We start from the raw sequence: 115,343 nt of genomic DNA, 5'->3' as shown, positions 1-115,343 counted from the left end.
GGTCGCCGAGCCCGACCGCCTCGTGGTCGACCGCCGCGAGGCGCGCGAGCGCAGCGGCGGCGTCGAGTCCGGCGGTGCGGCGCGCGTCGGGGGAGTCGCGGAGGAGCGGGGCGACGACCTCGCCCGGGTTGTCGCCGTCGACACGGTCCATCAGGTAGAAGACGACGCCCAGGACGCTCTCGTCGGTGCACCCCGCGACGAAACGGGGGTGCGGCACGTCGGTCCCGGCCAGTGCCGAGAGGACCGTGATCTCGCGGGCGATCGTGGCGTTGCTGCTCGGGCGCGGGTGCTCCGGCGGGCGGCGCAGGACGAGGTCACGCCCGCCCCAGCGCAGGCCCAGCACCACGTTCTGCGTGCCGCCGCCGATCCGCGTCAGGCCCTCGGGCCCGTCGTCGGGAAGGCCGTTCTCCCGGCCCCAGGCCCGCAGCGCCGCGACGTCGACGAGGTCCGCATCGGTGGGCACGGCGGACGAGGCTAGCGGGGGAGCGGACCGACGATCGAGATCCGGCGCAGGAGGACGTTGAAGGAGTCGACAACGGCCGCGTCGACGGCCCGGTGACAGACGGGAGCGTCGTCGGGACAGTGCCGCCATGGACGAGACGGCAGCACCGGCGGTGCCGGACTTCGGGCTCTGGTACGACTTCCGCAACCCCGACGCCGGGCGCTCCTTCAGCACGTTCTACGCCGAGGTGCTGGAGCAGATCGCGTGGGCCGAGTCGCTCGGCCTCGACTCGGTGTGGCTCACCGAGCACCACTTCTGCGACGACGGGTACAGCCCCTCGCCGTTCGTGCTCGGCTCGGCGATCGCGCAGCGCACGCAGCGGATGCGGATCGGCACCAACCTCATCGTCTCGCCGCTGCACGACCCCGTCCGCCTGGCCGAGGACGCGGCGACGCTGTCCCTGCTCTCCGGCGGGCGCTTCGACCTCGGGGTGGGGCAGGGCTACTGGGCCCGCGAGTTCGAGGCGTTCGGCCGGGTGCTCAAGCAGCGTCCGAGCCTGCTCGAGGAGGGCATCGAGCTGATCCGTACGGCGTGGTCGGGCTCGGCGGCGGGCTACGAGGGCAAGCGTTACCGGCTGCCGCCGCTGCCCGTCACGCCGGTGCCGGAGACGCCGCCGAAGCTCCTGGTCGGCGCCATGGCCGACGTCGCGATCGAGCGGGCGGCCCGGATCGCCGACGGCTTCCTCTCCACGCAGAACGTGCACCACCGCAGCTACCTGGACGCCTGCGCGCGGCTCGGCCGGCCCGCCGACGAGGCCCGCATCTACGCCGGCCAGTGGGCGATCGTGGCCGAGGACCCGGAGAAGATCTGGGCGAGCGTCGGGGAGCACGCGCTCTACCAGCTCAACGAGTACATCTCCTGGGGCGCCTTCGGCCCGCCGGAGAGCACACCGCGGTTCACCGACCCGCAGCAGATCGTCGACGCCGGCGCCTACCAGCTGATGGACGCCGGCACGGCGGTCCCGCACTTCACCGAGCTCATCCGCAGCACCCCGCAGATCCGCGACGTGCACTTCTGGGCGATGCTGCCCGGCGAGCCGGTGGCCAGTGGGTCGGAGCGGATCGCCTACCTGGCCGAGAAGGTGCTGCCGCAGGTGCGCGCCGCGCTGTGACCGGGCTGCTCATCACCGACTTCGCCGAGCGGGCGCGGGCCCACCACCCGCACCGGGACATCGTCGCCTACGAGCACGGCCGGGAGGTCCTGCGCTACGACTACGCCCGGTACCACGACCGCGTCCTGCGGCTCGCGTCCGCGCTGCGGGCGATGGGCGTCCGCCCGGGGGATCGCGTCGGGTCGCTGTGCTGGAACCACCACCGCCACCTCGAGCTCTACGCCGCGGTCCCGCTGGCCGGTGCCGTCCTGCACACCCTGAACCTGCGACTGTCCGCGGAGGAGATCGCCTACATCGCCGGGCACGCCGACGACCGGCTGATCGTGGCCGACGCCGACGTCGTCGGGCTGCTCGACGGCGTGCGCCCCGAGCTGGGCGTGATCGACTCGGGGGACGCCTATGAGGAGCTGATCGCGGGCGCCGCCCCGGAGCCTCCCGATCCCGGGCGGACCGAGGACGACCTCGCCGTGCTCTGCTACACCTCCGGCACCACGGGCCGCCCGAAGGGCGTGGGCTACACCCACCGCGGGCTCTCCCTGCACACGTTCGCCGCCTGCCTGGCCGACGGCCACGCGATCTCCGCGCGCGACGCGGTGCTGCACGTGGTGCCGATGTTCCACGCCAACGCCTGGGGCGTGCCCTTCGCGGCGACGTTCACCGGCGCCGCGCAGGTCCTGCCGGGCCCGCGGCCGACCGTCGCGGAGATCGCCACCATCATCGAGCGCGAGCGGGTCACCTACCTCGGGATGGTGCCGACGGTCGCGACGGACCTGCTGGCTCACGTGCGCGCCCACGGGACGGACCTGTCGTCGGTGCGCGCCCTGGTCCTCGGCGGGTCCACCCCGCCCGCGGCGCTCGTGCGCGAGCTCGACGAGCGGGGCGTCCCCGTCTTCCAGGGCTGGGGGATGACCGAGATCTCGCCCATGGCGACCTTCACCCGGGACCCCGACCCGCCCGACGACCGCGAGGAGCGGGTCCGCCGCACGCGCAGCCAGGGCCGCCTCCTGCCCGGACTGCAGTGGCGGATCGTCGACGACGCCGGGGCCGAGCTCCCGCACGACGGGGCCGCCGCGGGGGAGCTGCTCGTGCGCGGCCCCTGGGTCGCCACCTCCTACTACCTCGACGAGGCCCCCGAACGCTTCGTCGACGGCTGGCTGCGTACCGGCGACGTCGCCACCATCGATCCCGACGGCTGGCTGCACGTCGTCGACCGCACCAAGGACCTCATCAAGAGCGGCGGCGAGTGGATCAGCTCGCTCGCCCTGGAGCAGGCGCTGCTCGAGGACGCCGACGTCGTGGAGGGGGTGGTCGCCGAGCACGGCCGGGTCGACCTCCTCGCCAACATCGCCGGTGTGGTGAACCTCCAGAGCCCCGACACCGTCGTCGGACTCACCGAGGAGGCCTGGTCCACGGTGATCGACACCGACCTCAAGGGCGTCTGGCTCGGCATGCGTGCCGTGATCCCGACGATGATCGACGCGGGTGGGGGCCGCATCGTCAACATCTCGTCGATGGCGGCACTGCGCGGGCTGCCGAACCTGGCGTCCTACTCCGCGGCGAAGGGCGGCGTCATCGGGCTGACCCAGCAGGCCGCGTTCGAGTACGCCGAGCACGGCATCCTCGTGAACGCGATCGCCCCCGGCACGATCGACACGCCGATCCTCGCGGACATCACCGACGAGATGCGGCAGGCGAACGCGAACGCGCACCTGATCCGGCGGCTCGGGCGGCCCGAGGAGATCGCGGCGATGGTCGCCTACCTGTTCCGTGAGGCATCCTTCCAGACCGGGATCACGTTCCCCGTGGACGGCGGCTGGGCGGCGAAGGGCAACTTCTGATGTGGGACTTCAGCACCGAGCCGGACTTCCAGGCGAAGCTCGACTGGGTCGACGCGTTCGTCCGCGACGAGGTCGAGCCGCTGGACCTGGTCCTCGGCGACCCGTACGACAAGTCCGACGAGACGGCGCGCCGGCTCGTCGCCCCGCTGCGCGACGAGGTCCGCGCGCAGGGTCTCTGGGCGGCGCACCTCGGGCCCGAACTGGGCGGTCAGGGGTACGGCCAGGTCAAGCTGGCGCTGCTCAACGAGCTGCTCGGCCGCTCGCGCTGGGCGCCGTCGGTGTTCGGGTGCCAGGCGCCCGACTCGGGCAACGCCGAGATCCTCGCGCGCTTCGGGACCGCCGAGCAGAAGCAGCGGTACCTGCAGCCGCTGCTCGACGGCGAGATCTCGTCCTGCTACTCGATGACCGAACCGCACGCGGGCGCCGACCCGACCCTGTTCACGACGCGGGCCGTGCGCGACGGGGATTCTTGGGTGATCGACGGCGAGAAGTGGTTCTCCTCGAACGCGCGGCACGCCGCGTTCCTGATCGTCATGGTCGTCACCGACCCGGACGCGCCGCCGCACCGCTCGATGTCGATGTTCATCGTGCCGCGGGAGACGCCGGGCCTGGAGATCGTGCGCGATGCCGGGGTCGGCACCGAGTCGCCCGAGCACTCCAGCCACGCCTACCTGCGCTACGACGGCGTGCGCGTGCCCGACGACCACCTGCTGGGGGAGCCGGGCGAGGCCTTCGCCATCGCGCAGACCCGGCTCGGCGGCGGCCGCATCCACCACGGCATGCGCACCATCGCGCAGATGCGGCGCGCCTTCGATCTCATGCTCGAGCGCGCCGTCTCGCGCACCACCCGGCACGGCCGGCTCGCCGACCTGCAGGCGACCCAGGACAAGATCGCCGAGAGCTGGACCGACCTCGAGCAGTTCCGGCTCCTGCTGCTGCGGACGGCGTGGCTGATCGACCGGCACCAGGACTACCGCGCGGTGCGCAAGGACATCGCCGCCGTCAAGGTCGCGATGCCGCGCGTCTACCACGACGTGGTGCAGCGGGCGATGCAGCTGTACGGCGCCCTGGGCATCTCCAACGAGATGCCGTTCGCCGCGATGATGGTCGACGCGCAGGTCATGGCGATCGCGGACGGGCCGACCGAGGTGCACAAGCAGACTCTGGCGCGACAGCTGCTGCGGGACGTCGAGCCGGGGGAGCCGCTGTTCGGTTCGGGCCACCTCCCGACCCGCACCGACGCGGCGCGGGCGCACGTCGCGGCGCGGCTGGAGCACCTGGTGGCGAACGCCTGAGGGTCTGAGCCGCCGCTCCCACCCGGCCAAGATCTCGTCGCGCCGCGCGATGTGATCGCTCAGCGATCACTTTGCGCGGCAGAACAGGATCTTGGGTGCGTGAGACGGCTGCGGCCGCCGTCGCCCCGCCCGCCCCGGCCGAGATCTCGTCGCGCCGCGCGATGTGGTCGCTGAGCGATCACCTTGCGCGGCAGAACAGGATCTTGAGCCGTCGCGCGGGGTCTGGCCGCCGCCCCGCCCGCCCCGGCCAAGATCTCGTCACGCCGCGCGATGTGATCGCTGAGCGATCACCTTGCGCGGCAGAACAGGATCTTGAGCCGTCGCGCGGGGTCTTACGCCGCGTCCGGCGCGCCCGGCACACTCACGCCATGGAGGACGTCGCGGCCCGGGTGCGGGAGAACCTCACGGTGCCGTTCGCGGAGAAGCGCATGTTCGGCGGCATCTCGTTCATGGTGGACGACAAGATCCTCGTCAACGTCCGCGGCACCGGGGACCTGCTCGTCCGCGTCGACCCGGCGCGGTCGCCCGAGCTCGTCGCCGACCACGGGGCCGAGCAGGCGGAGATGGGCGCCGGCCGCTCGATGGGGCCGAGCTGGCTCACGGTGACGGCGGACCGGGTCGACGACGACGAGCAGCTTCGGTTCTGGCTCGACGTCGCGCTCGACTTCAACCCCCGCGCCCCGGCCCGCGGGCGCTGAGACGAACCAGCGGTACCGATGTGCGCGACGGCCCTCTCTCACCCCCGGGCGCCTGCGACGCGTGCCAACGCGGGCGCCACGAGCAGCATGAGGATCACGCGCACCACCTGGACCGCCACGACGAACGTGACGTCCCCACCCGAGGAGATCGCGGTGGCGAGCACGGCGTAGATGCCGCCCGGGTTGGTGGCGAGGTAGCCCTCGAGCGGGGTGACGCCGGTGATCGCGGAGAGCAGCAGCCCGAGCGCCGCGCAGACGATCATGATCAGCACGATCAGGCCCGTCGCGAGCGGCAGCACCCGCAGCACCGTCCGCACCGCCTCGCGGGTGAAGCGCACGCCCGCCTGCCAGCCGATCACGGCGTAGGCGACGTCGACGAGCAGGTCCGGCGCCGAGCCGCCGAAGGTCAGGCCGGACACCGACAGCACGATCGCGACGACCATCGGCCCGAGCAGCGCCCCGGCGGGCACCTTCAGTTTCTCCGCCGGCCAGGCGGCGAGGGCACAGACCGCCACCAGCGCCAGCCCGACGTACCAGGGCGCCGTGCCCTCGGTCGACCCGCTCGACCCCACGTGCGACGCCCCGAACACCGCCGCCGCGACCACGGGCATCGTCGCCGTGACCAGCCCGACCCGCAGGTACTGGATCACCGACACGATCCGCTCGTCGCCACCGATGTCGCGCGCGATCGCGGTGAGCCCGGACGCGCCGCCCGCGGTCAGCGCCAGCATCCCCGTCAGCGGCGACACCCCGCGCTGCACGCCGAGCAGCAGGCCCGCGCCCATGCTGGCGGCGAGCGTCCCGAGGCTGACCAGCAGCACCGGCAGCCACTGCGACGCGACGGCGGCGAGCGTGTCCGGCCGCGCCAGCAGCCCGATCACCACGCCGATCACGGCCTGCGCCCCGCCGACCGCCGGGCGGGACACGGTGCGCGGCCCGATCCCGAGCAGGGCCAGGGCGGTCGCGACGCCGAGTCCCGCGAACAGCGCCGCCGACGGCACGTCCACGGCCTGCAGGGCGAGGGTGACCAGCAGCGTCAGCGCCGCCAGCACCGACCACCGCACCCACGCCGTCATCACCGTCGACGATCCCGCGCCCGCGTCGACCGCGTCGAGCGGATGTGGCGCGCGAGCTACTCCTCGGAGTCGTCCGCGGTCGTCGTCGTGGTGCGCGGCGGCTTCGTCGTGGTGGTGGTCGGCTTCGCGCTGCTCCGTGGGGCCTCGATCTTCCGGACGGCGGGTGTGGTCGAGCCGGTCGGCCGCACGGAGGTCGTCGAGGTCGTCGAGGGCGTCGAGGGCGCCGGTGCCGCGGCGTCGACGAGGGCGACCGGACCCGTCGTCGTGCCGATGGTCGCGGGTTCGCGCCCGGGCGGGGCCGTGGTCAGCGCGGACCCCACGAACATGAGGCCGACGACGGCGAGCGCGGTCGCGATCGACGTGAGAGCGGTGATGCGCAGCTGCCGTCGCGACGACGGTGCACTGTGAGCCGCCATGGTGCGGTTCCTCCTCGGGAGGTGCGGCCCTCGTCGGCCGCCCTGCTCACGCAACGAGGCGCGCCGGGACCCGGCCCCATCCGTCGTCGAGAATGCCCGGATCGAAGGACGCCCACGTGAGGGGCGTACGCGCGCATCCCCGCCTCACGGCGGCCCGCCTACGGTGGGGGCATGACCGCGTTCGGTGGTGTCTTCCGTGCCCCCAAGCTCGAGGGTGTCGAGGAGGGCGACGAGTCCGGGCAGCGCGCCCGGCTGGTCGGGCTCGACCTGGAGAGCGGCGTCGTGCGGGTGCAGGCGCGGCGCCCCGAGACCGAGGACGACGACGAGGCCTGACGACGCCGGGCCTCACCCCCGGCTCACCACGATCGGGTATCGCACCGTGTGGGTCGTGGGTGGCGGTCGTCCTCGCCGGGGTGCGCACCGCCCGCGCCCGTCGTCCCCGGCACCGTCGACGAGCAGCGTCGCGAACATCACGTGGGGCCACTGACCCCGACGGGTCAGCGCGAGCGGAAGTGCTGCACCACGGGGTGGTGCCACACCACCCGCGCCGCGTCACGCGCGACGTGCTTCGCCGGCCGCCGGGGGACACGGACCAGCAGCTCGCCGCGCTCGTGCGCGTCGAGCGCGGCCCGGGCGACGTCCTCGGGCGTGTTCCAGGCGGTCACGTCGCTGACGTCCTGCCCGGAGCGGGCGTGGAAGTCGGTCCGGGTCGACTCGGGGCGCACGGTCGTCACGACGACGCCACTACCGCGGGTCTCGGCGCGCAGGCTGCGGTCGAGGCTCTCGAGGAACGCCTTCGACGCCCCGTAGGCCGCGGCGCCGGCCTTCGGGCCCACGGCAGAGGGGCTGGAGACGGTGACGATCCCGCCCCGGCCCGCCGCGAGCATGCCCGGCAGGACGGCGCGGACCAGTGTCGACGCGGCGACCACGTTCACCGCGAGCACGGCCTCGAGATCGTCGACCGGCATCGTCGCGAAGGGCCCGAAGGCCCCGCCGAGGGCGGCGTTGTTCACGAGCAGCTGTACGCCGTCGGCCGCCGCCACGACCGTCGCGCGGCCCTCGGCGGTGGCCAGGTCCGCCACGACCGTGCGTGCCCCGAGCTCTGCACCGATCGCTTCGAGCGCGGGGGCGGAACGTCCGGTGAGCACCAGCGACCACCCGCGGCGGTGGAGCTCCCGGGCGACGGCGGCGCCGATCCCCGACGTCGCGCCGGTGACAAGGGCGAGGTCCACGGGCGGAGTCTGGCACGCAGAACCGGTGCCGTCGGCATCGGTTCTCGCGCACCGCAAAAGGTCTCGCCGTGCAGGCCGAGCTCGTGCTCGACTCTCGCCGTGGACGCCCGTCTCGCCGCCTTCGTCGGTGCCGCCGCCCTGATCATCGCGATCCCCGGCCCGAGCGTGGTCTTCGCGATCAGCCGCGCGCTGGTGGTCGGGCGACGGCAGGCGCTGGCCTCCGTCGTCGGGAACGCGCTGGGCGTGCTGCTGCAGGTCGCGGGGCTCGCGATCGGGCTGGGCGAGCTCATCGAGCGGTCGGTGGTCGCCTTCACCGTGATCAAGCTCGTCGGTGCGGCCTACCTCGTGTGGCTGGGCGTGAGCGCCATCCGGCACCGGCACGCAGCGTGGACCGAGCTGTCAGCCGCGACGCCGGCGCCCGGGGACGGCCTCGTCCGCAGCGTGCTGCGCGGGGTGCCGGTGGGGTTGTTCAACCCGAAGACGGTCGTGTTCTTCGCGGCGTTCCTGCCGCTGTTCGTCGAACCGACTGGCAGCGTCCCGGCGCAGCTTCTGATCCTGGGCGCGCTCTTCGCCGGGATCGCCGTGGTGCTCGACAGCCTCTGGGCGCTCACCGCGGCCTCGGCCCGGACATGGTTCAGCCGCTCCCCGCGACGGTTGGCGGGCCTGGACACGGTCGGCGGCGTGGCGATGATCGGGCTCGGAGCAGGCGCCGCGGCCGCGCAGCGGGCGAGCTGAGGGGCCCGCGTGGGTGGTCGGTCATGCAGATCGCCGGGCGGCCGAAGCTGCGTGGTGCCTCTGTGGCGGGTCAGCGCGAGGGCAGTGGTTCGTACCCGCGGCCCTACTCGCCGCAGTAGCCATCCTTGTCGCCGTCCCGCTCGCCGGGCCGGCAGAGGTGGCCGGACTGCCCCGTCCGTGGCCTCGTGGCGCTCGGCTCCCGCGTACGGGGAACCGCTGCCTCTCGGGACGCGGGCGCTCGGGTGGCCACGCGGTCGTCGTCGGAGGAGTCGGAGCCGGACGAGTCACGATCGCCCCGTGGCCGGGACGGTACCGGATCTACGAGTGCTCGGCCGACGGCGGGAGCGGGTGGCGGCGCGCAGGCGGACGACCAGGCGTTCGCCGCCCGGCTCTGCCACATCTGCGCGTAGTCGAACCCGTTCGCGAGGGTCATGACGACGGGCTGGAAGCCCGGTGGCACCGCGGCGGCGGCGTCGGTGCGTGTTGCGTCGGGCAGCGCCACCGAGACGGTCTGCCCGATCACCAGCTGCCGGGCGGTTGCGAGATCGGACCCGGCCCGACAGGGGTCGGTGGCCGCGCGTCCCCGCATCATCGTCACGTGGAGCTGCCGCCCCTCGGTGGTGACGAGGTGCTCCGGCGAGCGGACGTCCGCGATCACGACCGTCGCGGGCAGCGCGTTCGGATCGGGAGCGGACACCGCCTCCTGGAAGCCCGCTTCGGCGTCCGGGCTCGTCGCGGCGCCGATCAGGAGCGCGATGACGGCGAGAATGATCCCGGCGATGGCCGGGCCTCTGCCAGGGCGACCTCGACGAGCCCGGATGAGCGCGATGACACCTACGACGATCACGATCAGGGCGACCACGATCGCGAACGACGGAGCGAAGAAACTGAGGATCACCGCCAGCAAACCGCCGAGCAGCGCCAGCGATGCCGACAAACTCACGTCCTGCTGCGGCTCCGTGGTCGCATGCCGTGTCATTGGGTCCCCCTCGTCGTCCCCCTGTCGAGCGAACGAGACGGCCCGTGCCTCGGTGACGACGACCCCTCGAACGGACGTACCTCGGGCCAGTGACCTCCCGCATTCCCCGCATGGGGTCTTCGACGGTCGGCCCTCCGCATCGTGGCGACCATCCGCTCGCCGACCCTGCAAGCGTTCTCGTAAACCAGCGCGCGTCCGGGTCAGTAGCCGAGGCAGTGGGCGTTGGCGCTCTGCCCGGAGCCCGTCTCCTCGGCGACGACGGTGCCCGATGCGTCGGTGATGCGGCAGGTCACCGTGTCCGACTTCGGATCGGCGTCTCCGACGAACTCGTCGTAGGAGGGGCTCGAGCTGACGATCAGGTAGCCCGACCCGTATTCCGTCGCGGTCGGGATCGTGACGGTGAAGCTCGAGGTCGTGCCGCGGGGCGCGCTGTCCTGCCCACCGCGGCCGTTGTCGTACTGCACGTTCAGCTCTCGACCCAATGTGCTCGCCGCCTGCAGCGTGAATGGAGCCGTATTTGCCGGCGTCTTGATGCCACCGATCAGCGGCGCGGGACCGACGCTCGCGGAGGTGGTGAAGCCCCCGGTGGGCACCGCCAAACCGACGAGGAAGGCCGCCACGATGCCGACGATCCACGGCCAGCGGCGGGCGTTCCCCGCGGTAGGTGTCGTGGTCGTGGTCGACGGACGGTCCTCGGGATGCTGCGGGGCCTCGGTCATGGAGCTCCTTCGACGTCGTGTCCGATTCCTCCTCTACGTCGCTCTCATCGGTGATCTTCGTTAGCCACACCGTCGGTCGATCGGCGGCGAGTCCTACGTAGGACGCCCGAGGAATGCTCACCCGTTCGGGTCGTCCGGAGAGTTACGATCCGCGCCGGGTGATCGGGTCTGGGGGGCGCGATGGCGACGGTGCGGATCCGTCTGCTCGGCACCGTCGCCGTGGAGCGCGACGGCACGCCGGTCGAACGCGACGCCCCGACCGAGCGTGGCGTGCTCGCCCTCCTCGCCGCGCACGCGGGAGAGGCGGTGCCCCGCGAGACGCTGCGGGACGAGTTCTGGGAGTCCTCGGCCCGGCAGGATCCGGAGGACTTCAACCAGCTGCGGATCGCCCTCACGCGCGTGCGCAAGCTGTGGCTCGGGGACGACGGACCGACGATCACCGCAGCCGTCAAGCGCTACACGCTGCGGGTCGACCCCGACGCCGTCGACCTCCTGCGCTTCCACCGGCTCGCGGCCGCTGCCCTCGCCGGGACCGACCTCGCCGCGTACGAGGCCGCGGAACACGCGTGGACGGGGCGTCCCTTCCCCGACCTGTCCGGCCGCCGCCTCGACACCGTCCGAGCCCACGCCGAGGACCGCCACCGCGCGGTGCGGCTGCGCCACGCCGCCCTCCTGCGCGAGGCCGGCCGGGCCGACGAGGCCGTCGAGGTCCTGGGCCATCCCGACGACGAGCTCGCCGTCCCGTACCTCGAGGCTCTCGTCGCCGCGGGACGACCGGGGGAGGCCCTCGACGCGGCGCGGGCGCTCCTGCGGGAACGCGAGGACGAGCCGCCGCCCGAGCTCCGAGCCCTCCACGACGAGCTCGCCCGCCGACCCGTCGCCACCGCCGGCACCCTGCCCGGCCGCGGGGACCTCCTGCGCGACGTCCTGGCCCGGCTCGACGGTGCCGGCGGCCTCGTCGTCGTGACCGGCCCCGCCGGGAGCGGGAAGTCCACCCTGCTCCGGGCGCTCCTGCGCGACGCGCGGGCCGGCGGCGCGCGCACGGCCGCCTCCGCGTGGGGCGAGGGCGACGCGCCGGTCGCGCCGTGGAACGAGGTCGCGGCCGACCTGGCCGTGCCCGGTGTCCCGCTGCGCCCGGCCGAGCTCGCCGTCCGCCTGCACGAGCACCTCGTCCGCACCGGCGCCGACCGGCTGCTCGTCGCGCTCGACGACGCCCACCGCGCCGACTCGGCCTCGCTCGACGTCCTGCGCACCCTCACCCGCCGCGAGCTCCCGCGCGGGACGGTGCTCGTCGTCGCGGCGCGCAGCCCCGACGTCGTCGACCGCCCACAATGGAGCGCCGCCCTCGCCGACCTCGCGACCGACGGCCACGTCCCGACGGAGCTCGGCCCCCTGCCGGAGCCCGCCGTGCGGTCGCTCGTCCGGGAGCGGCTCGCCCACCTCGATCCCGACGACGATCTCGTCACGGCCCTCGCCCGACGCTGCGGCGGGCACGCGCTGCACCTCACGGCCCTGCTCGACGAGGTCGCGCGGGCCGACTCCCGCGCCGCGGCGGCCCGGGCGGTCGCGGCGGTGCCGACCCGGATCCGTGCCGTGCTCGCCCACCAGGTCGACCGGCTGCCCGGTGGCACGCGGCGGGCGCTCGAGGCGCTCGCGGTGCTGCACCCCGTCGACCTGACCGCACTCGCGGCCGTGCTCGAGCAGAGCCCGCTTGCCGTCGCCGACGCCCTCGAACCTGCGCGTCGGGCCGGGCTGCTGGCCGACCACGACGACCGCTACGTCCTCCGACACGACCTCGACGTCGACGGCCTCCGCGCCGGCGTCCCCGCAGTCCGGCGCGCCCACCTGCACGCCGCTAGGCTGACGGGGCTGGCGGCGGAGGCGGACGTCTTCGTCGTCCTCCGCCACACCCTCGGGGCCGCGAGCCTGCTCGACCCGGCGGACGTGGCGGCCGCGCGGGTTGCGGCGGGGGTGGAGGCGTACCGGTCCCGGGCGCTCCCGGAGGCGCTCGCACTCCTCGACGCCGCCCGCGCCGCGGCCGTGGGGCCGGTCCGGGCGTCGTTACTCGTCCACCGAGCGCTCTGTCTGTCGGTGCTCGGGTCGGCCGAAGAGGCTCCTGACGATGCCCTCGACGACGCTCTCGACGCGGCGCTGGCCGAGGACGACGGGGACTCTGCAGAGCTCGCGGTGCTGGCCGCGATCGGGGACGAGCCGCTCGGCGTCGCGATCGACGGCGACGTCCGCCGGCTCGCGCGGCTGCGGCGTCTCGCCGACCGGGCGCTGCCGCCGCGTCTCCGGCTCGAGCTGCTGACCGGCCTCATCCGCGAGGAGGGCGCCACGGGCGGGAACCCGGAGGAGCCGCTGATCGAGGAGGCTCTCGGTCTGGCCGACGTGGTCGCGGCCGAGGACCCGCTGGCCCGCGCGCGGGTGCGGGCCCTGCAGGCGCGGTTCCTCGTCGACGTCGCGCACCCGGCCCTCGACCGGCTCGCCGTCGCGACCGACGCGCACCGCCTGGCCATGGAGACCGACGTCCCGGCCCTGCACCTCGACGCCACCGAACTGCTGATGTCGGCCGAGCTGGCGACCGGCAACACCGAGCGCGCCCACAAGCTGCGCTCCGAGCTGCAGGCCCTCGCCGAGCGCTGGTTCCGGCCGCGCGCGATGTGGGCGGCGATCGTCGTCGAGGCGGCGATGCTGCTCGCCGAGGGCGACCCGGCCGCCGACGACGCCGCGCAGCGCGCCGCTGCTCGGGGCCACGAGCTGGGACTCTCGGCGGCGCCCATCGCGGCCGGTGCCCACCTGCTGATGCGGCACCTGCTGACGAACTCGTCGTTCCCGCTCGGCCCGCTGGCCGCGCAGGCGTCGGCGCAGGCCCCGAACACCGCGGCGTGGGCGGCGGCCGCGGCGTTCGCCGAGGTCCGCAGCGGCAACGCCGACACCGCGCGGGAGCACCTCGCGGAGTACCGGCGACGGGCGGCGAACCCTGCGATGTGGTTCATGCGAGCGGCGCACGCGCTGGCGGCCGGCGCGGCGTGCGGTCTCGGCGACGTCGAGACGGCGGCAGGGATCCGCGCGGTGATGCCGTCGGACCCGGACGCTGCGGTGCTCGTCGGCTATGGCGGTGCCGTGATCGGGCCGGTGTGCCTGTGGACGGGGCTGGCGGCGTGGACGTGCTGTGACTCCGCCGCTGCGCGCGCCGACCTGGAGGCGGCGGTGGCGTTCGCCGACCGTGCCGGGTGGCCGCCGTGGTCGGCGGCGGCCCGGCAGGCGCTCGCGGCCCTCGACGACCCTGCGGCACCCCTGCCGTTCGGCCTGCCGCGGATGCGGCACGCTCACGGCGGCCGGGTCCGGGACGACGTCGACATCGACGACAATGCCGGGCTGCTGGAGGTGATGGACGACTGATCGGCTCTGACATCGAGGTCGACGGACCGTGCCACGGCCCGCCGGGACGGGCTGGCATCCTCGGGCCGGTGGACGCGCTCGGGGACGAGGACGAGGACCTGCTGCTGGACCGGCGCGAGGAACTGCTCGGCGACTTCGAGGAGTGGGCGGAGACCTTCGCCCTCGAGGTCGACGCCGCGAAGGCGGAGGTGGCACTCGACTGGAAGATCGGCGCCGGCGACGCCCGGCTCACGACCTGGACGGTCGACGACCTCGCCGAGTTCGCGCTCGCGTGGTGTCCTCGCAGTCTGTCGATGCCGGCGCGGGAGGCCCCCCATCTCCTGGCCGAGCTGGCGGAGTTCTTCACCTTCCTCGCCGCCCGTGGGCTGCTCGAAGGTGCCGGTCCAGAGCAGCTGCGCAGCTGGTGCACCCGGCACGCCGCCGACGTCGAGGCGGCGATGGCCGACCCTCGCCGGTTCGGGCCAGCGAAGCGCCTGCTCCACGCCGTCGACGCACTGGAGGACCCCCCGGAGGACCAGGCCGACCTCGAACGGCGGATCGCAGAACTCCAGGCTCTGGCCCCCGACGAGTTCGACGCGCTGGTCGCCCGCGGCGACGGCGGTCCGGACGATCTCGGGCTCCCGCCGGTCCAGCGCCCGGCGCCGGAGGAGGTGGCCGACTCGGCAGCTCGCGCGCCGATCATCGCGCAGATGGCGCGGCTCGCGCAGTTCTGCGCGGTTCCGGGCCGCACCCTCACGGCGAAGGGAAACCCCAAGGTCGCCGACGCCCTCACCCTGGCCGAGGAGCTCGACGCGCCCCGCGTGGCCGAGCCGCGCGGCACGAAGCCCCGGTCGATCGACGACTTCCCCGAACTGGACTGGCTGCTCCGGGTCGCGCTGCGGGCGCGCGTGGTGCGTCGGCAGCGCGGGAAGCTGGTGGCGGTCGCGGCGTGGTCGAAGCTCGACGCGCCGACGATGGTGGACCGCCTGGCCGACGCCGCGCTCTGCGAGGGCCTCGACGGCTGGTACGGCGCCGGCGAGGACCTCGAGGACGCGCTCGACGAGGAGTCGTTCAGCATCGCGGTCGCGTTGCTCGGCGCCCGGTCGACCGGGCCGCTGGACATCGAGCGCTTCGGACGTGCCTTCTCCGAGGCGGTGCTCGGGGCGGACCTCGGCGACTGGCGCCACGAGCACCGGCGCGGTGCGGTGCACCGCATCCTCGACCGGCTGGAGCGGTGCGGGGTCGTCGTACAGCACGACGTCGACCGGTCGACCGAGCGGTGGGGACTGCCGGCGGCGGTGGGCGGCACGGCTGAACCGACCGCGGTCGGCGTCGGGGTGCTGATCGGGTGGGTCGAGATGACCGGAGCCGTCGTGCCGGACCGGCCCGACCCGTCGTCGGGAACGGCGGAGGAGCTCCTCGGGCTGGTGGGGCGGGTGCCCGTCGAACAGTGGCGCGAGATGTCCGCGGCCTGGGCCGGGGCGCGCGAGGACGCCAGGGAGCGGATGGCCGAGGCTCTGGCGGACCCGGACCGTCCGTCGTCGTTGACGTACTCCACTCTCGAGGAGCTGGAGCCGGCCCTCGGGCGGGAGGCGGCGCACGCGGTGGTGCGCGCGCTGCTGGGCGGACGCTGGGACGGACTGGCGGCGATGTGGCTCGCGGAGCGGGGCGACAGCGCGATCGTGGACGCCGAGCCCCTGCGGGCGCTGCACGGGATGGTGGACCTGATCGCGGGCGGCCTGGACGACGCGGGCCCGGAGCAGGTGGTCGCGATGCTGCCTGCGGGTGGGGCCGAGGGACCGCTGGAGGACATGTGGCGGCTCGACCATCCGCGGGTGCGCGAGGTGCTGGAGATCGTCGGACGGACGCACCCGGACAGGACCGTGGCGAAGACCGCCCGCCGCTCGCTCGCGAAGCTCCGCAGCCGCGGGTGACGCTCAGTTTTCGAGCAGGCCGATGACGCGATCCAGCTTGGCGTCGAGCGAGGTGACCTTGGTGTCGAGCGAGGTGACGTCCGCTCGGAGGTCGGTCACGTCGCTCCGCAGGTCAGTCATGGTGCTCCGCAGGTCGGTCACCTGGCCCCGCATGTCGGTCGCCTGACTCTGCAGGTCGGCCACCTGTCCGCGGAGTTCGGCTACCTGGCCACGTAGGTCGGTGAGGTCAATGCCGATCTCGGCGAAGCAGTTGTCGTGCCGCCGCTGCGTGCCCTCGATCCGCGCGAGCATCTCGTAGATCGGCCTGCGAATGACGTCCGCGGGCGAGGTGCTCATGGCGGGTGATGCTACGTCGGCTGTCTCACCGGCCGGGTCCGTTCCGGGGAAACCGTTCAGACCCCCAGCTGCCCCAGCGCGTTGTACCCCATCGCCCGTACGCGGCCGTCCGGAGTGAGCAGGAGCAGGTGCTGGTTTCCGTGGGCGACCATGGCGGCGCCGGCCAGGTCCGGGATCGCCGTCCAGCGTGCGTACGAGTCCTCGCCGGGCGTCAGTCCCTCGCGGTCCCGGATCAGGACGGTGCCGTCGGCCGTCCGGACCCGGATCCCGGCCGGACCCGTCGTCGAGACGGCGGAGCCGGCGGGGAGCTCCTGGACCGGGGTCCGGGTGCACGCCTGCCCGCAGTCGCCGGCCGGCAGGCCCTCGAACGTCCCGCGCACCCACACCGAGCCGTCGCGGCCGAACATCACCTCGCCGTTGCGGCCGCTGGCCATTGCCACCACGGCGTCCGGCACGGCCAACCGGGTGGGCTCCGCCGGGTTGCCCGCGAAGGGCGTCGCCCCCGACCACTGCCAGACCCCGCCGTCGCGATCGACGGCGAAGGTCGTCGAGGAATGGTTCGCGACCACCGTCGCCACCGGCGGCAGCCCCCGCACCACGACCGGGTCCGGGGAGCAGGCGTAGTCCCGGCCGTACGACGGTCGTCCCGAGCAGGTCGCGGTGGCGAGCTGGGGCGGGACCTCGCCCCACTGCCACACCCGCCCGTCGCGATCGACCGCGACGGTGTGCGACACCCCGGCCGAGATCCCGACGACGGGCGGCAGCCCGGTTACGCGGACCGGCGTCAGGTGACAGGGCGGCGGGACCTGGGCCAGGGACCGACACCCGCCCGGCGCGGTGTGTCGCGGATCGTGGTCCGAGCCCCACTCGTAGACCGCGCCGTCCGCGGTGAGCGCGGCCTGGTGGTCGTCCGCCGAGGAGATCGCCACGGCGGGGCCGGGAAGGGGCACGACGGCGGGCGTGGGCCGACACGGCGCGAAGCCGGCGGGGGAGCGGTTGTCGCAGTCGGTGTCCGGAGCCGGTCCGCCGAGCCCGCCCTCGGTGTCGCCCCAGGAGAAGACCCGCCCGTCCGCCGCCAGCGCGAGCGAGTGCTGGCCCGCCGCGTCGATCGCGACGATCGGCGGCAGCCCGGGCACGTCGGCCCAGGAGTCGCGGCTCGACGGGCCGGTCGGGATGACGCCGCAGGACGTCGTCAGGACGAGCACGAGTCCCAGGAGTACGGCGAGGCGGACGAGCATGCGCGGGAGTCTGCGGCGGCGCCGTGATCGGGTCTGCCATCTTCCCGACGACGCGTCTGTCACGCCCGCGACACTCGTCAGGCGAGGCCGAGCTCCCGGCGCAGCTCGTCGGCGGTGATCGAGCCGGGACGGCGACCGTCCCGTGCCGCCTCGCGTGCCAGCGCTGCGATCCGGGTGTTGACCGGCGCGGCCGTCCCGATCCGACGGGCGATCACGGCGATCTCGCCGTTCAGGTAATCGGTCTCGATGCTGGCGGTCCCGCGCATCAGGGACTGCCAGCTCGACCCGCCGAGCTGCTCCGGCTCCCCGGGGACGGGGAGGAACTCGAGGCCCTCGGGCGACCAGCCGACGCGGGCCTCCTCCTTCCCGACGACGGGGATCGCGGCGGCCTCGAGGACCCGTTCGGCCTCGTCGCGCAGCGCTGTCGTGATGTCCTCGGCGCCGGTGGTGTCGCCGAGCAGGGCCTCGAGGGCGTTGCCGACGTTGGCGACCAGCTTCCGGTACTTCCACCCCATCACCGCGCCGGTGGGACGGACGAGGCAGCCGGCGGGGTCCCAGTCCGCGGCGATCGAGGTGAGCAGCGCGTCGTCGGCGGCCGGGTCGGGGGAGTGGCCGTAGCGACCGAGGTGGAACACCCCGCGCAGCGTGGCGCCGCGGACGATGACCTCCCCGGGCTCGAGCAGCACCGTCGGGAACCAGACGCACACGGCGAACACGCGCTCGGCGCGGCGCAGGGCGATCTCCTCGCCGGCGACGCCGTTGAGGGCGACGAGCACCGGCAGCACGTCGAGAGCACGACCGACCACGGAACCGTCATGAGCGTGCACGGAAACGTCGCCCCACGCGTCGAGCACGTCGGCGGCCTGCGGGGTCTTGGCGGTGAGGACGAGGACGTCGTCGACCGTGAGCCGTGCCTGGTCGGGCGAGGTGGCGACCGGGACCGCGACGGTCTCGGTGAGGTCGGGGCAGCGCAGCGTCACGCCTCGCTCGCCCATGACCCGGGCGTGCTCACCGCGGGCGACGAGCAGGACCTCCCGTCCCAACTGGGCGAGCAGGCCGCCGAGGGCGCTGCCGACCGCGCCGGCGCCGAGGAACACGTACCGCAGGGAGCGAGTCACGGGCCCTTCCTACGCTCTGGACGCCCCCTGCCTCGCCACCAGTCCTGGAGCCCGAAGGTTGAGTTCAGCGGCTCACTGGCGGGACCAGGGAAAGCCGGAGGAGAGCGTCGAGAAGTCGAACGGTCTGATACCGCGAGCGGTATCATCATCCTCATGGCGATGACACTTCGTCTCACCGACGATGAATCGGACGCGCTGCGCCGCCGTGCTGAGATCGAGGGCCGGTCGATGCAGGAAGTTGCCCGCGAAGCCGTCCGCGAGTACGTCGACGAACGCGACCGGGCCGACGAGGTCGATGCGGCCGCAGCCTGGGTGACCACGAACTTCCGCGAGGCGCTGGACCGGCTCGGGCGGGCGTGACGCGCTATCTGACGCTAGCCGACCTCCTGCGCTTCGCCGAGGCGGCGGTGGGCGAGTAGCCTCGAGTCCGCGACTTCGGGCTGCTCGAGGCGGCGCTGGCCCGGCCGGCGACGACGGTGCTCGGGCAGGATGCCTACCCGACCCCGACGACGAAGGCTGCTGCTCTGCTGCACAGCCTCTGTCGCAACCATGCGCTGGTGGACGGGAACAAGCGAATCGCCTGGGCAGCGACCGCGGTGTTTCTCGTCCTCAACGGCCGACCACCGCGCATCGACCAGGACGCGGTCTTCAACCTGGTCATGGCGGTGGCCGACGGGACGCTCGATGACGTCACTTCGATCGCGGCTGCGCTGGACGAACTCTGCTGAGTGCAGGCGGTTCCTGGAGCGGTTCGCCGGCTGGACGAGGTGCGCCTCGCGTACGAGATGAAGCGCCAGTTGTCACCGGCTCTGCGCGGCGACGACCGAGAGCGCGGGCTCGAGCGTGGTGGGCGCTGGCGGCTCTCGGCGTCTGCGCCCGGTCGACCTATCGCCACCCGCCGTGCGAGTGGGGAGAGCCTCCTCAGCCCGCCGCCACGGGGTCGCGATCCTCGGGATCGGCGATGAGCCCCGACGCGCGACGACGCCTCTCGAGGTCGATCGTCTGGACGATCCAGTAGACGGCGAAGAGTCCGATGAGGACGGCTTCGGCCCAGAAGACCGCGGTCTCGAAGCTTCCGAAGATCAGCAGTGCTCCGATGGCCATCCCGACGACGAGGCCCGCGTAGCAGGAACGGGCCCATGGGGAGTTCGTCTTGTCGAGCGCTTTGAGGGCGACCACCACCACGATGGCGCCGAAGAGGACGAACGCAGCAGCCAGGTGGCCCCACGCCTGGAAGAACGTGAAGTCGATCGCGACGACCAGCGCCACGACCACGATGGGCACCGCGAGCCCGAGCGCGCCCAGGAGGGAGGCCGAGGTCCTGCCGACCCACAGCGCGAGCAGGGAAGCCGCCACCACGGCCACGGCGCCCGCGCCGAGCAGCGCGATCACGTCGACCCTCGTGGCGACCGCGATCTCGAGGTCCGTGGGGAGGTTCGTGGCATCGCACGGGTTCGCGCCGATCTCCGTCGGTTCGAAGGCCACGATGAAGGCCACGAACCCGGAGACGTTGAGCAGACCGTTCTCGCGGGGGTCGCGGGCCCGGTAGACGATCAGGCAGGTCCCGATGGCGCACAGGACCGCGACGAAGAGAGAGCGGAGCGGGCTGTAGTACGACGCGCTGATCGAGGGCTGCCAGCAGCCGGTCTCGACGCCTCGGGTCACGACGGCGATGCCGAGGAGCAGGACGAGGACCGGCATGGCGAGGCGGAGACCGAGGTAGGTCGCCCTCGCCTCCTCGTCGTTGGTGGCGGTCATGGCTCCTCCTCGGCCGGCGCTCGCGGCGCCCGATGTGTGGCTGGTGTGAGCAGCACAGCACCATCGGATTTCGGCCCGCTTTCACGGCGGTCGATCACACCCCGAGGTGCACGAACGGCGCCCACTGGTCGGGGCTCGTCGTCCAGTCCGCGGACACCGATCCGCTGCTGCGCCGACGCCGGGACCCTTCCGGGGTCAGTGCCACCCCTGCCTGCCGTCCGAGCTCCAGGTAACGCTCCTGGATCTCGAGGCGGGTCAGGGCCCGCACGGTCCGCTGCGCGCGGGCGAGGGCGTCGGCGACGTCGAGTCCGGCGGCGAGACGGTCGGCGAAGTCGGTCATGATCAAGCAGGTCGGGCCGTCCTGGACGTCCCACATCGTCGTCACGGTGTGCCGTACTCCCGCTGCGAGCAGGCCACGGGAGAGACCGACGACGGTGCCGCTCCGGGTCACACCACCACGGCCGGAGCTGCAGGCGGACAGCACCGCGAGGTCGACGTCGAGCCCCACCCCCAGCAGCTCCGCGACGGTGACCCGGTCCTCCCCGGCCAGCATCACCGCCGACAGGTCCGGTGCGTGGGGGTGCAGCACCCCGTGGCACGCGAGGTGCGCGACGGGGGTCCGGGTCGTGAGCTCTCGACGCACCCGCGCCTCGCCTGCGTTCGCATCGAGGAGGGTCTGCGCATCCAGCGACCGCCCGGCCAGCACGGCTTCCGCCTCCGCGCCCGGGAGCGGATCGAAGCCGTGCGACGGCGGGTTCCCGACGACGAGGCAGGGCGCGTCGAGGATCGGGCGCGGTCGACCCGCCAGCCGGGGCACGAGCGACACGGACGGCAGTTGCGAGACCGTCCAGCGGTCAAGCACGCAGGAGCCCGCGAACGGCAGCGCGGCGAAGGGGACGGCCAGGGCCGGGACGCAGGGTACGACGAGCACCCGCGCGTGGTCCTCGAGCAGATCGGCGACGGGCCCGAGGAGCAGGGCGGCGAGCTCGTCGTCGGCCCCGCGCAGTGCGTCCGCTCCCGACCAGCCGGCGAGCACCCGGGCACACAGCCCCGGGACCGACCCGCCGGACCCCTCCTCGAGCCGCACGACGCCGCCCGACGTCAGGGCGGCGACGACGAGTCGACCCTCCGCGAGCGTGTACTGCACCAGGAGCGCGTCGCCGAGCACGTCGACGACCTCGTCGACGTCCACGGGCGGCCGCAGCGGAGGCGACGGGATCGACGTCCCGAGACGTCGCCGGGCCTTCTCGACCTTCCGGTCGGCCTCGTCGAGGGCCGCGGCCGTCCGGGCGAGGTCCGCAGGAGCCGGGTCCCGCCAGACCTCGCGGCGCTCGTCGACCGCTCCGTTCCACTCGGCGCGCGCCTGGCGCCACAGCCGGAACGCCACCGTTCCGGGATCGTCGAACAGCGCTCCGAGTGCGAGCGACCGCAGACGGTCGGCGGCCGTGACGGCGGCCGCATGATCGCCGAGCCGCAGGCATGCGAGCACCAGGACGTCGATGAGTTCGGCCGTCGCCCCGTCGTCGAGGGCGGACACGCGGAAGGTCTCACTGGTGAGCCCGGCGACCCAGCGCTCGACGCGCTCCAGCGCCGGCTCGGCGATCGCCCGGGCTCGATCGGCGTCACCCCGATGCAGGGCGACGCGGGCGCGGAGGCCGTCTCCGTACCAATCCCACTCCCGTGCGATCGCAGGGGTCGGCGGCGGAGGCACCGCCTCCAGCAGCGCCCAGGCGCAGTCGGATTCACCGACGAGATCCCGGACGTCGGCCTCCCGGACCGGTCCGAGGTCCGGGACGGTCGCGAGCCAGGCGTCGGCCCGGAGAGCGGCCTCGTCCGGCCGCCCGAGGAGCAGCAACGCCCGGACCGCCGGCTCGTCGACGTGCTCCGGGCGCGCGAGGCGTTCGAGGACGCGCCGGAACGTGGCGTCGCGGCCCTCGGCGCTGACCCGGATCGCCAGGTAGAGGTCGGCCAGGCGGGGGAGATCCGCCAGGCGCGCCGCGAGGGCGTCGGCGAGATACCCGACGTCGGGCGGCAGGCCGGAACCCCACCGGGCCACCCGCGAGCGGCGGTCCTGAACCGGGTGCGGCAGGTCCGGTGGACGGCGGTCGAGCAACGCCTGGGCACGCGAGAGCGCCATCCGGAGGCCCGGCTCGTCCTCGGCCGCCACGGTCGAGTCGATCAGCAGCAGCAGCGCTGTCGCCAGCCGCTCCCACCGTTCGAAGGTGACCGCGTCCTCGTTCTCCGCGGCGGCGTACATCTCCTCCCAGGACGCGGCAGCGAGGCCGTGGCTGTTGACCTGCGCCAGCAGCCGGACGCGGCCCTCCAGCACCGCCTGGTCGGTCGTGCCGGACGCGTCGAGCAGGCGTTCCGCGAAGCCGTGGGTGGACAGGGCCTCCTCGATCGCGCCGCGAGCCTCGGCCTCACGGGCCGCGTCGAGCGCGACCCGGGCACATCCGAGGACCCATCCGGGGCTGCCGGCCTCCGCGACCCACGCCGCGATCCGCGGCGTGGGGTCCACCTGTGGTGGCAACGAGGGAGTGGCGAGCTGCAGGAGGGTGCGGTGGACCAGGGCGAGCACCGCGGTCGCGCCGTCCTCCGCCCGCCACGACCGATCGGCGGCGTCGTCGAGCAGCCGGGCCGCGTCGTCCGGACGGCCACGGAGCCGCGCGACGAAAGCGCGCCGCAGGTCCGTCGTCGCCACCCCCTGCTCGCGTCCGGCCCGTTCGAACGTCGCGCGGGCCTCGAGGTAGGTGCGGTCGGCGTGGGCGGCACCGGCGATGTCCACCTCGGTCTCGCCGTACAGTCCGTGGAGAGTGGAGCCGAGGGTCTCCGGGCTGCTCCGTGGCGTGAGGGCGAGGTCGCCCAGCAGGAGGAGCGCCGCCCCGGTGACACCGGGAAGGGCGACGGCGTCGCCCAGCACCCGGACCGTCAGCGTCCGCGGGTAGGTCACAGAACCCGTCCGTCGAGCGACGTCCGCCTCGAGCAACCGCGCGTGGGCCGCTGCCGCTGGATCGCCCGCGGCCCGCGCCCTCTCGACCCAGCGGTCGAACTCGCTCGGCTCCCCGGTGGAATCGCCCTCTCCACCGATGTGGCCCTGTGTCGTGCGCAGGAAGAGCGACCGGGGGAGGACCTCGCCCCACCAGTACGCCTCGAACGGCGCCGCGACGGCGCCGGGCGGCGGCCAGTCACCGGCGTGCAGCATGGCGCCGGGCCAGCAGAAGTACTCCGCCAGCTGGATGAGCCGCTCCAGCGCTGCTGTCATCGTCGGCTCGATGTCGGTCGCGTCGGCGAGAGCTCGGCGGGCGCGCTTCGGCTCCAGCGCCCGCACCGCCCCCAGCACCGGGGACAGGACGTCGCCGGGCCCGTCGTCGGGAAAGAGATCCCGGACCCCGCGGTCGATCACGGCCGCAGTGCCCGCAGCCCGAACGGGAGCGGTCCGCCGCCGGATTCGGCGTAGCGGCCGAGGTCGACGGCGGCCTCGGCCCACGGCCCCCATCCGAGCCGTCCGGCGAGATCGGCCGCGACCTTGAACGACTGGCGGGCGGACTCGGACTCCCCGAGCGCCAGCAGGGCGAGTCCCTGGTAGGTCGCGACCGGGCCGAGGGTGCCGGCACCGATCCCGACGACGAGGACCGCCTCGGGGTCCGGCGGCAGCCCCGCGAGGATGGTGCGGGCCGCGGTGACGTCGCCGAGCGCGAACACCGCCAGGGCGGCGCAGCACAGGCCCGACCGGTCGAACAGCCGGAACGGACGGCCTTCCCGACGACGGGTCCACTCGGCCAGGTGCGCCCGCGCGGCGTCGGCGTCCCCGGCCTGCGCGGCGTCGGCGGCGGCGACGCCGGCCCAGGCGGCCACGTGTGGGTAGACGGCGGCCGCACCGGCCGGGAGCCCGTTCAACGACGGCAGGGTTCCGGCCAGGAGGCGGGTCGAGGCGAGGTGCACCCCGTAGGCCCCGAACGCGTCGGGGATACCGAGGTCGACGCCGCGGTCGCGCGCCCGCTCGGCCGCCGCCTCGGCCGCCTCCGCCTCTCCCCGCGCCGCGAGCAGGGTCGCGTCGACCAGCAGCGAGGCCCAGATCGACCGGGCGTGCCGGTGCCGGTCGGCCGCCACCCGTAGTCCGGCGCGCAGGCCTTCGGCGTCGTCGACCCGACCGGCGGCGATGAGCGAGGCGACGAGCAGTTCCTCGGCCTCGAGCCGCAGCTCACGGTCCCCGGTGGCGACGGCCAGTCCGTGCGCGCGCTCGGCGTGCCGGACCCGCTCGCCGACGACGACGGGTTCGTCGGCCAGCTGGTTGCCCCGAAGCAGCGCTACCTCGGCCTGCAGCCGCGGATCCTCGGGGCTGGCCACGGCGAGCGCGAGCAGCTCGGGCATCGCGTCGGCCTCGGCGTCGCCGAGGAACTGCTGCTGCTCGACGATCAGGGCGCGGAGGAGCCGCACCCGGTCGTGGCGCCCCAGCGGCAGGTGGCGGATCCGCTGCAGGCGGGCCAGCCGGCGCGGCCGTCCGGCGACGGCGATCCCGAGCGCGTCCGCGCCGACGGCGGCGTCGACCAGCGCCTGAACCGGCGCCGTGGGCTCGGCGACGACGGCGTCGAGGACGTCGTCGGACTCGTCGAGCCGGCCGAGCGCCTGCAGGACGAGGCCCCGCTGGACTCGGGCGGGCACCGGGTCGGAGGCGTCCTCGGCGGCCTCCAGCAGCGTGAGGGCCTCGACGAGGGCGCCCCGTTCCCGCGCGGTGGCGGCCGCCGCCACTCGGGCGTCCGCGACGACGTGCGGTGGCACCATCGCGCTCGCTCCCGTCGCGTGGCGGAGCCGTTCGTAGGGTTCGGCGTCGGGCGGCAGCTGCCCGAGCCGGGTCCGGTGGAGCTGGCTGCGTTCCGGTGCGGGGACCCGCTCGCCTGCAGCAGCGGACGTGAGCTCGTGGCGGAAGGCGTATCCGGGACCGTCGGGGACGACGAGGCCGAGATCGGCGGCCGGGCGCAGGGCCTGGAGCACCCGGCGCACCTCGAGGCCGAGCACGTCGGCGAGCGCGTCCGCCGAGACCGGTGCGAGGACGGACAGGGCCTCCAGCACCTCCCGGCAGTCGGCCGGGAGCCGTGCGAGCTGGTAGGCGAGCAGGGGGCGGAGCCGGTCGGGCACCGTGGTGCCGCCGTCGTCGAGGGTGTCGAGCAGGGCGGCGAGGTGAAGCGGATGGCCGGCGGAGCGGCTCCAGAGCGACCTCGCGGCCTCGTCGTCGGGGCGGTCCCCGCGCAGCCGGAGGAGCTCGACGACGGCCGCCCGGTCGAGCTCGCGCACCGCGAGTTCGTGGACGCCGGGGAGCCGCACCAGGTCGGCGCGGATCTCCTCCCAGCGAGGGTGAGCGACCGCGTCGGGCTCGCGCGCGGCCACCAGGACGACGATCCCCGCGGGCAGTCCGCGGCGGGCGATCGAGAGCAACGTCCCCAGGGAGGCGGAGTCCGCGCGGTGCGCGTCGTCGAGGGTCAGCAGGAGGGGAGCGTCCGCGGCGCGCAGGCGAAGGACCCGGTGCACGGTGCGGCCGAACTCGGGGTCGCGGGTGGGCACCGGAGTCCCGAGGTCGTGGAGGCCCTCGGCCCAGGCGGTGAGCGGTGTGTCGGCTTCGTTCCAGGCGCCGGCGCCGGTGATCGCGCCGCGGATGCGGGCCTCGTCCCGGGCGGCCCTCATCAGGGACGTCTTCCCGATGCCCGCTTCGCCGACCGCGAGCACGAGTGCGCCGCGGTCGGGATCGTCCAGACGGGCACGGACCACCGCGAGCAGGTCGGCGCGCCCGACGACGGGGTCATGGCGGGTCGGGAGGCGGCGCGGGGCAGCCAGGAGGGCTGCCTCGAGCTCGCGGAGTGCGGGACCTGGGTCGACGCCGTGGTCGACCCGCAGAGCGCGTCGGGTCTCGGCGAAGGCCGCGAGGGCCTCGACGGTGCGCCCGAGACGGTGCAGGGCCCGCATGGCGGCCGCGACCAGCCGTTCCCGGTCACGGTGCCCGGGCAGGTGGGGGAGCACGGCCTCGGCTGCCGCCTCGGCGTCGCCCGGTGCATCGCGTTCCAGCCGGGCGTCCGCGAGCCGTTCGAGCACCCGCAGGAAGCGCTCGCGTGCCTGGACCGCGACCGTCTCCAGCCGCTCCGAGGGCACGCAGCCGGGGAAGGGTTCGCCCCAGAGCTGGAGGGCACGCTCGGCGGCATCGATCGCGGCGTCGGAGGCGTCAGGATCGAGGGCATCGGCCGCCGCTCGGAGGAATCGCACGAGGTCGACCTGGTCCTCGTCGAGATGGAGGACGTACCCGCCGGCCGAGGACACCACGGGGGCGGGGGGATCGACGAAACGTTTGCGCAGCCGGGTCATCAGGACCTGGATGGCTGCGGACGGGCGGCGGGGCAGATCGGCTCCGTAGCACCCGTCCACGAGTGTTCCGCCCGGCACGGCCCGACCGGGGGTCAGGGCCAGGTGAGCCAGGAGCGTCCGCAGACGAATGCTACCGACGGTGACTCCATCGATCTCGACCGTGCCGAGCAGTACCACGCGTGGACGAGCCGATACCGACTTCTCGGCCATGTTTCCCCCTGGCTCTTCACACTCTGTGAATCCGCCCTGAAGATACGCACATGGGGATGATCGGTATAGACGATGTTAAGCGCGGCGACATCCTGCTGGTCACGCAGCACCCGACGAGCCCACTCGCCCAACTGATCGTCGATCTCGACCGGTCGCCGCAGAAGTTCACCCACAGCGGCATCGCCGGCGGCGACGGGACCATCATCAGCTCCTACCCCTCGTCCCTCGAAGGGCTGTTGCCCGTGGACGTCGGCGGGCTGCACCACGACCACTTCTCCCACTTCTGGAAGCTCGGCCAGTCGATCCACCGACTCGACCTTCCCGACGAGATCACCGACGCTGACCGCGACGCCGCCCTGCAGCGCCTCGAGGACTATCCCGAGAAGCGGGAGACGCGCTTCGGAGTCGCCTCGATCGTCATCGTCGCGGCGGCCCTGCACGCCCTGATCCACGAGGAGCAGATCGGGAGCCCTCGGGTCGCCGACATCATCCGCACCGCCGTGAAGGCCGGACAGGAGTGGGCTTCGCCAGATGAGTTCTTCTGCGCCGAGTTCTCCGCGGTGATCTACGACCTCACGTCGCTCCCGAAGCCCTTCACGGTGGCCGATCTCCGCCCGGGCGGCCCCGCTCGCATGCTGGAGCAGGCAGAGCCGCAGCCCCTCATCGAGATCGGGCTCGAGGGTCTGCTCCTGGGCCGGGACGACGAAGACCAGAAGAAGGCGCTGACGGACTTCGTCGCTACGGTGCAGGCACACGACCCCGCGTTCTTCGACGAGGGGCTGAAGGTCGTCTGGGACGAGATCCTCGTCGGCCTGGGACTCCGCCGTGGTGGCCCCGTTCCCGAGGACATGAGCCTGCCCGCCGCGATGATCACCCCGCGCATGCTCGCGGCGTGGGGCAAGGAGACGCAGGAGATTCGTCAGGAGTGAGTGCGAGCGGTGCGGACCCGGGCCTGCTGTAGCGGACGGCCCTAGCGGTCGAGAGCGCGGATCAGCAGGTCCTTCATCTCGGCCACGGAGTCCTTCAATGACCGCACCCGGGTGTTCGTGTCGGCGGTCGCGGTCTCGACGGAGGTCAACCGGTCCTCGACGCGGGCGAGGCCCGCCTCGGTGGCACCGACCCGCCCGGAGAGGTCCCGCTGATTCGCGCCGAGCGCGTTGACCGCAGCCAGGACGGCGCGGTAGTCGACGCGCTCGGCCTCGAGCGCCGCAATGCGGGCCTCGAGCTCTGCCATCGACGCGGTCATGGACGGACGGTATCTCCTGCCCACGCTCGAGGTGTCCCGTTCGACGACATCGAGTTCACTCCTCCGGCCGCGAGGCGAGGTCGTCCAGCCCGACGAGCCCGTCCTCCAGCGCCCGGGCGACCAGGTCGCTCTTCGTCTTCGCCGCGCGACCGACGTTCGCGTACCGCACACGGGCGCGGCTGATGTAGGTCTCGAGCGTCTTCGGGCTGATCCCCAGCTGCGCCGCGGCGAGGTTCTTCGAGGACGAGTTGAACCAGGCCCGGAGCGCCGCGGACTCCTGCGCGGTCAGCTGCGGCCGCTCCGGGGCGTCGTCGGTCAGCATCGACCCGCTCAGCGCCGGCGGGGTGTAGGAACGCCCGCCGGCAGCGGCACGCACGGCCGCGACCAGGTGCTCCTTGCCCTCGCTCTTGGTGACGAAGGCCAGCGCGCCGATGTCGATGCAGCGCACGGCGGTGTCCCGGCTGAGATCCTGGGTGTAGACCACCACGCGTCGCCCGCCGTCCACGAGTGCGCGCAGGGCGGTGAACTCCTGCCCCCGCGTGGGGGTGAGCTGCAGGTCCAGGACGACGACGTCCGCGTCGCTGCCGGGCGGGTGCCAGACCGCGCTGATGCGGTCGTCGGCGACGAGGACGTCGATCGGCGGGTCGGCGTGGTCGAACCAGCTCACGACCCCGTCGCGGATCGCGCTGTGGTCGTCGACGAGGGCGACGGTGACGCGGGCGTCGGCTGGATCGTCCATCGGGCCTCCACCCACATCTGGTCCTGGTCGCGTGCGGTCTGCACCTCGACCCCGTCGGCCCCGGACGACGGCTCGACGGCCCCGTCCGCGACGACGCTGACGCTCAGCACGTCGTCGGCCCCGAGCACGGTGACCCGGGCGCGGGTCGCGGCCGTGGCGAGTGCGGCCATCGGTGCCTCGAGCAGCGCGCGCCGCACGGCCGGCGGGGGTGCCGGCCAGCGACCACGCGCCTGCATCTCCACGATCACGCCGCGACGCTCGGCGAAGTCGACCCCGTGGCGGACCTCGTGAAGCAGGGGATCGGGCGTCTCGTCGGTCTCGGCGAAGAGCCGCCGCATTCGGGCGGCCTCGATCGCGCACGCCCGCTGCACGTCGGGATCGGCAGGGTCGAGCGTGCGGTCGGCGAGGCCACGGAGCAGGGGGAGCGCGGAGTCGTGCAGCCCGGCGAACCGGTCCTGGCGGGCCCGGTGCAGCTCGACGGCCACGGCCTCCTCGGTCCGCACCTGCTGTGCGGCGCGGGAGGCCGCCGCGGCCTGCCCGGCCACTCGTCGGACGGTGGCCGTGGCCAACGCCGTCGCCAGCGGGAAGCCGAGCGCGCCGAGCGACGCGACGAGGAGGTTGAGCCCGATGTCCGCCGGGGCGCGATCCACCCCGATCACGACGAGCGCGGTCGACAGTCCGTGCACGGCCAGGAATCCGCCGATCCACGGCAGCGGCCGGTCGAACAGCAGGATCAGCCCGGTCCACCCCAGCGCGCCGTAGATCCAGTTCGCGGAACTCGTCGCCTGCTCCGGCGGGATCGTCAGCAGGGCCGCCACTGAAGTCGCGAGCACGAGGACGAGCACGGGGTAACGCGCACGGCCCCACGACCGGTGCCGCACCAGCAGGACGGCCTCGACCGCGACGACCGCCGCGAGCAGGGCCCAGGCGGCGAGCTGGACGCCCAGCGGGCGGTAGACGTCCGCGTTGCGGATCAGGCCGCTCGGGATGAGGACGAAGCCGGCGATCACGCACACCGCGATCCGCAGCCCCCGGAGGAACGGCTCGGCCGCGACCTGCGCCCCGTCGTCCCCACGGCTCAGGGCGACCATCGCAGCTCCACCGCCGTGCCGACCCCTCGTCGGGAATGCACCGCGGCCGTGCCGCCGACCGCCGCGACCCGGTCGATGATCGAGTGCCGGATGCCCCGCCGCTCCGCGGGTAGGTGGCCGTCGAAGCCCACGCCGTCGTCGGCCACGCACAGCACGAGCTCCTCGTCCCCCGTCGTCGCGTCCAGGCGCACCTCGGTGACACCGGCGTGCACGGCGACGTTGGTCAGGGACTCGGTGGCGGCGCCGAGGAAGGCCTCGAACACCGGCGCCGGCAGCAGGACGTCGGGGGCCTTCCCGACGACGGGTGCCAGCCCGCGGCTGCGCGCGGTCACCTCGAGAGTGTCGAGGAGGGCCGCGACATCCTGGGGCCCTGCCTCATCGACGGGCCGGTCCGGCAGGCCACCCGCCTGCACCAGGATCGTGAGGTCCCGGGCTGCGCGAGCGGCTGTCCGGTGGCGGTCGGTGGCCTCGCCGAGCCCGACCATGAGCAGGGTGGCCGCGGCGGTGTCGTGCAGGGCGGCGGCCACGGCCCGCTGGTCCTCGCGCACCGAGACGGCGAGTTCGCGTTCGTGCCGGGCGCGTTCGAGGTCGGCCAGGGCCGCGTCCGCGCGCCGCCCGCCCCGCTCGATGAGCGACCAGAGGAGGGTCGCGAGCAGGGCGACGACGGTCGACCACACCGCCGACACCAGGGTCGACGCGCTTGCCCCCGGCGGCAGCGCCCACGCCGCCCCGACGAACGCCGATCCCATGACGACGACCGCGAGACCGACGCCGAGCGCGAAGCGGCAGCTGTACTGATAGGCGACGCAGGCGAAGGCGAGGAACGGCACGATCCAGGACCGGCCGCTCGCGAGCCAGTCCGACGCCACGGTCCAGGGCGCGGAGAGACCGAGGCCGACGAGGACCGCGGCGTCCGTCAGCGGGAGCGGCGGGCCAAGTGCGCCACGCACCCGCCAGACGTACACGGCGCTCCAGGCCACGAGGACGGCGAGGACCGGGACGACGACCGCGGGGTCCTCCGCCGTGGCCGCTGCGACGACGACGGTCGGCACCAGGGTGAGCACACGGATCGCCGCGGCGTAACGCCGCCCGCTCGCGCGCATGCCCAGGACCGCCGGCCCGGGTTCCCGGACCTCGATCGTCGCCGCCATCGTCCCCCCGTCGAGTGACACTACGTCGGTACCGCCCTCCGCGATGACGGGTGATCGCCCGACGCGGGATCTCTCTCCGATCCGGCACCGTGGCCGCGCGGCTCGGGCCGGCGCGATCCGCGCGGCAGGGGGGACGGCCCGAGCCGCACGCTGCTCCCGGCCCTCACGTCAGACCCATCAGGCGCGAGACACGCGGGTCGGTGATCTCCCACCAGCCGAGCAGGAGGGCGAGCCCGACCTGGTCGCGCGCGGTCAGCGGGACCCCGTCCGCCCCGGCCAGGTCCTCGCCGAGGATCCGCGCCGTGTCGGACACCGTGTCGATGGCCGTGACCATCACCCGCCACGCGGTCGACTCCTGGTACAGCGACCGCCCGCCGATCGTCGTCTCGCACAGCACCGCGGCGCCCCCGTCCTCGATGACGTACGGCGCCCCGAGCCCACTGGTGGAGCGCCACCGGGCCACATATCGATAGAGCTCGAGAGTCGGACGCATGTTGAGCCGAGCTGCAGCGATCGTGCTGAAGGTCCACTGGTCCTCGTCACCCCAGATCACGATCGCCGCGTGCGCCTGGCCGGTGACGTAGAAGAACCGGCCCGGCGTGAACTCGGACTCGACGAACTCGTCGCCGTCCTCGGCGCGCCGCAGCCCGAAGCCGCGGATGAAGTCGAGGGCCTCCGTCTTCGTCATCGGTGGGGCGGTGGAGCCGGGTCGCAGTGCCGCCGGTGTGTTCGCAGCTCGCCTGTTCAGTTCGTTGTGGGGGAGGTTCACCAGCGATCCTGACCGCTGACCCGGCTCTCCAGGTAATCGGCGGTCTCGAGGACTGCTGCGAGCGGTTCCTCGAACTCGTCGGGGCTCATGTCCTCAAGCAGGATCGAATGGCGCACCGTCACGTAGTCGTCGTTCTTCGCGAGTGCGCCGACGACCTGGTAGCGGATCAATTCGAAGAGGGCCGGGAGGTCGACCGCAGTCATCTCGCCGACCACGGATTCGACCTTCGCCCATTCCCTGCCGTTGGTCCCGTCGACCGCGCGGGAGATCAGCACCGATTGCGAGCGACCGTTGGGCAGGTCGAACCGCAGGATCAGCTGGCCGTGCTGGGTGACACCACTGACGGTGTAGTTCCCGTGGACGTACGCTCGGAGTTGGTCCCAGGTCGCCATGGTCGTCCTCGTCTCTCTTGGGGGAGGTTCAGGCGGGGAGTCGGCGGCGCGCGCCGCGCCCGCCGTCGTCGTACCAATCGCTCATCCACATGCAGAGCGGCTTCTCGGGGTGTGCCAGGTAGCCGCCCGTCCGCGCCGTGTCGAGCAGTACCGACCGCACCCAGAGCGGGTAGAACGCCGCGACCGGAGCGATGTCCTCGCCGAACGCGCTCCATTCGCGCATCACGCGGACCGGCCAGCCGGGAAGGTCCCGATCGTCGACCGGGCGTGCGGCCGCGGCCATGAACCGTTGCGTGACCGCCTCACCGTGGGCGAGCCCGAGGTACTGCACGGCCTTGTTGTGGAGCTGCATGCCGAACCGCTCGTGGATCGAGCGCAGGTTGAACGGCGTGATCGGGTGGCCCGCCCGACGCAGCGTGTCGGTGAACAGCACGTCGTCGATCTCGATCCCCTGAGCACCGAGTCGGACAGCGGGGTCCGGCACCACCTCGGGGCTGTCCGCCCACATGTCGATCACCGAACAGATGAGTCGGGCCTCGGTGAGGTCGGACGGTGCGAAGTGGATCGTGTCCCCGGCGCCGACGATCTCCACGACGGGCCGGTTGCCGTCGGTCCCGCCCGCGAGAATCTTCGTCTCGGCGCCGTGGTGCGGGATCTCGACCCGGGAACGGCCGTAGCGGATCGTGCGGCCCTGCGTGACCACCAGCAGACCGTCGAAGGCCGCGGAGTGGGAGTGCCGGACGAGCAGGAGCGCCTCCCGGTGCCGGTCGAGCACCCCGAGGACGTCGTCGGTCCGCGATCGGGCCGCCCCGATCGCGGCCTGACGGTCGGTCCAGTGGCCCGACTCCGTGAGCCGGAATGTCGCGGCGATCGTCGGGTGGAGGGGCCGCTCGACGACGTCGGCCTCGAAGGCCCGACGCCTCGCCGCCTTCCGACTCGCGACGAGCACGGCGATCGCGATGACCGCGACGACGATGAGGAGGAACGTCGCCATCAGTTCCGCCACCCCTTGCCGTCGCACGCCACGCAGTGCCCCTTGCCGCGACACGATTCGCAGCTCGAGACGAAGACGCCGCCCTTCTTGCCCTTGCCGCCACAGGAACTGCAGATTTTCTTGCCGTTGCACACGCGACAGGTCGCCATGGAATCCCCTCAGAAATAGATCGTGATCTGCGCCGGAGCGGCGAGTGAGTGAAGCACGACGGCGACGGGAATCTGTCCGTCGTTCACCTGACACCGCTCCCGGCGGTCGGTCGCGAGTCGACCGATGGGGGATGACGTTAGGAAGTCGCGAGATGGTCCTCCATCCCCGAGCTCGGGGATGGAGGGGCGTAGCTCGGCACCGTCGTGACGCGGAGCTCCGTGTGGACGCGGGCGATCGCGGCGACGTCCGTCGGGTTCTCGAGTCCCTGGCAGGACACGACGAGACCGGCGACGAACCCGAGGACAAGGGCGAACAGCACGATCCGGCCGAAGGTCCCGGCCGGGATGAGGATCTTCACGGCGCCCCCTGTTACAGTCCCGATGCGCTCCGTCGCGGTGGTGGCGTCGCGCTTCGTCGCAGACGCGACGATGCGTGGAACGATACGAGGGAGTCGGGCGCCGTCCTAGCGCCGAACGGCCCAAAGCGAGGGAGGACCATGTCGACGCCGCCGGACCCGGTGCTCGTCCTGCTCTCGGACTGGGCGACGAGAGCAGGACTGAGTCGGGAAGCCGTCGCGCGAGAACTCGGGGTGGCCCGGGCGACCGTGGCGGGGTGGTTCCTCCGCCTGGAGGCGCAGGCCGAGGGTCGGCCGCCGAGCAGCAGCGCGCGGGAGTTCCGCTTCCGGGCCCAGCGGCCGGAGGTCCAGGCGCACATCGCTCGCGTGCTGCATCGCGGAGTGCAGGAGTTGCACGAGCGGTCGACGCGACACGAAGCGGTCGACACCGACGCGGCCGACCGTGGTGAGACGTGGACCGTCGCGCACGACCTCGTGATGCGGCTCGCCGACCAGGGCCTCGCCGCCGCGACTCCCGCCGAGGCGGGCGCCCGACGGCATCGGATCGCCGAACTGGTCGAGGCGGTCCCCGACGTCGTCGGGACAGCCGTGCTCGCCGTCCGGCGCGGCAGCGTGACGACCGTGCCCTACGCCTATCAGGTCGTCCCGCTGGTGGAGGCGCAGGAGGACGACGACGCCACGCACGAGCACGTGCGACGTGTCCGGGGACAGATCGACCGGGCGTTGTCGGAGGCATCGGAGTCGAGCCGCTGGGAACACGGCGGTCTGGTGCCGCGGGGCGGCCTGGTCCAGCAGGGCACGCGGCTCGTCGCCGCGGGCGCTCTCATCTGTGCCTCGCTCAGCAGCACCCGGTCCTCCCAGCAAGCACTGCTGGTCCCGTCGACGCACGTCGATGCTCCCGTCCGGGACCCGCGGATCGCCGTCGTGATCACCAATCCGTACGGCGGCAGTGGCCCGGTGGCCGGTCTCCTCGCCCGCGCTCTAGGAGCCGGCCATCTGCCGGCCGGCGAGTTCGTCCGGACGGTGCGTGCCCGGCGGGCGAGACGTGACGTCGGGCGGTACGGCGAGCGTGGCCCGCTGCTGCCCGCCGCGGCGACGCTCGACGCCGCGTTCATCCTGCAGCCCACCTTGCGCCTGCTCGTGGACGGTGACGCCGCCGGGGCGTGGTTCCTCTCGCTCGAGGCGCAACTCCTCGAGGACGTCCCGCTGCGTCGGGCCGTCGACACGACGGGGGCGATCGTCGTGGTGGTCCGGCTGGGGGAGCGGTGGCGTCGGCTGGCCGCATGGAGGCTCGCGGCCGCCGAGCTGAACAGCGCCGGTGATCACGAACCGGGGCCGGGGCGCCCCTTGTCGTCCGACGACATCGATCTCACCGTCGGCCGTCGGCTGGAGGACGTCGAGCGCGCCGTGCTCGAGCGGCAGGCGGAACTGGCCGCCGAGTTCCGCTCGCGTCTGAGTCGGGGCGAGGAGGCGCTGCAGGCCGTGCTCGAGACTCGCGCCGCCGAGGGCCGGCCGTCGGTGGAGGTGCGTCTGGACGAGGTCCCCGAGGAGTTCCCGGTCGTGGCCGTCGACGACGGCACGGTGCAGGCACTGGCGGGCGAGGCCCGCTTCTCGGGTCCCGTTCGTGTCGCGGCTGACGCCGTCGACGTGATGGTGGACAGTTGGGTCCGAGCGGCGGGGCAGGTCCTGGACGCCCTGGGCCGACTGACGGGGCACGGCGGTCGCGACGAGCTCGTCGACGTGGAGCCGGCCGACCCGTGGGTGGCGGCCCTCCGCGAGGCCGGAGGAGAAGCCGGATGACCAGCCGCATCATCCCGGAGGACCTGATCGCCGAACAGGTCGCCGGTGTCGACGCCCGCGTGCAGGGAGGCCCGTACGCCGACGAGGCCGTCGAGGTCCGCCGGGCCGCGAGGTTCCTCGACACCCTCGTCGAGCGTCTCGGCCTCCGTGGTCCTGCCACCAGCCTGACACCGCCCACGGGCAAGCCGCAGTACCTCCTCCGACTCGCGGACTCGTCGGGCGCACCGGTGGTGCTCAAGGTGTACGGGCGCCGGCGCCCCGCCGAGGCCGCGGTTCAGCGGGTGTGGCGGGAGCACGGGGTCCCCACCGCGAAGGTCCTCGCCCACGGCGACGAGCCGGTGAGCTGGCTGCTCATGGCGGAGCTGCCGGGAGCGCCTCCCGCCACGGGCTCCGCCGAGCTCACCCCGGCCCTCGCCCGGCTGATGGCGCACGCCCATCAGGTGGATATCGGCGCCGTGCCCGGCACGACGAGGCTGTTCGACGCCGTCGCCCGTCACCTACGGGCGGTGGCCGCTGCGGCGGCCGCGCACGGATACCCGATGCCGGAGGATCTGACGGACCGATCGCAGGCTCTGATGACCGACGGGCCCAGGCTGTGTCTTCATGGCGACCTCACCCCGGTGAACCTCCTCGTCGAGGGCGGCTCCATCCACGTCCTCGACACCTGCGGATACGTCGGTCCGCCCGAGTTCGACGCAGCGCGCTGGTGCGCCCGGGTCGGAGGCGCCGGGCGGGCGCGGGAGCTCCTGGCGCGATGGCTGGCGGTGGAGACGGAACTGGACGCAACCCGTGCTGCCGGGCTCCTGGCGCTCGAGCTGGTCATGGAGGCCGGCGTCCGGGAGATCGTGAAGGACGAACGAGGTCAGGACGCGAGCGCGCCCGACCCGGCCACCGAAGCGCTGCTCGCCGCCGCGATCGCGGTGGACGCCCCGTGACCGGGCGGGAGATCGGCGTCGTGATCACCACGTACGACAAGTTCGATCACGCCCGGGCCAACATGGAGCTGATCCGCCACCTCTGGTCGCCCTTCTTCGACCGCGTCGTGATCGTGCACGCCGTGAACGGGCCGCAGGTCTGGTCATCCTACCTGGAGGACCACACGGTCGTCGTGGCGCCGTCCGCGAGCCACTTCCGTGGTGCCGCCTCGCTGCTCGACGCCGGCATCGCGGCCCTGGCAGCGGCCGAGCCCGGTCTGCGGCACGCCGTGTGTCTGGCGGGCGACTGCTGGCTCTATCGGCCGGAGTGGGTGCGCGACCTCGTCGAGGAGATGCACGACCAGCAGCTCCGGTTGGCCGCCGCACGATTCGAGGTCACACCACGCGCGCACGGAGTCGCGCGGGAGCACGGTGATCCGACCCTGCTCCCGGGCGTGGGACTGACCTCGGACTTCTTCGTCCTCGACGTCCCCTGGGCACTCGAGGTCGGCATGGTGCCCCTGTCGTTCGAGGAGTTCCTGGCGAAGTACGGACTGCTCCTGGACTACCTCCAGGAGATCGTCCTGCTCGAGAGGTACCTCGAGGGCCGATTCCTCACCGGAGTGCGGGCCGACCTGCAGCGCCGCCGCTGGCACAAGGACGGCCTGGGCAGCGAGGGGCTCCGTGCAGCCCGACGGTTCCTCCGCCTCATCGTCGAGCGCCCGATCGACCCCGCAGGGATCACCGCTCCTCCGCACAAGGGCCACTGGCCGACCATCGGCCTGAGCACGACCGAGGACCCGTCCCGGAAGCGGGCGGAGCTCTCGGCCGTCGACGGGCTCGCCGGTGGGCCGACGATCGAGCGCTTCGTCTCGTCGGAGGACCTCGGCTGGTTCGCGGCCGGCGCCGGATGACCTGCTGACCGGCTGCCCGGGGCGACTACCGCCTGGTCGACGCGCTCACCCCGGATCCCGCCGCGATCCCCGAGCTCGGGGATGGGCCGAGCGGACGACGTCTGTCACGAATACGACATGACGAGCGATCACCGGCCCAGAGGCGCGCAGTGCCTCGGGGGGAGAGGCACAGCATGACGACGGGTGTGGGTGCGACAGGGGCGGCCGCCGGGGCGGCACCGGCGGGTTACGAGCTCGGCCGGATGCTCAACCGGGGCGGATCGGGCAGCGTGCACGAGGCGCGGCAGGTCTCGACCGGTCGCTGGGTGGCGCTGAAGCTGCTCGACGTCCAGGTCACCGGCCCCGAGGTGCACCGCCGGTTCGACCGGGAGCGCCAGGCGATGGGGGAGCTCGCCGGCCACCCGAACATCGTGTCGATCCTCGACGCGGGCGTGCACGACGGCAGGCCCTGGCTGGCGATGGACCTGTGCCCGGGTGGATCGTTGGCCGACCTCGGCCGGACACTGCTGGCCGCTGAGGCGGTGTCGGTCCTGCACGCGGTGGCGTCGGCGCTCGCCGTCACCCACGCCCGCGGCGTGCTGCACTGCGACATCAAGCCCGGCAACGTCCTCGTCACCGCCTACGGCAAGCCGGCGCTCTCCGACTTCGGCATCGCGCGCCTCACACTGGAGAGCCAGGGCTCGCGGATCGGGGGCTACACGCTCGACCACGTGCCGCCTGAGGTCCTGCGCGGTGAGCGCCCGTCCGACCGTGGCGATGTCTGGTCGCTCGGCACGACCCTCTGGCAGCTCCTCACCGGACGCCCGCCCTTCAGGTCCGCCGACGACGTCTCCGCCCCTGCCGTCATGCAGCGCATCGACCGGGACCCGCTGCCGCCGCTCGGCCGCCACGACCTCCCGCAGGGGGTCGAGAGCCTGCTGCGCGCGATGACCGCGAAGAACCCGGCCGAGCGCCCGTCCGCTGCTGATGTCGCCCACCACACCGCGGGCATCGCGCACACCGCCGGGCTCCCGCTCGAGGTCGGGCTCCCGGTCGCGCAGCGCACGACGCTCCCGCCCCGCACCGAGGACCCGGTGCGCCCGCTGTCGTCGACGAGCACGGTGCTCGGCCCGGTCCCCACCGGACCGCCGCCGGCGCCGCCCGAGCCGACCGACCCGCCGTCGGGAAGGACGAAGCCGACCAGGGAGGAGAAGGCGCGGCGTCGGCGCCGCCGCACCCGCTTCGCAGGCGCGATGCTCGTGCTCCTGCTGCTCGCCTTCGGCGGCGGCGCCTACGTGGGCTGGCGCTACCTGCCGCCCCGGGAGAGCTCGAGCCCCGCAGTCGCCGCGCCGTCGTCACCGTCGGCTCCCGCGATGGCCGCGCCGATCGCGGACGGACCCGCCGCGCCCGCACCCGCCTCGCCGACGCAGCCGACGATCGCGCTGAAGCTGCTGTGCACGCTCAAGACGCCGACGACGTGCCTCGGGGGCGGCCACTCGCAGTCCTACTCGTCGGAGGTCACCACGCCCTCGGGCCAGCGGCTCGACGACGGCTGCTTCGACTACCTGACCGTGACCGGCCCGAACGGACTGGTGAAGCAGGACTCCTTCGCCTGCAACTCCGGCAACCCGATCTACCTCAACCAGAACCAACCGCTGCCCGACGGCCAGTACCGGATCGAGGAGCGCGTGCAGACCCAGGACGGACAGACCGCCCAGGCCTCGCTGACCTTCTCCGTGCGGTCATGACCGGCCCCGGAATCCGGCCTCCGGGCCCTCCGTTCCCGACGACGGGTGCGGCGCCGGCCGGGTGCCCGGGCTGCGGCTGTCCCCGGTCGCCCGGCGCCGCGTTCTGCACCGCGTGCGGGACCCCGCTCGGAGGCTGGCCGTCCCGCCCGCTTCCCGGCCCACCGCATACAGGCGGCTGGCCGACACCGCCCCCCGCGTCAACGCCCGCCTCACCGTGGCTCACCCGCCCCGCGACGGCGGTCGTCGCCGCGGTGGTGGCGGTGCTCGCCGTGTCCGGCGCCGTCCTCGCCGTCGTCCACGCGAGCTCGGGCGGAGGATCCACGTCGGCGCCCGTGGCCGTGGCCGCCCCGGCGGCCGATGCGGTCGCCGACCCGTCGGGCGGTGCGACGGCGTCGGTCCCGGTCGCGAGCGACCCGGCGGCGCAGCTGCAGGCACGCTCGACCGCCGACTCCGCGGTCGTCGAGGGCCTCGTCGGGTCCTGGATCCCGCAGCTCTCGTCGAAGCGGCCGGGCCTCGTCGCGGACGGGCAGACCTATGACAACGCATCGATCCTCGCGGAGCACCAGGCGCTGCGGGCCGCCCACGGCGACGCTCGTCTGCTCTGGACCGGGGACTTCGCGAACTACCGCGGGCACGACTTCTGGGCCACCGTGGTCGGCGACCCGATGCCGACCGCCGCCGCCGCGAACGCGTGGTGCGACAGCCAGGGGTTCGACGCCGACCACTGCTACGCCGTCCGCCTGACCCACAGTGGCGGCCCAGAGGGCAACTCCGTGCAGCGGCCGCACCGGTAGCGCGGTGGGTGCAACGGTCAGCTCTCGTCGGGCGATGTTCCCGAAGACGGCTGCGGGGGGCGCTGCCGGCGGGGGAGGCAGCAGATGAGCGTGTGGACGTCGATCCCGATCGGCACCGTGCCGCAACGGCCCCGGGCCGACCGGCCCCACCCGGCGTCGGCGGCCGGGCCGGTCCCGTCGCCTGCTCCGACGCCCGTCCCGGCGGCCCCGCCGCTTCCGACGCCGGGCCCGACCTCTGCTCCGCTGCGCGCCCACCCGCCCGCGCTCCCGACCGAGCGCGCGGCGACGGCCGCTCCCGCCCCAGCACGCCGGCCGACCGCCCTCGACGCTCCGACCACCGCCGTCGAGGAGGACCCGACGAACCGGCTGAGCGCCCACCTGCTCGCCGACCGGGTCGCCCGGTGCGGTCCGCCCCCGACCCGGATCGGAACTCGAGTACCTCCGCCGCCGACGCGGCTCGGTCCGCCCGTGCCGTCGATGTCGCCGCCGCTGCCCCTGCCGTCGAACGTCGCGGCACCGCCCTGCGAGGCGACCTCGACCCGGCGCAGCCCGATGCCGTTCCTGGCTCTGGTCGCCCTGCTGGTGCTCGGCGCCGCGGTGCTCGCGCCGTGGCCGGGGTCCGGACCGTGGGTCGCGAGTTCACCGGTCGGGCTCGCGCTGCTCGCCGGGGTCGCCCTCCTCGTCGTCCCCCTGACGATCGACCTCATCTCCGGGCGCGACCGGGCGACCGCGATGCTGGTGGGACTGCCTCTCATGGCGGCAGCGGCCGCCGGGACGGTCCTCGTCACCGGCGGGGACCTCGGTGCCGTGCTGGCCGCGCAGGGCCTAGACGCCGACGCGACGATGGCGGCGGGCATGGTCGGCGCCGCGCTGCTCGGCTGTCTCCTGCTCGGGTTCGTCGGAGCCGCCCGGCGGCCGACTCCCGCGGCCGCCGTCGGCGCACCCGCCGTCGTCGTCGGTGTCTGCGCGGGCATCAGCACCGCCGCCGTGGCGGCGCTCGTCATCGCCCTCGGCGGACCCGGTCCCGAGGCGGCGACGGTCGCCACGGCGGCCGGGACCACACCGACCGTGGCCGCCGCGGCCAGCGGCACCAGCGCCGCGGCCTGCCCGGCCGAGGCTGCGAGCACGCTGCCCGAAGCCGCGGTGGCCGCGCCGGTGGTCGCCCACGACTCCCGCGTCCACGTCGCGATCTGTCAGGGCAGCTCGGGCGCCCTCTACTACTACGGCGCCGACGACCGCACCCACCTGACGATCACGCTGCCGGCGACGCAGAGCGAGGACAGCTGGATCGCCACCAACAACGGCGTCACGTACTTCGTTTCACGGGAGAACCTGATGATCACCAAGGCTGGTGCGACGCTCGCGGACGAGGCACTGACAGGAGGTTGGTCCCGCTAGGCAGTTGATCATGCCGAGCGCGACGACGCCGACGTCGCACTCGACATGATCACCTGCCTAGGCGCAGCCGAGGACGTCCCCCTGCGACGCCGTGACCGGCGGGAGACCACCCTCGGAGGACCCCACCTCGCACACCGGCCCGGTGCCGGACCGCAACCTGCGCAGGGGCGCGACCGAGAACAGCACGTTGAGGGTGTCGGGGAGGCTCGGGTCGTCGATCTTCGCCGTCGCGTACGGGCCGGCGCAGCGGATCGAGCCGGGCTCCACCGTGGACCGGGCGTCGCCGGCCTGCCCCGCGGAGTAGGCCGGGACGAGCGCACCCGCGTCCACGCAGGCTCCGGCTCGGGAGGTCGTGGTGGGCGGGGCCGGTACCGGGCTTGACGGGGCGACCGATCCGACGGAGTTCGCCGGGACGGACGTCGCCGACAGGCCGAGCACCACGCCCGCCGCCAGGGCCACCACCACAGCGAGCAGGACGCCGACCCTCACACCTGCACCACCCGGGCGCCCGCACCCCGGTCGATCCGGCGCACCTCGCGGGTCAACGCCCGCAGGAAGTGCCGGTAGGACCCGTACCCGGGGATGGTGGCCGGGCCCATCGGGATCACCCAGAGGATCTTCTCGTTCTCCGTGCGGTACTCGAGCAGCCGCACGGAGAGCCGCGTCCCGGAGAGCCGCACGCTGAACGTGCACTGCTCGGTGCCGCGGAAGCCGCTCACGATCGCGCAGTCGAGCCCGTCGTCCCGGTGGCGGAGCACCGAGTAGGCGCAGCCGTCGGTGGTGAAGTAGTTCCCTCGATTGGCGAGAGCGCGGCCGACGGCGTCGCGGATGTCGTCCGGCGAGGCCTCGACGTCGAGATCGAGGCCGATCGAGCCGCGTGCGGCGGCCCGGACGACGGCCGGGAAGACCAGCTCGGGGCCCGTGTCGTCGGCGTCGTCGAGCGACCCTCGCGCCCCTTCGCCGCGCTGGACGTTCTGGTACCAGCCGTAGCCCGCCCACCCGACGATGACGAGGGGCGCGACCATCACCAGGGCGGGGAACGAGTACCGGCCGGTGTCCTGGTTCCAGACGTACGTCCCGTAGATCGCGGCTCCGATGCCGACCGCTCCGAGCAGGACCTGCCGGTTGCGCGGCATCGTCGGGACGAACACCGCCGCCAACGCGAGGACGCCGCTCACGATCGTGAGCGCTGCGAGCGGGTGGACGGAGAGCCGGCTCGTCCCGCTGTCGTAGCCGGCGCCCTCGTCGTCGTAGGAGGAGGACGAGGACGAGGAGGAGGACGAGCTCGACGACGAACTCGACGAGGAGCTGTCGTCGCCGATCCCGAGCACGAGGCCCAGCAGGAGCAGCACGGCGACCACGCCGGTGATGATCAGGTTGGGCTTCACGGGTCGCTCCTCAGCACGGGTTGTCGCCCTCCATGTCACCGATGTTCTTCGCCGCCCAGATCGGGAGGCCGGGGCAGCCCGATCCGGGCACGGCGACGTAGGTCAGGACGTTGCGGCTCGCGAGGTCGACAAGCATCACCTCGACCATCGCGACGCGTCGGCTCGCGGCGTCCCGGATGCCGCAGCCGATGGCGGCGCCGGGGACCGTCAGGTACTTCGTGGCGCAGCGCGCGGCGAGGATGCGGGACTGGTCGAGCTGCGGGGTGGCGCGTGCGGCGCTCATCGCGAGCGCCTCCGCGTCGACGCCCCCGCTGCTCGACGACGGTGCGGCGCCGGTCGCGGTCGGTGTCGTCGCCGCACCCGAGCTGAGGGGGGTGGTCGACACGGCCTGCGAGACGACCGCCTCGGGCGTGCCGAGCGTGCCTCCGGTCCACGGCCACGTCGTCGTCGCGCGTCCCGAGGGACAGCAGTTCGCGTCCTCGGGTCCGTAGAAGGACTCGTCGCCGACGACCCGGCGGGGCTGCAGCTGCCGCACCGTGATGATGTTCGGGATCTCGCCGAGGCGGGGCTGCGAGCTCGCGAGTGCTCCGAGGAGCGCGGCCTGTCCGCGGGACCCGTCGAACAGCAGCACGGTCGTGACCGTGTTCCCGGCGGCCGTCGAGTCGTGGTTGTTGCAGCGCAGCGGGAGCGCCGCCTCGTCGCGCCCGTCGCCGGTCAGGTCGCCGTACACCACGCCGTCGGCCTCGACCGAGACGTCCTGCGGGTAGTTCGGGGTCGGTCCGTCGAACGCCGACGGCACCGAGGTCGCCTGCCCGCCTCGGAGCTGGATGGGACCGGGGGAGCGGCAGACGGACCCGGGCAACGTCGCGTCGCCCCAGTCGACGGCGCGGAGGTCGAGCGGCGGTCCAGCGGTCCCGGCCCCGAGGGGCAGAGCCGGGACCGCGCCGGTGAGGAGCCCGAGACCGAGCCCCACACCCGCCAGCAACGACACGATGACCGAGACGACGAGCCCACCGCGTCGTCCGGTCGGGGACTCCTGGACCGTCACGACCGCGGTTCGGACGTGCCGTGTCCGACGAGGCGCGCGCCGCAGCGGACGCAGTGCACGGCGCCGGGCACGGCGCCGGAGCCGCACCGGGCGCAGAAGGCCGGGGTGTCGACCGCCGGGGTCGTGACGGCGGGCTCGGTGAGGTCCGGTCGCATGTGCCGCCCGCTCGGAGGGCCGCTCCGCACGGGCAGGCCGGCGGGAGGGGACGTCAGGCCGGGACGGGTGGGGACGGCGGGCGGCGGGCCGGGTGGTGGTGCCCAGCCGAACGGCGCCGACGGTGGCGCCGCGTGGCGGGTCGGCGGAGGTGTCGGGCGGGGTGTCGGGCGGATGGGGCCCGGGGCCGTCGGCGCCGGCGGTACGGGTCCCGGCGCTGCGCCCTTCCCGATCTCCAGCACCTGCCGGTGGAGGTTCTCGACAGCGGGGAGCGCGGCCTCCCCGAAGAAGCGTCGTGCGTCGGCGGGGAGCCACAGCGCGATCACCACGGCGGCGTGCAGACCGAAGGAGGCGAGCAGCGGGAGCACGCTCTCGTCGGCGGAGGAGAGCAGGAGGACGACGACGAGGTCGGCGACCGTCGCCCCGGTGACCAGCACCCGCGCGAGGCGCTCGCCCCGACCGATCGCCGCCTTGGCCCAGAATCCGACGCCCGCAATGCCGGCGCACAGGAGTGCGCCCAGGATCATGAGGCTCGCGGTGCTCCCGACGAGGGACGCGACGGCGATCCCGCTGACGAGGAGCGTCGCGGCGAGCAGCGCGGTGATGGCCGACGAGTACAGGACGACCGTCTGCGCGACGACGATGGAGGTCGGGAGCTCGGTGGCCCGGCCCCACGGACCGGCGAACCAGGCGCGGGCCGACGGCACGCAGGCGAGGGCGGCGACGACGCCGATCGAGCCGAGGGCGAGCACGACGGTGAGCCCGGTCGCGACCGGCATCGCGAAGCACGCGAGCAGCAGGTAGCCGGCGAGGACGAAGGCGATCCCGCGGGCGACCCGGCTCCCCTCGTAGAGGCCGTAACCGACGCGGGCGAAGGCGACGACGAACGACCCCATGACCAGGGCGATCCCGAGGCCGAGGAGCCCGAGCGCGGGGGAGAAGGAGAAGAAGGCCGCGCCGAGGCGCAGGAGCACCAGAGTCGGGTAGAGCAGGCAGGCGGCGACGATCGCGAACATCGCGATGACCACCCAGAGCAGGGCCGGAACCGCGGCCTGACGTGTCGCGTGTGGATCCATCCTCGTCCCCCCGAAGACCCGGCACCCCCGCCGGTTGATCCGACATCGTCTGGAGCGGGATCTCGCGTTACGACGAGCCCCCCATGGTCACCGCCGATGACGTCGTGCACGGCGATTCCGCGTCGCAACGCCCTCTGCTACTCACTGCGTCCGCTTTGACGACGCCTCGTCCCCGGTGGCCGCTTAGCTCTGGGCGAACCCCTGAGGCCGAATCAGGACGACGGACACGTTGTCCGGCGCCGACGCCGCCATCGCGGCGGCGAACAGTCCTCGCACCGCCTCGGCGTCGTTCTCGGTGCGCCGGAGGATGTCCTCCATGGCCGTGACGCCGACGACGTCGCTGAGCCCGTCGCTGCAGAGCAGCCAACGTACCCCGTCGCTGCGGTCGAGCGGCTCGACGGCCGGGGTGGGCAGTGTCCCGCGGGGTCGAGGGCCCAGCCAGGACAGGAGGGCGCCCTTGGTCGTGCCCGACGGGGCGGAGTCGTCGGTCGAGAGCTGGGCGACGTACCCCGCGCGGATCTGGAAGACGCGGCTGTCGCCGACGGAGAACCAGACGCAGGTCGCCGGGTCGGCGACGACCCCGGCGACCGTCGTCCCCATCTCGGCGAGGGAGGCCCGGCGGGCGGCGAGGTCGGTGAGGTCCGCGTCGATGTCGGCGAGCCGGGTCCGGGTGCTGTCGACCGCCGCATGCTTGATCGGGGACGACGCGAGGAGCTGCACGACCGTCCGCGAGGCGACCTGACCTCCGGCGTGGCCACCCATACCGTCGGCGAGGGCCACGGTCACGGCGTCGGCCACGACGAGACGCATGACGACGGGCTCGGGCAGGTCGACGTCGGCCGCGACCAGCGAGCCGAGGAGCAGGCAGTCCTCGTTCGCCTTCCGCAGCGCACCCCGGTGGGTGAGCGCGGCTATGTCCAGGGTCGCGGTCATCGTGTGCCGCCCCAGCGCAGGCCGATCTCGACATCGCTCGCCAGGCGCAGGGAGTCGCCCGGACGCAGCGGCTCGTCCTGCCCTCCGGCCAGACGGCGACCGGAGACGAAGGTCCCGTTGGCGGAGTGCTCGTCGCGGATCCAGACGCTCCCGTCGATGTCGACCCGGATGGTGGCGTGACGTCGGGACACGTTGTCGGAGGAGGCGAGGGCGGCGGCGACCGGCGAGTCCTGACGGCCCAGCAGCACCGACCCGGAGACGGTGACGGCCTGGCCCGCGACGTCGAGGACGAGGGCCGCTGACTCTCGACGGGTCTGGGTCGGCTTCGGCGGCGCTGCCGCTGACGGCTCGGCCCGGCCGGCATCGACCTCGACCCGGCACGGCAGGCACGTCCCGCCCGACGAGAGCGCGCCGCCGCAGTCGGAGCAGGTCGCCCGCGGGGTATTCGTCGTCGGTGGCGGCGGTGCGGGTTCGCCGGGGTCGAGGTTGCTGAAGCACGCTAGGCAGAGGACGACCCCGGGAGGGTTCTCTTGCCCACACGCGGGACAGGTCAGCTCCGCCATGTCGCGTCCTGGAGGGTCAGGCCGTCCGCGGCCATCCGGGCGCCGAGGCGCTCGAGGTCGCCGCGGCGCGGGATGCCGATGAGGTAGGTCCGTTCGCCGGTGGTGGCGACCTGCAGGCGGGCTCCCGACGGCGGGTCGGCGTAGCGGCCCCGCCCGAGGGCGGTGCGGATGACGATGCGCTGGTTGTCGGAGCCGCGCAGCGGCACGCCGGTGTTGCGGGCCTCCACGTAGGGGCCCGCGACCACCGCGTCGCACGCCTCGATCGCCCGCAAGGTGTCCGGGCGGTCGAGGGTGTGCGCGGCGCGGCCGGTGAACAGCAGGATGTCGAAGGGACGGGGCCGGTCCCGGCGTCGGTGGTCGACGGCGGAGAGCAGCTCCCCGAGAGCTTCGGGCTGCTCGAGCGGCTCGCCACCGGTCACGGTCAGGCCGTCGAGCGGTTCGGGGAGCCCGTCGAGCCACGCGAGGATCTCGTCGACCTCGACGACGCTTCCGGCGAGCGGGTCCCACGTGTCCCGCGAGGCACAGCCGTGGCAGCCGAGGCCGCAGCCCTGCACCCACAGCCCGGCGCGGACCCCGTGGCCGAGGACGGTGACGGGGTGGTGGAGGCGGTTGATCCGCAGGCTCGTCACCGGAACTCCACCTCGACTGTCGACCCGTCACGGTGCAGCGCGTCGACCGTCACGGCGTCCCCGCGGGCGGGGGCCCGCTCGAAGAGCGCCCGGGCGAGCGGGTTGATGAACAGCGACTCGAGCGCCATCCCGATGCCACGACCACCTCGCGAGAGGTCCGCGGTACACCACTCGCGCAGCCGGGTCTCGACGGCGGGAGAGACGGCGAGGTCCACTCCGTGCTCCTCGTCGACGCGGCGCAGGATGTTGGCGAGCTGCGCGGTGAAGATCGCGCCGGCCGCGTCGGGGCCGATGAAGTCGAACACCACGATGTTGTCGCCGAAGCGATTGAGCAGCTCGGGCCGGCCGAGGCCGACGGTGAAGTGCTTCTCGATCGCCGACCGCAGGCGGCGCTCCACCTCGGGGAACGGGGTACCGGGCTGCACCGTCGGCACGCGTTCCCCGGCGGGGCCCTCCTCGATGGTGCCGAGGTTCGACGTGAAGATCAGGACGGCCTCGGAGAAGTAGGTCGTGGTGCCGCGACCGTCGGTGAGGCGCCCGTCCTCGAGAATCTGCAGGAACTTGTCGAGGATGCGCGCGTGGGCCTTCTCGATCTCGTCGAAGAGAACCACTCGGAACGGCTGTTGGCGCAGGGCGTTGGTGAGCTCGCCGCCGGCCTCGTAGCCGACGTAGCCGGGCGGCGCGCCGATGAGGCGGTCCCCGGCGTGCTCGGAGGAGAACTCGCTCATGTCGAACCGCAGGTAGGCCGACTCGTCGCCGAAGACAAGGGCGGCGACCGACTTCGCGAGCTCGGTCTTGCCCACGCCGGTGGGCCCGGCGAAGAAGAGCACGCCACGCGGGCGGCTGCTCGCAGACGACGCCTGCGCGCCGGAGAGTCCGAGTGCGGCCCGCTTGAGGATGTCGAGGGTCTTGGTTACGGCGGCGTCCTGGCCGACGACGCGCGCGCTGACGTTCTTCTCGCCATCGGCGAGACGGTCGCGCAGGTATCCGCGCCGCCAGGGGCTGTCGAGGACGCCCAGCCGATATGTGCGGACGGCGTCGGGAATCCCCGCGTCGTCGAGGCCGCGGTCCAGCATGAGGCGGACCACCTCCCGCATCTCGGCGAGGGCGAGGCCCTCCGCGTGCTCGGCGAAGCGCGCCGCGGCGTCGGGGGGCGCCCCGGGCAGGGAGCGCGCGAGCAGGCGGGCGGTGGCCTCCCGCTCCCCGTAGTCGGGCCGGGGGATCGCCACGGTCCGGATCCGCTCGTTGTCGGCCGTGAGCCAGGCGGGAAGGTCCCGCTCGTGCTCGACGACCCACACGACCGGGTTGTGGATCGATGCTCCCGCGGTGCCGCGGCTCTTCGGGGAGACGTCCCGGGAGCGGCGGGACGCGCGCACGAAGAAGGCGTGCTCGGCAGGATCGAGGTGCTGGACATCGACGGCGAGGCGGCCCGCGTCCTCGATCACGAGCGCGGTGCCGCTCGCCGCCTGACCCACCGTGGTCATGTGCTCGGCGAGCCGCTCGAGGGAGACCGCCCGGCCCGAGTCGAGGTCGCCCTGCAGGAGCCCGGCGGCCGCGTCGCGCGCCGCGGCCCCGGCGTCGCCCGGCGCCGGGAGGGACCGCAGCCCGTGCACCGGGGACACGACCACCAGACAGTCGATGCCGCGGTCGGCGAGGACACCCGAGAGCAGGCGGACGAGGTCCACGAGCATCTCGGCGCCCTGGTGTACCTGCCGGAAGACGTCGTGCACGTTGCCGTGCAGGACGAAGTCGCTGTGCACCGCGAGCGTGGCCGTGATCTCGCGGGCGAAGGCGGGGGTCGGGTCATCTGACATCGTGGCGGCGCTCCTCCGCTCGGTGGTCACGACGACGGCTGGTGGCCGCGGGGACGACGGGGACTGCTGTGAGGCCGGGCTCGACGAGACCGCGGGTCTCGGTCGCGATGCCCTCGGCGTCGAGCATCTCGGCCAGGCGCTCGACGCTCGAGCACCACTCCCGCTCCCGCTCGACGTCCAGCGCGCAGGCGTCTGCCCCGGCCCGCTCCCGGGTGCGGAGGAGCTGGGACCGCAGCCCGTTCTCCTCGAGGTTCAGTCCGACGGCGTGCTCGGACCAGCCGTCCTTGGCGACCCGGAGCCGGCCGGCGGCCCCGTGCACCGTTGCGAAGTCCTGATCGACCACGTACCCCATGTCCTCGAGGGCGTCGACCACCCGGGACTGGACGTAGGCGCGCTCGTGGCGCTCACGCACCTGGGCGGCGCGGGTCAGCGCCTCCTGGCGCAGGTCCGCGTCGAAGGCCGCGCCATCGAGCACCGCCTGGAGGCGGGGGACGACGGGTCCGCCCTCGGGCTCGCCGTCGAGGGCCCCGAGGAAGGTCGCCGCCTCGATGGATTCTGCACGTCGGGCGCGGATGTCATCGTTGAGCCGGTTGACCCGGCGGCGCAGGGCGCGCAGCCGGCCGTTCCACGCGGTGTCGGTGTCGTTCAGGAGCTCACTGGTGGCCCGGCCGAGGGCGGTGACCTCGTTCTCGGTGGCCCCGGGGAGCAGCACGTCGAGCACTCGCCCGACCGCGGACCGCTCGGCCTCGCGCGCAGCCCGGTCCTCGCGGACGCGGCGGGAGTCGGGCGCCGACGAGGGAATCGGCGGTGCGACAGCGGCGAGAACCTCGCCGACCAGCGCGTCCAGGCGCTGCGAGCTCCGCGCGACGAGGAGCCGCTCGGCGTCGGCGAGGGCCCGGTCCGCGGACGCGCACCAGGCGTGCATCTCCTCGATGGAGAGGCACGACATGTCGCACGGCGCCGGGAGGTCGGCAAGGAGGGTCGGGTCGCCACCGGCCCGGCGCGCGGCTACGAGCAGTCGTGCGTTGCGTCCGACGACCTCCTGCGCGGCGGCCTCCCAGCGCCCGAGCGCGCGCAGCTCGGCGTGGCGACGGTTCACGGCCCGGTCGGTGGCGTCGCCGAGCGCGACGAGAGCGGAGCCCGTGAGCGTGGTGACGGCGCGGGCGGCGACGAAGGCGGCGCCGGCGACGAGGACGACCCCCGCCCCGGCCGTCACCACGCCGGACTGTGAGCTCACGGCTGCCACCCGAGGACCGCGATCTCGGTGTCGGCGAGCCAACGCTGCCAGTGCCGGTGGGCGTGCCACGCGCCGAACACGATCCCCGCCGTGACGACCAGGGCGAACACCACGGGAAGCTGGACGGCGAGGGCGACGCCCAGACCGATCGTCACGGCGAGGACGAGGAGCCCGATGACCGCGTGCATCTGCAGGAAGCGGCCGAACGGACCGGCCACGATCCCGGCGCGACGGAACAGCGTGTATCCGGGGCTGTAGTCGCCCCCGAGCCGTGAGGCGAGCCAGAGCTCGGCCGCGAGCTGCACACCGGCCGCCAGCGCGAAGATCAGCACGCCCCCCACCCCGAGCCGGAACAGGGTGGTGCACGCGAGGATCGGGACGGCGAGCCCGAGGAGGGCGAGGCCGACAGCCTTGTCGCGACCGGCGGCGCGGCGCTGCTCGCGGGCGTCCCACTGCCGGCGACGTTCCTGGGCCGCCGCGTAAGCGGCCCGCTCCTCGGCCAGGTGCTGGTCCGCCTCGGCGGTGGCGACGGGGAGGGTGTCGAGCGCGATCAACATGGCCGCGCTGGTCTGGCTGCGGCGGGCGAGCGCCGAGAACCACGACACCGGTCGTGCCAGCTCCGCCTCGGCCGTGGTGAGTCGGTGGCGCAGCGCGGCGCGACTGGCGTCGGGCGTGAGGGCGGCGGCCAGGAGGCGGGCGCGGGCACGGCGCACCGCGGAGGCGTCGTGGAGCGAGGCCATGGCGTGCGCGGGTGCCTCGGTCGAGCGGATCCGCTCCCACTCGCCGATCCCGTCGAACCATCGCCGGGAGACGCCGTGCAGACCGTCACCGGTTGGCATTCCGGCCAGGACGTCGAGCACCCGGCCGCGGCAGAGGTCGTCGAGGAGCATCTGCTCGTCGGTCAGACCGTGCTGGTCGGCGCGCGGGCTCTCCGCGGCCTGGAGCGCGATCTCCCGCAGCTCCGGCGCGGACATCGACCGGCCGAGGTAGACCGCCGGCAGATCGGGGTCGAGCCAGGTGAGCGTCAGCAGCAGGTTGAGGTCGGGTCGTTCCTGGTCCAGCTGGGCGACCAGACGTCGCTTGGCGCCGATGTCGAGCCCGGCGGAGGTGCCCCAGTTCAGCAGGTCGTCGCGCAGCGTGTTGGTCACGGCCACGAACATGCGGGCGGCCTCGCGCCAGTTCGCGGCCATGGCGCGGGCGAGCTCGGCGGGATCGTGGAACGTGGCCCCGTCGAACTCGAATCCGACGCCGGGAGCAGCTCCGGCATCGCGGGCGACGGCCGGAGAGCCGCCGTCGAGCCACGAGGTGACCTGGTCGGATCCCCACCGGTCCCCGGGGTCCTTGACGAGCAGGCCCCGCGCGAGAAGCTGGAGTCGCGGGTCGTCGATCGAGTCGGTCTCTATGGGGCGGAAGAGCAGTTCGTGGAGGATCTGCCGCTCGTCGAGGCCGCCGAAGAGCGGGGTGCGCCCGGAAAACTCGCGGACCACGATCCCGAGCGACCACCAGTCGCGGGACTCGTCGACGGCACCCTGGAAGGACTCCGGGGCAGCGTAGAACACCGATCGGGCCTGCGACGAGTAGACGGTGCCGCGGCTGACGTCGCGGCTCAGGCCGAAGTCGGTCAGCACGAGCTCGAGCGGCGCCACGCTCCGGACGAGGACGTTGTCCGGCTTGAGGTCGCGGTGCACGATCTCGCGGTCGTGCAGCTGGAGCAGCCCGGCGGCGATCTGCCGGACCGTCTCGGCCGGTTCCGGGCGCGCCGGCCCGCCGCCTGTGAGGAGGTCCCGGAGGCTGCCGTGGGGGAGGAACTCCATGAGCTCCCAGTGCAGCCCGGCGGCGCTCACCCCCACCTCGAAGGTCCGCACCACGTGCGGGTGCCGGATGTCCGTGAGCAGGGCGGCCACGCGAGCATCCGGCGTGATGCCGCGCCGGTAGAGCTTGAGGGCGCGCGCCGTCCCGTCGGGGCCGTCGACCCGGAACACGTCGGCCTCCGCCCCGTGGGTGGGCAGGAGCGCGGCCTCCGGGAACCGCTCGGCGAGGTCGGCCGGGAGGGCGACCACGGCCTGGGCGTCCTCGTGACGGGTCGCGGTCGGGCCCCCGTCGGCCTCGCGCCGCGTCGCGGGCGGGCCCGGAACGTCCTTCGGTTCCCGACGGGTCGTGGGCGGCCCGTGGTCCTCGAGAGCCTCACGGCGCGTCCGGCCGGCCTCCGTCGTCATCAGCTTCCCCCTCCACCCTGGGCGGTGGTGTGTGCGAGATCCCTCGGCAGTGTCGCGAACACGCACTCGGCGTTACAGATCGTCGGCAAAGTTCGCAGGGCGATCACCCGTCCGGCCGTACCGGTCCGGCCGGTGATCGCTACTGTCACCGCCTGGCATGACGTCCTCCTCACCGATCCCGGGGGCGGGGCGCGGTTGGGACCGGCGTTGACCGGGCGGGATCGGTGGGGTGGGACGTGGGGGACACAGGGGCCGACCGGTGGACGACGAAAGCGCTGCTCGACGACGTCTGGGCGCGGATGGCGCGGCCGCCCCTCAGCGGCTTCGACCTCGCCGTCGTACGCCGCGGCGTGCTCCCCGCCGTGGCCAACCGGCCGAAGGCCTCCGTGATCGGCGACGCGATCGACGGGGGCCCGCGTGACGAGCTCCCGGGTCCGTCGCGCACGGTGGAGCCCGACCCGGCTCGCGCTGTCCACGACCACCTGCTCCGGGGAGCCGGCTCGGAGGTCCTCGGGCTGCTGCTGCGTACGGCCGGGCTTCTGGTGGAGGAGATCCAGGATCGCCTGCGCGACGACGGCGTCGCGACCGGGACCGAGGCACGGCGGGCCCTGCGCGGCAAGGTCGCCCGCCGGGTGGCGCAGACGTACGACCTGACCGGCGAACCGCCGGCGGGTGTTCTGCGCGGCCGGCTCGTCGTCGAGATCGCCGGAACCACGGCGGCCGACCTGGCCCTGCAGGCGCTCCGGCTTCCCGACGCAACCTTCGTGCGGCAGTGGTCCGAGGCCTGGGAGCGGGCCTGGGCGGCCCGCGGGCGGGCTGCGTCGGCGCGCTTGTCGCCGTCCGCCGTCGCGACGGGCGTGGCCGACCGGCCGCCGTTCGCCGACGACGCCCGCGGACGGTGGCAGGACGGCACCGATCGCAGCGTGCTGAGCCGCTACAAGCTGGTGTTCCGCGCGAACGCCCACGACCAGGGGTCCTCGGCCGGCCCGTCCGACCTGCACGTCACGCAACGGTTCCGGCACGCCGGCCCGGAGCTCGTGGCGCGCTCTGTGATCGACCGGGCCTGCGCTCCGCTCGGCCTCGCCCGCCCCGGGCACCGCATGGCGATCCGTTCGGTGGCAGCGGCCCTCGTCCCGCCCAGACGACCCGGGGCCGACGGCGAACTGCGCGCGTGGGCCGAGACCACCGCTCCGGAGCTCGCGTCCCTCCTCGACGACGGCCCGGACGAGCAGCTCGTCGGGGCAGTGCGCCGCCTCGCTGCGGCCCGGACGAGGACGGCGGACGACGTCGAGCGCCCGCGGTCCATCGACCGTCTGGACGCCGACGAGCTCGCGTCGGCCGTGGTCCGCAAGCTCTGGCAGTTCCTGGCCCAGCAGGAGACCGAGTGGGAGGTGACGGCGAGCCGGGCCGAGATCGCCCGCGTGGTAGGAGGGGCGTTCACGAAGAGCCTCAGCGACGCGCCCACCCGCCCGTCCGGCTTTGACGGCGCGCCGGGAGAGCGCACCCCCGAGGAGCAGGTCGCGGCCGAGGAACAGACACTCGCCGTCATGCGCGCGCTCGGGCCCGACGGCGTGCTGCGCTTCGTGGCCCTGTTCCGCACCGACCGCCCCGCCTGGCGGGCCTGGTACGACCAGCTGACGGACGGGGTGGCGGGCTGCCTGGAGCCCGGGGAGGCCGCGGCCTTCTTCGACCGTGAAATCGGAGTCGACGACGATGAGTGATCCCGAGCTCGTCGTCGACCGCGACGCGGACCGCACGCTGCGGATCGGTCGGCCGCCGGCGGCGCCGGCCGGCCACTGTCTGGTGTGTCTGGCCGGTGTCGACCTCCTCGTCGATCCCACGGATCCGGAGGGCCCGCCGTTCCTCACCGTCTGGGAACCGACCGTCGCGGAGCCAGCCCTCATCGAGCTCCTGGGGGAGCGGTCGGCGCAGGACGCGCTCGGGCTGGGTCCGGCGGAGCGCACCGTCGTCGTCGCGCGTCGTGGCGAGCTCGCCGACGGCGTCACGAGGGTGGCCGTCCTTCGGTGGCTGGGTGCGGCCAGCCCCGATCCGATCGCGGAGGAGGTGTGGCGGGTCGAGACCGCGCTCGCGGTTCTCGCGGTGGACGAGGTCATGGCGCCGGAGCTCGTCGAGCAGGCCCGGCAGGACCTCCTAGCGTCCGGGCCGGCCGTCGCCCGCTGGTCGGCGCAGGCGCGGGACCGGGGTGCCGCCGGACCGTGGGCCGACCTCGTCCGCGAGGCGGTGCCGGCGGCGCTCGCAGAGGCCGACCTCGACGACCCCGACGGCGCCGTCGCCGCCGACCTGCGACACGAGGACGAGCTCGCACCCGTGGCGGGGGAGGAGACGGCGTTCCGCGTGCCCGACGATCTGTCCGTGCTCGCCGACCGGGCCCTCCCGCTCGCGGTCCACGCCGGGGCCCCGACGGCGGGTCGTCGCACGGCCTCGGTCGACTGGCGGCAGGTGCCGCGTGGCCTGCTCGATCCCGGCGAGGACACCGTGGAGTGGGCGGTCGTCGGGAACTCGCTCCAGGTGAGCGCGCGGGCCGCGGCCGCGGCGAATCCCGGCGGGCGGCTCGCCTTCCGCGCGTATGAGCGGGGGAACCCGCTCCCGGTCGCCCGGGGGCTGCTGCGGCTCGACGGCGGGACGTGGGTCGGAGAGGCGACGCTGCTCGCCGACACCCCACGCGCCGACCCGGCCGCGCTCGAGATCGACGTTGCCGACGCGGACCGGGCCCGGCGTCCGCGCCTCGGGCGGGCTGCCCGGCGGGCACGGGCCGAGCGGTGGGCGGCCCGCGGTGTCACGGCGTTGCGCCTGGGTGCGTCGGGTGGCGCCCGGGGCGCGCTCGAGGAGTCGGTGCGGCTCTACCGCGCACTCGCAGGGGAGGCCCCGCAGGCGCGCCGCGGCGAGGCCCGGGCGACGGCGGTGCTGCGCGCGACGCTGGCCGCCGAGGGACGGGCCCGGATGGCGGAGGCCGTCGGCCGGGCCTGGCTGTCCCCCCAGCTGCCGGTGGACGACGACGACGTCGCGGTTCCCGACCTCGACACGCCCGGATGGAGCCGAACGGTCACCGAGCACCTCCTGCTCAGCGGCGCGGGCACTCTGCCGTGACGGCCTCCTGGCTGGCCCTCGAACCCGTCGGTGACGACGTGGTCTGGGCGCTGTCCGCCCCGGAGGGAGTGGTCGACGCGGGCCTGATGGTCGGCACGGGCGGACTCCGCGACGAGATCCTGGCGGCGGTGCCGGGAGCCGGCGGGAGCGGTCTCTGGACCGGCCCGTGGTCCGACCCGCGGCGCGAGCTCGATCTCGTCCGGCGGGCCGGGTCGGCGCTGATCCCGGCTGCGCTTCGTGCGCGGCTCGGACCGGACAGCACCGTGACGCTGGCGGTACGCGGCTGGCTGGCCACGGTGCCCTGGGACACCCTCGTCGTCGATCGGGACGACGACACCAGGCTGCTCGAGTCAACGCGGGTCGTCGGCGGGCTGCCACCCACGGTGTTCCCGGAGCATTCCTCGGCCGTCGTCGAGGGCACCGGCCACGCCGTCCGGATCATCGATCCCGGTCCGAGCTCAGTCGGGCGCATCCAGAGCGACCTCGCGGACTGGTGGTGGGACCGCTGCGGCCCGGAGGAGGACGTCCTGCCGCTGCCCGGCGGGTCGTTCGGCTCCGACGAGCTGGCCGCGAGCCTGGCGGGTCCGGCCGACCGGCTCCTCTACTTCGGCCACGCCGTCGGGGGCACCCCGGAGGCGCCCGCGGCGGCCGGGCTCGTGCTGACCGGCCCCGACGGCGGACCCGACGTGTTCACTGCACACCGCTGGCTGGGCGACCCCGCCACGTATCCCTGCCCGCCGCGGGTGGGCCTGGTGGCGTGCGGCAGCGACGACGGTCACCACGTCGAGCAGTCCGGCCTCCCGGTCGCCGCCGTCCACGCAGGGGCCCGGCTAGTCGTGGCGACCCGGTGGGCCCTGCCCGTCGATCCCGCGCTCGGCGCCGAGGATCCGGCGACCCGGCTGGGGCTCGCCGTCGACGCCGCCCTGGCCGCGCCCGATCCCGTGGCGGCGGTACGCGCCTGGCAGCTGGAGCGGCTCCGGGCGTGGCGCGCCGGCGGCGCCCGGGCGGATGCGCCCCTGCTGTGGGGCGCCCTGGTCACCTACCGCGCCCCCGAGGGGGCCCCATGAGCCCGGCGCCGTCGGAGTCGGCGCTCGCGGCGCAGGACGTCCTCGACCACGCCCGCCACCGGCCTGACGACCCCTTCGACGACCTCGACCTGCTCGACGAGGTCGATCACGACGAGTTCGCCGGGCACGTCGTCGAGCTCATGGAGAGCCTCGCGCCCACCGAGCCCGAGGTCGTGCGGGCGGTGTGGGGCGTCGTGGCCTCGTTCGTCGCCTCGCTCGAGCCGGACGCCGGTGCGTTCCTCGACGGCGGCGGTCGGGTCGTGCTCGCCCACGTCGAGGCCGGGGCGGAGCGGTGGGACCTCGCACTTGACCTGCTCGACGAGGCGGTCGCGGTGGAGCCGGGCCTGGCGGAGCTGGTCGCGGCGGACCGGGACCGCGTCCTCGCGGCCCGTGCGTGGGCGGAGGGCGACCTCGCCGCGGCCGCGACGCACTGTGCGGAGGCGGTGGCCCGGCAGGAGGAGGCCGGGGCTTGGGGTGCTGCCGGGGAGGCGGCCGCGCAGGCGGCCGCGGTCGCCCAGGCACGTGACGACCCAGAGGGCGCCCTGGCGTGGTGGCGCCGGGCCGCGGACCACTTCCGGCAGGCCGGCGCGAGCGGTCCGGCCCTCGAATGCGCCGGGAACGGTGCGCTCGTCGCCCTGCGCACGATGCGTGCCCTGCCCGACCGGGATTCAGCACGCGCGCTCGGGCTCGCCGAGCAGGGGCGAAGCCTGGCGGCCGACCACGGGTGCGAGCGGGCCGCGGCCGAACTCGCGTGCTCGGTGGGCGTCTTCGGCGCGGATGCCGGGCGCCCGTGGTCGGACTGCGTGGCCGCTTTCGAGGAGGCCCGCCGGCGCTATGCGGCCGACACCACGCTCGTCGGCGCCGATCGCGACCTGGCCCCCGCCTGGGTCGACTTCTCGGCCGGGAACGCGGCCATGCTGCGCTCGCTGCCCGCCGAGGCCGAGCCGTTCCTCCGGCGGGCGCTGGACGGGTACACGCGCCACGGCCGCACCGCCGACGCCCAGCGCTGTATCCGGCTGCTGCAGGGCGTGGTGGGCTTCGTGGCCGGGGGCAGCGGCCTCGCCGAGAGGATCCCGGTCACCACGGACGACCCCGAGCACGAGGCGGTGGTCCTGCTCGCCGGGGCCATCTCTGCCGCCGACGGCGGGCGGTACGACGAGGCGATCGAGCTCCTTGGCGGAGCCCGAGAACGGGCGTTGGTGGCCGGTAGCCCTGTCCGGGCCGCCATGGTCGACCTCGTCGACGCGGTCCACCGCCTCCGGCGCGGCGAGATCGACGTTGCGCGACGACGGCTCGCCGACGTCGACCGCCTGGTGGACGCGGGCCTGGACCTCCCGACGACGTTCCGGGACGGGCTGGACGTCCTCCGGCTCCTGCTGCGGGGCGCGCTCGCCTCGCACGACGGCGAGCCGCAGGTTCTCCTCGAGGCGCTGGCCACGGTCGAGGCCCGAAGTCTCGCGGCGGGGGCCGGGACCCGGGCGGCCTTCGCCGCCACGGAGCGCGCGTCGGTCCTCGCTCGGCTCGGTCGGCACCGCGAGGCCCTCGACGCCGTGCTCCCCGCGGTGCTGGCCCTCGACGCCTACCGCTTCACCCTCGACGACGCGGACCGTCGACGACGCTGGAGCCGGACGGTGGCGACGGCGTTCGGCGTGGCGTTCCGTGCGGCCGCCGCCTGTGGGGCCACTGCGGTGATCGCCGAGCTGATCGAGGTCGCCCGCGGCAACGGCGCACCGATCCCGCACACCGAGGAGGCCGGGACCTTCGAGTCGCTGGTCGCCGAGGCAGGCCGGAGCCTGCTGTCGGAGGAGGACACCCCGGAGGGGCGCGACGCCGACCTCGCACCGCTCGACGGCGCGCTGTCGGTGGCCGACGGCGCACGTCGGACCGTGCTCGGGGTGCCGCCGCGCCTGCTGACGCCCTGGGGCACGGTCGCGCTCGAAGCCGCGCTCGACGAGGCGGAGGGCTACCACCGTCCGCTGCGCAACGACGAGGTCCGGGCCTGGCGCATCACCTGACCGCCACCCGCCGGTCCCACGGGATCGGTCGGGACGGGTGTCGGGCTCGGACATCAGGTCCGCGGCCCACCTCCCGAAGGGTGGTACCCGTCGTGAACACCAGTACCAAGCACCGGTGGCGGCGCGGAGCGGTGGCCTGTGGCGCCGCCGCCGCCGTGAGCCTGGGGAGCCTGGCGACGGCCGGGACGGCCTCGGCTGCCGAGAACGTCCCGTACATCGGCCCGGACTCCACCAGCCTGGAGCTCAACGGCTACCCGGGCTTCGTCGGGAACTCCGGGTTCGCCGTCGAGTGCGTCCAGCGCGCGCTCCTGGCGAAGCCGGACGGCGACTACGGCCAGGAGACCTACGAGGCGATCAAGACCTTCCAGAAGCTCCACGGGCTGGAGGTCGACGGGGTCGTCGGACCCCAGACCGGTGACCGGCTCATCCCGAGCCTGCCGGACGCCTACAAGGACTCCTGCTACGACGTCATCCCGACGACCCAGGACCTCCGCGTGGCGGAGGTGCAGCCGATCGTCCCGGGGTCGACCGTCCGCGAGGACGACTTCATGTCCTGCATGAAGGAGAACGGCACCGGGATCGACGGCCTGTTGAAGCTCGGGAAGATCCGCAAGCTCTACAAGCTGCTCAAGGTCGGCAAGAAGGTCGACGGCGCGGAGATCGCCCGCACCGTGCCCGGTACCGACCTGATCATGATGTTCAGCTGCCTGCGGTACGGCCCGCCGAGCTGATCCGACGCGGCCGTACCCCGTTCGGCGGGGTGCGGCCGCCCCGCTCTCTTCCACCCCTCTCACGCCCGCGGACTCAGCGGGCGTCCTCGGCCATGCCCGGAGGAAACCGTGTTCACATTCGTCCGTCGTCTGCTCATGCTCGGCATCGCCTGTGGAGCGGCGATGTCCGCCCTCCTGCTCGTCCTCGTCTCCACCGCGATCCCCGCGCTCGTCGGTGGCCCCTCCGAGGGCGGCGACGCGGTGGTGTGCACCGATGCCGGTGGCGTCGAGGACGTGTGCCGCGTCAGCAACGCCGCCGACCGCGTCCCGTTGGCGGGAGCGCACGGTCCGCTCGCCGACTGCCCGCAGTTGCGGCCCGGTGACCGCGGCCCGTGCGTCACCGCCCTCCAGCGCCGGCTCCGCGCGCTGGGCGTCGACATCCCGATCACCGGTCGGTTCGAGGGGCTGACGACGGAGGCGGTCCGCCGGGTCCAGCGCGAGGCGGACCCGCCGATCCGTGACAGCGGCATCGTCGGGCTGCGAACCCAGCTGGCCCTCGAGAAGGCGGTGGCCCACCGGGCCGGCTCGTCGGACGGGGGAGTGGACTCGGGCCTCCGCATCGTCGCGGCGGCCCGCCGGATCATGGCCGGCCAGGCGCCCGACTGGCGGTCCGGGCCGGTGCCCTACGTCTGGGGCGGCGGCCACGGCGGACGGCCCGGCCCGACGACGGGTACCTGCACCGGCTATGAGGGCCCGAGCCCCTGCAAGGCCGAGACCGACCTCGGTCTCGACTGCTCCGGCTTCACCCGCTACGCGGTGGCCCTGGCGACGGGCCGGGACGTCCTCGGGCCGGGGAACACCGACGACCAGCGGGCACGCTCGACGGCTGTCGGGACGCCGGAGCCGGGTGACCTGGTGCTGTTCGGGTCAGCGACCGACACGCACCACGTCGCGATCTACCTCGGCGACGGCCGGATCGTCCACGCCCCGGACACCGGGCAGAACGTCCAGGTGGGGTCGCTCAGCGACTTCGACGACGTCGCCGGCTTCTACCGCGTGGAGAGCTGATCCGTATCCCCCGACGGCGCTCTGTTCCGGCAGAGAGACAGGAGCATCTCCGGGCGCCCTCGACGTCGCAATCCGCGACGTCGAGGGCGGCAGGTCTTCCGACGATTGTCTAGTGCACGCGAGCCGCTCGGCCTCCGTACCGCTTACATCCGCGAGCAGAGGCGTTGAAGGCCCGCGCCGCCTCGGACGCGATTCTGCCTGCGGCCGAGCGTCTCGCGGAGTTCCGGCGACGTACCCGCAACCCGTCGATGTGGATCAGCGGGCTGCGAACGCGATGGCAGCGGGCGCAGCCTTCGGGTTTGGCGACACTGAGGTCGCCGCGGCCGCTCCTTTCTCAGCGCGTTCGACGATGAGAGTGCAGCGATGCTGTGGTGCCTTCCGAGTGCGAGAACGTAGACGGGTAACGCGCACGGGGTGCGGTGGTAGGCGCAAGCAGCTCCGTTCACCCTTTGTCACTGACCGCTCGTCGCGGTCCGCCACCGTCACCCGTTTGCCGGGTAATAGTACCGCTGACGATGACGAGATGTGGTCAGAGCGCGCCGGGGGTCATCGATGGGCGCGCCAGACTCACAGGGGGAACGGTGGCCGCAGGTCGGCACCGCCTCCGGCTCAGTGGTCGACAGCGCGTCGTCGCGGCGTCGGTCGCTGCTGCCGTGATGGCGGCGATAGCAATTCCGATGGTTCTGTCGGGCAGTGGTGATGCACGCGCCGCCGCGGCAGTCCCGACGACGTTGTTCGTCGTCGACACCTCCGGGTCGATGGGCGGGCAGCGGCTCGACGACGCGAAGGCCGCGCTGTCCACCGCCGTGGACGCGCTCTCGCCCGGCCAGGTCGCGGGCATGCGGAGCTTCGCCGGCGAATGCGGGGACACGGGCACGCTTGTCACCCCGCTGAAAGCCGACAACAAGGCCGCGCTGCACCGGGACATCGACCAGCTGCAGGCGGGTGGGGGCACACCGACTCCGGGCTCGCTTGAAGCGGCCGCCGCCGACCTGGCTTCCGTGAAGGGGCCGAAGCAGATTGTCCTGATCTCCGACGGTCAGAGCACCTGCGGCGATCCGTGCCCGGTGGCCGCCCAGATCGCCCAGCAGCAGGGGGTCGGGTTCAAGGTCCACACGGTCGGGTTCAACGCGCCCGACACCGCCGAGGGCGAGCTCGCCTGCATCGCCCGCACCACCGGCGGCCAGTACTTCTCCGTGACCGACGCGCCCGGCCTGACCGGGGCGCTGGGGCAGATCCTCGGCACCGGATCTCCGACGCACGAGTACGTGGCGATCGGTGACTCGACGACGACCGGATTCTCCGTGCCGACGTGCACCGAGGACCGGGCCACGTCTGCGTTCGGCTGCGTCGGCGCTCCGCCGGCGACCCCGTTCCCGCAGCTCGTCGCGACACAGGGTGGCTCCGCGGTCGACGACCTCGACCGTGTCGGCATCTGGGGCTACACGATCCATGAGGCCGTCGCCGACCTGAACCGGGGGAAGAACGACAAGGGCCCGTGGGTCCCGCAACTCACCGCGGCCGGCCGCGCGACGAAACTCGTCACGGTCAACCTCGGCATAAACGACATGAACTTCTCCGACTACAAGGGCTGGCTGGCGTCGTGCGTCACGGTCAAGGTCCGCACCACGTTCTGGGGACTTCCCAACCCGTCCGCGACACCGTCGCTGGGTCAGTCCGGGAACTGCGCGAAAGCCGCCGAGGCGAAGGCAACCGCACCGGCGCTGCAGAAGGACATGGACGCGATGTTCACGGCGCTGGACGCCGCGAAGGCCAAGGGCGCCAAGGTCGTCGTCACGAAGTACTACAACCCGATCAACGACAAGCGGCAGCTGCGGTTCCAGCCGGACCGGTCCTGCAGCCTGCTCCACGGCATCGCCGGAACGCTCGTTGGTGCGATGAACACCCAGCTCGAGAAGCGGGCGACCGCGCACGGGTTCACGACGGTCGACCTCGCTCCGGCCTTCGTCGGCCACGGCGCAGGCTCGGGTGATTCGTACGTCTTCGGTTCCGAGTGCGAGGTGGGCGGTCTGCTCGGCGGAGCCGCGAAGGGCGTCTCGTTCGACTTCGACTGGCCCAGCCGGCAGCTCAAGGACGTCAGCTTCACCGACAAGAAGATCCAAGCCGCGTTCGACCCGCATCCGAACGGTAAGGGCACGCAGGCGCAGGCCGCCGCGGTGCTGGGAGGCATCAAGTGAAGAAGCTCGTCGCTGCTCTCGTCGGCGCATGCGTGATCGTCGGAGGTGTCCTCGCCCTCTCGAGCACGGCCGCCGCGGCGCGCGATCCCCGCGTCCCGTGGAACCTCGCAAAGGTAGCCGCGACCTGCCGGGCCACGGCGACGAACGGCGGCCCCGGCGTCGTCGAGATCGCCTCGGCTCTCCGGGACGCGAACACGACCGCCGTCATCGACGTGCCGTGCATCGTGCACCTCGTCGGCAGCGCCTCCGTGAGCCTCGCCCGGGTCACCCTGACCACGCAGACGCTCAACGTCTACGACCGTGGCGGCGCCGGGGCGCCGTCCGCGATCTCGATCGCGGACTCCAGGATCACCGCGACCGGCCCCGGTTCAGGCCTCCTCCTGGAGCTCGACGACGCCGCCGACCGCATCGCCGTCGCCGGCACCACGCTCGACGCGCCGGCCGGGGTAATGGTGCGTGCAGCCGGGACTCGGGATGGGGACAACAGGGGTGGCACCGTGCAGATCGCCCGGTCGACGATCCGTTCCACCGTGGCGGAATCCGCTGGGGTCACCGTCATCGCGGCCGAGACAGGGGGCGTCGTCGCGCTCGCGGAGACCGGCATCGTGACCCCTGGTGACGTCACCGTTCTCGCCGACCGCTGCAACGCGACCCTGCGCGGCAAGGTGCTCGACTGCTCGGTCGCGGCGCTCACACGCCAGCTGGCTGGCTGATCCGTTCGACGGGGCGTGGTGTCGCCGCCGCCGCGCCCCGTCAGACCCTGCCCGTCGGGGGTCGGATGGCACCACCGCTGGTGGTAGATGCCCGTCGACCTCGAGGCCGGCCCTGCGCCGGCTCCAGCCGCCTCGACCGGACCATCTCGCCCCGCCGGCCCGGCTGCATATCCCGATCGGCCGATCGCACCGCGCCGCGGCGCAGCCGTCCCCCGCCGGGTACCGCCGCCGGGCATACAGGCACTCTCCCCGGCCGCCCGACGAGGCCCGCTTCTTCTCCCGCGCCTCGCGCCGCGTGGGATCAAGCGACACGCGAACTCTACCGGCTCCTCCGGGTAGGTGTTACCGACGAGCTCGCGGGCTTCGTCGAGCACGAGCACCAGGCTGCGGCGCTCCACCTCGCTGCTGTCATCGGCCGCCCGGTCCAAGCGCGGGACCGGTCGGTCGCGGTGCGCCGCGACTCCAACACGACCGACCTGATCGGCGGACTCCGCGCAGTCGGCGGCCCCTCGTCGAGGCGCTGACGGCCCTGCTCGCCGGCGTGCCCGCGGCCGAGCTACAGCTGACCGTGCCGGTGCTCGCCCGCTGGTCCCGTCGGGTGGTCCGGTTGGGGATGACCACCTACGACCTGTTCCTCGAAGACGAGCGGGCTCCACCCGCGCGCTGAGGCCTGCTTTCACCTCGCGTGCGCGAGCCGCTGATCGCTACCGTTCGCGCCTTGAGGTGGTCCGATCGGGCTAATTGCTCACGTGCCGGTGTCAGGCCTGAAAGGTCAACGAAAGCCAAGGCACCCACAGTGACCGCGTCGGGGGACGCCACGCTCTGTGCCGATCATCCGCCCAGAGACAAGCTCTAACGGGTCCATCTGGGGGAAGTCGCGTCAGAATTCCTAGGCGTGTCGCAACGACACGCCGCAGTAAGTATCTGAAGCGAGTAACAGGGTGAGCGGTCTGCAGCGATAGCCGGGTCAAGCGCACACCAACAGGTGACGGTGCTCGTGAGGGTCGGGGATCGAAGGGGAGCCCCAGCCGGCAGGCCACGAGTTCGCCGTCCGTGACTATGGGGGGTCACTCGAAGTGAGCACGGACATCGGGACCGCAGGGAGCCGGCAGCGCGCCGACGTCCCCGCGCCGCGATCGCCGCACGGCGCACCGGCCGGGGGGCCGCTGCGCACCCGCACCTGGCGGAGCGTTCTCGTGCGCGCCGTCGTCGCCGCCGACCTCGGCATCGTCCTCGCCGTCGCCGCCCTCGCGACCGCCCTCGGCGTCGCGACCCGGTCCTGGGACCTGCAGTCCGCGGCTTTCGCTAGCTGCATCGGTGCAGGGATCGCCCTGACCCTGATGGCCGCCATGCGGTGCTGGGACGCTCAGGTGATCGGCCAGGGCGCCGAGGAGTTCAACCGCCTGGTCCGCGCCTTCGTCGGTTCCTCCCTGGTGCTGGCCCTCATCGGCTATCTGCTCAAGGCGGACAACCTGCGGCCCTGGGTCATCGGGGTCCTGCCGGTCACCGGGCTCGCAATCCTCAGCGGCCGCTATCTCATCCGCCGCGTGCTGCACACCGCCCGTCGCGAGGACCTCTGCATGTCCTCGGTGCTGGTCATCGGCACCGAGCAGGGCATCTCCGACCTCGTCGCCCGCACCCGGCGCGTGCCCCACCACGGCTGGACCGTGGTCGCGGCTTGCACCGCCGGCGGCCTTCCTGAGGGTGGGTCCATCGCGGACGTCCCGGTGGTCGGCGACCTCGACGGGGTCGCCCGCCAGGTCGTCGAGCTCGGCATCGACATCGTGGCCATCGCTCCGACGCCGGGCTGGACCCCGAAGCGCCTCCAGGTTCTGGCCTGGGAGCTCGAGGGCACGGGGGTGGACCTGGTCGTCGAGCCGGGTCTCATGGAGATCGGTGGCCCGCGCCTCCACGTCGCCCCGGTCGACGGCCTGCCCATGCTGCGGCTTACCGAGCCCCGCTTCGACGGTGTCACCCGCGCGGTCAAGGCCGGCATCGACCGCGTCGGTGCGGCCTTCCTGCTCCTTCTCCTGGCGCCGGTCCTTCTGACCATCGCCGCGCTCGTCAAGCGTGACGGTGGCCCGGTCTTCTACCGCCAGGAGCGGGTGGGCCTCAACGGCCGACACTTCCGAATGGTCAAGTTCCGCTCGATGGTCGTGAATGCGGACCAGCAGGTCGGCGAGCTCGCGGCGACGAATGAGGCCGCAGGCCCGCTGTTCAAGATGAAGCGCGACCCGCGCATCACCGCCGTGGGTTCCACGCTGCGCCGACTCTCGCTCGACGAACTCCCGCAGCTCTTCAACGTGCTCGGCGGCTCGATGTCCTTGGTCGGCCCGCGTCCCCCGCTCTCTCGCGAAGTGGCGAAGTACGAGACGGACGCTCGTCGCAAGCTGCTGGTGCGTCCCGGTATGACCGGCCTATGGCAGGTCAGCGGCCGATCGGACCTCACCTGGGAAGAGTCGGTGCGACTCGATCTGCGCTACGTCGAGAACTGGTCGCCCGCCCTCGACATCAACATCTTGTGGAAGACGGTCGGGGCCGTGACCCGCGGCCGTGGCGCGTACTGAACTTCTTCGTTCCTTTCGTCAAATCCATTCATCCGGGGGAAGAGCCATGTCTGAGAACACCAACTTCGATGTCGCGGTCGTCGACGAAGCCGTCATTCCGACGCAGCGGACGAAGAACATCAAGATGGTTGTGCCGTCGCCCGGGTCGGCCGCGTCGTCTTCTCAGATGATCTACTGCGCCCGCGTTCCGATCTCGGCGTGCACGCCAGGCGTCGCCGTCGCGCAGGTGCTGCACCTGGCTCGTCAGGACCGCACCGAGGGCGCTGACGTTCATCTCTGCAACGCTTACACGTTGTCCCTGGCCGACCAGGACGCCGCCTACCGATACATGTTGCAGAGCGCTCGGCTCAACTTGGCGGACGGCAAGTCCGTGGCGTGGATGAACAAGCTCGTGGGTGTCACGACCGAGGGCGCCGATCGTGTTCGTGGAAACGACCTCTTTCTGGACGTCGTCGAGCAGGGCCAGTTCCACGGGACGCGGCACTACCTGTTGGGCAGCACTCCCGAGGTCGTCGAGAAGCTCCGTGACGAGTTGATCCGCCGCTTCCCGGCTGCATTCATTGTCGGGGTCGAGTCGCCGCCCTTCCGTCCCCTGACCGACGAAGAGCGCACCGAGCAGGCAACTCGCATCCGCGAGTCCGACGCCGACATCGTCTGGGTCGGCCTGGGGACGCCCAAGCAGGACCGCGCCGCCGTGGAGCTCGCTCGCGACGCCGGTGTGGTCGCCGTGGCGATCGGCGCTGCTTTCGACTTCATCGCCGGCAACAAGCCCGAGGCCCCTACCTGGATGCAGCAGTCGGGCCTCGAGTGGGTCCACCGCTTCGGGAGCGAGCCCCGCCGGCTCTGGCGTCGCTACCTCTTCGGCAACTCTCGCTTCGTGTACGCCGCGTACCGCTACCGCCGTGCACAGACGCATGCCAAGGCGGTCTTGGAGTCGGCCCGGCAGCTCCGATCGGTGGCATGATTACGCTGCTTGACGCCCTGCTCGTACGACCACTCGTCCGAGTCCATGGTTGGCAGACCCCTCGACACCGCCTACTGTGCGTGCCCTGTCAGGCTCCAGTGAGTCTGGTTGCGCCACCACGGGGGGTCAGGTGACGACAGAGCAGTTACGGCTGTACTGCGAGCTGGATCGTTCCGTGCGGGTGCTGGTGGCCGGGTCCGGGGGGCTGGTCGGGTCGGCGGTGGTGCGGGCGTTGGGGGCGGCAGGGTTCTCGGATGTGGTGGGGGCCCGGTCGGCGCAGGTGGATCTGCGGGACGCGGGGGCGGCGCGGGAGTTCGTGACGGCGGCCCGGCCCGAGGTCGTGGTGGATGCGGCGGCTCGGGTGGGTGGGATCGCGGCGAACAACGCGCGGCCGGTGGAGTTCCTGCACGACAATCTGCGGATTCAGGCGAACCTGTTGGATGCGGCGCACGCGGCGGGGACGGAGCGGTTGCTGTTTTTGGGGTCGTCGTGCATCTATCCGAAGTTCGCGGAGCAGCCGATCCGGGAGGATTCGCTGCTGACCGGGGCGTTGGAGCCGACCAATGATGCGTATGCGATCGCGAAGATCGCGGGGATCATGGGTGTGCAGTCGTATCGGCGGGAGTACGGGCGTCGGTGGATCTCGGCGATGCCGACGAATCTGTACGGGCCGGGGGACAACTTCGATCTCGAGTCCTCGCACGTGCTGCCGGCGTTGATCCGGAAGTTCCACGAGGCGACCGTGAACGGCGATGCGACGGTGACGGTGTGGGGGACGGGGTCGCCGCGGCGGGAGTTCCTGCACGTCGATGATCTGGCGGCGGCGTGTGTGCATCTGTTGGAGGCCTACGACGATCCGGCGCCGATCAACGTCGGGACCGGTGAGGACGTGACGATCGCGGAACTGGCGTCGGCTGTCGCCCGGACGGTGGGTTTCTCGGGGGACATCGTCTACGACACGTCGCGTCCGGACGGGACGCCGCGCAAGGTGCTGGATGTTTCGAAGATCGCGGCGACGGGGTGGAAGCCCCGGATCGGGCTCACCGAGGGGCTGGCCGCGACCTACCGCTGGTACCTGGACCACTACGTCAACGAAGCCGGCCATAAGGGTCGGCTCTAGAAGCATGTCGGGGGTTAGAGCATGAAGCGCGCCATCATCACGGGGATCACCGGTCAGGACGGGTCGTATCTGACCGAGTTGTTGCTGTCGAAGGGCTACGAGGTGCACGGCATCATCCGCCGTTCGAGCACCTTCAACACGGGTCGGATCGAGCACCTGTACCAGGACCCGCACGACCCGGACCAGCGGCTGGTGCTGCACTACGGCGACCTGACCGACTCGTCGCGTCTGGTGACGTTGATCGAGAAGGTCCGTCCCGACGAGGTGTATCACCTGGCGGCGCAGTCGCACGTGCGTGTGTCGTTCGACGAGCCGGAGTACACCGGCAACACCACCGGCGTCGGCACCGCGCGGCTGCTGGAGGCGATCCGGATGGTGGGGATCGAGACCCGCTACTACCAGGCCTCGTCGTCGGAGATGTTCGGGGCGACGCCGCCTCCGCAGAACGAGGAGACCCCGTTCTATCCACGTAGCCCCTATGGGGCGGCGAAGGTGTACGGGTACTGGATGGCGCGGAACTACCGTGAGGCGCACGGGATGTTCGCGGTGAACGGGATCCTGTTCAACCACGAGTCCCCGCGCCGGGGCGAGACGTTCGTGACGCGGAAGATCGCCCGTGCGGCGGCGCGGATCGCGCAGGGCAAGGAGCAGTTCGTCTACCTGGGGAACCTGGACGCGGTCCGGGACTGGGGGTATGCCCCGGAGTACGTGGAGGGCATGTGGCGGATGCTGCAGGCCGACCAGGGCGATGACTACGTGCTGGCGACCGGGACCGCGACGACGGTGCGGGAGTGGGTCCAGTACTGCTTCGGGGCGGTGAACCTGGAGTGGGACAAGCACGTGCGGTTCGACGAGACCTACCTGCGTCCGACCGAGGTCGACGCGCTGATCGGTGACGCCACGAAGGCGGAGAAGGAACTGGGCTGGAAGGCGCAGACCATGCCCGACCAGCTCGCCCGCATCATGGTCGAAGCCGAACTCCTGTGAAGGCAAAAAGCAGCTTGAGACCCGGAACGGCGTGGAGAAGAGTGGGCGTGAAATGGACTTAGGTGGACTGCTCGCGATAGTACGACGAAATTGGCGGATCACTTCGAGTGTTTTCGTCCTTACACTATTGCTGGCTGTCGTTGCACTAGTGCTTACCCCTACCAAGTACGCCGCTACGGTCACCCTTTACGTTTTCAGTCAGAACAATACCGACAATGCATCGGCGGCGTATCAGGGAAGCCTGCTCTCTGAGCAGCGAGTCAAGTCGTACAGCGATCTTTTTGTGAGCAACCGTATCGGGCAAGCGGTCGTCGACTCTCTCGGATTGCCGGAGAGCCCGGAAGAGGTGACCAGCGAAATCGCAGTCTCCGCTGAACCTCAATCGGTGCTACTGGCGGCAACTGTAACCGACCAATCCCCCGAGCGAGCAATCGCGATTGCTAATGCGGCAGCGAACGCATTCACTCGTTTAGTTGCAGACATCGAACAGCCTCCGGATCGTACCCGCCCCCCAGCAGTTGCCGTTCGACAGATCGAACCTGCCGTTCCCTCTCCCGGTCCAGTAAGTCCACGGTGGCTGTTGACTCTGGCTACGGCAGGGGTGATGGGCCTTTTTCTAGGGATAGCTGCGGCTTATGTTAGAAACTTCTTCAACAATGCCGTGCAGAGTGTTAAGTCGGCGGAAGAGATTGCTGGCGTACCGGCCCTCGGAGTGATTCCAGAGAGCTCTGACCTGTCGGAGAGACGAGCTCACATCGAGGGCGACGAATTCTCCTCGTCGATTGAGGCGTACAGACGACTGCGAACAAATCTTGCCTTCGTCTCAGTAGATAAGTCGAGAAAGAGGTTGGTGGTCACAAGTTCAATCCCAGGTGAAGGGAAGACGACCGCAGTTTGCAATCTCGCCGCAGTTGCGGGCCAAGCGGGGTTGAAGACGCTAATCGTTGACGCGGACCTTCGGAGACCCATGGTGGCGGACAGCTTGAGTCTCGAGAGCCAAGTCGGACTCACGAGCGCGCTCACAGGAAGGGTCGCGACGTGGGGCGCGATACAGGCGTCTAGAATGCCGAACGTCCAGGTAATGACCAGTGGACCGCTTCCGCCCAATCCCAGTGAACTACTTTCATCGGATCAGATGCGAAAGTTGATGGACGATGTCGAATCCGACTTCGACCTGATACTGATCGACTCACCGCCGCTCGTGCCAGTAACTGACGCCGCAGTCGCCAGCCAGCTCTGCGATGGCACCATGATAGTTTGCCGTCACAACTTTGTGAAGCCAGAACAATTAGCTACAAGTGTCGATTCTCTCGGCAAAGCGGACGCTGACGTTGTAGGCTTAATCTATAACGCGGCTAAAAGGTCTGAGCCTCTTGCATCCGCTCAATACTACGCCTACAAGCAGCAGCGTCCGGTAGGGACCGCTTATGCGCTGCCTATTGACGCAGATCAAACGAAACCATCGCCCCGCCCGCATCGCAACTTGTCAAATGAGTCGAAGTGAACGATACACGACCGGCATCTCCGCGCGTGTCCGTGGTCATGGCGGCACGTGATTCTGCATCAACCGTCATAGAAGCGGCCGAGTCGGTCCTCCAGGGGGAGCTCCAAGACATCGAACTCCTAGTGGTCGATGATTGTTCTAGTGATGACACGGCACAACTGGTGTCGGACTTGGCCGCGCGCGACGCCCGGGTCATTCTCATAAAGAACGCACAAAACCTGGGTCGCGCAGCAAGCCGTAACAAAGCCATCCTGCACGCTCGGTCGGAATACGTGGCAGTAGCTGATTCGGACGATATTAGCCTTCCATCGCGCCTTCTTGAGCAGGTCACGCTTATGGAAGCTTCACCCGAGTTGGTGCTTCTAGGCAGTCAGGTCGCAGATTTTGGGTCATGGGGTGGACCTGCGCAGACGTTGAAGTACCCAACGTCCGACCGCGATATTCGTACACGTTTTGAACGCGGGCACAATGCAGTACCACACCAAGCTTGCATTATGCGGCGTGAGAAGCTTGCAGAGGTGGGACTATATGAACCAGCGCTGCTACGCTGCCAGGACTTGGAGCTCTTTCGGCGGCTGTTAACCTGCGGTCGAGTCGAAAACAGTGAATCAGTTCTCGTCCATTATCGGACAGAGAACCGAACGCCTGGACTGGGCTACTTCAAAAGTAATGCAAGATATCGTTCTGCCGCTAATTACTTATACAAACGTAAGTCACTTGGTGGGAGGGTAGTCCGGATTCGCTTAATCGCGGCTGAAGCTGTTGAAATTGTCCGTTGGCTCCGAAGCATGATTATCCGTGACCGCGGGGTGCAGGAGTTGCGATGAGAGTTGCTGTCGACGGCTCGTTTCTGTACCCGTCTGCCGTGGGTGGCGCCGAGCACATGTTTTATGCGCTTCTAGAATCTCTGGCAACTCTGCCCCCAGACAGAGTTGCTTTTGATGTGTACGTCCAACCCGACGCGCTTGCAACCTTGCCGCCGCTGCCCGCGAATTTCGCAGTAGTGCCGATACGAGTACGGTTTGTTAGGTTTTTGACATCCGAATTCCTTGCGCTGACACGAAGCTGCGACGTCTATCTCTCACCGAACTACTACACACCAATGACAGCTAGACTTCGACCGCGAATGCGCACCATCACGGTTGTCCATGATCTCCAATTTAGGTGCTTTCCGGAGAATTTCACTGTTAAGAAGCGGGCTTTCCTGCGCTTCGCGCTTTGGGCGACCATGCGACTTTGCGACGATGTAGTAGCCATATCCGAGTTCACGAGGGGGGAGCTTGGGCGATTCTATAGAAGGCGCCGCCCCGTACACAAGATTCCGAACTCCGTCTTGTGGCGCCGTTTCGAAGCCGAACGAGTCGTCGAACAACTGAACGGCAAAAAATTTCTCCTACTTGCGGCCGCGCATTATCCGCACAAGAACATTGCTACAGCAGTCCGTGCTTTTAACGAATTCTCCGCGAGGTCTGGTGATGCCTACCATCTCGCCTTAACCGGACAGCTGCCGGCTAATTTGGTCGGGTCGTCTGGCGCAGAGGTGGACATCGATCACTCGAATACCCTTCTCCTCGGTTACGTCGATAATCGAAGTCTCGCCTGGCTTTACCGAAACTGCACAGCAGTGCTGTTGCCAACGCGATATGAGGGCTTTGGTCTTCCAGCTGTAGAAGCAATCGGACTAAACGCTTGGCTCATTCATAGTAACGTTCGCGCTTTGCAGGAAGTATTGGAAGGAGTTCACTCTACGGGCGTCGCTCCTATGGATGTCCCCGCTTGGACGTCAGCGATAAGTTACGTCGTCACACACGGGCCTAGACCCAGGAGAGTCGATTGCACGAGAATGAGACGAATGTACAGTCCGGCAAGCGTTGGTTCGGCTTGGTCTGCTTTGCTCTCGGGCGCAAGCGTTGAGGGTAGCCGTCTATAGGGACGATTTGTTCCTACCGAGTGAGCCGTTTGTTTGGGGAGCGGACAACTATCCGCCCGACGCTGAGGTGGAGTACTCAGCGAGTCGCGTGTTACGCGGGGACCCGGACAATCGTAGGCCGACGCTAGCTTGCGGTGACCACAGAGCTGGGCGGTTCGCGCTGCGATCGACTGGTCTTTGCAAACGACCCTTTCGATCGTTGTTGCGCGATGCCGACATGGTCCATATTCACTTCGCGGTTGATGCCGCTGGCCTTTTGCCGGCTCTCTGCCGCCGTCGGCGCCCCTTCGTCGTAAGTCTCCACGGACATGACGTATTGAGTAGCGATAGTACGCTTCGGGGGAGGGGCTACCGAGGGCGGACACTTCTGGCTCGACGAGAGGAACTGATAGACCGAACTTCTCTGTTTCTTTGCAGTAGCAAATACCTACGTGACGAAGCTATTAGTCGCGGTTATCCGCCATCTCGTACATTTGTGCATTATGTTGGACACTCTTTGGGCGAGAACGACAGGGCAGGAGAGGAATCGCCGGGTCCAGCTAAAGTGCTTTTTGTGGGGAGACTCGTCGAGAATAAGGGCGTCGATCTGATCGTTCCCGTTTCGCAGAGTCTTTCCGCCATGGGGGTTGACCATCGGATTGATGTTGTCGGTGCTGGCCCGTTCTTGACTGAGCTTCGGCGACAGATATCCTTAGCTGGGGCAGCTGTGGACGTCCATGAGCCAATGCCGCAGGCACGCGTTCACGCACTGATGCGGCGGGCACACCTCGTGATAGTTCCATCCCGTCCGATCGGTAGCGGCGAGAGCGAGGCGCTTAATCTTGTTGCGCTTGAAGCCGGGGCTATCGGTATTCCTGTAGTTGCAAATGCGACTGGAGGAATACCGGAAGTGGTTATGGATGGTGTGACTGGGCTTTTAGCCGATCCAACCCAGCCGTCAGACTTCTTAGATAAGGTAACGCGTGTTCTGAGTGATGGAGAAATGCGCTCCGCGATGCGCGGGAACGGCGAGACTCTAAGCCACTTCTCCAAAAAGTTTCGCCGCAGCGCGTTGATGGATTTTTACGAGCGACTGTTGTGAAAAGAAGAAGAGCTGCGGTGGTGGTGACTGCGGCCCAACTTAGCCGACAAGCCGGAAACGCGGTCTTATTTATCGTCTTGGCGCGGTTCATGTCGCCCGAAGACTTTGGGATCGTGGCTCTTTCCGCCGTGATCGTAAACTTCTTCATATTGTGGTCGGATTTGGGCTCCGAACCGTTGGTTGCACGAACGCCCCGTGCTCAAGCGCACAGAATGGCTGAGAGCTACGTACTTGTAAGTCTCGTGTGGACCACTATTGTCTCGGCGATGCTCTACCTCGCTGCGCCATCGTTGGCGGTGAGCCTAGACAAGGCCGGCATCTCGCAGCCTCTCTCCTTTATGGCGCTGGCGATTCCCTTCGGAGGTATTTCCGCCGTTTTCCGGGGATTCTGCTCAGCCTCAGGAAAATTTGTCTATCTCGCGAGCGCGGAAGTTCTCGGCTTGCTCTCGGGTGCGATCATCGCATTTGCGCTTGTATCCAACGGCTACAAAGTCGAGGCACTTGTCGCCCAATTTCTTGTTTCCAACGCTGTACCCGCGGTTTTGTACCTCACGGCCTTTATTACTGACCGGCACGCCACTGCGGAATCGACAGTTGACCTGCGCTGGTCGGAAAGTCTCTCGTTTGCCGGCTTTGTTGCTATCAACTATTGGTCACGGAACGTCGACAACCTCTTGGTAGGCAAGTTCCTTGGGACTTACCAACTTGGTCTGTATGAAAGAGCTTATCAACTTATGTACGTGCCAGCATCTCAAGTGTCAGGCGCTCTCGGTAGGGTGATGGTGCCAATGCTTTCCAGTACTGGGGATAGGAGAAAGTTTGAGCAGATGTATCTTCTTGCGCTGAGTGGGATCGCTGTGTCTGCCACACCCTTTCTCGTTGCCTTGAGTTCACTTGCTAATCCCGTTGCGGATGTCATCTTCGGACCCGGTTGGGATGGTCTTGGGCCGGTTCTTACGGGGCTAGCCGCTGCGGGGTCGTTACAAGCGACGTCCAGCTCGGTGGGCTGGCTGTACCAGGCGTCCGGTGCAGGTCGTTCTTTTCTCCGCAACGGTCTGCTTTTTAGTGCTCTTACTATCGTCGGTTTGGCTATTGGAGTGTCGACGGGTTCTGTGGTTGGCGTCGCCTCTTCATATTTCATAACGACGGCTGCGCTGACTGTTCCGATCTTCTGGGCGGCAGTGAGAGTGGCTGCGTTAAGATTTGCAATTATTCTCAAGTGGTTAATCCCTATTTGGGTAGCAAGTGCGCTTCAATGGACTGTCACCTCTTGGATGCAACAATGGTTCGAACCCAGCGATCTAATCACGCTTGCTTTATATTTGGTAGGCAGCTATATTGTGTTCTGCGTGACGCTCGGTGTCATGAATCCGGTTCTGATCAGACGAATCATCGGAGTTCGGCGTGAACTTGCCGCAGAGCCGACCTGAGAAATGGTTGTTAAGTTGGCCAGAGGCCGTCCTGGCTGGGATCCTTCTTCTGCCCCTTGTGGTGTCGCTCTTTGCGGTCAACCGGTTCCAGTCAGCTGTGTCCGGGGACAGTGCGGGTCTACAAGGGCTGGTTGACGAATCGGGGAGCAACCCGCTTTCGCCCTATGCGCCCGTGATCGCCCTATCCCTTGTTGCTGCGCTTTGTTGGTCGGCTCGCCGGAATTGGCGGTCGATAGACCTTGGTCTCGCTGGGCTGGCGACTCTCTCTATTGTCACTGTGTTATTGACTTTCGTCAGCCTTGGGGAAGCCCCCTCTTTGGGGCAGGCCACTGTTGCCCTAACCCTTGTGAGTATCGGTATTGCTGCTGTTTCCGATGGAGTACGGCTACGGCATGTTTTTGTGGTTGTGGCTGCAATCTTTTCGGTTGCAAGCTGGGTGTATGCCGTTGTAGCTCCATCCTTAGCGGTAGAGACGGGCTATACGGACGATGCGCTCTTCTCTGGTATACCCTATCGCTTGTTCGGGTTGGCTCCGCACGCGAATTCTCTGGGTGCTGTTTCGGCCGTCGGTCTGATACTCGTCTTTCCCTGGAAGCGGCACCTGCCCCTAGCAGGGTTGTTTGCGCTTACTCTTCTTGCGACGCAGTCGAAGACGTCAGTGGTGGCGTTGGGCATCGGTTGTGTGGCAGCGGTCGTCGCCTACCGCGCAAAGCCTTTGCTTTCGCAGATATTGCTTGTTGGCGTCTTCCTGATGGGTCCACTACTGGTTCTTCTCACATGGGTGAATCGATTGTCGTCCGAACCTCTTGGACCCGTTCTAGGAACACTCACTGGTCGGACAGAGGTGTGGATCGTAACTTTAGACGAGGTCGATCGCACATGGCTCTTTGGGGTCGGATCAGGTTTATGGGATTACAACATGAAGAGCAGGTATATCGATTTCCTTGGCTTCGCGCCAGGTCAGTCGCACAACGAGTTCTTGCAATCTCTCGGGGTTCACGGACTGCCCGGAGTTCTATTGCTGATCGCCCTCTTGATATTCCTTCTGAGGGCACTAGGTGCGGCCAGTTCCGTAACCAGTAGAGGAACACTTGCAGGGCTCGCAGCGTTCTTCCTATTTCGCGGAACCACCGAGAGCATTTTGCCGGGAAGCTTCACGGAGGTAAACGTCTACGTATTGGTCGTCACCCTGTGGGCGGCACTCGTCGCCAGCAGGGGCGGTAGGGCTGCGCACATGGACCCAGAGCGTGCGCTTGGCAGGGAGTCTCGTCGATGGGTGATTCAGTAGAGGAACACTTGATCGATGACTCCCAGCGTTGACTGACCTACTGCATGGAGATGCTAGGCGAGGACGCTGTCGAGGCGGCCGGAGTGACCGCCGACGATCTGGTCGGGGTCGGCGCCGAGGACGTTCTCGGCGAGGGTGGCGTAGAGGTCGCGGAAGTCGACGTGGGAGCGCAGGTCGCCGGCGTCGAGGTCGGTGAGGCTGGGGGTCCGGCCGGTGAGGCCGCCGGTGACGGGGGCTCCGGCGAGCAGGACGGGACCGGCGGTGCCGTGGTCAGTGCCGTCGCTGCCGTTGGCTTTGACGCGACGGCCGAACTCGGAGTGGACCATCACGACGACCTGTCGGCCGGGGTCGGTGGCGGCGAGGCGCCGGACGAACGGGGTGAGGGCGGCGTCGAGCTGGCCGAGCAGACGTTCCTGGGTCTCGCGTTCGTCGGCGTGGGTGTCGAAGCCGCCGAGGGAGGCGGAGTAGACGCGGGTGGGGACTCGGGCCTCGACGAGGGCGGCGATGAGCTCGAGCTGGCGGTCGAGGTCGCTACTCGGCTTGTCCTTCGACGCCTTCTGCAGTGCGCCGGAGCTGGTGCGGCGCAGGGTGGCGAGGTGGCCGATTGAGGCGGCGGTGCGGGCGCGCCAGGGGTCGTCGTCGGGATCGGGTGCCGCGAGTGCGGCGATCGCGGTGCCGACGGGTCCCTTCGGGAGGTCGAGGGCACCGGCGGCGATGGTCGAGCCAGCATGGTGGTCGCCGACGAGCAGCGGTGGGAGGACGGGGTCGGTCGACAGGGCGCGCAGGGGGTCGGCCGCGGAGCCGTCGCTGGTGGCGTCGAGCCAGCGGCCGAGCCAGCCGGAGCCGTTCGGGCTGGTGGGGTTGGCGGTCTGCCAGATGGCCATGGACCGGAAGTGGCTGTGATCGGGCTGGGGGTAGCCGACGCCCTGCACGGTGGCGAGCGACCCGTCGTCGTGAAGACCCTTCAGGCCCTTGAGGGCGGGGTTGAAGCCGAGGCCGTCGCCGAGGTCGAGGACCTCGTCGGGGGAATAGGCGAGCTCGGGGCGGGAGCGCTGGTAGACGTCGTCGCCGGCAGGCACGACGGTGTTGAGACCGTCGTTGCCGCCGTAGAGGGTGACGACGACGAGCACTCCGGCGTCGGGATCGAGGTCTCCGGCCGAGCCGGCGATCTCCTCCCACCCGATTGCCGCGGCGCCGATCGCGGCAGCGCCGGTGACGGCGGTCGCCGCCAGGAAGCGGCGCCGCGTGAGGATCGGGACGTCCGTTCTCATCCGCTCACCACGAATTCCGGGCTGACCGCCGCAGCGATCAGCAGCTGGCGGGGGTCGCCGATCGGGCTGAGCGCGGCCCGGGTCCGTGCGCTCCAGGCATCGACGCCCAGGGTCGCGCGGGCCCACTCGAGCCGGGCGTTAGTCCCCGACGGCGGGTCGTCCACGGCCGGCGGCTTCAGGCTCGCGTCGGTGAGGAGTGCAGTGGCGAATCGGACGCGCGCGACGGTCGCGGTCGGCGTGATGTAGGGCGCGCCGGCGGGCCACCCCCCGACATTCGGCGGCTTGAACGGCACCTGCCCGAGGGCCTTCAGCTGGTTCAGCGCGGTCGTGCGGTCCTTGTCGTCGAGCGTGCCGATCGGCCGGCCGACGGCACGGGCCAGCCCCATGGCCCAATCGACGGGTTGCTTGACGAGCGTCGCGCGCGGGTCGCGGAACGTCTCGGAAGTTGCGAGGGCGCGGAGGAGGCCCCGGACCGAGGTGCCGGGCCCATAGGCGTCGGTGAGCCGCTCGAGCTCGGGTTCCGACGGCGGGTCGCTCGAGACGAGCCGGTTCCAGAGCCGGGTGGCGATGAAGCGGGCGGAGTCGGCGCGAGCGGTGAGCATGTCGACCAGGCCGGAGGCGTCGAGGTCGGCGGTCGTACCGAGCACCGTCTTGGGCCCGTCGTCGAACTTGGACTTCGCGAACGTCAGTCGCCGGTCCTGGTAGGTCCATCCGGTGAGGGCGCGAGCGGCCTGCTTGACGTCGCTCTCCGAGTATTCCCCGACACCGAGGGTGAACAATTCCATGAGCTCGCGACCGAGGTTCTCGTTGGGTGCGAACTTCCGGTTGGTCTGGTTGTCCAGCCAGACATTGAGAGCGGGGTCGACGACCATCGCCTGTGCGAGCTGCGCGAGGGAATCCTGACCCTTGGTGCGCAGCGTCTGGTTCTGCGTGAGCATGAGCCCGGCGTCGCGGACCTTGTCGAGGCTCGTCGCGAAGTGGCCGTGCCAGAACCACGTGATCTTCTCGGCGCGAGGTGCCTGGACTGTCGCCATTCGGTCGAGCCACCAGAGGATGGCGGTTCGCTCCTGATCGGATCGCTGCTGGTCCTGGGCCTTCCGACGAGGATCGTCAGCCGGGAGGTCGGTGATCTGCGGCAGGTTCGGGACGTCGGTCGGGGCCGATTCGTCGGTGGTGAGGAGCTTCGCCAGCGTGGCGTCGGGACCGGCGAGGATGCTCGCCTCGAGGGTCTGGCGAGGTGCGCCGAGACCCAGCCGGTCGTGCAGTCGACGCACGACCGCCCGTTCGCTCAGAGCCCCCCGGTCCGGCACGGCGTCGAGTATGTCGCGTCTTCGGATGGCGATGGTGTGTGGTCACGGAATCGTCATGAATGGCTGCGTGTCGCACGGTGTGTCGTCGCTCGGAAACGGCGTGTTGGTCTCCAATGCGGCATTCGGGTGGTGTGTGTCCTCCAGGGCTAACGGGCGAATATCGACTGCGCTGACACTCGTGAGGCCGTCCGAGGTGGGGGAGTACGACTGTGCCGGCGAGTGATCTTCTTCCGTTGCGTCCGGAACCGGAGGTGCCGAACGACGACCGTCGTCGGCGGGTGCTCCGGGGGCTGATGTTCCTGCTGGGGGCCGGGCTCGTGCTCGCGCTGCTGGCGGCGGGCGCTCTGTTCGCGGTGACCCAGCAGTTCAGCGACCGGATGCACCGCTACGAGGGCGTGTTCGCGATCGATCCGTCGACGCGGCCGGTGCAGGGGGAGGGGCAGACCTTCCTGCTCGTCGGGACCGACACGCGCTCGCCCGACCCGACCACCGGTACCGAGGCCACGGCCTCGGACTGGGTGCCGGGGATGCAGCGCTCCGACGTGATCATGCTGGTGAACGTCTCCGACGACGGGACGCACTCGTCGGTGGTCTCGATCCCGCGTGACTCGTGGGTGTCGATCCCCGGCCGCGGCATGAACAAGATCAACGCCGCGTACTCGTGGGGCGGGCCGTCGTTGCTGGTGCAGACCGTGGAGTCGCTGACCCGCGTACGGGTCGACCACTTCGCCGTCATCGACTTCGCCGGGTTCGCGCAGATGACCGACGCGGCGGGCGGGATCGACGTGACCGTCGGCCAAGCGACGAACTTCGGCGGTGTGGCCGTCCCGGCGGGCCCGCAGCACCTCAACGGCACACAGGCGCTCTCGTACGTGCGGGAGCGCAAGAGCCTGCCGGGTGGCGACTTCGACCGGGTGCGTCGCCAGCAGAACGCTTTGCGCGCGCTGGCCACGTCGGCGATCAGCTCGGGAACGCTCTCGAGCCCGACGCAGGCCTACGGGTTGGCCGACTCGTTGGCCACGTGGGTGGGCGTGGACGACACGTTCTCGGCGAACGACCTGCGGGCGTTCGTGTGGGGGCTGCGCGACCTCCGGGCGTCGAACATCGACTTCCTGACGGCGCCTGTGACCGGAACGGGCACGGAGGGCGCGGCGTCGGTGGTCTACCTCGACGCCGACCGTGGGAGCGAGCTGTGGTTCGCGATGAACACCGATGCTGTGCCGGCATGGGTGGCGAGCCACCCGTCGGCGGCGCTGCCGGCGGTGCTGCGTTAAGGCGTCATCCCGACGGCACGTGCTGTTCAGGCATCTGGCGGTACGCATGATCGTCTCGGCGTGATGTATCTACCTCGACGATCAACTCGTGGTCAGGGGGACAATGAACAGCAGCGCGCGATCGACCGGCAGCGACTTCGGACACGTCTTCAATGAGGTCGTCCTCGAGGTCGCTCCCGATGAGCAGGCGGTCGCGGACGAGTATCGATCGATGGATCACGACGTCGTCCTGCGGCGACTCCGAGGGAAGAACGCGGGCGACGGACTGGGCTTCGGGCTGCCGGAGCTGCTGCCGCTGTTGTCGCCCGCGCTGTTCATCGCCCTCGACCAAGCGCTGCGCAAGGTCGTCGACCTGTCCGTGGAGGGCGGCGTCAAGGGGCTCGCACGGCGGTTCCGCCGCGGGCGCGGCAGTTCCCCCTCGTCTCCTGCGATCCCGGCGCTCAGCGACGAGCAGGTCTCCGACGTCGTCGCGCGAGTCCGCGAGTCGCTCGAGAGGGACGGTGTGCCCGAGGGTCAGGCTCGGGACGTCGCGACGGCGTTGGCGCGGGCTCTACCCCGGTCTCCTCGACCGGAGGACGGCGGTCGTCGCGAGGTAGACCATGTCGTCGACGACTGACGGCCCCCCGGCGCTCGGGACGACCGGCGCGGCGCCAGGCGCGGTGATTCGTGGCGCTGTCGAGAGCCGATTCTTCGCGTCCGGAGCCGTCCTGCGTCTCGTGCTCCTGGCCGTCCTGATCACCGCGGGCTCGTTCAGCATTCTTACGACGCGTCATCCGCTGTTCGGCCCGCTCCTGGGCGATGTCGGCAACGACACCTACGGATGTCTGCTCGCGGGCGGATTCGACCCCACCGGGACACAGTTCTCCAACGTCGCCGCTCTCGAGGGTGTCAACAAGGCGGCGGTGGACGCGTGCGTCGCGCGGTTCGAGGTCCCTTCATGGGCCTGGGCGCTGGTCGTGGCGACGCTCGTGGCGGTGGCGGCAGCGCTCTGGTGGATCACCCCGTGGATCATCGTGCGCCGACGCGGGCTGCGGTCGCTGCGCGACAGCGAGCCACGGAGCGAGCTCGACGACCTCGTCAGGATCGCCGGCCTTCGTCGCGCACCGCGCTTCCTCGTCGACCCGACCGGCGGCGCCACTGCGCTGACGCTGGGTCGTCCTGGTCGCTACGTCGTCGTCGTCGGGCTCGGACTCCTGCAGGGGAGCGACCGGGCGAGGACTGTGCGACATGCCGTCGTCCTGCACGAACTCGCTCACCTCCGGAACGGCGACGTCGGCGCGACGCAGGCCGCGCTCGCTCTGTGGCGCGTCTTCGCGGTCGTCATGCTCGCGCCGTACCTCGCGCAGATGCTGTGGTTCGTGGTGCTGGGCCTGAACCCGGAGCGCTCGTACACCGACGTCTACTTCACGTCCGGGGTCGCGCCCCAGGTGCTCGGCATCGCTTCGACCTTGGCAATCGCCGTCCTGATCTTCCTGTCGCGCGTCGACATCATGCGCAGCCGTGAGTTCCACGCCGACCGGCTCGCCGTCGTTTGGGGAGCCGACCCCGCCTGCTGGTCCCCGCGCGCAGGTGTCACACGAACGCGGGGTGTGCGGTCGTCGTTGTCGCGTCTCACCGGGACGCACCCGTCGTGGGCCGCCCGCCGCGCGGCCATCGACGACGCGGGGCGCTTGTTCCTGCTCGGCGGCCTGACCTCGTTCCTCATCGGCGTCGGCGCGATCCTGATCGCGCTCGCCGAGACCGGGTCGTCCACCACGACGTCGATCCTGGCCGGGGTGCTCGTCGCCGGGGCCGTCGGGCCGCCGCTGTGGTGGGCGACCGTCCGGGCCGAGGCCGTGGGCGCGCCGAGACCGTCCGTCGTCCGCACCGCGCTCTTCCTCTCGCTCGGCATGGCGGTCGGCGGCCTGCTCGCCGACAAGCCGACGCAGCCGACGAGCCTGCTGCCGTTGAGCAGCTGGTCGCTGGTCCTGGTCGTTCCCGGGGCGGCCGGCCTGACGGTGTGGCTCGCGCACTGCCTCCGTCTGTCGTCACCGAGGCGCGCCCGGTTCGGTGGCCGTGTCCTCGTCGTCCTGGTCGCCGCCGCCGCACTGTTCGCGCTCGGCATCGGGTGGTTCGTCACGGTCCTCGACTCCTTCACGCCCGAGTACCTGGATGTTGCCGAGCGGACGGCAATCGAGGCGGGAGTCGTCCAACCAGGGCCGACGGCAGCCTTCTTCAGCGTTGTGACAGCTGTCTGGTTCGTCGTGGGCGACGCGCTGGTGTGGATCGGTGGCCTGTTGTGGGCGGTTCCGGTCGTGCTCGTCGTGACCGCTCTCGTGCGTGGCGAGCGCCTCCCCACACCTCGAGGCGCGGTCCGGACGGTCGTCGCCGTCGAGGCGTCGTTCGTCATGCTGCTCATGTCCTCGGTCCTCGTGGCGGTCATCGGCGGACAGCCGCTGATGTACCTGCTCTGGGGTGTCGTCGCTGCGGGCAGCGGAGCAGCCGTCCTGGCAGTCCTCTACGGCCGACGCCCCTCGGACGGCGTGGCCGCAGGAACCGCTGCCGGTGGCCTGGTCCTCCTCGGCGTCACGGCGCAGCTTCTGGCGGTGACCTGGGTCCTTGCCCGGCCGTCGACGGGGCTCGAGGGCTTCCGGGGCCTCCCAGGTCTCATCGGACAGGTCCTGATGGGGCCGCTGGTGATCCTCTGCGCGGTTCTCGCTGCCCTGTCCGCCATGGTCGCGCGCCTCACACGCCGGCACCGAGCGTCGGTCGGGGAGGACGCGATGGCCCTCCGCCCGGCAGGGACGCCGGGGTCTCGTCGAGGGACTGCTGTGGTCCAGGCCGCCGTCGCCCTGGTAGCCGTGCTCGTCGTCTCGACCCTGCTTCCCAGAAGCCCTGCCAATGCCTCCGCCCGTCCCGCTCCACCGACCGCCGCCGCGATCATCGGACCCACCGCAGTGGCGACGCCCACGCGAAGCGTCGAGGTACTCCGCTCCCAGTCCGTGGCCTGGGTGCGGTACGGAGGGTTGGAGCTGAACCAGGAGTGGGCGGCGACGCTCGAGGACCTCTACCGCGGCAGCCAGGCGATCGGCGACACACCCGAGAGCGAACGGCCGCTCCGCCAGGCGTGCGAGCGGGCGGGACGGGTGTCCGACGCCGCCCGCGCCCACTTCCGTTTCCCGGAGCCGGCAGTGCAGGTCCAGTGGGCCGAGTTCATCGACCTCACGCGGGATGGCGCGGCCTGGTGTCGTGCCGGGTTCGAGCACCACGACAGCGACGAGATCGTGGTCGGATTCGACCGCTTCTACGCCGCGTCCGACCGCATGTTGGCGGTGTGGCGCTGGCTCAACACCCACGCGGCCGGTCCGTGAGTCGGGCGCTCGACGTCTCGGCCGGCCGGTGCAGCGTGGTGGGGAAGCACGCTCAGCGGTAGTCGCTGCGGCGCTGCTTGCCCGTCCGCGAGCTCAGGTGCCACCAGCGGCAGGCCTTGCACAGGTACACCGTCTTCTCCACCCGCCCAGGGGTCCGTCCTCGACCCGGGTTGCGGCGGCGCCAGTGGACGGCGGAGCGCAGGGCGCGCTCGGCCTCGACCTGGTCCGGCCAGCCCATCTTCCCGCTCGTGCACCCCGGCCATACGGTCACAATTGCTCCCTCTCTCGGCGGTGTGGACTGCAACGGGCCGGTCCCGACGACGCCGTCGCACGGCCTCGTCGGGAACGGCCGGTCGTGCTCAGTTGCGCACCACCTCGATGCGGCCGAGTTCCTGTGCCCCGTCGGGCATCTGCGCCAGGCCCCGGTAGGTCCCCTCCGGCCTCGTCCGGTCGTAGTTGAGGAAGGCCGTCACGGCGCGCCCGTCGACGCGGTACAGCACGAGGTCGAAGACCTGCCCGCGGTCGGTGTCCTTGTTGCCGATGAAGGTGGCGGGGCAGGTCCAGTCGCCGTCGGCCGCGACCGTGCACGGCAGAACCTGGGGCTGGAAGGAGTTGTCGCCGACCTTCTGGGTGACCAACCAGATGACGTCCGTCGGCCCGATCCCCGTCGAGGTCCCGCGCGGGATCACGTTCTCGGCCGGCACCGACGGGGAGTCGGGCGCGGTGAAGTGCACGGACGTCGCGGCCGCACTGGTCCCGGCCACGGCACCCAGGATCGCGGGCAGGTTGGTGGTGGCGGTCCCCACGGCGCCGAACAGGGCTCCGAGGAGCACGAACAGCGCGGTCGTCCAGGTCAACCACGGGAACCGTCGGGGCTCCTCGGGGCTTTCGCCCCTATCCCGGATGTTCGGTGGCGGGTCGGTTCCGATCACGGCCATGGGATTCTCCTGGCTCTCCGGTGGCGAGGGCGGCGCGGCCTCGCGCGGGAGTCGGGGGCGGCGCCGCTGTCCCGGGCTCGGGGAGCGGCAGGCGCAGAGCCTGCTCCTCGGGCGTCCACGCCACGCCCGAACCTGCGCTTGAGCAGCGAAGCTAGCTTTTTACGCTGGTACATACAAGCGTCACGTCGAGCTGGTTACCGAATAGTACGAGTCGTCGTGACCGCAGACCGAGCTCTTCTTTGTAACGCGACGCCAAGTTCGGCCGAACCGTTCCGTAGAGTCACAGCGTCGAGCAAGGAGCCGCTGAGTGCCCCCGTCCCGCGCGCTACCGCCACAACTGGTCCGAGCCCACGAGGGCTTCGAAGCGCTGTACGCAGCGCTGGAGGACGGCCGTGTCGGCCGTGAGCGCGTCGCCGACGTCGTCAAACGCCTGCTCGTCCTGCGTGAGGAAGAGCGCCTGCCGTCGGCGAGCGAGGTCGCCGCCGGCTACCAACTCCGTCGTCCGAAGCGCATCTCCCAGGACGTGGCGAGCCGCGCCGTCAAGGCCCTCGCGGACCCCTACCGGTTGGTCGTGCCGCAGGCGGCTCGTCGGGAGGGCTCCGGCCGTCCGTCCATCCCGTTGTTGCTCGGCGGCGACCGCTGGTTCGTGGTCGGGGTGACGGTGTGGCGCCTACCGGCCGGGGGCGCGAGCATCATGCTCGCCGTGACCGATCTCCTCGGGCGAAGACTGTGCCAGGACACCCCCACCGGTGTCGTCGAGGAGAAGGGGTCGATCGCCGACGGTGTCGTCGAGCGGGTCGTGAAAGCGATGAGCGACCGTCGCGAGCTCCGCGGCCGTCGCCTGTTCGGTGTCGGTGTCAGCGTCTCGGGGCACGTGGTCGACGGCACCGAGGTGCGGCTCTCGCCCGTGCCGGAAGCGAGTCGCCACGACCTGGGCCAGGAGATCGCCGATGGCCTCGACCAGGTCGCCGACCGCACGCTCGCTCGTTTCGCCCGCGGAGCCGCCGTCCCCGTCGTCGTGGACAACGATGCCGCCCTTCTCGCCGTCCGCGAGACCTTCCAGCCCGACCAGCCGTTCCGAGACACCGTGGTCGCGGCGGTCTTCCCCGATGGGATCGGTTCGAGCGTCGTCGTGAACAACCGCGTCTACCGCGGTGCGCGAGGCGCGGCGGGCGAGGTGGGGCACCTCGTCGTCGGCTCCGACCTCGTGGCGCGGGCGCGAGCCACGGAGGGCCCCGATACACGGGCCGAGGCCGGGTTCGCGGCCGAGTGCTCCTGCACCGACCGCGACGACGAGCGCGGGATCAAGCGCGGTGGACACGTGGACTGTTACGCGCCGCCGGCACGGATCGCGGCGCAGGTGGGCAGGGCGGAGACGATCAGGCAGCTGATCAACACCTCGGACGACGACCGACAGGTCAGCGACGTGTTCGCGATCGCCGGCGAGGCGTTGGGGATCGCGTTGTCCTCGCTGATCACCATCCACGACCCTGAGCAGCTCGTCGTCTACCTGCCCAAGGCGTTCGAGGACGTGATCCTCCGCGACCGTTCGAATCTCGCGGGCCACAGGTACTGGGCCACTGCCGGCGACGTCATCCGCGAGAGGTCCTACCCGGCTGCGGACGCACTGCCCATCAGCCTGCGGTATGTGAGCGACGAGGACCTCAAGGTCCTCGGGGCCGAGAGCGCCGGGCTGCGCGTCGTCGACAGCTTCATCAAGCACGGCAAGGGCCGGTGCAAGTGCTACATCTCCCCACCTGTGGAGCGGGTCGAGGAGGTCCGGGCGCAGGAGTGGGACGCCGACTCGCTCTGGCCGTGACCGGTTTTTTCGCGGAGCCTCTACGATTCCGCACGCCCCTGCTCGAACAGCCGTACGCCTTGGCTGGCAGTGACACTCGCCAGCCACGGACCGGGTTCGGTGTCGGCCAGCCGCTCGATGTCGTCCCACCATCGGAGCCACACACGCAGCTGGTCGAACAGGGCGAGCTGACCGCCGCTCGTCAAGAAGCATGCCCTCACCCCGTGGGCGACCAGCTGCGCGCGCTCATGAGGTCGCTTGCGGATGTTCTTGTCGCGGGTGAGGACGATCAGTCCTTGCGCGCCGACGATCGGAAGCCAATCAACATCCCTCGCACCCTGAGACACGGGGCCGCCCGGTGCACCGGGCCAGGTGAGGTCTCCCCGCACGTGTTGCAGCGCCTTCGCCACGCCCAGGCTGTTCTCGTCCATGAACCACCGTGGAACTCGGCTCCGCACGGGCACGATGCGGGGTTCAGGCGACCTGACGAGCTTCGAAACTCACTGCGGCATCGACCTCGGCCGTCGTGAGGTCGTAGACCTCGGCGATGCGTTCCGGGTCCTCTCCGGCCTCGATGAGCTCGGCGAGCACCTCTGTCCGCACGCCGCGAAGAACCGTGGGCTCGCCGAACCCGACATCGGGATCGAGGACGACGGGAACGCGGCGGCCCAACGGGAACAGCCGCCGTGCGACATCGCCCTCGGCGAACTCGACCTTCTCGAGGAACGCCTCCGCTTCATCCGTCAGCTGCAGCTCGCCGTTGCGCCCCAGGACGACGATGCTCAGAGCAGGATCCAGCCCCACCGTCTTCTGCACCTCGAGGGCGAGCTGCTTGCCTGAGGTGTAAGGCTGGAGCGTGGCCAGTGGATATCGGACCCCGAGCTCGCGTCGCAGGATCCCGATCACCGGGCGCAGGTACTGCAGCGACACCTTCTTGGCGCGGTACTCACGCAAGTAGCCCGCCTCGACGAACTCGCCCCACGTGACCATGTCCGAGCGCGTGCGACCTTCACGGATGACCGGCGGGTAGACGCGCCCTGCGTGTTCGTAGCCATCGATCCACCGCCGCAGTCCGTCTGTGCGCAGGCCGAGGAGGCGCGCGGCCTGTGACATGCCGTAGATCGGCCGCTCGAGCTGGGCAACTTGTTCCACGGCTGGGGTGGTCACGCGCGTTCCTCCTTCCGGACCTCCACCCGTGTTCGCACAGGTGTGTCACACCTCTATAGCAGGTTGCCGCGATTCGACAGGACCACTCTGCTGGACACCACTAGCCCGCGGCCTGGCTGACACCGGCTTCTGCCTCCAAGATGTCACGGTCCGTGGCAGGGCAGGCCCGCAGAGTGGCGCCCGCACGCGTCTCCGAAGCTGAAACGCGGCTGAAAGGTTCTAGCCCTTCACTCCTCGTGTACCGCCATGGGGGGAGAGGTCGTCAAGAAGGTCGTGAGGTCGAGGACCGCGCTGCGCAGGCTCGAGGCGTCGAGGAGCCGTCGCGTGGCTCGGGTGACGAAGGCTCACAGGGTCAGTCGGATGGTGCTCGGGTCGCGCACCGCGCACGGGACCATCGCCCTCGCGATCGGGGCCGGCGTTCTCCTGCACGGCGGGCAGGCGTGGGCCCTGCCGGACCCCGCGGCGGTGACCGTCGTCCGCGACGTCGCGTTCGTGGCAGAGGACCCGTCCGGCGACGGCGGGGACCAGGGAGAGGCCGCGGCGGCGTCCGAGCCGACCGGCGGCGGTTCGGGATCGGACTCGACCTCGTCCGATGGCGGGTCGGGGGAGAGCGGGTCCGGACAGGGCGCGTCCGAGTCGAGGGAGGAAGGTCGGGACGGGGCCCAGTCGGATCCCGAGCCGGCGAACGCGCCGAAGCGTACGGATCCCGTGCCGTCGGCGACGCGAGGACCCGCGCCGAGGAAGTCGACCAGCTCGCCGAGTCCGTCGTCGGCGCCGACCGCGCGTCCGACGACCGCGGCTCCGATTTCTGCCTCGCCTGTGAAGGTCGAGCGGCCCGTCACGGCGCCCGAGGCGAAGCCGGCCGACCCGCCGGTGGGGCCCGTCGTCGAGCCTCCGAGCAGCCGTAACACGCCCGCGACCACTGGCGCGCCGGCGCAGGCCGCTCGACCGGCCCTGCCCGCGCCCGCGACTGCTCCCGCCGCTCGCTCGACCCGGACGCCCCTGTCGCCGGCCCGGGCGCAGGTGACGGAGGCCGTGGCGAGCAACGTGCTGACCCGGGTTGCGCTCGGGCTCGCGGGGGTCGTGCCGACCGGCCCGCGGGGCCCGCAGGGCACGCCGCCCCCGGCCGCGCCCGCCGCACCGTCGGGGATGCTGCTGGTGGCGCAGTGGGCGCTCTTCCGGCGCGGGGCCTCGCCGTTCAACCAGAGCCCCGTCGCGAGCCCGACGCAGGCTCCGACCAGCACGGGGCAGGTCGTCGGCGACCTCCACGCGACCGACCCCGACGGCGATCGTCTGACCTACGTCGTCGTCGCACCTCCAAGCCAGGGGGAGGTCGCCGTGGCTGCGGACGAGACGTTCGTCTACACCCCGAGCCCGGAGCTCGCGCGGACCGGTGGCGCCGACGCCTTCACGGTCCTGATCCGGGACGCCCCGGGCGCCCCCGGGCTGTCGCGCTACACCGACCTGCTGCGCGGAGTGCTGGCCCGACACCCGGTGCTCGCGGACCGGCTCTTCGGCCCGCACGGCGTCCGGGTCACCGTCCCGATCACCGTCGCGCCGAGGACGGCGAACACCCCGCCGTCGGTGCCCACGACCACGCCCGCCCCCTCCGTCCAGCGCGGCAGCGGGGTCGTCAGCGGGAACCTCGGCGTGCAGGACCTCGACGGCGACCAGCTGGTCTTCACAGTGCCGGAGCAACCCGCCGCCGGCGCAGTGAGCGTCGACCCGCTGACCGGTTCGTACACCTTCACCCCGACCTCCGCGGCCCGCCGTGCCGCCGCCGGTACGCCCGGGCCCGACACCGTCACCTTCACGGTCCTTGTCTCCGACGGGCGGGGCGAGGCGTTGCCGGTCGTGGTCACCGCCCCGGTCGACCCTGGGCCCGCCGAGGTCGTCACCGCCATCCCGGTCGCCCCTGGCGCCTCGTCGCTGGTGACGAGCCCGGACGGCACCCGTATCTACGTCATCGGACAGAACGCCTCGACCGAGGCGCCGGTCCTCGCCGCGGCGAGGACCCTCGCGGCCCCCACCGACGTCTCACCGCTGGTGGCGATGTCCACGGGCACGACCATCTCCATCATCGACGCCGGCAGCAACACCCTCATCAGCACGGTCACGCTGCCCGGAACGGCGGACGGGCTCACCTTCAGTCCGGACGGCAGCCACGCCTTCGTCACGACCTACGACTCCTCCTTCCGTGACGGTCCGTCGACCGTCACGGTGATCGGGGTCGCGACGGACACCGTCGTCGCCACCCTCGAGGCCGAGGGCACCCACGGTGACGTCTACTTCTCTCCCGACGGTCGGTACGCCTATCTGAGCGACTACCTCGGGGACCGCGTCTTCGTCGTGGATCTTGGTAGCGACATCACGACGACGATCGCGGTGGCGAGGCCGCAGTACCTCACCTTCAGCCCCGACGGGCGTCGTGCCTACATGCCGAGCAGCTCCGACGGGACCACGGTCATCATCGACACGGGCGACCACTCCGTCATCGGCAGCGTGCCCGGGTACGGGCAGCCGGTCGTGGGACCAGACGGTCGCTATGTCTACGTCGTCGATTACCAGTACGTCGACGGCACCGTGACGGTGATCGACGTGGCCGACGACTCGGTGGCCGCGCTCATCCCGGTCGGTGGCTATCCGACGAACATCCAGTTCGGGGCCGGAGCGCGCTACGCCTTCGTCGACTCGCAGAACGACGGCCGGCACCGACTCTTCGTCATCGACACCCTCGACCTGTCCGCGACGTCGATCGAGCTCGGCACCGACCCGCAGCCGATGCAACTCTCCGCCGACGGCCGGCGGGGTTACATGGTCGACCAGATCGACGGCACCGTCACGATGATCGACACCGAGCACGGGACGCTCCTGGGCGCCGTCGAGACCACCGATCGCGACTACAGCTACGTCCGCAATCCGGGATTCGATCCCAGCGGCCGCCGCTTCTACGTCCTCGACGGTGGGCGGCTCACGATCATCGACTCGGGCGACGACACCGTGACGACGCTTGCCGCCGATGGCCGCCTCGGGTTCACCCCGGACGGGGCGTACGCCTACGTGCTCGGCTACGGCGACGGCGCGAGTTCCGCCCTGACCCTCGTGAGCACGGCGGACGACACGGTGCGCAGATTGACGGGGCCGGGGTACGCGAGCGCTGTGACCTTCAGCCCGGACAGCAGCGTCGCGTTCGTGAGCGCGTACGACGACACCGTGACCGTGCTCGACACGGCCGGCGGCGAGTCTCGGGTGGTCGAGGTCGGGCCGGGCGGGGGTTTCCCGATGTTCAGCCCGGACGGCGGGCAGGCGTTCTTCACCAGCTACGGCGACGTGTACGCGGGCGGCGGCGCGCAGCCGAAGGTCACGGTCGTGGACACCGCGACGGACACCGTGTGGACGGTGCCCACCGCCGAGTGGCCCGGGCAGGTCACCTTCGGCCCGGACGGACGCTCCGCCTACGTGGTGAGCGGCCGCAGCAGCGAGGGGTCGACGGTCACCGTCATCGACCGTACCGACGGGACGGTCACCAGCTTCACCGGCCCGCCCTACGCCACCGACGTCGCGTTCTCGCCCGACGGTCGATTCGCCTACCTGCTGGGCTACGGCGACACCCTCGACGACGGGTCGATCGTCGTGATCGACCTCGCCGACGGCTCCCGGTCGGACATCCCGGTGCCGGCGGCCACCGGGGTCCGGTTCAGCGCCGACGGGCAGTACGCGTACGTGCTGAACTCCCGCGACGGGACGGCGACGGTGATCTTGCTCGGGGGCGGGGCCGTACCGTCCGGCCTCGCGCCGGACATGCGCAGTGCCTGATAGCTCTCGCTGGGTGCAAGCAATGCGTCACTGCTTGCACCCAGCGACAGTTATCCCGGCACCGTCGGCGATCAGGCCGAGCGCGTTCCGGCCAAATCGGCGTACACGATCACGTTGTCGAGGTAGGACCGGGCGGTGCGGTCGAGGACACCGCCGCACGTGATGAGTCGCAGCTGGGCGTTCGGGGTGTCGGAGTAGACCTTCGCCGTGGGGAAGTTCTCCTTGGCTGCGTGTGTTACCTCGCGCACCCGGAACACGGCCGTGGACCCGTCGGACCGCCGGACGTCGACCTCGTCCCCGGCCTTCACCTGCGCGAGTCGGGAGAAGATCCCCGATGTCGCGCCGCCGTTGACGTGCCCGAGGATGATGGCAGGGCCGGGGTCCTGGAGACCGATCGGCGACCGTCCGGAGTTCAGGTACCGACGTGGACGAAGGGCGCCCAGAGGCTCGGTCGGTCGGGGTGAAGGGCACGCTGACGACGGACGGCGTGGTGCATGGCGAGATGGGGAGGGTCGCCTCGCGCGCCGAGTACGTCCCGGTGGATCGATCGGCTGACGGCCGCGGCGACGTCGTCGCGAACGGGCCACAACGTACCGACCACCGAGTCCCAGCCGCCGTACTGCAGTGCGCTCGCCACGGCGATCGCCTCGTCCGCGTTGACCGTCCCGCCCGTGGCGCTCTGGCAGGCCGAGAGCACTGCGAGCCGTCCGCACCCCGAGGGTAGATCAGCCAACCGTGCCACCGTGAGGACACCGTCGTGAAGGACCAGGCCGCCTTCCGACGGGGACTCGCCGTCCTGCACTCCATGGCCGCTGAAGTGGACGACGTCGTGGTGACTCCAGGCGGCCGCGACGGTCGCCAGGTCGGCGCCCTCGTCCTCGATCACAGTCACCGCGTCGACCCCGAGGACTGCCTGCAAGCTCGCGCGCTCGTCCGCGACTCCCGCCAGGTCGGGATGCCCTGGTGTCCGGTGCATGCCCACGAAGAGCGCCTCCTGCCGTGACGGAGGCGTCCGATCAGTGCGGGACAACGAGCGGACGGTCGCGGTGTAGGAGGACACGATCCTTGTCGACACGGAACCGTCGACGTCTCCTGCGGCGTGCAGCGGCAGCAAGGTCAGGGGTCCGGTCGGGCACCACCAGACGCGGTCCGTCCCCGGACCGAGACGGTCGAGAACCGGTCGGGCGGCGGCCCGCCACAGCCACGCGTGAGTGGCCCTCAGCGCCGCCTCGTCGGGCTCGCCCTCGCGGTAGAGGGCGGCGGTGTAGCCGTTCGTGCGCGCCACGGTCTCGCTGAACACCAACTCCGGTAGGTCGACAACGTCGATCGCGTCCGACCGGATCAGGAGAGCACGCCCGCCGCTTTCCGTGGTCGTGAGCACCGCGACCGGTCCGCGCCATGCGTGCGCGCGGAGCTCGCCCTCGGACGGTGGGGACGTCACGGTCGAGAAGCCCGCTTCGCGTGTCTGCGCGACGACCTCGTCGAGCCGTCTGCCGGCCACCATGCGCGCCTCGGCCGTGGCGGAGTCGGTCTCGGAGGTGGTCCCGCCCGAGAGTGCGGCGAGTTCGGTGCGGCGTTCCTCGAGTTCGACGGCGAGGTCCGGCCGGAGGCGTCGAACGTCCTCCACGTCGCTCTGGATGTCGAGCTGGGCGTTCCACAACACGGCTCGCCCCTGCTCGACGAGCTCGAGTGCGCGCTCGGGTCGGTTGGCGCGCAATGCCGCCTCTGCGGCCTGGGCAGCGACCTGCGTCCAGCGCCCCAGACGTCGCTCCGCATCGTCCCGTGCGGTACCGGGGCCGGCCAGGCGGGTGAGGCGGTCGATCGCCGACTCGGCAGCCTCGAGAGCGAGGCCCGGGTCGAGACCGGCGGAGAGCGCGGTGTCGAGCCCGGACACCGCACAGAGCAGCTGGCCCTCCAGCTCGAAAGCTGGGTCCGTGACGAGGAGTTGCCAGAGCTCGCAGGCGTCCTCGGCGGCCTCGCGGTCGCCGTCCGTCGCGAAGCGGGACCGCAGGCACGAGGCCCATGTCGACCGCGGGCCGGCGAGCCAGGCCGCGTCGATGCCCTCGACCGCCACGGCGGCCTTAGCCTGATGCAGCGCCTCCTCGAGGTCGGAGGGGTCGCCGTCGAGGATGAAGCGGTGCCGCAGACCGTCGGCGAGGGTGGTACGGGCCACCGCCACGACATCCGGTTCGGGGTCGCCGGCGACCAGGCCGGTGCACACGGCGATCGACTCGTCGAGCCGGTCACGTGCTCGTCGAGGGACCAGCGCCGCGACCTGGGCGTCGACGGGGCGTCCGTGGTCCAGGTCCGGGTGGTCGGGGAGCAGGCGGCCGTAGGCGTCGATCAACGCCGACGCGAGCAGCACGGCCGGCTCGTCCGGGTCCCGCTCCGCGTGCGGAGCGAGCCGGACGGCCGCGCGGTGGTGCTGCAGAGCCCGCTCGGTCAGAGTGTCGTCGTCGATCTCGAAGGAGAGCGCCTGGAGAGCCCTGCCCGTCACGCGGTGACGCAGGTAGGACTCCTCGGCCGGCAGGTCGAGGAGGGCGAGCCGCTCGCAGAGCGAGACCGCTTCGCGCAGATGCGGAAGGCTTCCGGAGTCGACCCCGCGATCGACCAGAGCTGACGCCAGGAGGATCACTGCTCGCGGGTACTCGTCGTGGTCGGCCGGCGTGCATTCCAACCCGAGGCGGTGATGCCGGATCGTCGCCTCGAGGTCGGCAGAGGAATCGGCGAGCTCGGCGCGCTCCTGGTGGCTCTCGCCGAGGACGCCATGGATGGTCCGGCGCCTCTCGTGGTCGTCCTCCGGGCACGCTGTGAGGAGCTGGTGGTTGACCACGATGAGTTCGTCGAGGTCCTCGCGGGAGCGTGTCGCCCGGTATCGCTCGAGCAGCGCCTCGGCGAGATGCGTGAGCGCGTCGACCCGGTGATCGCCGTGGGGAGTGCTGCGCCGGACGGCTTCCCGTGCCGCCCGAATGTCCTCGTCGCGGGCGGCGGGATCGCCGAGCTCGGCGAGGTCGGAGAAGGTCACGGCCGCACAAAGTGCAGCGAAGCCACCCTCGTCCCGGTCGTCGAAACGACAGGCGAGGAGCCGTCGGGCGACGACCGCGCAGGCGCGGAGCGCGCCTTCCTCACCGCTTCGATGCGCCTCCAGATAGGCCGCCTGCCACTCGAACAGGATGGACCCGAGTTGCGCCTCGTGGGCGGAGCTCATGGGCACCGGGCCGGATTCGCGGGCGCCGACGGCGGGACGGTAACGGTCGGATCCAGGAGGATCGTGAGGGTTCCCGGCCGTTGCAGCGCTGCCAGGCGTTCGGGAGGCGCGGCAACCACCACGGCGGCCGGGGCTGTGCCGAGCACGTCCAGGACCAGGAGATCCGGCACGAGAACAGCGGGCGCCGGACCCGACGGCGAAGCGGGAGGGACCAGCACCACCGACACCATCGTGCCCCTCGCGATCGCGCGCTGCGCCGTGGTGGTGGAGGTCGAGAGCGTCGTGACGAGGCGGCCACCCAACGGGCCCACGGCCGGCCCGAGCCGGTCGCGGCGGATCGGGTCCCCGCGGCGAAGGGTCTCGAGCGGGTAGCGGCCGACGACGTCTCCCGGCCTGGGTGGGCCGCCACCGTCGAGAACGTCGGTGCAGGTCAACGAGCGGTAAGCGGGAAGGTCCGTGGACGCACGCAGTTCGTTGCCGTGGTCGGGGATCACCGTGACCAGCTTCCCTCGCACGGCCGTCATTCCCACCAGCAGCGCGGTGACGACGAGGGCGAGCGCCAGCAGGGCGATCCGGACGCGCGGACCGCGTTCCGACGTCCCTTCCCGGGGCGGCCCCGAGGACTCTGCGTCGGCCTCGACCGTCGGGATGCCGTCACCGAGCCCTACGGACGTCTCGGGTGCGGACGGCTCCGTGGTCACCCCGGCGGGCAGCGGGTAGCGCATTGCGATGCTGCCGCCCGAGTCGGGCAGACCGAGCTCCCAGAGCTTCTTGAGCTGCGTCCACTGCGCGAACTCGGCCTCGAAGCTCGTCGGGAGGCGCAATCCCATCGCGGAGAGCAGCGCCCACCGGTGCACGTCGTAGGCGCTGCGGATCAGCGCCGCGTAGGGGAGCGCGGCGCGCGCAGCACCCTGGTAGGCCGCAACGGCAACCATTCCTCCGGCGGTGACGCAGAGGAGAGTGCCCCACCACGGCAGGAGCATGACGGCGACGAGCCCGCCCAGCGTCGCGAATGTCCCGCCGAGCACACAGAGGGTCGACATCGTGTGCAGCGACCCCGCGGCGGCACCGAAGGCCGCCAGGAAGGGTTCGGGCAGGGTGGGGTAGAGCCGTGGCCAGGCCGCCACCGTGTCGATGCCGTACCGGGCGCCGTGTTCCTCGGCGGCCGCGATCGTGTTCCCGATGCGGGTCGCGCGGACCTCGCCGCGTGGATAGCGGCGGCGACGCTCGACCGGGGGCAGCGCCGCGCGAAGGGTCTCGTGTCGACGACGGAGACGGACAGCGAGCGGCTCGAGTCGCCGGGGCAGATACCCCTCGAGCATGCGGGTGAAGGAGATCCGACGGGCGTCCAGGACGGCCGCGACGATCACGCTGGACACCAGGAATCCGGCCACGACGAGCACCTGGCCTGCGCCGCCCAGGGCGCTCCAGGTCGACAGGCTGTCCACCGCCCCGAGGGCACCGATGACGATCGCGAGCAGGCCGAGCAGGAACCCCACGACGGGCAGCCACGCCGCGCTCAGCCGTCTCGGGTCGAGGAGCGCCCCGGCGGCCTCGATCAGTCCGTTCATCCTCGGACGGGGACGAGCGGGTGAGGTCCGTCCGCGGTGTTCCCGCACGTTCCGTAGGGCGGGAAGCCGTCGGCCCGCCGGTTCGTCGTGCCACACGTCCGGCACCGGAGCAGGACACCCTCGCCGTCGTCCGCCTCGGGGAGGCCGGGCAGCTCCGGGTCGACGTGATGGACGTCCAGCGTGCCCCGCAACGCGCGCTCGTCGTCCCCGACGAGCACTGCGCGTACGGCGTCCACGAACACCATGCCGACGATGTGGGCCCCGTCGCGCACGAGGAGCGGGGTGCCGGACTCCAGAGTGTTCACCGCCTGTTCGTCCTGCTCCCACCATTCCCGCACCAGCACGTCGGCGTCCACGGTGACGCCGGAGGCCGGGAGATCAGCGACCTCCGAGCGATGGCGCATCAGAGCGCGGAACGTCATCTCAGCCATCCAGGCTCCTCAGCGCACCGTCACCGACCATCACGAAGCCCGCCCAGAACCACGGGTGGGCGAAGGGAGCCTGCCGGTCGATGCCGTGACCCGCCAGACCCGCTGCGCGCCGACCTCGTCGCGCCCGTTCCGCAAGGGGGCCCTCCGCCTCGTCGGCGACGCGGTCGTAGAGCAGTGCGGCCCCGTCCCGGTCCCCGGCGCCGAGCCGCATCGCGGCCTCCTCCAGCATCACCGCATGCGTCTCCGGGGACGAGGCGGGCCAGCCATCCCGGACTGCGATGACACGATCCGTCGCTTCGTCCACGCTGCACCTCCGGAGTGCAGACTGGGCCCGATGCAGGCCGCCCGCGTCCAGGTCGCCGCGGAGGAAGGTGTCGAAGAGCAGCCACGTCGCGAGCTCGGGGACCGACCAGAGCGCGACCACGGCCGCCCGGGCTCCTGCGGCGAGCAGGGCCCGCGACATCCCGAGGAGCTCGTCGCCGGGCCGGGCGACGCCCGGTCCCGAGCTGCAGGCGACCAGGCATACGACCGTCCCCCGGAGCCCCAGCGGGAGGACGTCGCGGACACGAAGCAGGCCGTCGTCGAGCAGGACACCCCCGGCGAAGGGACGTTCCGGGTCGGAACGGCCGTGTGCGGCGACGTAGAGCAGCTGCGGAGGGATGGCCGTCAATCGGCCCACGACGGTCGCGCGCGTCGCGGGTGACAGTACGTCGCACCCGGGCCAGCGAGACGTCACGGACCGCCGGTGCGCAGCGGCCAGGAGGACCGGGGCCGCTCGCGACGCGGGGCAGACGAGGACCGGCGGGGCGCCGGCCGGGGGAACAGTCGTCACCTGCAGTGCGGTCCGGCTCGGGAGGGTCGTGATGGTGAGCGCGTCCAGGTCGGGCCGACCGAGGAGACCGAGCGGCAGCCGGTGCAGGCAGTCGTGCGGCACGAGCCACACCTTCTCGTCCGACCGGAGCACCCGACGGAGGACAACGGCGAGGGTGGCCAGGGGCCCTCCCTGCGGCAGTTCGGCGCGGTCCTGGTCGGCGTCCAGTGCGGTGAGCGCGGCGTCGACGGCCCCACGGAGGGCCGCACGGTCCATCTCGACCAGCTCCAGGCGCGGTTCCTCGCCCGCTCTCGCCACCCCGAGGTAGAGCGCGGTGGGGCCGAGGTAGAGCTCGACGAGCGCTGCCCCGTTTCGCAGCGCGGGCAGCTGGAGGGCCTGGTCGAGCGTCAGCGGCGCCTGCGGGGGCGCCGGCCCGTCCTGCGGACGCCGTCCCAGTCGACGGCGCAGTTCGGGCGCTCGCGCGCGCTCGATCCGTTCGAGCGCCGTCCGGGCGTCCCCTCGGAGGACCGCCAGGCGGATCAGCCGCTCGTGGAGGTCGTCGTGGTCGTCGTCGAAGTAGGCGAGGGCGTCGGCCTCGTCGTCCAGCCCGGCGCGCAGCTCGTCGCTGAGCCTCAGGGCGTCCTCGTACTCCGCCTCGGCTGCGTCGAGCCGGTTCGCACCGGCGAGCAGGTCACCGCGAAGACGCGCCAGTTCGTGGTGCGACCGGACCTCCCCGACCGCCGCGGCGAGGTCGACGGCCGGCTCCAGGCACGCGATCGCCGTCTCGACATCGCCCATGTCACGCTCGAGCTCCGCCAACTCGCCGGCGCACTTCGCGGCCTCCCGCGCGTCCCGCGCCTCCAGGAGGACGGGCAGGGCCTCCTTGTACAGTCGTCGCGCCTCCTGGTCGCTCCCGGCTGCGCGCTCGACCACCGCGAGGGCACCGAGATCGACCGCGGCTGCCTCGATGAGGCCGAGCTCCTGGTTGAGGGCGAGGGCTTCGGCCAGGCGTCCGCGTGCCTCGTCGAGCTCGTCGGCCGCGAGGTGGAGCAGGCCGAGGTTGTGGAGCGGGACCGCGCTGAGGTGTTCGGCGCCGCTCGTCCGGAAGGCGTCCGATGCCTCCTCGTAGGCGGCCCGCGCGCGACCTGGTCGATGGAGGAGTTCGTGGACGAGCCCGAGGGCGATGAGGGCGTGTCCGCGGAGGTCGTGGAGGTCGCGGTCGGTGCAGGCGAGGTGGACCTCGTCGAGCGCAGCGCGCGCTTCGTGCAGGAACCCACGATCCTTCCGGACGACGGCGTGGTCGAGCCGGGCGCGCAGGTGCGTCTCGACGGCCTCGCCACCGGTCAAACCGCGGGTCAGGTCGATGGCGCGTGCATGGCGGTCCTCGGCCTCCCCGAGGTCGTCCGCGTCGCGGGCGATCAGCCCGGAGGTGTTCCACACCCGCGCCAGGAGGAGCTGGTCGCCCTCGAGTTCGGCCGCCGCCAGGGCTTCGACGAGCGCCGCCGTAGCGGACGCCGCGTCACCCTCGCGGTGGAGCTCCAGCCCGAGGTTGTGCCACACCTGCGCGGCAACGTCGAAGCGTCGGCAGACCGCGGCTCGCCGGGCTGCAGCGCGCAGGTGACGTCGTCGCCGATCGGGGAGCCCTGCCGCAGCCGCCCGGTCGGCACGCCGCAGGCGGTCCTCCCACGTCATTGGACCAGTCTCGCGTGGACGGCACGTGCGCAGAGCTCATTCATCATCTGACGTCCACTAGCGGTGAAGGCTGATTGCAATGCGTGCCTTCAACAGCTCGCTCCACTCACGCGCAGAGGGACCTCGACGACGGAGTACGAGGGCTGCGCCGCGACATACACCGAACCTGCTCGAGAGTTGCACACGTCCGCCGGGATCGTGACGGTGACGGAGAACGTCCCGGTCGAGGAGAGGTCGGCGTATCCCAGGTCGACCTGGCCAGAATTGACGAACCATGTGAAAGTGAGCTGTTGAGAAGGTGGGAAACCACGTCCGGTGAAGGAGACCTGCTCGCCGGGCCGCACGATTGCCCGCGAGGCACTCGCGGAGGGGCCGCGCGAAGCTCCGGGCGCCACGACCGAACTCGGCGGGCCGGGAGCACTCGTCCCGGGCGCAGGATTCTGTGGCGCGGTCACGGTGGTGGTTCCCGCACTGCCCGTCGTGGAGGGTGAGCTCGACAAGAGCGTCACACCCGCCGTGATCACTGCCGCGAAGATCGTGGCGCCGGCGCCGATCACGGCGACGACGATGGCGACGACGGAGCCCGACCGTCGGCTACCGGACTCCTCGGTGCGCACGGCATCGCCTCCTGACGTCGACCCTCGCCTCAAGGGGTACTGACGACGGAGCGTGGCCGGAAGCCGCCGAACGGGTTGACGCGCGAGGATCGCGACCATCTACCGTGGCGAACGGGACCGCCTTCGGTGCTTCCAGCTCGAAGGCCTACCGCCCGACGGTCCGGGGAAAGAGCACCGTCCCGCGATGAGTGAAGGGCTCCCGGGCATCGAGGGCCGTCTATACAGACAGGAACGACCTTGCGTCGTCGTTCGTCGTCTCTTCGCCACCGAAGAGCCGGGCGGTCCAGGCGGAGCTGCAGCGCCCCGCTCACGCGTCAGCCGCCAGGGAAGAAGTCGCCGAAGTTTCCGCCTCGATTGCCGTCGTTGTTGTTGTTGTCGCTGTTGCCGTTGTCGCCATTGTTGCCGCTCCCGCCCAAAGGGGTCGTACTGGACGCGAGCGGTTTCGCGGCGGGCAGCGGGCCCGGCGCGGGATCGCTCTGGCCCGACGGCGGCGCCGCGGGTGCGACACCAGCCGGCGTCTGGGTCGGCTTCCGGACGATCCGCCCGCGAGCGTCAGCGGTCGCGGCGGCCTGCTCGACCGGAGCCGCGACCGGCGGCGGAGCCGGCATCGACGACGGTGATGCCCCGGAGGGTTCCGCCGCAGGTCGTGGAGCGACCGAGGCCTTCATCGGCCACAAGAGCGCGGTGAGAATCGCTGCGGCGGCGACCCCGGCGCCGAGCAATGCCCACTGGACGCCACGGGTCATGGAGTACCTCCATCAAGACTGCGGCTGGGCAGGACGGCGCCGCCGGCCTGGACGACCTCGGCGCGCAGGGACAGTGACAGGTCGATCATCCTGATCACGCCGCTTCGCGAGATCGTGGCCCGGATGTTCGCCCTGACCGCGATACACATCGACTGCGTACGGCGCGGAAGACGCTCCGTCTGGCTGCGGTGTGGCGTTACCTCCCGCTGGGTGCAAGCAATGCGTCACTGCTTGCACCCAGCGACAGTAATTCCGGCACCGTCGGCGATCAGGCCGAGCGCATTTCGGCCAGGTCGGCGTAGACGATCACGTTGTCGAGGTAGGACCGGGCGGTCCGGTCCAGGACACCGCCGCACGTGATGAGCCGCAGTTGCGAGTTCGGGGTGTCGGAGTAGACCTTCGACGTCGGAAAGTTCTCCTTGGACGCGCGCGTCACCTCACGCACTCGGAAGACGGCCGTCGATCCGTCGGACCGTCGGACGTCGACCTCGTCCCCGGCCTTCACCTGCGCGAGGCGCGAGAAGATCCCTGCCTTCCCGCCGCCGTTGACGTGACCGAGGATGACGGCGGGGCCGGGGTCGCCGGGAGCAGGCCCGTTGACGTAGAGCCCGGCCTGCATCGGGTTGCTCACGGGCGGCGTGGCGACCGTCCGGTCCTCGTTCAACCCGAGGGGGATGAGCGACGATTCCGCACCGATCGAGGGGATGCTGACGGACAGCCCGTCGTCAACCGCCTTGGCCGCGGTTCCCGCTCCCGTGCTGCTGCATCCGGCACTGATCAGAACGAGCAGAGCGAGCAGCGGGAGGAAGAGCGCCCTCCTCACAGGGCAGACCCGGTGTCGGCAGACCCCTCCGGAACGACCGTGACCTGGTCGCCCTCGCAGGCGGCCTCGGAACCGTCGTCGTGGGTGTGGACGACCGTCTTGTCCTCGTCGACGTCCGGGTCCTTCGACGGGTCGCCGAAGAACTCCTCGCACGCGTAACCGTCGTTGTCGGCGTCGAGGCGGTACGGGTCGCTTCGATCCTGATTGAGCACGGCCTGCGCGGCAGGGCGGGATACGAAGTCCTGACAGTTCAGGTCAGGGCGACCGGGATTCTTACTGGTCGTTCCTCCGGGCGGCTGCGAGGTGGTGCCGGACGCAGGCTTCGACGTGGTTGTCGTCGTGGTCGGGGGCGGGCATTTTCCTGCGGCGGCACTGACGGCCTGGTTGAGGTTCATCTGGGCGCCCCGACGTGTCGAGTCGGCCGACGCCTCCTTCGTCATCGCCTGATTGTGAAGCGCGCGCGCCGTAGCGAGCGCCGTTTGTAGGTCCGCGTCGTTCGGGGCTGCGTTCGCGTCAGCCTCCGCCTTCACGACGGCGGAGGAGGCGTTCGTGAGATTCGTCTTGGCTTCGTCGTAGGCCTCGTCGGCCTTGGTCTTGGCATCCTTCGCCGCGGCGAGCGCAGCGCACACCGGATCCGTGGCGCCTTGGGCCGCGGCGGCGCCACCTCCGACGAGCAGGCCACCGACGACCACTGCCGAACACACGGCAGCGGCAACGCGAAGTCGAACTGTTCCTGGCAATGTTCCCCCCGGATCGTGCTGATCTGTGGACAGTCCCTCGTCCTGCGATGTCTTTCTGTTACATGTCCTTGACCGCAGCGCGACCCAGGCCTCAGAGCAGTCCCGCTCAGCCGATTGGCTGTGTGTCGGCATTCCCTCCGCCTCCGGTCCACCCGCCACCAGTTCCGCCCCCGCCTCCTCCGCTGGGCAAGGCGGGCACGCCGGAACCTCCCGGCCCTCCAGCGGCGGCGCTCCCCCCTGCGCCGGGTGCCGCCGGTTGGCTGGTCGCCGGCGGCACCGCAACGGCCGCGTTCGCCGGACCCGCAGGCGCTGGTGCCAGCACACCGGCGCCGGCCGTTGCCGGTGCCACCCCCGGCGCGATCGGCGGAGTTACCGCCTTGTTCCTGATCACTCGCCCGCGGGCGTCGGTGGTGGCGACCTCCTCGACCGGTGCCGCCACGACGGGCGCCTCCCCGGCGGCTGGTGCGGGCACGGACGCTGGGCTCGAGGTTGTCGCATTCGCAGTGGGGAGCGGCGTCACCGACGCCTCCATCGGCCAGAACAGGGCCGCGAGGATCGCCAGGACAGCGACCCCGGCGCCGATCCAGGCGAGCAGAACGCCACGGGTCACGGAGTACCTCCAGTGGTGGAACGACTTGGCAGGACGGCCCCGACGACCGGGAGCACCTCGACGTGCACAGGCCCGTCGGCCATGACCATTGCGGTGACGCCATGGGCGACCCGCCCGCTTGCCACGACCGGCAGCTCCTGACGGGTGCGACCCTCGATCGCGACCGCGGCGACCGGCGCCGACGCGTCGAGCGTGTAGCGCGCCCAGGCGGTGCCGCAGGCGCTCGACGTGCGGACCTCGAGCATCCCGATCGGCACCTCGAACCGACCGCGCTGCATCGTGACCACGCGGCTTGTCGCCGTCTGCGCATCGTCGGCGCAGCGAGTGGTCGAGGGATCAGCGCCTACCAGCGAGACCGGGGCCGCCGGAAGCGGCGCCACCGCGGAGCTGTTCGACGCGAGCGTCACGGCCCCGATGACCCCCGCGAGGCCGAGGGCCGCCACCCCGCCCAGCCACACCCGACGTCGGGAAGGAGCGGGGACCGCCGCGGTGAACGGCGCGGTGACCGTCGAGGGCAGCGCCGTCGTCGCGAAGGACTCCGGGGCGGAGCGGCGGGCCGGCTGCGTCAGCGTCATGAGACCAACGCTAGGGAGATCGACCCGCAGGTCCCATCCCCGAGCTCAGGGGTGGTCCTCACGCGTCCCACCACTGTGCCTCCTGGGCGCGTAACCAGGTCTCGTCGTCGAGAAGGCGCAGGTGGGAGCGGGTGATCGCGCCACAGGCGAGCAGCAGGTCGACCATCACCGACGGCGTCAGCCGCGCCCCGCGCTCGGCGAGACCGCCGCGGACGAGCTTGACCCGCAGAGCCTTGAGGTGCTCGTGGATGCGGCCGGTCAGACGCTTGCGGGTGGCCTCGTCGCGCTCCAGCGCGGTCACGAGGTGCCAGCTGTTGGTGGCCTCGAGTACCGCGCGGGTCAGCTGCGGGACCTCCGGGGGCGGGGCGAGGTCGGTCGCGTCGAGCAGCCGGTGCCGGCAGAGCATCAGCGCGGTGACGAACTCCTTGGTGTGCGTCCGCAGCCGCACCGGCTCGCGGGTCGCGGTGCCGGTCGGGTCCATCGTCACGACGGCGGGTGCGAGCGGCGCCGCAGCGGTGATCGTCACGACGAACGCCGAGGCACCCCAGGAGGGGCCGGTGACGGTGGCGCTGCCGCGAGTCAGGACGTAGCCGCCGGCGGGCCCGTCGTCGGAGGCCGGAGGAAGCCGGGACAGGGCGCCGTCCGCATCGACGACGAGGCCGTGGGTGCGGCTGAGGCAGCTCAGGACCGCGCCGCCGCCGGTCGGGACGACGGCGAGCGCCCGACGGGACAGGCGGGCCTCGGTCGGGAACGACAGCGCGCACGTCTCGTCCCGGCCCACGACGAGGCGGCCGGTCACCTCGAGGGTGCGGCCGTCGGCGGCGCGCAGGACGGGTGCGTTCACGGGCGGCGCGCTCATCGCCGGGCCGGGTCGAGCCGGCGGAGCAGCCACCAGGTGAGGGCCACGAAGAGTGCGGTCACGACGGCGAGCGCGCCCAGGTCCGCGAGCCAGGTGCCGGCGGTGTGGTCCCAGAGCGGGTCGGGCTGGTCGAAGGGTCGTGCGGCGGGCCCCGTCGGAATGCCGATCGTCGCCGCTCCGGCCGCGAAGCCCCAGCGGGCGGGGACGAGCCACGCGAGCTGGCCGAGCCCCGGCCGGTCACCGATCTGCATCAGCGCGCTGGACAGGATGAACTGCAGCATCGCCAGCAGCACGAGCAGCGGCATCCCGCGGTCGGCGTTGTCGATCAGCGCCGAGACGGCGAGCCCGACGGCCATGCTCGCCGTCGCCAGCAGCACCAACGCCACGACGATCTCGGCGGTGCCGCTTCCCAGGAGCACGGCCTCGTCCGGCGCCGGGCGGCCGATCGTGCCGAGGATGCCGAGCACGATCGCCTGGACGCCGACGATCGCCCCGAGGACCACCAGCTTGGACGTCAGGTACGCGCCGCGGGAGAGCCCGATGGCCCGTTCCCGACGGTAGAGCTCGCGTTCCTTCACGAGTTCCCGGATGGACGCGGCGGACCCCATGAGCGCTGCGCCCACGACGAGGACCAGCCACAACAGGTGCGGCGCGCCCGCCGCCCCGCGCAGCTGCTCGGCCATCGACAGCCCGGCCTCCCCGGGCAGGGCGTGGGCGAGCACGCTGAGCACGAGGGGGAGCGCGGCCATGAAGATCAGGTACTGCCGGTCGGCGGCGATGACGGCGAGGTAGCGGCGGGCGAGGACGGAGAACTGTCGTCCGACCGACTGCTGCCGGGCTGCGGGCCTCCCAGCCGAGATGTGTTCCGTGCGCTCGGCGGGTCGATCGCGACGACCGACGTACCGCGCGTGGGCGGGGGAGCGGCGGAACCGCTCGCCCCAGTCGCCGCGCTCCTGGAGCAGCAGGAACACGTCGGCGAAGTCGGTGCGGCCGAAGTAGGCCAGGGCCTCGTCGGGAGGTCCGAAGAAGGCGACCTCACCGCCGGGCGCGAGGAGCAGGAGCCGGTCGCAGAGGTCGAGGTTCGCGACGCTGTGCGTCACCACGACCACCGTGCGCCCGTCGTCGGCGAGTCCCCGCAGCGTGCGCATCACCGACTTGTCGAGCCCGGGGTCGAGGCCGCTCGTGGGCTCGTCGAGGAACAACAGCGAAGGCCGGGTGAGCAGCTCGAGGGCGACACTCGTGCGCTTGCGCTGTCCGCCCGAGAGCGTGTGGATCGGCTGGTCGGCCTGCCCGTCGAGGCCGAGCTCGTGCACGACCTCCTCGATACGCCGCTCGCGTTCCTCGCGGCCGACATCGTCGGGGAACCGCAGCTCGGCGGCGTAGCTGAGCGCGCGCTCGACCGTGAGCTGTGGGTGGAGGATGTCGTCCTGCGGGACGAGCCCGATGCGTTGACGCAGCTCGTCGTAGTCGGCGTAGAGATCGCGGCCGGCGTACTCGACGCGGCCCTCGTCGGCGGGTCGGAACCCGGTCAGGGCCTTGAGCAGCGTCGACTTCCCGGCGCCGGACGGCCCGACCACCGCGAGCAGGCTCTTCGACTCGAGCCCGAACGTGACGTCGGTGAGGAGCTGCTTGCCCTGCGGGGTGCGGACGCCGATGCCCTCCGCGCGGAACTCGACCGCACCCGTGTCGACGTATTCGACCAGCCGGTCGCCCTCGAGGTGGAGCAGGGCGTGCCCGATACCCACCACGTCGTCGGGTCCGAGTTCCTGACGGCGGGTGCGAGTCCCGTTGACGAAGGTGCCGTTGGAGCTGGTCAGGTCGTGGAGGACCCAGCGGGCGCCCTTGCGGCGCAGCTCGGCGTGGAAGCGGCTGGCGAGGAGGTCGTGCACGACGACGTCGTTGCGCTCGTCCCGACCGATCGTGAGCGCGGCGGGGGCGGTGCGGAGGTCGTGGACGGCCTCGAAGCGGCCCTGTCGCGATGATCGCTGGGCGGCCTCGGAGATGTAGGGGTTCCGGGGTCGTTGCTGCGCGAGGTGGAGGCGGGGTGCTCCGGGGCCGGTGCCGAGTGTGAGCGTGAGGGGGCGATTCGCGAGTTCGCGGACGATCCGGCGCTGTTCGACGAACGTGCCGTTGCGGCTGGTGTCCTCGACCAGCCAGCCGTGCGTGCCGTGGGTGATCCGGAGGTGGTGTCGGGAGACCTCGGGGCCGATCACCTGGAGGTCGCACGACTCGTCGCGCCCGATGGTGAAGGGCGTGCCGGGGTGCACGTGTGCACGTCGGTGGTCACTGTGGACCTCGAGTGGCGTCACCGACGCCGGGCGGGCGCGGTCGGCCGACTCGTCGAGCTGGGTCATCGACTTCCCTGTCGTGGAACCATGTCCATCGAACTCGTTCGTGGAGCTGCTTTGGGAACTAGGCCACCGCTGTGTTGTCGGGGTTCGCGGCCGCAGGTGTGCCGGACGCGGGAGGAGTGTTCGTCCCGCCGCTCGGTGTCCCGCCGCCGCTTGGTGTCCCGCCGCCGGTCGGTGCCCCACCGCCAGTGGCTGGCGCCTGGTCCTTTGGAACTTCCGCGGGTGAGGCAGCCGGCGCGCCGGGTGCCAATGGAGCTGCCGCGCGTCCCGACGCTCCCGCTCCCGCTGAACCGGCAGCTGGAAGAGCGGCCTGACCCGGTACAGCGCCTACTCCAGCTCTCGGCCGCTCCTTGGTGGCCGTCCCGCCGGCTCCTTGGTCGGCACGAGTCGTGCCGTCGACTGAACTGCCGGGGGGCGGAGGGAGATCGGGGTTAGTCGGGTCGGTGAGCGCAAGCAGCGGCGCGTCGATCTTAGAGTCGGCGCAGCTGGGGATCGATTGTCGGTCCGGGACGCGGACATAAAGCATGGAGACGAACAGGCCGTCCATCGTCTTGAGCCAGGTCGCGGTGTGGACTGCGCCCTTGGCCACCTCGTCGCCAGTCTGTCCGCACTGGACCGCCAGCCGTGAACCGCGGCCGGCGGTGTCCCGCGCACTGGCGGGGTCGAGACTGGGAGTTGCACGCAGATTCACACCTGCGAGACCGACGTCGTAGACGATGCCGGTCCAGGTCATCGGAGCGATCTTCGACGAGGCGATGGCCGTCGAGCCGCCGCCCGCCCACCACATGACCGTGCTGAAGAGCAGGAACACCTGCAGCACGGCGACGACACCGATCACCGACCAGCGGCCGGTCGGGGTCGCGACGACCTCGCGAAGCTGCCGGCCCCAGGCCTCCAGTCGCACCTTGACCGGCACCGCTCCGTCGTCGTGAAGGGGTGTCTGTTCGCCGGAGGGGTGCTGCGGCGTGGGACGGCCCTGCGGGGTGACCAGGGGCGAGCGCTGTGCGGGGCCGCTGGGCGGGCCGACGACGCGCGGGCCCATCGGGAACGGGCCGGAGCGGGGTGGGGGAAGGGGAGGACCGCCCTGCGTCGGGATGGCCGACTGCGGCGCGCGGGCGCGCAGGTCGGCGCCGCGCAGGTGCTCGGTGACGGGCTCGGGCGCCTCGTCGCTGGTCCTCGTCATGCACGTCCCCCTTCACCACGGCCTCACCCCCGGCCGTGTGACTGGTGATCGGGTCGCGCAGTGAAACAGTTACGTGTCGTTGTCGTACTCTTTTCGAGACTGATCGAATGTCTCGAATGAGTGATGGCTCGGCTACTCCGCGATGATGTCGAAGGTGACCTGGCGGTCGTTCACGCCGGTCACCGACGCGCGTAGCTGCTGGGTGCGGCCGCCGTTGGAGACGGTGCAGACGACCGAGGCGCCGACCTCGGCGGGCAGGGAGTCCGGGCAGGAGACCTGGTCCGCCGCGAGTCCGGACTGCGCCACGATCTGCGCCTCGACCGTCGACGCTGGGACCGCGGGGGTCCGCAGGAAGAGGATCGCGGCGACGATGGCGACGACGGTCAGGACGGCGCCGATCGCCAGGGCGGCCGTGCCGCGGGTCGTCTCACCACGGCGCCGGGCGAGGAGCCCGAGCACGGCCCCGACCGGCGGGACGACCACGGCCAGCACCAGGGTGACCAGGCCGGACTGCTTGCCAGATTCAGGCGTGGCTGAGTGATGTTGCTCGGGGACGGGCCGGGGAATCGGCCCGGTGACGTCGGCACCCGAGCCGGGCAATCCGTCGTCGGGAGTGGGCATCGGACGTGGGGGAGGGACCGGGCGCAGCGGGACCGGACGACGGGGCGGGGGAGCCGGCCGGGCCGGGGCGGTCTCGAACGTGCGGGCCTCGGTGAGCGACTCGGCGGCCTTCGCGTCCTGGCGGACGACCTCCGCGGCGGCGGCCGCGAGGGCACCCGTCGTCGGGAAGCGTCCCGAGGGGGCCTTCGCGAGGGCGGTGAGGACGACGTCGTCGAGACCGGCCGAGAGCGGGGCGAAGGAGGAGGGGCGCGGCGGGGCGTCGTTGAGGTGGCTGAGCATCACGGCCAGGCGTTCGCCGACGAACGGCGGACGTCCGGTGAGGGCCTCGAAGAGGACGCAACCCAGGGCGTAGACGTCGAGGCGCTGGTCGAACGGGTCGGCGCGCAGCTGCTCGGGAGCCATGTAGGCGGGCGTGCCGAGGGTCGAGCCGGTGGCGGTCAGACGGGGCTGCTCGGTGGCCTCGCGGACGTGGACGATGCCGAAGTCGGCGAGGTAGACGAAGTCGCGCTGGGCGAGCAGGACGTTCGAGGGCTTGACGTCGCGGTGGACGATGCCGGCCTGGTGCGCGGCGTCGAGGGCGTCGGCGACCTGCTCGACGACGTGGACCGCGCGCTCCGGTCGCAGCGCTCCCTCGGCGTGGATCAGGGCGCCGAGGTCGCGGCCGCGGACGAGGCGCATGTCGATGAACATGCGGCCGTCGATGACGCCGAAGTCGTGGATCGGGACGACGTGCGGGGAGTCCAGGCGCGCGGCGATGCGGGACTCGCGGCGGAAGCGTTCGCGGACGTCGGGGTCGTCCTGGTCGTCGGTGTGCAGGCGCTTGAGCGCGACGGTGCGCTCGCGGTGGGTGTCGAAGGCCTCGTGGACCTCGCCCATGCCGCCCTTACCGAGCCGGGTGCCCACCCGGTACGGCCCGAACAGATCCCCCGCCATCCACGCCCCATGCCGATCCACGCCCCCGCGCCGGGAGGGAGCATAGATCGGCCACCTGGGCCGGCGGCTCGCTGGAGCCGCCGGCCGAGCGTCGTCAGGAGCGGATGAAGCGCTCGCACGCCGAGATGACGTGGTTGCCGTAGGCGCGGACGAGTCCGTTGCGATCGCGGCTGCGAAGGACTCCGAGAGCGACGTTCCTGGCCGTGCCCGGGTAGCGCCAGGCGAGCGCGGTCGGGGTGCCGATGCCCCAGATGCACGTGTTCCAGTCCGAGAACCAGTTGGTGTGCACGATCTGCGGTGCGGCGGGAGCGGGTGCCGCGGTGGCCGTCCCGGCGCCGATGCCGAGACCGCCGAGGGCGATGGCGACGGTCAGCGTGGCGGCGGCGGTACGGGAGCGGGTCGAGGAGGCGGGCATGTCCGTTGTCCTGTCTCTCGTGAGAGAGCCGGTGGCCCTCTCGATGAACAGAACGCTAGGAAGATCGCCTGCTCGCTCCCATCCCCGAGCTCGGGGGTGGGCGCCGACGCGATCGACCCCTACATCAGGCCCGCGTGTGTCGGGCACGGACGGCAGCATGGCCTGCCCGGCCCGGTCATCGAGGGATGAACTCACCCGGACCGTCGGTCGGGGCTGGTAGAAGGACCGCCAGGCGAGTCGAGGAGGTCGGCGATGTGGACGTGGCGGGTGCTGAGCGCGGTCGCGCTGGTGGCGGTCGGCGTGATCCACCTCTACCTCGTCGCGACCAGCACCGGCGGGCTGCTGGGCATCCTGTTCACGCTGCAGGGGATCGCGGCTCTGGTACTCGCCGGGGCGATGGTGGCGCTGCGGGGTCGGTTGGCGCCGGTGGCGGCGGTGCTGAGCCTGGTGTTCATGGCCGGGTCGTGGCTGGCGCTGGTGCTGGCCCTGACGGTCGGGCTCTTCGGGCTCCGCTCGAGCCTGTCCTACGACCTCGCCCCGACTTCGCTGGTCGTGGAGACGCTCGGCACGGTGGTCCTCGCGGTGACGACGGCGAAGGTGCTGCGAGGCCGGAGAGTGTGACCCGTCAGCGTGCGGCCAGCCCGTCGGCCAGACGCGTCACCGCACCGACGACCGCCGGCCCGTGGCCGAGGACCGCGTCGTTGTGGTCGGCACCGGGCACGGCGACGAGGTCGCCCCGGGCGGCGTCGGCGACCGCCCGGCTCTGCGCGGGCGGGATGAGCCGGTCCTCCTCGCCGAGCACCACCGTCGTCGGGACGGCGGCGCGGGCGACGAGCTCGGCGACGGGGAAGCGGTCGGTCAGCAGCAGCCGCGCCGGTACGACGGGGTAGAGGCGCTCGGCGATGGAGGCCAGCTCCGTGAAGGGTGAGCGCAGCACCATCCTGCCGACCGGGACCTCGACGGCGAGGCGCGCCGCGACGGCCGCCCCGAGGCTCTCCCCGAACAGGACCAGACGCTGCGGCGGGACGGCCCGCGTGGAGACGAGGTGGTCGTAGGCGGCGCGGGCGTCGGCGGCGAGGCCCTCCTCGCTCGGCGATCCCGGGTTGCCGCCGTAGCCGCGGTAGTCGAGCAGGAGGACGTCCAACCCCTCGGCCCGCAGCGCGGCGGCGAGCGGTGCGCGCTGGGACCGGTCGCCGGCGTTGCCGTTGGCGACCAGCACCGTCACGTCCCGCCGCGGGCCCTCGGCCGGCACGAACCACGCACCGAGCGTCAGCCCGTCGGCGGTCCGGAGCGCGACGTCGCTCGCCCCGGGCAGCACGGTCGCGGCCGCGGGGACGGGGGAGGTGTCGGGCGCGTAGATCAGCCATCGCTGACCCAGCCACAACCCGGCCACGAGCAGCAGCACGACGACACCGAGCGTCGCGGCGACGACGAGCACGCGGCGGAGCACGGCCCGCACACCGGTCATGTCCGCAGTCTGGCGGGTCCAGTGCGGCAGCGTGCATTCCAAATGGCGCACGTCGCCGAACTCTCGCCACCCCACCGACGCGGGCACCTGCTCGCCGGCGAGTCCACCCCGCGAAGAACGACCACCGCGAGTGACAGTGTCAGCTGACATCCGTCATGCACCTGTTTGGCCCAACTTAATCGGAAACAGCACCACGCTCCGTCGCGATGCTCCCTTCGAAGGCACGCAGGGTGTCGTCGTCGGGGGGAACCAGCCGTGAAGAAGTGTGTCCGGGACAAGGACGTCGTCAGGACCAACGAGGCCGCGAAGGCCCGACGCGCCGCGCGAGTCGCGAAGGCGAGGTCCGGTCGAGCCGTCATCTCCTCGCGGACGGCGCAGACCACGGTGGCCGCCGCCATCGGGGCGGGCATCCTGCTCCAGGGCGGCCAGCAGGCTCCGGTGCCGTCGCCGCCGGTCAGCCTGGTCGTGCAGCACGTCGCGTGGACGTCGTCCGGTGACGACGACGGGTCCAGCACCGCCGGGGAGGACGGCGCGGCGGCGGATGCGAGCAGCGCGGACGGCGACAGCGCGGACGCCGTGGAGAGCGGGTCGGCAGGGGAGGGTAGCGCCGACCCGAGCGGATCGGCGGAGGCTCCGAGCCCGGAGAGCACGACGGTGCCGACCACGCCCGACGACGCGACCGCCCCGCCGTCCGACGACTCGACTAGCCCGACTGCGGTGGCGCCTGCCACGACGACGGCGGCACCGACCAGGTCCGACTCCGCGTCGGTGACGACGAGGCCGAGGGACGCGGCGCCCACCCCGGTCAGCACACCCGCCGCCGAGCCATCGATCCCCGTTGCCGCCGTCGAGGCCTCGGCGTCGGGAGTCCCCGGTGCTCGTGGCTCGGGACCCGTCGCTCCGGCCCGCGTCGCCGCACCCCTGCCTCCACCGGACGTCGCTGCGGTGGTCACCACGGCCAGGGAGGCCGCGGGCGCGGCCCGGACGGCGACGAAGGCCCGGGTGACCCAGGCCGTGACCCAGAACCTCCTGGCCCGCATCGCCCTCGGTCTGGCCGGCATCCTCCCGGCGGCTCCGGGCGGCCCCGCTCCGATCCCGACGACGCCGACCGCGCCGACCGGCGCCCTCCTCATCGCCCAGTGGGCGCTGTTCCGCCGCGGTGGCCACGTGTTCAACCAGAGCCCCGTCAGCAGCCCCGCCCAGGCGCCGAGCAGCACCGGCGCGGTCGTCGGGAACCTCCACGCGACCGACCCCGACGGAGACCGCATGACCTACACGGTGGTCACCGAGCCCGCCCACGGGCACGTGACACTGGGCGAGGACGGCGCGTTCACCTACACCCCGGACCCGGAGTTCGCGCGGACCGGGGGAAGCGACGCCTTCACCGTCGTCATCCGCGACAACGACCCCGCGAGTCCGGGTGCGGGCCGCTACACCGACCTGCTGCGCACTGCCCTGTCCCGGCATCCGCTGCTGGCGGCGCGACTGTTCGGGCCGCACGCGATCTCGTTGACGGTGCCGGTCACCGTCGCGCCGAGCGTCACCACCCCGCCGGTCCCTCCGACGCCGGTGGTCGAGCGGGGGACGGGAGCCGTCACCGGACGTCTGGACGTGCCGGTGACGCCCGGTGTTCCGCTCGAGCTCAGCGTCCCGCAGCAGCCCAGTGCCGGTGCCGTGACGGTGCAGCCGAACGGCACGTACACCTTCACCCCGAACGCTGCGGCCCGTCGCGCCGCCGCCGGCACGCCGGGGTCGGACGTCGTCAGGTTCACGGTCCTCGTCTCCGACGGCCAGGGCGGGACGACGCCGGTCGAGGTGACGGCGGTCGTCGACCCGGGGCCGGCCGAGGTCGTCGCGGAGATCCCCGTCGGACCCGGGCTCCAGCAGCTCGAGACGAGCCCCGACGGACGGCGGGTCTTCGCGATCGGCGGAGGCGGGTCGTCGGGCGCGCGCACGTTCTCCGCGATGCGCATGACGACGTCCGACGCGGACCTCGCCGACGACGCTGCCGGCGCGCCGTCCGCCGGGAGCACGATCGCGATCATCGACGCAGGCAGCAACACGCTCATCAGCACGATCTCCCTGCCCGGCTGGGTGCAGAACCTGACGTTCAGTCCAGACGGCACGCACGCCTTCGTGACCACCCAAGCCGACGACCGCTACCACGGCGACGGGCAGGGGCCGACGACGGTGACCGTGATCGACACGACGACCGACGTCGTGGTCGCGACGGTCGTCTCCGAGGACTCCTACGGCCGGTTCCAGTTCGCCCCCGACGGCAGGCACGCGTACCTCAGCGACTACGTCGGCGACACGATCACGGTCCTGGACCTGGCCACGAACGCCACGACGACGATCTCGGTCCCCTCCCCGCAGTTGCTCACGTTCAGCCCTGACGGTCGCCGGGCCTACATGCCCAACGTCGTCGGCGGGACGACCACCGTGATCGACACGACGACGAACACGGTGCTCGGCGACGTGCCCGGCTACGGAGGCCTGTGGGTGGGGCCAGACGGGCGTCACGTGTACCTCGTCGACTACCAGTACACCGCCGGCTCGGTCACGGTGATCGACAGCCTCGACGACTCAGTGACGGTGATCCCGGTCGGAGCGGAGGCATCCCCGCCCTGGTTCGGCGCGGGCGGGGCCTACGCCTTCGTCATGGACCGGAGCGGTCCCGATCCGAAGCTGACTGTCATCGACACCTCCGATCATTCCTCCAGCACCATCGACCTCGGGAGCCAACCGAGCTGGATGTACGTCTCGCCCGATGGGACCCGGACCTACGTGACCGATCGCGTCGACGGCACCGTGACCGTGATCGACAGCGCCCATGGTGTCGCCGTGAAGACGGTGCAGATGTCCTCAGGCAGGTTCGGATACGGGAGCGACCCGCAGTTCAGTCCCGACGGAACCCGCTTCTATCTTCTCGACGGGAGCACGATCACCGTCTTCAACACCATCGACGACAGTGTGATCACCATCCCCGGTGATGGCACGCTCGGGTTCACTCCCGACGGTTCCCACGCCTACGTCCTGGGTCGCGGCGACCTGTCGAGCAGCACCCTGCGCCTCATCGACACCTCGGACGACAGCGTCCGGACCCTCGAGGTCCCCGGGTACGCCGACCGCGCGTACTTCAACCAGGACGGATCACGCGCCTACCTCACGAGCTACAGCGGCACCGACCTCACCGTCGTCGACACGGTCTCCGGCGACGTGACGCCGCTCGATGTCGGGCGGCAGAGCTACGAACCGCAGTTCAGTCCGGACGGCCGCCAGCTGTTCGTCGTCGGTTACGAGTACACCGAGGCCCCGGGCCAGTGGGTCGGACTGCCCGGGACCGTGACGGTCATCGACACGATGGACGACACGGTGCGGACGGTCCCTGTCGGTGTCTGGCCCAACCGGATGACCTTCAGTCCGGACGGCGTGCACGCCTACATCGTCAGCGACCGCTCTCTCGAGGGGTCGACGATCACCGTCATCGACCGGACCGACGGCACGTACACGAGCTTCCAGGGAAGCCCTTACGCGACGGACGTCGAGTTCACGCCGGACGGCCGCTACGCCTACGTGTTCGGCTACGGCGAGACGATCGACGACGGCGAGATCATGTTCATCGACCTGGCCGACGGCGCGACGTCCGTCGTGCCGGTGCCCGCACCGACCGGCATCCGCTTCAGCGCCGACGGCCGATCCGCCTACGTCCTCGACTCGCGCGCCGGGACCGCGACGGTCATCGCCCTCGACGGCGAGGTCCCGACCGGGCCCGCGTCGCGGGTGTAGTCCGGGAAGCCGACGGCCGTCGTCGGGACCGCGGACAGCCGGCCACCTCACTCCTCGGGCGGCAGGGGGTCCCAGTCCGGGAGCGGCAGGTCGGCGCGCTCCCGCTCCGGCGGCGGGAGCGGGACCGCGTCGAGCCGCGGGTCGGCGGGGTCGAGCGCCCGCTCGTCGGGCGCGCTCACGGTTCGACCGTCGCGAGGCGGTCGCGCAGCGTCCCGGCCGTGGCCAGCGACGCCTCGAAGTCCTCCAGCCACAGCATCGCCTCGTCGCCGGCCTGCCGGATGTCGCGTTCCGCCTTCACGGCCGTGAGGCGACCCTCCTGCTCGGCGCGGTCCCGACGCCCCGGGATCGCCCGGTACTCGGCGACGGTGAACACGACGCCCGCGACGCCGAGCACGAGCGCGATCACGCCGACGACGACGAGGCCGTTGACCAGCGCCAGGACGCCGAGCGCGACGGCCAGCACCCCGGCGGTGCCTGCGAGCCACGCGCGGGGGAGCAGCCGCACCGCGGCGACCGCCCGCTCGGTGAGCTGGTCGTAGTGGTCGCGCACGCCGGTGGCGAGGTCCTCGGTCGACGTCGACTCGTCGAGCACACCGGCCCAGGAGCCGTGCACGAGGCGGACACCCTGGGGGCGTGCCTCGGCGAGGCGGTCGTGGATCCGGTCCACCGCCTCCGCGGCCCACGAGCGCGACAGCGCGACGGCCAGTCGCCGTGTCGGCGCCGGCACCGTGATCGCGTCCTCGCCGCCGAGCGCCGCGTCCGAGACGAGGGTGAGGAAGTCGACGGGCTCGTCGGACCGCGTCGT

97 protein-coding genes (2 of these 97 running past the window's edge) are annotated in these 115,343 nt (G+C 71.7%); 43 read left to right on the top strand and 54 right to left on the bottom strand.

The window, feature by feature from the left end; all coding sequences use genetic code 11:
• On the bottom strand, nucleotides 1-463 hold the 5' end (the start) of the coding sequence (locus tag LN037_RS12085) for a phosphotransferase family protein (protein ID WP_230752665.1). Its footprint begins 569 nt before the window's first position; the window shows 463 of its 1,032 coding nt (coding positions 1-463); it begins with the start codon at nucleotides 461-463; the stop codon falls past the left edge of the window.
• A gap of 127 nt (nucleotides 464-590) precedes the next feature.
• Between LN037_RS12085 and LN037_RS12080 the strand changes: the two genes are divergently transcribed.
• The 4 genes from LN037_RS12080 to LN037_RS12065 all read left to right on the top strand — a co-directional run bounded on the left by LN037_RS12080 (nucleotide 591) and on the right by LN037_RS12065 (nucleotide 5,444).
• On the top strand, nucleotides 591-1,613 hold the full coding sequence (locus LN037_RS12080; protein ID WP_230752662.1) for an LLM class flavin-dependent oxidoreductase: 1,023 nt from the start codon (nucleotides 591-593) through the stop codon (nucleotides 1,611-1,613).
• Nucleotides 1,610-3,451 (top strand): SDR family oxidoreductase, encoded by a 1,842-nt coding sequence (locus LN037_RS12075; protein ID WP_230752660.1) that lies wholly within the window; start codon nucleotides 1,610-1,612, stop codon nucleotides 3,449-3,451. The genes LN037_RS12080 and LN037_RS12075 overlap by 4 nt, the downstream gene beginning before the upstream one ends.
• A complete protein-coding gene (locus LN037_RS12070; RefSeq protein ID WP_230752657.1) occupies nucleotides 3,451-4,746 on the top strand; it encodes an acyl-CoA dehydrogenase family protein in 1,296 nt (431 codons plus the stop codon). Before LN037_RS12075 ends, LN037_RS12070 begins: the two co-directional genes overlap by 1 nt.
• A 368-nt stretch (nucleotides 4,747-5,114) precedes the next feature.
• The gene (locus LN037_RS12065; protein ID WP_230752654.1) at nucleotides 5,115-5,444 is read left to right on the top strand and encodes a TfoX/Sxy family protein; all 330 of its coding nucleotides are present in this window, start codon (nucleotides 5,115-5,117) and stop codon (nucleotides 5,442-5,444) included.
• Between the two features lie 38 nt (nucleotides 5,445-5,482).
• Here the strand turns inward: LN037_RS12065 and LN037_RS12060 are convergent, their stop codons facing one another.
• Together LN037_RS12060 and LN037_RS12055 are read right to left on the bottom strand one after the other, a co-directional pair.
• Nucleotides 5,483-6,520 carry an AbrB family transcriptional regulator gene (locus tag LN037_RS12060; protein WP_230752652.1) on the bottom strand — a complete coding sequence of 346 codons (1,038 nt, stop codon included), beginning with the start codon at nucleotides 6,518-6,520 and terminating at the stop codon, nucleotides 5,483-5,485.
• Between the two features lie 56 nt (nucleotides 6,521-6,576).
• Entirely contained in the window at nucleotides 6,577-6,936 is a 360-nt protein-coding gene (locus tag LN037_RS12055) for a hypothetical protein (RefSeq protein ID WP_230752650.1), read from the bottom strand.
• Between the two features lie 171 nt (nucleotides 6,937-7,107).
• Here LN037_RS12055 and LN037_RS12050 point away from each other — a divergent pair, with 171 nt between their 5' ends.
• Nucleotides 7,108-7,269 (top strand): hypothetical protein, encoded by a 162-nt coding sequence (locus LN037_RS12050; protein ID WP_230752647.1) that lies wholly within the window; start codon nucleotides 7,108-7,110, stop codon nucleotides 7,267-7,269.
• A 164-nt stretch (nucleotides 7,270-7,433) separates the two neighbouring features.
• On the opposite strand, the gene LN037_RS12045 is transcribed toward LN037_RS12050, so the two are convergent.
• Nucleotides 7,434-8,168 carry an SDR family NAD(P)-dependent oxidoreductase gene (locus LN037_RS12045; protein ID WP_230752645.1) on the bottom strand — a complete coding sequence of 245 codons (735 nt, stop codon included), beginning with the start codon at nucleotides 8,166-8,168 and terminating at the stop codon, nucleotides 7,434-7,436.
• A gap of 99 nt (nucleotides 8,169-8,267) precedes the next feature.
• Between LN037_RS12045 and LN037_RS12040 the strand changes: the two genes are divergently transcribed.
• Nucleotides 8,268-8,903 carry a LysE family translocator gene (locus LN037_RS12040; RefSeq protein WP_230752642.1) on the top strand — a complete coding sequence of 212 codons (636 nt, stop codon included), beginning with the start codon at nucleotides 8,268-8,270 and terminating at the stop codon, nucleotides 8,901-8,903.
• Nucleotides 8,904-9,006: 103 nt separating this feature from the next.
• On the opposite strand, the gene LN037_RS12035 is transcribed toward LN037_RS12040, so the two are convergent.
• Together LN037_RS12035 and LN037_RS12030 are read right to left on the bottom strand one after the other, a co-directional pair.
• On the bottom strand, nucleotides 9,007-10,053 hold the full coding sequence (locus tag LN037_RS12035) for a hypothetical protein (RefSeq protein ID WP_230752640.1): 1,047 nt from the start codon (nucleotides 10,051-10,053) through the stop codon (nucleotides 9,007-9,009).
• Nucleotides 10,054-10,082: 29 nt separating this feature from the next.
• Nucleotides 10,083-10,502, bottom strand: coding sequence for a hypothetical protein (locus tag LN037_RS12030; protein ID WP_230752638.1), 420 nt, complete (start codon nucleotides 10,500-10,502; stop codon nucleotides 10,083-10,085).
• 279 nt (nucleotides 10,503-10,781) lie between these two features.
• Here LN037_RS12030 and LN037_RS12025 point away from each other — a divergent pair, with 279 nt between their 5' ends.
• Complete coding sequence (locus tag LN037_RS12025; protein ID WP_230752636.1) at nucleotides 10,782-14,006, top strand: ATP-binding protein; 3,225 nt, start codon at nucleotides 10,782-10,784, stop codon at nucleotides 14,004-14,006.
• Between the two features lie 68 nt (nucleotides 14,007-14,074).
• Nucleotides 14,075-15,919 (top strand): amino acid adenylation domain-containing protein, encoded by a 1,845-nt coding sequence (locus tag LN037_RS12020; RefSeq protein ID WP_230752634.1) that lies wholly within the window; start codon nucleotides 14,075-14,077, stop codon nucleotides 15,917-15,919.
• A gap of 3 nt (nucleotides 15,920-15,922) precedes the next feature.
• On the opposite strand, the gene LN037_RS12015 is transcribed toward LN037_RS12020, so the two are convergent.
• The 3 genes from LN037_RS12015 to LN037_RS12005 all read right to left on the bottom strand — a co-directional run bounded on the left by LN037_RS12015 (nucleotide 15,923) and on the right by LN037_RS12005 (nucleotide 18,611).
• Nucleotides 15,923-16,255: a hypothetical protein gene (locus LN037_RS12015; RefSeq protein ID WP_230752633.1), complete on the bottom strand. Its 333-nt coding sequence runs from the start codon at nucleotides 16,253-16,255 to the stop codon at nucleotides 15,923-15,925.
• Between the two features lie 56 nt (nucleotides 16,256-16,311).
• The gene (locus tag LN037_RS12010) at nucleotides 16,312-17,493 is read right to left on the bottom strand and encodes an RCC1 domain-containing protein (RefSeq protein ID WP_230752631.1); all 1,182 of its coding nucleotides are present in this window, start codon (nucleotides 17,491-17,493) and stop codon (nucleotides 16,312-16,314) included.
• A gap of 77 nt (nucleotides 17,494-17,570) precedes the next feature.
• Nucleotides 17,571-18,611, bottom strand: coding sequence for a ketopantoate reductase family protein (locus LN037_RS12005; protein ID WP_230752629.1), 1,041 nt, complete (start codon nucleotides 18,609-18,611; stop codon nucleotides 17,571-17,573).
• A gap of 153 nt (nucleotides 18,612-18,764) precedes the next feature.
• Between LN037_RS12005 and LN037_RS12000 the strand changes: the two genes are divergently transcribed.
• Both LN037_RS12000 and LN037_RS11995 read left to right on the top strand, forming a co-directional pair.
• Complete coding sequence (locus tag LN037_RS12000) at nucleotides 18,765-18,971, top strand: ribbon-helix-helix domain-containing protein (protein ID WP_230752627.1); 207 nt, start codon at nucleotides 18,765-18,767, stop codon at nucleotides 18,969-18,971.
• Between the two features lie 80 nt (nucleotides 18,972-19,051).
• Complete coding sequence (locus LN037_RS11995) at nucleotides 19,052-19,339, top strand: type II toxin-antitoxin system death-on-curing family toxin (protein WP_255694030.1); 288 nt, start codon at nucleotides 19,052-19,054, stop codon at nucleotides 19,337-19,339.
• A gap of 193 nt (nucleotides 19,340-19,532) precedes the next feature.
• Here the strand turns inward: LN037_RS11995 and LN037_RS11990 are convergent, their stop codons facing one another.
• The 3 genes from LN037_RS11990 to LN037_RS11980 form a co-directional block, all read right to left on the bottom strand.
• A complete protein-coding gene (locus LN037_RS11990) occupies nucleotides 19,533-20,369 on the bottom strand; it encodes a hypothetical protein (RefSeq protein ID WP_230752623.1) in 837 nt (278 codons plus the stop codon).
• A gap of 94 nt (nucleotides 20,370-20,463) precedes the next feature.
• Nucleotides 20,464-23,772 (bottom strand): CHAT domain-containing protein, encoded by a 3,309-nt coding sequence (locus tag LN037_RS33535; RefSeq protein ID WP_230752621.1) that lies wholly within the window; start codon nucleotides 23,770-23,772, stop codon nucleotides 20,464-20,466.
• A complete protein-coding gene (locus LN037_RS11980; RefSeq protein ID WP_230752619.1) occupies nucleotides 23,769-26,720 on the bottom strand; it encodes a BTAD domain-containing putative transcriptional regulator in 2,952 nt (983 codons plus the stop codon). The genes LN037_RS33535 and LN037_RS11980 overlap by 4 nt, the downstream gene beginning before the upstream one ends.
• Before the next feature lie 266 nt (nucleotides 26,721-26,986).
• Here LN037_RS11980 and LN037_RS11975 point away from each other — a divergent pair, with 266 nt between their 5' ends.
• Entirely contained in the window at nucleotides 26,987-27,859 is an 873-nt protein-coding gene (locus tag LN037_RS11975; RefSeq protein WP_230752616.1) for a hypothetical protein, read from the top strand.
• Nucleotides 27,860-27,900: 41 nt separating this feature from the next.
• Here the strand turns inward: LN037_RS11975 and LN037_RS11970 are convergent, their stop codons facing one another.
• From LN037_RS11970 to LN037_RS11935, 8 genes are all read right to left on the bottom strand, one after another.
• A complete protein-coding gene (locus LN037_RS11970) occupies nucleotides 27,901-28,176 on the bottom strand; it encodes a hypothetical protein (protein ID WP_230752614.1) in 276 nt (91 codons plus the stop codon).
• A gap of 55 nt (nucleotides 28,177-28,231) precedes the next feature.
• Nucleotides 28,232-28,915, bottom strand: a complete 684-nt coding sequence (locus LN037_RS11965) for a response regulator (RefSeq protein ID WP_230752612.1) — start codon at nucleotides 28,913-28,915, stop codon at nucleotides 28,232-28,234.
• Nucleotides 28,840-30,006, bottom strand: coding sequence for a histidine kinase (locus tag LN037_RS11960; protein WP_230752610.1), 1,167 nt, complete (start codon nucleotides 30,004-30,006; stop codon nucleotides 28,840-28,842). Before LN037_RS11960 ends, LN037_RS11965 begins: the two co-directional genes overlap by 76 nt.
• Complete coding sequence (locus LN037_RS11955; protein WP_230752608.1) at nucleotides 29,994-31,157, bottom strand: sensor histidine kinase; 1,164 nt, start codon at nucleotides 31,155-31,157, stop codon at nucleotides 29,994-29,996. Before LN037_RS11955 ends, LN037_RS11960 begins: the two co-directional genes overlap by 13 nt.
• A 163-nt stretch (nucleotides 31,158-31,320) precedes the next feature.
• Nucleotides 31,321-31,845, bottom strand: coding sequence for a hypothetical protein (locus tag LN037_RS11950; protein WP_230752606.1), 525 nt, complete (start codon nucleotides 31,843-31,845; stop codon nucleotides 31,321-31,323).
• Between the two features lie 77 nt (nucleotides 31,846-31,922).
• Nucleotides 31,923-32,318: a hypothetical protein gene (locus tag LN037_RS11945; RefSeq protein WP_230752604.1), complete on the bottom strand. Its 396-nt coding sequence runs from the start codon at nucleotides 32,316-32,318 to the stop codon at nucleotides 31,923-31,925.
• A 28-nt stretch (nucleotides 32,319-32,346) separates the two neighbouring features.
• Nucleotides 32,347-33,312: a hypothetical protein gene (locus LN037_RS11940; protein ID WP_230752602.1), complete on the bottom strand. Its 966-nt coding sequence runs from the start codon at nucleotides 33,310-33,312 to the stop codon at nucleotides 32,347-32,349.
• 286 nt (nucleotides 33,313-33,598) lie between these two features.
• Nucleotides 33,599-33,820: a hypothetical protein gene (locus LN037_RS11935; protein ID WP_230752600.1), complete on the bottom strand. Its 222-nt coding sequence runs from the start codon at nucleotides 33,818-33,820 to the stop codon at nucleotides 33,599-33,601.
• A gap of 138 nt (nucleotides 33,821-33,958) precedes the next feature.
• Between LN037_RS11935 and LN037_RS11930 the strand changes: the two genes are divergently transcribed.
• From LN037_RS11930 to LN037_RS11905, 6 genes are all read left to right on the top strand, one after another.
• Entirely contained in the window at nucleotides 33,959-35,617 is a 1,659-nt protein-coding gene (locus LN037_RS11930) for a hypothetical protein (RefSeq protein WP_230752598.1), read from the top strand.
• Nucleotides 35,614-36,552: a phosphotransferase family protein gene (locus LN037_RS11925; RefSeq protein ID WP_230752596.1), complete on the top strand. Its 939-nt coding sequence runs from the start codon at nucleotides 35,614-35,616 to the stop codon at nucleotides 36,550-36,552. Before LN037_RS11930 ends, LN037_RS11925 begins: the two co-directional genes overlap by 4 nt.
• Nucleotides 36,549-37,445 (top strand): hypothetical protein, encoded by an 897-nt coding sequence (locus LN037_RS11920; RefSeq protein WP_230752593.1) that lies wholly within the window; start codon nucleotides 36,549-36,551, stop codon nucleotides 37,443-37,445. The genes LN037_RS11925 and LN037_RS11920 overlap by 4 nt, the downstream gene beginning before the upstream one ends.
• Nucleotides 37,446-37,618: 173 nt before the next feature.
• Nucleotides 37,619-39,172: a serine/threonine-protein kinase gene (locus LN037_RS11915; RefSeq protein ID WP_230752591.1), complete on the top strand. Its 1,554-nt coding sequence runs from the start codon at nucleotides 37,619-37,621 to the stop codon at nucleotides 39,170-39,172.
• A gap of 260 nt (nucleotides 39,173-39,432) precedes the next feature.
• Complete coding sequence (locus LN037_RS11910; RefSeq protein WP_230752589.1) at nucleotides 39,433-39,966, top strand: hypothetical protein; 534 nt, start codon at nucleotides 39,433-39,435, stop codon at nucleotides 39,964-39,966.
• An 84-nt stretch (nucleotides 39,967-40,050) separates the two neighbouring features.
• Nucleotides 40,051-41,364, top strand: coding sequence for a hypothetical protein (locus LN037_RS11905; RefSeq protein ID WP_230752988.1), 1,314 nt, complete (start codon nucleotides 40,051-40,053; stop codon nucleotides 41,362-41,364).
• A gap of 57 nt (nucleotides 41,365-41,421) precedes the next feature.
• On the opposite strand, the gene LN037_RS11900 is transcribed toward LN037_RS11905, so the two are convergent.
• The 10 genes from LN037_RS11900 to LN037_RS11855 all read right to left on the bottom strand — a co-directional run bounded on the left by LN037_RS11900 (nucleotide 41,422) and on the right by LN037_RS11855 (nucleotide 52,421).
• Nucleotides 41,422-41,853, bottom strand: a complete 432-nt coding sequence (locus LN037_RS11900; RefSeq protein ID WP_230752587.1) for a hypothetical protein — start codon at nucleotides 41,851-41,853, stop codon at nucleotides 41,422-41,424.
• Entirely contained in the window at nucleotides 41,850-42,752 is a 903-nt protein-coding gene (locus LN037_RS11895; protein WP_230752585.1) for a hypothetical protein, read from the bottom strand. The genes LN037_RS11900 and LN037_RS11895 overlap by 4 nt, the downstream gene beginning before the upstream one ends.
• 10 nt (nucleotides 42,753-42,762) lie before the next feature.
• Nucleotides 42,763-43,800 carry a hypothetical protein gene (locus tag LN037_RS11890; RefSeq protein ID WP_230752583.1) on the bottom strand — a complete coding sequence of 346 codons (1,038 nt, stop codon included), beginning with the start codon at nucleotides 43,798-43,800 and terminating at the stop codon, nucleotides 42,763-42,765.
• On the bottom strand, nucleotides 43,797-45,029 hold the full coding sequence (locus LN037_RS11885; protein WP_230752581.1) for a hypothetical protein: 1,233 nt from the start codon (nucleotides 45,027-45,029) through the stop codon (nucleotides 43,797-43,799). Before LN037_RS11885 ends, LN037_RS11890 begins: the two co-directional genes overlap by 4 nt.
• A gap of 183 nt (nucleotides 45,030-45,212) precedes the next feature.
• Nucleotides 45,213-45,962, bottom strand: coding sequence for a PP2C family protein-serine/threonine phosphatase (locus LN037_RS11880; protein ID WP_230752579.1), 750 nt, complete (start codon nucleotides 45,960-45,962; stop codon nucleotides 45,213-45,215).
• Complete coding sequence (locus tag LN037_RS11875; protein WP_230752577.1) at nucleotides 45,959-46,525, bottom strand: FHA domain-containing protein; 567 nt, start codon at nucleotides 46,523-46,525, stop codon at nucleotides 45,959-45,961. The genes LN037_RS11880 and LN037_RS11875 overlap by 4 nt, the downstream gene beginning before the upstream one ends.
• On the bottom strand, nucleotides 46,513-47,154 hold the full coding sequence (locus LN037_RS11870) for a 4Fe-4S single cluster domain-containing protein (protein WP_230752574.1): 642 nt from the start codon (nucleotides 47,152-47,154) through the stop codon (nucleotides 46,513-46,515). Before LN037_RS11870 ends, LN037_RS11875 begins: the two co-directional genes overlap by 13 nt.
• Nucleotides 47,151-48,968 carry an AAA family ATPase gene (locus LN037_RS11865; protein ID WP_230752572.1) on the bottom strand — a complete coding sequence of 606 codons (1,818 nt, stop codon included), beginning with the start codon at nucleotides 48,966-48,968 and terminating at the stop codon, nucleotides 47,151-47,153. Before LN037_RS11865 ends, LN037_RS11870 begins: the two co-directional genes overlap by 4 nt.
• Nucleotides 48,958-50,205 carry a hypothetical protein gene (locus LN037_RS11860; protein WP_230752571.1) on the bottom strand — a complete coding sequence of 416 codons (1,248 nt, stop codon included), beginning with the start codon at nucleotides 50,203-50,205 and terminating at the stop codon, nucleotides 48,958-48,960. The genes LN037_RS11865 and LN037_RS11860 overlap by 11 nt, the downstream gene beginning before the upstream one ends.
• Entirely contained in the window at nucleotides 50,202-52,421 is a 2,220-nt protein-coding gene (locus LN037_RS11855) for a serine/threonine-protein kinase (RefSeq protein WP_230752569.1), read from the bottom strand. Before LN037_RS11855 ends, LN037_RS11860 begins: the two co-directional genes overlap by 4 nt.
• Nucleotides 52,422-52,657: 236 nt before the next feature.
• Here LN037_RS11855 and LN037_RS11850 point away from each other — a divergent pair, with 236 nt between their 5' ends.
• The 19 genes from LN037_RS11850 to LN037_RS11775 all read left to right on the top strand — a co-directional run bounded on the left by LN037_RS11850 (nucleotide 52,658) and on the right by LN037_RS11775 (nucleotide 76,171).
• The gene (locus tag LN037_RS11850; RefSeq protein ID WP_230752566.1) at nucleotides 52,658-54,142 is read left to right on the top strand and encodes a hypothetical protein; all 1,485 of its coding nucleotides are present in this window, start codon (nucleotides 52,658-52,660) and stop codon (nucleotides 54,140-54,142) included.
• Complete coding sequence (locus LN037_RS11845; RefSeq protein WP_230752565.1) at nucleotides 54,135-55,529, top strand: hypothetical protein; 1,395 nt, start codon at nucleotides 54,135-54,137, stop codon at nucleotides 55,527-55,529. The genes LN037_RS11850 and LN037_RS11845 overlap by 8 nt, the downstream gene beginning before the upstream one ends.
• On the top strand, nucleotides 55,526-56,596 hold the full coding sequence (locus LN037_RS11840) for a CHAT domain-containing protein (protein WP_230752562.1): 1,071 nt from the start codon (nucleotides 55,526-55,528) through the stop codon (nucleotides 56,594-56,596). Before LN037_RS11845 ends, LN037_RS11840 begins: the two co-directional genes overlap by 4 nt.
• Nucleotides 56,593-58,611, top strand: a complete 2,019-nt coding sequence (locus tag LN037_RS11835; RefSeq protein ID WP_230752560.1) for a hypothetical protein — start codon at nucleotides 56,593-56,595, stop codon at nucleotides 58,609-58,611. The genes LN037_RS11840 and LN037_RS11835 overlap by 4 nt, the downstream gene beginning before the upstream one ends.
• 92 nt (nucleotides 58,612-58,703) lie before the next feature.
• Complete coding sequence (locus LN037_RS11830; protein WP_230752558.1) at nucleotides 58,704-59,342, top strand: peptidoglycan-binding domain-containing protein; 639 nt, start codon at nucleotides 58,704-58,706, stop codon at nucleotides 59,340-59,342.
• A 108-nt stretch (nucleotides 59,343-59,450) separates the two neighbouring features.
• The gene (locus LN037_RS11825; protein WP_230752556.1) at nucleotides 59,451-60,389 is read left to right on the top strand and encodes a C40 family peptidase; all 939 of its coding nucleotides are present in this window, start codon (nucleotides 59,451-59,453) and stop codon (nucleotides 60,387-60,389) included.
• Between the two features lie 515 nt (nucleotides 60,390-60,904).
• A complete protein-coding gene (locus LN037_RS11820; RefSeq protein ID WP_230752554.1) occupies nucleotides 60,905-62,587 on the top strand; it encodes a VWA domain-containing protein in 1,683 nt (560 codons plus the stop codon).
• 248 nt (nucleotides 62,588-62,835) lie between these two features.
• Nucleotides 62,836-63,300 carry a hypothetical protein gene (locus LN037_RS11815; RefSeq protein ID WP_230752552.1) on the top strand — a complete coding sequence of 155 codons (465 nt, stop codon included), beginning with the start codon at nucleotides 62,836-62,838 and terminating at the stop codon, nucleotides 63,298-63,300.
• A 541-nt stretch (nucleotides 63,301-63,841) separates the two neighbouring features.
• A complete protein-coding gene (locus LN037_RS32465; RefSeq protein ID WP_255693992.1) occupies nucleotides 63,842-63,967 on the top strand; it encodes a hypothetical protein in 126 nt (41 codons plus the stop codon).
• 409 nt (nucleotides 63,968-64,376) lie between these two features.
• Nucleotides 64,377-65,867 carry a sugar transferase gene (locus LN037_RS11810; RefSeq protein WP_230752550.1) on the top strand — a complete coding sequence of 497 codons (1,491 nt, stop codon included), beginning with the start codon at nucleotides 64,377-64,379 and terminating at the stop codon, nucleotides 65,865-65,867.
• Nucleotides 65,868-65,913: 46 nt separating this feature from the next.
• On the top strand, nucleotides 65,914-66,831 hold the full coding sequence (locus LN037_RS11805; RefSeq protein ID WP_230752548.1) for a WecB/TagA/CpsF family glycosyltransferase: 918 nt from the start codon (nucleotides 65,914-65,916) through the stop codon (nucleotides 66,829-66,831).
• A 130-nt stretch (nucleotides 66,832-66,961) separates the two neighbouring features.
• Nucleotides 66,962-67,951: a GDP-L-fucose synthase family protein gene (locus tag LN037_RS11800; RefSeq protein WP_230752546.1), complete on the top strand. Its 990-nt coding sequence runs from the start codon at nucleotides 66,962-66,964 to the stop codon at nucleotides 67,949-67,951.
• A gap of 21 nt (nucleotides 67,952-67,972) precedes the next feature.
• The gene (gene gmd, locus LN037_RS11795; protein ID WP_230752545.1) at nucleotides 67,973-68,938 is read left to right on the top strand and encodes a GDP-mannose 4,6-dehydratase; all 966 of its coding nucleotides are present in this window, start codon (nucleotides 67,973-67,975) and stop codon (nucleotides 68,936-68,938) included.
• A gap of 52 nt (nucleotides 68,939-68,990) precedes the next feature.
• Entirely contained in the window at nucleotides 68,991-70,442 is a 1,452-nt protein-coding gene (locus LN037_RS11790; protein WP_230752979.1) for a tyrosine-protein kinase domain-containing protein, read from the top strand.
• The gene (locus tag LN037_RS34035) at nucleotides 70,439-71,269 is read left to right on the top strand and encodes a glycosyltransferase family 2 protein (protein ID WP_372460430.1); all 831 of its coding nucleotides are present in this window, start codon (nucleotides 70,439-70,441) and stop codon (nucleotides 71,267-71,269) included. The genes LN037_RS11790 and LN037_RS34035 overlap by 4 nt, the downstream gene beginning before the upstream one ends.
• A complete protein-coding gene (locus LN037_RS34030; protein WP_372460429.1) occupies nucleotides 71,266-72,372 on the top strand; it encodes a glycosyltransferase in 1,107 nt (368 codons plus the stop codon). The genes LN037_RS34035 and LN037_RS34030 overlap by 4 nt, the downstream gene beginning before the upstream one ends.
• Before the next feature lie 67 nt (nucleotides 72,373-72,439).
• On the top strand, nucleotides 72,440-73,453 hold the full coding sequence (locus tag LN037_RS32460) for a glycosyltransferase (RefSeq protein ID WP_372460428.1): 1,014 nt from the start codon (nucleotides 72,440-72,442) through the stop codon (nucleotides 73,451-73,453).
• Nucleotides 73,450-74,883: an oligosaccharide flippase family protein gene (locus tag LN037_RS11780; RefSeq protein ID WP_308286138.1), complete on the top strand. Its 1,434-nt coding sequence runs from the start codon at nucleotides 73,450-73,452 to the stop codon at nucleotides 74,881-74,883. Before LN037_RS32460 ends, LN037_RS11780 begins: the two co-directional genes overlap by 4 nt.
• Nucleotides 74,858-76,171, top strand: coding sequence for an O-antigen ligase family protein (locus LN037_RS11775; protein WP_230752541.1), 1,314 nt, complete (start codon nucleotides 74,858-74,860; stop codon nucleotides 76,169-76,171). The genes LN037_RS11780 and LN037_RS11775 overlap by 26 nt, the downstream gene beginning before the upstream one ends.
• Nucleotides 76,172-76,224: 53 nt before the next feature.
• On the opposite strand, the gene LN037_RS11770 is transcribed toward LN037_RS11775, so the two are convergent.
• Nucleotides 76,225-77,442, bottom strand: a complete 1,218-nt coding sequence (locus tag LN037_RS11770; protein WP_230752538.1) for a DUF1501 domain-containing protein — start codon at nucleotides 77,440-77,442, stop codon at nucleotides 76,225-76,227.
• A complete protein-coding gene (locus tag LN037_RS11765; protein WP_230752974.1) occupies nucleotides 77,439-78,716 on the bottom strand; it encodes a DUF1800 domain-containing protein in 1,278 nt (425 codons plus the stop codon). The genes LN037_RS11770 and LN037_RS11765 overlap by 4 nt, the downstream gene beginning before the upstream one ends.
• 287 nt (nucleotides 78,717-79,003) lie before the next feature.
• On the opposite strand from LN037_RS11765, the gene LN037_RS11760 reads away from it, so the two are divergent.
• From LN037_RS11760 to LN037_RS11750, 3 genes are all read left to right on the top strand, one after another.
• On the top strand, nucleotides 79,004-80,026 hold the full coding sequence (locus tag LN037_RS11760) for an LCP family protein (protein ID WP_230752536.1): 1,023 nt from the start codon (nucleotides 79,004-79,006) through the stop codon (nucleotides 80,024-80,026).
• A 211-nt stretch (nucleotides 80,027-80,237) separates the two neighbouring features.
• The gene (locus LN037_RS11755; RefSeq protein ID WP_230752534.1) at nucleotides 80,238-80,642 is read left to right on the top strand and encodes a hypothetical protein; all 405 of its coding nucleotides are present in this window, start codon (nucleotides 80,238-80,240) and stop codon (nucleotides 80,640-80,642) included.
• 100 nt (nucleotides 80,643-80,742) lie between these two features.
• Nucleotides 80,743-83,376 carry a M48 family metalloprotease gene (locus tag LN037_RS11750; protein ID WP_230752532.1) on the top strand — a complete coding sequence of 878 codons (2,634 nt, stop codon included), beginning with the start codon at nucleotides 80,743-80,745 and terminating at the stop codon, nucleotides 83,374-83,376.
• A 52-nt stretch (nucleotides 83,377-83,428) separates the two neighbouring features.
• Here LN037_RS11750 and LN037_RS11745 read toward each other — a convergent pair whose 3' ends face one another.
• Nucleotides 83,429-83,647 (bottom strand): hypothetical protein, encoded by a 219-nt coding sequence (locus tag LN037_RS11745; RefSeq protein WP_230752530.1) that lies wholly within the window; start codon nucleotides 83,645-83,647, stop codon nucleotides 83,429-83,431.
• A gap of 88 nt (nucleotides 83,648-83,735) precedes the next feature.
• The gene (locus LN037_RS11740) at nucleotides 83,736-84,233 is read right to left on the bottom strand and encodes a hypothetical protein (protein WP_230752528.1); all 498 of its coding nucleotides are present in this window, start codon (nucleotides 84,231-84,233) and stop codon (nucleotides 83,736-83,738) included.
• A 388-nt stretch (nucleotides 84,234-84,621) separates the two neighbouring features.
• Between LN037_RS11740 and LN037_RS11735 the strand changes: the two genes are divergently transcribed.
• Complete coding sequence (locus tag LN037_RS11735; protein ID WP_230752526.1) at nucleotides 84,622-86,133, top strand: ROK family protein; 1,512 nt, start codon at nucleotides 84,622-84,624, stop codon at nucleotides 86,131-86,133.
• A gap of 20 nt (nucleotides 86,134-86,153) precedes the next feature.
• Here the strand turns inward: LN037_RS11735 and LN037_RS11730 are convergent, their stop codons facing one another.
• Nucleotides 86,154-86,543 carry a PIN-like domain-containing protein gene (locus tag LN037_RS11730; protein ID WP_230752524.1) on the bottom strand — a complete coding sequence of 130 codons (390 nt, stop codon included), beginning with the start codon at nucleotides 86,541-86,543 and terminating at the stop codon, nucleotides 86,154-86,156.
• Nucleotides 86,544-86,586: 43 nt separating this feature from the next.
• Nucleotides 86,587-87,279 carry a DUF433 domain-containing protein gene (locus LN037_RS11725; RefSeq protein ID WP_230752523.1) on the bottom strand — a complete coding sequence of 231 codons (693 nt, stop codon included), beginning with the start codon at nucleotides 87,277-87,279 and terminating at the stop codon, nucleotides 86,587-86,589.
• A gap of 1,035 nt (nucleotides 87,280-88,314) precedes the next feature.
• Here LN037_RS11725 and LN037_RS11720 point away from each other — a divergent pair.
• Nucleotides 88,315-91,095, top strand: a complete 2,781-nt coding sequence (locus LN037_RS11720) for an Ig-like domain-containing protein (protein WP_230752521.1) — start codon at nucleotides 88,315-88,317, stop codon at nucleotides 91,093-91,095.
• Between the two features lie 71 nt (nucleotides 91,096-91,166).
• Here the strand turns inward: LN037_RS11720 and LN037_RS11715 are convergent, their stop codons facing one another.
• The 15 genes from LN037_RS11715 to LN037_RS11645 all read right to left on the bottom strand — a co-directional run bounded on the left by LN037_RS11715 (nucleotide 91,167) and on the right by LN037_RS11645 (nucleotide 109,281).
• Nucleotides 91,167-91,490 carry a sortase domain-containing protein gene (locus LN037_RS11715; protein WP_308286140.1) on the bottom strand — a complete coding sequence of 108 codons (324 nt, stop codon included), beginning with the start codon at nucleotides 91,488-91,490 and terminating at the stop codon, nucleotides 91,167-91,169.
• 17 nt (nucleotides 91,491-91,507) lie between these two features.
• On the bottom strand, nucleotides 91,508-94,303 hold the full coding sequence (locus LN037_RS11710) for a CHAT domain-containing protein (RefSeq protein WP_230752519.1): 2,796 nt from the start codon (nucleotides 94,301-94,303) through the stop codon (nucleotides 91,508-91,510).
• Nucleotides 94,300-95,874, bottom strand: a complete 1,575-nt coding sequence (locus LN037_RS11705) for a hypothetical protein (protein WP_230752517.1) — start codon at nucleotides 95,872-95,874, stop codon at nucleotides 94,300-94,302. The genes LN037_RS11710 and LN037_RS11705 overlap by 4 nt, the downstream gene beginning before the upstream one ends.
• On the bottom strand, nucleotides 95,871-96,305 hold the full coding sequence (locus LN037_RS11700; protein WP_230752515.1) for a hypothetical protein: 435 nt from the start codon (nucleotides 96,303-96,305) through the stop codon (nucleotides 95,871-95,873). The genes LN037_RS11705 and LN037_RS11700 overlap by 4 nt, the downstream gene beginning before the upstream one ends.
• The gene (locus tag LN037_RS11695; protein WP_230752513.1) at nucleotides 96,298-98,808 is read right to left on the bottom strand and encodes a CHAT domain-containing protein; all 2,511 of its coding nucleotides are present in this window, start codon (nucleotides 98,806-98,808) and stop codon (nucleotides 96,298-96,300) included. The genes LN037_RS11700 and LN037_RS11695 overlap by 8 nt, the downstream gene beginning before the upstream one ends.
• 89 nt (nucleotides 98,809-98,897) lie before the next feature.
• Nucleotides 98,898-99,425 (bottom strand): hypothetical protein, encoded by a 528-nt coding sequence (locus LN037_RS11690; protein WP_230752511.1) that lies wholly within the window; start codon nucleotides 99,423-99,425, stop codon nucleotides 98,898-98,900.
• Between the two features lie 314 nt (nucleotides 99,426-99,739).
• Entirely contained in the window at nucleotides 99,740-100,171 is a 432-nt protein-coding gene (locus tag LN037_RS11685; RefSeq protein WP_230752509.1) for a hypothetical protein, read from the bottom strand.
• Nucleotides 100,172-100,439: 268 nt separating this feature from the next.
• On the bottom strand, nucleotides 100,440-100,994 hold the full coding sequence (locus tag LN037_RS11680; RefSeq protein ID WP_230752507.1) for a class F sortase: 555 nt from the start codon (nucleotides 100,992-100,994) through the stop codon (nucleotides 100,440-100,442).
• Complete coding sequence (locus tag LN037_RS11675) at nucleotides 100,991-101,686, bottom strand: hypothetical protein (protein WP_230752505.1); 696 nt, start codon at nucleotides 101,684-101,686, stop codon at nucleotides 100,991-100,993. The genes LN037_RS11680 and LN037_RS11675 overlap by 4 nt, the downstream gene beginning before the upstream one ends.
• A 654-nt stretch (nucleotides 101,687-102,340) precedes the next feature.
• A complete protein-coding gene (locus LN037_RS11670; protein WP_230752502.1) occupies nucleotides 102,341-102,919 on the bottom strand; it encodes a DUF2690 domain-containing protein in 579 nt (192 codons plus the stop codon).
• A gap of 58 nt (nucleotides 102,920-102,977) precedes the next feature.
• The gene (locus LN037_RS11665; protein WP_230752500.1) at nucleotides 102,978-103,763 is read right to left on the bottom strand and encodes a hypothetical protein; all 786 of its coding nucleotides are present in this window, start codon (nucleotides 103,761-103,763) and stop codon (nucleotides 102,978-102,980) included.
• 11 nt (nucleotides 103,764-103,774) lie between these two features.
• Entirely contained in the window at nucleotides 103,775-106,132 is a 2,358-nt protein-coding gene (locus LN037_RS11660) for an ATP-binding cassette domain-containing protein (protein WP_230752498.1), read from the bottom strand.
• Nucleotides 106,133-106,190: 58 nt separating this feature from the next.
• Complete coding sequence (locus LN037_RS11655; RefSeq protein WP_230752496.1) at nucleotides 106,191-107,312, bottom strand: hypothetical protein; 1,122 nt, start codon at nucleotides 107,310-107,312, stop codon at nucleotides 106,191-106,193.
• A gap of 132 nt (nucleotides 107,313-107,444) precedes the next feature.
• Entirely contained in the window at nucleotides 107,445-108,866 is a 1,422-nt protein-coding gene (locus tag LN037_RS11650) for a protein kinase domain-containing protein (RefSeq protein WP_230752494.1), read from the bottom strand.
• 94 nt (nucleotides 108,867-108,960) lie between these two features.
• Nucleotides 108,961-109,281: a hypothetical protein gene (locus tag LN037_RS11645; RefSeq protein ID WP_230752491.1), complete on the bottom strand. Its 321-nt coding sequence runs from the start codon at nucleotides 109,279-109,281 to the stop codon at nucleotides 108,961-108,963.
• Nucleotides 109,282-109,533: 252 nt separating this feature from the next.
• Between LN037_RS11645 and LN037_RS11640 the strand changes: the two genes are divergently transcribed.
• Complete coding sequence (locus LN037_RS11640) at nucleotides 109,534-109,902, top strand: hypothetical protein (RefSeq protein ID WP_230752490.1); 369 nt, start codon at nucleotides 109,534-109,536, stop codon at nucleotides 109,900-109,902.
• A 4-nt stretch (nucleotides 109,903-109,906) separates the two neighbouring features.
• Here LN037_RS11640 and LN037_RS11635 read toward each other — a convergent pair whose 3' ends face one another.
• On the bottom strand, nucleotides 109,907-110,749 hold the full coding sequence (locus LN037_RS11635; protein WP_230752488.1) for an alpha/beta hydrolase: 843 nt from the start codon (nucleotides 110,747-110,749) through the stop codon (nucleotides 109,907-109,909).
• Nucleotides 110,750-111,004: 255 nt separating this feature from the next.
• Here LN037_RS11635 and LN037_RS11630 point away from each other — a divergent pair, with 255 nt between their 5' ends.
• Entirely contained in the window at nucleotides 111,005-114,538 is a 3,534-nt protein-coding gene (locus tag LN037_RS11630; protein ID WP_230752487.1) for a cadherin-like domain-containing protein, read from the top strand.
• 47 nt (nucleotides 114,539-114,585) lie between these two features.
• Here the strand turns inward: LN037_RS11630 and LN037_RS32455 are convergent, their stop codons facing one another.
• Both LN037_RS32455 and LN037_RS11625 read right to left on the bottom strand, forming a co-directional pair.
• Complete coding sequence (locus tag LN037_RS32455; RefSeq protein ID WP_255693989.1) at nucleotides 114,586-114,717, bottom strand: hypothetical protein; 132 nt, start codon at nucleotides 114,715-114,717, stop codon at nucleotides 114,586-114,588.
• On the bottom strand, nucleotides 114,714-115,343 hold the 3' end of the coding sequence (locus LN037_RS11625; RefSeq protein ID WP_230752484.1) for a hypothetical protein. Its footprint extends 1,077 nt past the window's final position; the window shows 630 of its 1,707 coding nt (coding positions 1,078-1,707); its start codon lies beyond the right edge, outside the window; its stop codon occupies nucleotides 114,714-114,716. The genes LN037_RS32455 and LN037_RS11625 overlap by 4 nt, the downstream gene beginning before the upstream one ends.

This window comes from Actinomycetospora soli (genome assembly GCF_021026295.1).
Taxonomy (GTDB): domain Bacteria; phylum Actinomycetota; class Actinomycetes; order Mycobacteriales; family Pseudonocardiaceae; genus Actinomycetospora; species Actinomycetospora soli.
This window is presented reverse-complemented; position numbering and strand designations above follow the sequence as displayed.

Excerpts from the sequence above, each read along its gene's own strand:
- LN037_RS12080 (WP_230752662.1), top strand. The coding sequence starts at position 591 with ATGGACGAGACGGCAGCACCGGCGGTGCCGGACTTCGGGCTCTGGTAC.
- LN037_RS12070 (WP_230752657.1), top strand. The coding sequence starts at position 3,451 with ATGTGGGACTTCAGCACCGAGCCGGACTTCCAGGCGAAGCTCGACTGG.
- LN037_RS12065 (WP_230752654.1), top strand. The coding sequence starts at position 5,115 with ATGGAGGACGTCGCGGCCCGGGTGCGGGAGAACCTCACGGTGCCGTTC.
- LN037_RS12060 (WP_230752652.1), bottom strand. The coding sequence starts at position 6,520 with ATGACGGCGTGGGTGCGGTGGTCGGTGCTGGCGGCGCTGACGCTGCTG.
- LN037_RS12055 (WP_230752650.1), bottom strand. The coding sequence starts at position 6,936 with ATGGCGGCTCACAGTGCACCGTCGTCGCGACGGCAGCTGCGCATCACC.
- LN037_RS12050 (WP_230752647.1), top strand. The coding sequence starts at position 7,108 with ATGACCGCGTTCGGTGGTGTCTTCCGTGCCCCCAAGCTCGAGGGTGTC.
- LN037_RS12025 (WP_230752636.1), top strand. The coding sequence starts at position 10,782 with ATGGCGACGGTGCGGATCCGTCTGCTCGGCACCGTCGCCGTGGAGCGC.
- LN037_RS12015 (WP_230752633.1), bottom strand. The coding sequence starts at position 16,255 with ATGAGCACCTCGCCCGCGGACGTCATTCGCAGGCCGATCTACGAGATG.
- LN037_RS12010 (WP_230752631.1), bottom strand. The coding sequence starts at position 17,493 with ATGCTCGTCCGCCTCGCCGTACTCCTGGGACTCGTGCTCGTCCTGACG.
- LN037_RS12000 (WP_230752627.1), top strand. The coding sequence starts at position 18,765 with ATGGCGATGACACTTCGTCTCACCGACGATGAATCGGACGCGCTGCGC.
- LN037_RS11990 (WP_230752623.1), bottom strand. The coding sequence starts at position 20,369 with ATGACCGCCACCAACGACGAGGAGGCGAGGGCGACCTACCTCGGTCTC.
- LN037_RS11980 (WP_230752619.1), bottom strand. The coding sequence starts at position 26,720 with ATGACCCGGCTGCGCAAACGTTTCGTCGATCCCCCCGCCCCCGTGGTG.
- LN037_RS11975 (WP_230752616.1), top strand. The coding sequence starts at position 26,987 with ATGATCGGTATAGACGATGTTAAGCGCGGCGACATCCTGCTGGTCACG.
- LN037_RS11970 (WP_230752614.1), bottom strand. The coding sequence starts at position 28,176 with ATGACCGCGTCGATGGCAGAGCTCGAGGCCCGCATTGCGGCGCTCGAG.
- LN037_RS11965 (WP_230752612.1), bottom strand. The coding sequence starts at position 28,915 with ATGGACGATCCAGCCGACGCCCGCGTCACCGTCGCCCTCGTCGACGAC.
- LN037_RS11960 (WP_230752610.1), bottom strand. The coding sequence starts at position 30,006 with ATGGTCGCCCTGAGCCGTGGGGACGACGGGGCGCAGGTCGCGGCCGAG.
- LN037_RS11955 (WP_230752608.1), bottom strand. The coding sequence starts at position 31,157 with ATGGCGGCGACGATCGAGGTCCGGGAACCCGGGCCGGCGGTCCTGGGC.
- LN037_RS11950 (WP_230752606.1), bottom strand. The coding sequence starts at position 31,845 with ATGACGAAGACGGAGGCCCTCGACTTCATCCGCGGCTTCGGGCTGCGG.
- LN037_RS11945 (WP_230752604.1), bottom strand. The coding sequence starts at position 32,318 with ATGGCGACCTGGGACCAACTCCGAGCGTACGTCCACGGGAACTACACC.
- LN037_RS11940 (WP_230752602.1), bottom strand. The coding sequence starts at position 33,312 with ATGGCGACGTTCCTCCTCATCGTCGTCGCGGTCATCGCGATCGCCGTG.
- LN037_RS11930 (WP_230752598.1), top strand. The coding sequence starts at position 33,959 with ATGTCGACGCCGCCGGACCCGGTGCTCGTCCTGCTCTCGGACTGGGCG.
- LN037_RS11925 (WP_230752596.1), top strand. The coding sequence starts at position 35,614 with ATGACCAGCCGCATCATCCCGGAGGACCTGATCGCCGAACAGGTCGCC.
- LN037_RS11915 (WP_230752591.1), top strand. The coding sequence starts at position 37,619 with ATGACGACGGGTGTGGGTGCGACAGGGGCGGCCGCCGGGGCGGCACCG.
- LN037_RS11905 (WP_230752988.1), top strand. The coding sequence starts at position 40,051 with ATGAGCGTGTGGACGTCGATCCCGATCGGCACCGTGCCGCAACGGCCC.
- LN037_RS11885 (WP_230752581.1), bottom strand. The coding sequence starts at position 45,029 with ATGGATCCACACGCGACACGTCAGGCCGCGGTTCCGGCCCTGCTCTGG.
- LN037_RS11880 (WP_230752579.1), bottom strand. The coding sequence starts at position 45,962 with ATGACCGCGACCCTGGACATAGCCGCGCTCACCCACCGGGGTGCGCTG.
- LN037_RS11875 (WP_230752577.1), bottom strand. The coding sequence starts at position 46,525 with ATGGCGGAGCTGACCTGTCCCGCGTGTGGGCAAGAGAACCCTCCCGGG.
- LN037_RS11865 (WP_230752572.1), bottom strand. The coding sequence starts at position 48,968 with ATGTCAGATGACCCGACCCCCGCCTTCGCCCGCGAGATCACGGCCACG.
- LN037_RS11855 (WP_230752569.1), bottom strand. The coding sequence starts at position 52,421 with ATGACGACGGAGGCCGGCCGGACGCGCCGTGAGGCTCTCGAGGACCAC.
- LN037_RS11845 (WP_230752565.1), top strand. The coding sequence starts at position 54,135 with ATGAGTGATCCCGAGCTCGTCGTCGACCGCGACGCGGACCGCACGCTG.
- LN037_RS11835 (WP_230752560.1), top strand. The coding sequence starts at position 56,593 with ATGAGCCCGGCGCCGTCGGAGTCGGCGCTCGCGGCGCAGGACGTCCTC.
- LN037_RS11820 (WP_230752554.1), top strand. The coding sequence starts at position 60,905 with ATGACGAGATGTGGTCAGAGCGCGCCGGGGGTCATCGATGGGCGCGCC.
- LN037_RS11805 (WP_230752548.1), top strand. The coding sequence starts at position 65,914 with ATGTCTGAGAACACCAACTTCGATGTCGCGGTCGTCGACGAAGCCGTC.
- gmd (WP_230752545.1), top strand. The coding sequence starts at position 67,973 with ATGAAGCGCGCCATCATCACGGGGATCACCGGTCAGGACGGGTCGTAT.
- LN037_RS11790 (WP_230752979.1), top strand. The coding sequence starts at position 68,991 with ATGGACTTAGGTGGACTGCTCGCGATAGTACGACGAAATTGGCGGATC.
- LN037_RS34030 (WP_372460429.1), top strand. The coding sequence starts at position 71,266 with ATGAGAGTTGCTGTCGACGGCTCGTTTCTGTACCCGTCTGCCGTGGGT.
- LN037_RS11770 (WP_230752538.1), bottom strand. The coding sequence starts at position 77,442 with ATGAGAACGGACGTCCCGATCCTCACGCGGCGCCGCTTCCTGGCGGCG.
- LN037_RS11755 (WP_230752534.1), top strand. The coding sequence starts at position 80,238 with ATGGATCACGACGTCGTCCTGCGGCGACTCCGAGGGAAGAACGCGGGC.
- LN037_RS11730 (WP_230752524.1), bottom strand. The coding sequence starts at position 86,543 with ATGGACGAGAACAGCCTGGGCGTGGCGAAGGCGCTGCAACACGTGCGG.
- LN037_RS11710 (WP_230752519.1), bottom strand. The coding sequence starts at position 94,303 with ATGAGCTCCGCCCACGAGGCGCAACTCGGGTCCATCCTGTTCGAGTGG.
- LN037_RS11705 (WP_230752517.1), bottom strand. The coding sequence starts at position 95,874 with ATGAACGGACTGATCGAGGCCGCCGGGGCGCTCCTCGACCCGAGACGG.
- LN037_RS11700 (WP_230752515.1), bottom strand. The coding sequence starts at position 96,305 with ATGGCTGAGATGACGTTCCGCGCTCTGATGCGCCATCGCTCGGAGGTC.
- LN037_RS11695 (WP_230752513.1), bottom strand. The coding sequence starts at position 98,808 with ATGACGTGGGAGGACCGCCTGCGGCGTGCCGACCGGGCGGCTGCGGCA.
- LN037_RS11685 (WP_230752509.1), bottom strand. The coding sequence starts at position 100,171 with ATGACCCGTGGCGTCCAGTGGGCATTGCTCGGCGCCGGGGTCGCCGCC.
- LN037_RS11670 (WP_230752502.1), bottom strand. The coding sequence starts at position 102,919 with ATGACGCTGACGCAGCCGGCCCGCCGCTCCGCCCCGGAGTCCTTCGCG.
- LN037_RS11660 (WP_230752498.1), bottom strand. The coding sequence starts at position 106,132 with ATGACCCAGCTCGACGAGTCGGCCGACCGCGCCCGCCCGGCGTCGGTG.
- LN037_RS11655 (WP_230752496.1), bottom strand. The coding sequence starts at position 107,312 with ATGACGAGGACCAGCGACGAGGCGCCCGAGCCCGTCACCGAGCACCTG.
- LN037_RS11650 (WP_230752494.1), bottom strand. The coding sequence starts at position 108,866 with ATGGCGGGGGATCTGTTCGGGCCGTACCGGGTGGGCACCCGGCTCGGT.
- LN037_RS11645 (WP_230752491.1), bottom strand. The coding sequence starts at position 109,281 with ATGCCCGCCTCCTCGACCCGCTCCCGTACCGCCGCCGCCACGCTGACC.
- LN037_RS11640 (WP_230752490.1), top strand. The coding sequence starts at position 109,534 with ATGTGGACGTGGCGGGTGCTGAGCGCGGTCGCGCTGGTGGCGGTCGGC.
- LN037_RS11635 (WP_230752488.1), bottom strand. The coding sequence starts at position 110,749 with ATGACCGGTGTGCGGGCCGTGCTCCGCCGCGTGCTCGTCGTCGCCGCG.